We start from the raw sequence: 83,395 nt of genomic DNA on the forward strand, positions 1-83,395 counted from the left end.
CTTGGCGTAACCAAAGCCGGGCTTGTTCTCCCCTTCGTAAAATTAATTGTTGGTTTTTTTACTCTATTTTATAAACAATTAATTTTAAGATTATGAACAAAAAGTTTTCTACACTTGTGGCTGTCCTTTTGGCAGCCGGTGCTTGGACGACGCTGGATGCAAAGGTGGTTGAGGTTACAACGCCTGTTCCGGGTGGTTCTTATGTTATTGGTTCTGTTTTTACTGATGGTTCTGCTGTATTGCTGCAATCAGATGATGCTGCAGTAGAAGGAACTCAAACAGTATCTAGTGCTACTGGTAAATGGACATTGGTGGATGCTAGTTCAGATTACTCAGGCTGTTTCTACTTGAAAGGAGATGCTGATAAGTTTATTGCTGCAGGAAATGGATCAACTGATGCAGCTACTCTATCTTTAAAGACTGAAGGTGAATTGTCTACCACTCATGCGAAAGTTCCATTTTCTTATATTAACGGAGAATTAGTCGTTGCTTCAGCGTTTACTAACAACAACGTTAAAGATAAAGAATTGAATATAGCAGCGTCTTCTATTGTTGCTGTTGCTGATGCTAGTGCTCAACATACTGCTTTATTCGGTGTTTACGCAGCAGATTCCAAGGTCCCCGGTTTTGACTTGAATGTAAATGATGATGGTCAGTTGATATTTACGGATGACGTAGCAGCTCCTAACTTCGCAGCTCCTGTATATTTCCAGATTAATAGTAAATATCTGTATGTAAGCGGTAAAGACGTGAAAGTTGATATGGATGCTGCACCGAAAGCAGGAGAGGCTGTTGGCGCATCCTGGCGATGGGAAAATGGTAAGTTTGTTTCTGTTGCTGCTGAAAATGCTGATGCTGACGTAAAAGCTAAGTATTTGAATGTTGTATTAAAAGAAGGTGCTCTTGCGTATTCATTGGTAGAAAAAGCTAATGCTACCACTTTCGCAATTAAAGACAATGCAATTACAGCAACTACTAGTTCAACACCGGTAAGTTTGACAAGTCCGGTTATGTATGCTTCTGCTGTGTTGGCAAACGCTCAGGCTAAAACAGAAGTACCTATCGCAGGCGGTTCTAATGTTGTAGCAGGTGATTTGCAAATCTTGAATGTTCCTTCCGGGGCTGTCGTTATTTCTTTGCAGAAAGATGGTACGACTAAATATCTGAAAGCAGGTGAGTCTAATTCTGTAAATGATATTGAATTGACTGCTACGCTTACAAACGGAGACCCGAAAGAATATGAAAAATATTTGTGGAATGTTTCTTCAAAGACGCTTGGTGGTAAAGCATATTATACTTTCACCAGCTTGGCAAAGAATGGCGATAAGAATTATGTAGCCTTTGAAGAATATCAAGCAAATGCAGTTTATTCTAAACAGGGTATTACATTGGGTGATGGTTCACAGTTTGTTGGTATAAATGGAACTTTAGGTAATGCTCCTGCTGTTATCGGTTTTTACGATGCATTCCAGTTGGCTAAGACACAGGCACAGTTGGACGGCATCTACAGCCCTGGCTTTGAAATGACTGTAAAAGTCAGCAAAGATGGTAAAGAAACTATCGAAGATATCGATGTATTCGGCAAGACAATGTATCCGAAAGCTTCTAAAGCTGCAAATGTAGGTGAAACAACTGTACAATTGTGGGATAACAATAAAACAGACGCTAAGGGTGCTAAACTTCTTGCATTGGATAAGACAAAGACATTCGACTCTACTTCTCCTATAGTAGGTGAGTTCGTTTGGATTACGCCGACAGAACTTACTAAGAATAGTGCTAACTACGAAACAGGTTTCCAATTCATTTATTCACTTGGAGATCCGGCTTTGATTGAAGAAGTAAAAGTGGATGGTTTAGGTTCTCTGTATATCTTTAAAGCATCTGATAAATATTATCTGACTGTTAATAAGGCTGTAAACGAAGATACCACACTTCCGTACATCAAACTGGAAGGTAGCAATATCTACGATGTTAAGAAGTTGTTAGGCCAGTACTTGAGCTTCTCTTATGCTGATACAAAAGCAAATACTCCAGCTCTTGAAGAATATAAATTAGACGGAATGTTGGCTGTTACTAAAAATACTGCAGTAGAAGCCGACTTCATTACAGGTACAAGCGCTACATTGCCTGAAGCTCAGTGGGCTGTAACTGCTGCTGATAAGGATAATAATACCTTCACATTAACAAACCGTGAAAATGCATCTATCCAATTGACTGGTGTTCAGTTGCGTGAAGTTGGTAATAAGTTTGTTATGACTGCTTCGGGTGGTAATGGTAATGCTAATATCACATCTGATCTGGTAACTCTGACTACAACTGCTCTGAATAAGACTACTAACTTTGACGGTTATATGCAGTCTACTCCGAATGTGCTGAGAAATGAGAACTTCTACTTAGGTCAGTATCACGCTGTTGAAGGTAACAACCATGCTTACTTCGTAGAAAACCATACTGACAAGGCTAGCCATCAGATTGGTATGACAGCTGAAAAAGAAAATGCTCAGAAGTGGAACTTGCAATTGGCAACAAAGGCTGATGAAAAAGGAGAATATACATTAGTTGATACTGTAAAAGTTCCTTTGGTATTCGCTACTCTGATAGATGGTAAGATTGTAACTGATGTTAAGAATAAAGATGTAGTAAAAGATACTTTGTTCATCCTTCCGTATGCATTCCAGAATGCTTCTAACAGAGAATTCGTTTCTTACAAAAAAGGTAAAGGTTTTGAGTATTATTTCTGTAATAAAGCCTATAAAGAAAATGACGATGTAAACGAAGCTGAAGTTATCAAGTTCGCTCTGAAAATGAAACCGGATAACACTTATAATTTCGTTGAACTTAATATGGCTGTAAATGCCGACAACGATGCTTTGGGTACAAACAAAGTACTGGGTGGCAATAGTGCTAACAAGGGTGTTATTTCTCGCGTAGAAACTTACAATCAGAATGCAAACTCGCTGATGGTTGTAGAAAAGGCTGATGCTCCTGAATATCACAAGATCGCTATGGCTTGGGGCGACACTATCAAGTTGTTCCGTGATGAAAACAATTCACAGGTAGTATATGAAAAACAGGATGTTAAGTCTGTTGTAGAAAAAGACACACTGAGCTTCCTGAACATCGATAACATCAACCAGTTTAAGGTAAACCCGGCTATCTTCGCAGATACCGCTTATATCAACCGCGTAGATGCTAATGGTGAATTGAACACTTGTTACCAGTACTTACTGGCTGTAAATGTAGATCCTGAAAAGTCTTACTACTGTCCGTACAACCCGGAACACAACACAGACGAATGGAGAAAGGAACACAATGGTCCTTGTGCCGATGCAAAAGAACACAGAGCTGTTCACGGTCGTTATCTGATCAACCTGATCGATACTGCTAACGTTTACGGCGCCACTCACCTGCATAACAATCCGTATATCAATGATGTCGAAGCTGATGAACATCTGGCTAAACTGTCATTCGTAGAAGGTTATCATATTGGTGATACATTGATCATTACTCGCAAGGGCGGTGAAGCTGTTAAACTGAGAATGGATACTCCCGACTTCAACGTAGCTAAGTTCGCTTTCCGTTATGTAAACAGTTCGGATAAGACATTCAAGATCCAAACACAGTATAAAGAATATGATCCGGAAGCTGATGCCGATGAAATCGACGATGCCGCTACCAACAACGGTTATCTGAAATGGGTGAACGGTACTTTGGCTGTAACCGGTACTTTCGAAAATGGTGATGTATTCGGTATCGAAGAAAACTACGAAGGTAATCCGACAGCAAACGAAGATATCACGACATCTTCAATCAGCGTAATCGCTAAAGAAGGTGCAGTAATCATCAAGGGTGCAGCTGGTAAGAAAGTTACTATCAGCAACGTACTTGGTCAGACTGTTGCTAATGCAGTGATTACTTCTGATGAAGCAACGATCACTGCTCCTGCAGGTATCGTAGTAGTAGCCGTTGAAGGCGAAGCTGCAGTGAAAGCAATCGTAAAATAAGAAATTTTTTATAATCAATAATTTTAAATTGACGGCGCGGTGGGCGGTTCACGAACCGTCCCTACCAATTACCCTGCGACAGGCGAACAAGCAGTCAGTATTAATACTAATAATAGTGAAAATAAAGTTCTTCTGTTCTGACTCCTGTGAAGGGTGACGACAGGCAAAACAAGTTTCCTCCGGAAAAGCTCCGGGGGAAACTTTTCTGTTTATCAGCGAATTGTTCTCTTCTTACGGCAACTTCCCGGCTCATTTTAATATTCCGTTGCAACTTTTGAACCGTTGAAATCATCATATAGGTCTGGCTGATCTGACACCTTATGGGACCGATATGCGACCGGGATTGAATATCGGTGTTGCCGGTGAGTATCGTTTCTCGTCGTGTTTTGCGGTTTGAGCGACTCTATGTATGATAATATATCCAATAATGGCGTGATACAAATCAATGTCGGTTGGTATTTTAGTCTGAAATAAGAACTTCACAAAATATTTATTCGATCAAAAGCTTTGATTCCGAACAAAAGCAGTATGTTTACAATGTAAATGCAAATACCGGTGTTTTTAAAAAGATAAAACAATGAAGAAAAGATTAATCTTATCGGTGCTGCTTACCGCTTTCCTTTGTGGAAGCAGCGCTTTTTCCCAGACGAAAGTAATCGCTCATCGCGGCTATTGGGACTGTGAAGGTTCTGCGCAAAATTCTATCACGGCGTTGAATAAGGCACACGAAGTAGGTGTTTATGGTTCGGAGTTCGATGTTTTGATCACAGCAGACGGCATACCTGTTGTCAACCACAATGACAGTATCCAGGGATTCTGTATCGAAACCTCTCTGTATGAAGAGATAAAAGATTTGAAACTAAAAAACGGGGAAGTACTTCCTACCCTGGAAGATTACCTGATACAAGGCAAGCAGAATAAAGGTACGCAACTGATCCTTGAAATAAAGCCTCACAAAAGAGTAGTCAATGAAGACCGGGCGGTAACGGCTATCCTGGCCCTGGTACAGAAATATCAACTGGAAGACCATGTGGAATATATCTCTTTCAGCATGAATATCTGTAAGGAGTTGATCCGTCGTGCTCCGGCTGCACAGGTGGCTTACCTGCGTGGTGAAGTTTCGCCGGCCGATCTGAAAGTCTTAGGATTCACCGGTCTGGATTATCATTATAAGGTATTCGAGAAAAATCCGACCTGGATTCAGGAAGCAAAAAATGCCGGGCTGACCGTCAATGTCTGGACAGTGGATGATCCGGCAGTGATGCAGTCGATGATCGAACAAAATGTCGATTTCATTACGACCGACAAACCGGAACAATTGAAGGAAATAGTAAAGAAAAACTGATAGTATTAGATCATACACATAAAGATCGAACAAATAGCTTTCACCTTTCACGGCTTCCAAATGTTTGTATATCATGAAGTTGTAGTGAAACGTACTCTTTCGTGGAAAAAGCCTTGCAGTTTTCGCCCGCTACACAACGGAAACTGTCCGGATTGCAATGGGAGGCGGATGATGGATAACTGCCGCTGCCGAAAAGGACAGGTCTTTTGAAATGTTAAGACAGGACTTTTGACTTTAAAACAAGGGACTTTTGAAATCAAAAGACCTGTTTTTTTTCTGAAGAAACAGTTTTGTTTGTGTGAAACGGCTACCGTCACTGCAATTTGCTGTTTGTTAGCAAGATACACAAAGGTGACAGGTGAAGGGTATAGAGATCGGAGTGACCAAAGGACTAAAGGAAGGACGTAAAGAAGGCATTTATTCCGTAGCAAGAGCCATGAAAGAGAAAGGTCTTTCTCTCTCTCTTGACTTTAGTCACATCACGGTGTGTGTGAAAATCGGATTTGTGTGTTAATTAGGGCATTTGGTGCTGCTTTTGTCCGATTTGGATAAGATACTTTGATCGGATAATTAAAAAAGCTGAAAGTTTATTTATCATTAGAAAAAGTATTTATATATTTGTAACGATCAAAATATTAGATAGTTAACTATGTGCTGTCGGACCTGCGTCCTATGAAAATCAGGATAACAAGGAGAATTTATATAGAACTTTATTTTAGTATTACTTAAATTATTGATTTATGAGTAAAACAATTACTTCGTTAATTGCCAGTCTGTTGCTGGCTTTCAGTGTTACATCGAATGCATTGGCTCAGATAAATGAGGGAGGGCATAGAACTCTTTTTCGCCCTACTAATGTAATGAGTGCAGAAGATGTTGACAAAGGTGTAAATCATTTCGAAACAGGTAAGTGGTATCAATTGGTAAATGAAGAAGGTAAACTATTGGTACAGTATCGTCATTTGGCTTATGTCGGTGATGCTTCTAATGCATTGATCTTGAAGTTGGAAGAACCGGGTAGTGTTCCTGTCAATTATTCTTTATGGTCAATTAAGGTATCTGAAGATGGGAGTAGTGGGAAAAACTTTGTATTTGTCAATAAAGAAACAAATATGGAATTGGAGTATGGGCATGTAAAGGCTTATACTCAGGAAATGCTTGACAATAGTTACTATGGCGCTAAATCCTATCTTGGCGGTTGTATACAAAATTGGACTTGGTATTCAACGGATAAGCAAGTGGATGATTTTGATTATGCACCTTTGTATTCTTATTTCAGTAATCAGGACTCGGTTGTTGTTTTACAAGAGAATATGTATTCTTATGGGGGGGAAATCTTGGCCAGAAAGTTCTCAAAAAAGGAGGCCGGTGATAATATGAGCGATATTCTTAGTGATATTGTTAAAGTAAAACCGATCCTGGCAGGAGGTATAATTTTAACTGCCAATCTTGTAAATGAGATGGTGGATTTTCAGTATAGATATCCGTGGTTAGGAGCAACTAATACAGTACAATTTGATGCAACAGTTAGACCAACTGTAGAAAGTCCGTTATTAAGTAATAAATTTGTAGCGGTGGATAACGATGGTAGTTATTTTCCGGGAATAAATAATGAAGATGTAAAGTTAGGGCTTGAAAATAATGAAGGTTGGCAATATGTGAGATTGCAGGTCCCGGGTGAAATGGATGAAGAGGGAGATTATGAATCTTATTCTACTTTATATGTAGGAACTGAATACTATGAGAATAGTAGCAAGGAATTGAAGTTGGAACTTATGAAGGAAGATCTTGATGCTGCTAATATGCCAACTGATATTCCTGGTTTAACGGAGAAAGCCTGGATTGCCCGCTCTCTTTTCAAATTTACTTATTATCCTTCTGAAGATAGTCTGGTGATTGAACCAATGAATGCTTTACAAAGGGATCCGACCAGCAATACGTGGGTAAATGCTGATTATGCATTTAACTCGACCAATAATGACCAGGTAGCCATTAGGGCGGCAACAGGTGGTGGTGCTCCTGAACATAACGACACCTACGGACCGGTTGTGATCCGTTTGGCTTATCTGACTGGAGGATCCTCTGTTATCACTGCTAAAAATGCAGAATTAAATGGTGGTTATGAATTCCCCGGTTCTCTGCAAACCCGTTTCATCTTTAAAGATCGTAACTTCGGCTACCTGACACGTACTACGCTGCCGGAAGGGTTGTATTTTATCAAGAGTACGGACAATGGTAAAAATGTTGTAGCAAACTTGCAGGGACGGCTGATGTTCGATGCTCCGGAAGATGATCAGAATTATGACGATATGCCGGCCACAATGTGGGTTATTAAGCAAACAGGCTGTGGAGACAGGGCAACTGTCGCTATTTATAACCGTGAATATGCATTCGATTATACCACTCTGTATGACAGAGATGATCCATCGGTAGACCTCAGGATGGGATATGAGTATGATAACTGGAATATATGCCAGGAAGAGATGCCTGTTTTTGAAGGTCAGTTATATAAAGACAAAGATGGTAATATATTCCTGATCGATGAAAATTATCAGGGATTTGAGAAAACAGGCTGTAGTTACGGTTGTAACTGGATGCTGAATAATCTGGATAACTATAGCTTTATTCCGGTAACGGATGAAGAGGCACTGGCAAGTGAACATCACGGTTACAAGCATCTTGATCAGGAATCACTGCTTTATACGAAATATCGCTTAAATTATAACCTGTTTGCGAACGGTAACCTCTATCTGAATGTTGTAGATAACACATTTATGCCGATAGAGAGCCAGTCTACCACTTATGAGCTGGAAATTGCTCCGGAAGACTTTAAAGCAACTGATTATGAGTTCGGTTACGGTGTGAACATTGCCGGTTTGCCGCAATTGTCACGTACGGCTTATGTGTTGAAAGTCAGTGATAAGAATCTTATTGACAACGATAAGATGTATATTGCTTTGGTAGAAGAGTATGGTAAAACAGCCCATTATCAGCCGATGAGCCGCGATGATATTGAAGCTGGTAAAGGCAAGTTAGGTGTGTTCTATCTGAAAGCCGACCAGCGCAAAGAAGATGAAAAATGTTATATCTTGATTGATATCTTTAATAATAAGGTGAACGATTGTAATGAATGTCCTGATCCAAATCCTGTCCTTCCTAGCAGTATACGCTTACGTAATACTCCGGATCCGGGTGATGAAGACTGTGATGAGTGCGAAGAATGCTACATCCCGAAATATTCTTATGCATTCAATGGCTGGAGACAAGCTCATTGTATAGATGGTGTCGGCAGACTGAGCATTACAAAACTGGATAAGGAGCCGGAAGATCGTTCGTCTGCTTTTGCAGTGATCACTGACAACCGTCCGTTATATATGGATTTGGGTGAAGAAGGTAAGAGTGTCAATATCTTCCGTGGAAGAGGAACAGGTTCTGAATATCTGTTCGAAGATACTAACAACCAGAGCAATGCTCCGCAAGTTGTTAAGGGCTTCGGTTACCTGGGTATGACTGCTGAAAAGATCAAACCGATCGGTGACGGTAAAACAACCGCTCTGTATGCTGATTACGTGGTAAGTTCTACAGACCGTATGCCTCAGTATCTGTTTGTTGTACGTCCGGATTCTGTGAAAGACGGTAAATGGTGTGACGCACACGGATACAATCCGGGCTGTGAGCATGAAGGCGATTATAACGGTTATCTGGCAGGCAGCTTCCTGATCAACCTGACTGACTCTGTTCAGGGCGGAACTAATATGTTGAACAATCCTGACGTTTACAAATGGCAGTCTTACACTCGCCTTGGATTCGTAGAAGGTGTTCACCAGGTAGAAGGAGAAAATGAATATCTGTATATCCTGAAGAACGGTCTGAAGTTGGCTGATCTGAAGAATAAAGACGGTGTTCTTGATCCTCGCGACCTGAATGATGCCAGCAAGTTCGAAAAGAAAGACCTGACAGGCTTGCACAAAAACTATGCATTCTCTCTGCGTTACACGGATGATGACCATAAAGATTTCTTATTGGAATCTAATAAGGAAGGTGTATCACAGGTAGCATCCTTCAAGGGTGCATGGGTGAAGATCCACAACGGAGTTCCAGTATTGGCAGAATACGAAGTCGATAACGGCAATCACCAGGATGATGACGATAAGATGAAAGAACTTATCAACCAGTCTCAGATATTCAATCTGGAAGAAACGGATGATTTTGCAACGTCTAACGATGAGATCTCTGCGTCGGAAATCCGTATTGTTGCCGGTAAGTCTTCCGTAACGATCCAAAATGCAGCCGGAAAGGTTGTTTCTATCACGAACGTATTAGGTCAGCCTCTTGCTAAACAGGCTATTGCTTCCGATAATGTGACAATCCCTGCTCCGCAAGGAATTATCATTATCAGCGTGGAAGGAGAAGCTGCTGTTAAAGCAATTGTTCAGTAAAGCATGAACAGGTTATCCTTCTGCCACAAGGGATAGGATAGCTTTGGAAAACAATAAAAAAGAAGTCTCCCCGGTTATTTACCGGGGAGACTTTTCTGTTTATCAGCGAATTGTTATCTTCGTGCAAAATTTCTAACATAAACAAATAATAATGAAAAGAACACTGCTAAGTCTTGCTACAGCCGCTTTGTTGTTTACCTCTACGTCTTGTGCTGACAAGACCTGTGCGACAGCGGACAAAGAACTCGCCTTGATCCCCGTGCCACAGGAAATGACTGTCGGCTCGGATTGTTTCACACTGACCCGTAGAGCTGCAATCACGTTGGATACTTCTAACGAAGAGCTGAAAGGTATTGCCCGGTATTTTAATGAGAAGATTGCTCCGGCAGCCGGTTTTGAACTTCCTGTTGAGAAACACGGAAAGATCGAGTTCAAACTTACAGACGATGCTGCATTGGGTGATGAAGGATATCACCTGAAAGTGAAACATGGCGATATTCTCTTGACTGCCAATAAGCCTGTCGGTATTTTCTATGGCGTGCAAACATTGTTGCAGATGCTTCCGGCTGAGATCAAAAGTATGACTGAACAACCTAAAGATAAGAAATGGACGATTCCCTGCGTCGATATTATTGATAAACCTCAATTCGCTTGGCGTGGGATGATGCTGGACGTCAGCCGCCACTGGTTCAATAAAGAAGAAGTCATGAAGTTTATCGATGAACTGGCAGAGTACAAGATGAATGTTTTCCATTGGCATCTGACAGACGACCAGGGATGGCGTCTGGAGATAAAGTCATTGCCGAAACTGACGGAAGTAGGAGCCTGGCGTGCTGACCGTGTAGGCGACTGGTGGGGACGTGAACGTGCTCAACAGGGTGAAAAAGCCACTTATGGCGGTTTCTATACCCAGGAAGATGTCAAGGAAGTGCTGGCTTATGCCGCTCAACGCTTCGTTCGTGTTATTCCGGAAATAGACGTGCCAGGTCATGGGGTTGCCGCTTTGGTCGCCTATCCGGAGCTGGCTTGCATGAAAGCACCGGATGCAGTCAATGTAGGAAATAAATTCTATGGAGAAGATGAGAATACACTTTGTATCGGTAAAGAATCGACTTTCGAGTTTATGGATAAGGTGCTGACGGAAGTGGCGGCACTTTTTCCCGATGAATATATCCACATCGGCGGCGACGAATGCTTTAAAGGTTTCTGGCATAAATGTCCCCGTTGCCAGGCTCGTATGAAAGCGGAGAATCTGAAGAATGAAGAAGAATTGCAAAGTTACTTTATCCACCGGATGGGTGATCTGCTGAAATCGAAAGGAAAGAAACTGGTCGGCTGGGACGAGATACTGGAAGGCGGTCTGGCACCCGATGCCAATGTGATGAGCTGGCGTGGCATGGATGGTGGCATCAAATCGGCTAAAGCCGGTCATCATGTGATCATGACACCGACGCAACATTGTTACCTGGATTTGTATCAGGGAGAGCCTTCTGTAGAACCCGCCACTTATTCCATGTGCCGTCTGACGGATTCGTATAGCTTCAATCCGGTACCGGAAGGCGTTCCGGCTGAAATGGTTCTGGGCGGACAAGGCAACATCTGGGGAGAGGCGATTCCTACTTTCCGTCATGCAGAATATATGGCATGGCCGCGTGGCTGGGCTTTAGCGGAAGTGTTATGGAGCGGTCCGGCACAAACTAACTGGGAGAAATTCTGGCCGCGTGTCGAACGTCATTTCGTACGTGCCGATCAGGCAGGTATCAATTACGCTCGTAGTATGTATAATGCGATTGTCACCCCGTATCTGCAGGATGGCGTGTTGCAGGTGGAACTGAGCAGTGAGATTGCAGGAACCGATATTTACTATACATTCGATAATACGGATCCGGACTGTTTCACTCCGAAATATAGTGAGCCGTTGAGTATCCCGAAGACTGCCAGCAGACTGCGTGTTATCACCTATCTTAACGGTAAGCCGTCTGGCAAGCTGATCTCCCTGACTATAAAAGAACTGGAGAAGCGTGCCGAGTCTGACAAAAGAACGGGACATGGTAATCTGACTGTTGACTAATAAGGGTTTGGCGAGTCGTTTGTAGTAAGTTTGTAATAGTTTGTTTTCACCTTTGTAACAAGGATGAAACATATGTGAAACAGAAAAGCGTTTTCTTTGCAACCGGAAACAGTGATGTAACACATTTTTCACCGCAACCAACAAAGTCAGGAATGAAGAAAATGAAATTAACGGCGCTTCTCCTGTTGGCGCTTCTCCCCTTTTTTGCGGGAGCACAGAACACGGAACAATTAGAAACCCGCATCGACTCGCTTGCGGAAGAGACAGCGACGCTGGATAAGATAGTGAAAGGGCTGAGCAAATTTAAAGTCTCTGCCTATATTCAGGGGCAATACCAATATGGACAGGAAGATGCCACCCTGAAAGTCGGCGATAAGAACGAACATGAAGACAAAGGTTTCAACCGCATCGGTATCCGTCGCGGACGACTGAAATTTGAATACAACGACGGTATCGGTACCGGAGCCGTACAGATCGAAGCGAACGACAAAGGTGTCAGTTTCCGCGACTTGTATATCGGCATCAAAGATCCCTGGACGAAGCGCAGCCAGCTGATGGCGGGTGTTTTCAACCGTCCTTTCGGTTATGAGATCGGTTATTCGACCAGCGGACTGGAATCTCCCGAACGTGCCACGATCATTCAGTACTTTTTCCCGGATGAACGCGACCTGGGAGCCATGTTGACTCTCCGTACTAAAAAGGAAAGTCCTTTGGCTTTCCTTCGTTTGGATGCAGGTCTATTTGCCGGTAACAGTATTAACCGCGAAACCGACAGCCGCAAGGACTTTATCGGTCGCCTGGGTGCAGAGAAAGCAATCGGCAACTGGGGAAAGTGGGGAGCCGGCTTCTCTTATTATAATGGTGGCGTTTACAATCCGACAACGGATGCATATGAGATGGTAGACAAACGCTTCGTTAAGGTAGACAAAGGGGAAACGGGTACGTATATGAAACGTGAATATCTCGGTTTGGATGCCCAGTTCAGCTATCTGAGTTCATGGGGTATGACTACTCTGCGTGCGGAAGGTCTTATCGGTACACAGCCGGGGATTGCCTCCAGCAGTAAGAGTCCCAATACCGGTACGCGTCCGGAAAACCTGCCGGAGAATGCTTTGTTCAAACGCCCGTTCATCGGTTATTTCTTCTACCTGGTGCAGGACATCGGAACTTCTCCGTTCTCTGCCGTGTTCAAGTATGACGTATACGATCCGAACACCAAACTGAAAGGCAACGAGATCGGTCAGGAAAACTCCAATACCTCCAAAACGGACCTGGCACAAAGCACATTCGGTATCGGAGCTCTCTACCGCTTCAACAAACATATCCGCGTACAGGCTTACTACGAATTTAACTTCAACGAGAAAAGCGACTTCGTAAAAGGCTATGAAAAAGACCGCAAGGATAATGTGCTGACGGTTCGTTTGCAGTATAAGTTCTAAAACAGGTCGGAATGTGAACCTGTCCGGACTAATTCCAGTATTTTCAATCCATGATCGATTGAATAAATAAGAAGCCAATCAGGTGTAATATGACACTCTCTGAACCCGGAGTAATCTCCGCTCAGAGAGTGATCTTTGTTTTTAACAGGTAATGCTTCTCCTTTGCTCAGGATGGAGATCACTTCGTTTAACTTAGACTCGTCAAGGTTTCGTTTCCGGGCTAGTTTAAGGTCTTTCAGATATTTCCGGGTAAATTCAATTGCGTACATGCTCACTTTACTTTGTTAAGGTAATCGTTGAAATCGTTGCACTTAATAGTATTCCCTTTTTTTATATCATCCATTGCTTTTCGGGTTTCGGCATTTGGTTCCTCTTTTTTCACTGTAATGTGCTTTATTCCGCGTAGCAAGGAAAGGGCTTTTTTTATATCCGGCAACTTAACCGAATCGTCTAATGTAATAATTAGCTGTGTCATGATAAACTCCTTTCTTTTGTGAATTGCAAATATACGTTTTTGTTTCGGAAAAACAATATCACTCTCATCTTCATACAAATGTAATACCTGTTTCACGTCGTTGAAATACTCCTGTACTTACTTTGCAGTAAGAAAATTAATTCAATAAGAGTAATGAAAAAGACGATTCTTTTGGCTGCTATGGCCATCGGTTTATTTACAACAAATGTATTTGCACAGAAGATCAAAGGAAGTGATACTTGTCTGCCCGTCAGCCAGACGGAGGCCGAGAATTTTATGAATAAGCATAAAGGCACTAAAGTGACCGTAACGGGTGGCGGCTCGGGTGTCGGTATCTCTGCTCTCATGGAAGGAACGACCGATATTGCGATGTCTTCCCGTAAAATGAAATTCGATGAAAAAGTCCGTCTGCAGGAAGCAAAGAAGAATGCAAAGGAGGTGGTGATCGCTTATGATGCCCTGGCGGTAGTCGTTCATCCCTCCAATAAGGTAGACAACCTGACCCGCGAACAGTTGGAAGGAATCTTCACCGGCAAGATCAAGAACTGGAAAGAAGTAGGCGGAGCCGATATGAAGATCGTTGCCTATTCGCGTGAAACCTCTTCCGGTACCTATGAGTTTTTCAAGGAAAGTGTATTGAAGAACAAGAATTATATGAACGGTATCCTGAGTATGCCCGCGACAGGAGCCATCATCCAGTCGGTAAGCCAGACAAAAGGTGCTATCGGCTACGTCGGACTGGCGTATGTCAATAAAGACGTAAAACCGCTTCATGTCTCTTACGATGCCGGAAAGAATTATGTGGAACCTTCTTTTGCCAATGCAAAGAATAAGACCTATCCGATTGTCCGTCCGTTGTTCTACTATTACGAGGCAAAAAACGAAGGTCCTGTGAAACCGTTCATCGATTATGTGTTGTCTGCTGAGGGACAGGAAATTGTGAAGAAAGTGGGTTATATCCCGGTTAAATAGTTTAGTCTTTAAAGGTTTTGCTTTGGTTTTAGTCGTAAAGGACTGATGTTGTTGCACAAAAAAGATATACGTGTGCAATAATATTAGTCCTTTTTGCACATCATTTGGTTTATTGTGCTACCTTTGCTGCGTATTTATAAACTATATAAACTTACATGAAGACATTAACAATCGGAGATCTCAAACCCCGTTTCCCAATTATCCAAGGTGGGATGGGCGTAGGAATATCTCTATCCGGCTTAGCCTCGGCCGTTGCAAATGAAGGTGGGATTGGCGTTATCTCCGCAGCCGGTCTCGGACTTTTATATAAGAAATTATCTCCTAATTACACTGAAGCCGGCAATTTGGGCTTGGCTGAAGAGATCCGTAAAGCCCGTGAAAAGGCAAAAGGTATCATCGGTGTAAACGTCATGGTCGCCTTGTCAGACTTTGCCGAACTGGTGAAGACCAGTATCGCCGAAAAGGTGGATATTATCTTCAGTGGTGCAGGTCTGCCGCTCGACTTACCCTCTTTCCTGAAGAAAGACAGTGTGACGAAGCTCGTGCCCATCGTATCGAGTGCACGTGCCGTACGCATCATCTGCGAGAAATGGAAAAACAACTACGACTACCTGCCCGACGCTGTCGTGCTGGAAGGTCCGAAAGCCGGCGGTCACCTCGGTTACAAGGAGAACCAGCTGGAAGACGAACATTTCTCGTTGGAAGAACTGCTGCCACAGGTTGTGCAGGAAGTATCTGTTTTCGAACAGAAATACAACAAGAGTATCCCGGTAATTGCAGCAGGAGGCATTTATACGGGTGAAGATATCAAACGCATGATGGACCTTGGAGCATCGGGCGTTCAATTAGGAACCCGTTTCGTCACGACTACCGAGTGTGATGCTTCCGACGCTTTCAAGGAAAGCTATATTAAAGCGGAAGAGAAGGACATCGAGATCATCAAGAGCCCGGTCGGTATGCCCGGTCGTGCGATCCATTGCAACTTCCTCGAAAAGGTGAAAGCAGGGATCAAGCAACCGAAAGCGTGTCCTTTCAACTGCATCAAGACGTGCGACATTTCGCGAAGTCCTTATTGCATCGTCACGGCTTTGTACAATGCTTTCAAAGGAAACTTTGAGAACGGATATGCCTTTGCCGGAAGCAATGCCTGGAAGACCAGCCGCATCATGTCGGTACGCGAGACGATCAACGAACTGATCAACGAGTGGAAATCGAAAGAATGATTTTTTCTACTTATATGAATATAAAACCCCGGTAGACGTGATGTTTACCGGGGTTTTATTATTTTAAGGGCTGTAACTAATACGACCTTTTTCGCTACCGATGCCGGGTCGAAAGATTCATTTTCATTGTTCTTTCAGCCAGTTGCTCAACCCTTCCTGGTTTTCGGCTGCGGCTTTGACACCAGCATTGGCAGCCTTGCTGAAATATTCGAGTGCTTTCTGATACTCTTTTTTCTTGGCGTAGGCTACACCGAGGTTGTTCCAGGCTTCCGGTGTGTTGATCTTTTGCAGACGTTCGATGCCGGCTTCAGTAGCTCCGCGTTCGATCTCAAGAGCGGCAGTATTCTGCTGTGCAACCGGATCGGTCGGATAGAGGCGTACGGCAATATCGAATACCTCTTTGAATTCCGGGCTGTCTTTCGGGTACGTATTGGCTACCACGAACATTTCGTTCAGACTCAGATACTGAGGTTTCGTCTTGATCACCTGTTTGGCTTCGTTCACATCGAACGGACGAGCAATGTAAGCCAGCGTATAGTCGATACGACGCAGGGCAGGATAATAATCGTCCAGCAACATGCGGTACGTACGTCCTCCGTTCAGGGCTTTGAGCTGTGCCTTACGTTTATTGATGTCGGAGATATCCAGTACTTTCAGGATTTCATCGCGGTCGGACAGGTTGGATGCTTTGATCGTGTTGCGCAAACCGATCCAGTCTTCACCTTCCCAGTTTACCTTCATCAGCGACGGGTTCATATCTTCCTTATCTTTCATGTAAGCGGCAAATGCCTTGGCACGGCTTTCCGACAGTTTCATATTATAGTCGTAGCCGCCTTCCGGTGAAGCATATCCTGTGATATTAAACTCTGTGAACTTCAGGTTCTTGTCGTTACGTACTTCATTGACGATCTTATTTACGCTTTTCAACTCGGCGGCGTTATTCTTGAAGTCATGCAGCAGGACAGATTTGCCTACTTCGAAGTTCAGATAAGCCGAGTGTGTTTCACTACGCTGTTTTACCGGTTCTGCCGGAGGAGTCACATAACTCAGTTCGTAAGTCGGTGCAACTACCGGAGGCAATATGCGTGATGACAACGGAGTGATGTTGCTAGCTACATCACAGGATGCACATCCGGTCGTATTCGCCTGCATCACGAGCGAGGCGTTACGCATCCAGCTCTCGTAAGGTACGGTCAGTGTCATAGGGATCGATTCCACTTCGTTTTTCTTGTGGCGGAAGATCACGGTCGGTGTCTGTGCGAACGGTTCGGCACCGAAAGACATTTCACGGTTGAGTGCCTTCATACGTTTCTTGCCGGTAATAACAAACGGGTCGAACTTGACTGTATTTGCTTTGTCTGCCGATTGAAGCACCGGGGTGATGATTACCATGTTCTGCGATTTCAGGTTCATGTTTGTGAGGTTGGCAGTCGTCGACAATACAACCTCGCTGCCTTCTTTCTTTACTTGCAGGTCGCTGTATGCTATACCGTCCGGGCTAACAGTCTGCGCTTGCATGCTTCCATACGTGGTGCACAACAAAACGGTAGCAATATAAAATAAATTCTTCATTTTACTTACTTGATTTTAGTAGTTGATAAATTAGTGGATAAAATAGATAAAGGAGATAGACGCTTTCGTCACACCCCAGTAATTGTGGTTACCTGTTCGAAGTTTCGGCATGTCTTTGCCTTTTGCGTATTCGTCGTAATGCATACGGGCGTAACCGGCACCGATCTCACCTTCGATACCCCAACGTTTGTTCAGGATCCATTGATGACCGATACTTACTCCGCCGCCATACATATAACCGTCGTATCGATGGTCGCGCAATTTCTTGAACATGTCGAACGGCAGCTTGAATCCGGCTACGTCATATTGTCCGCCCAGTGCGTGAACTCCGATGAACGTTCCGTTGAACTTTTCGCAAGTCCAGAACCGTACACCTGCATGGGCAAGCCAGTGCTTGAATTGTTTGTCGTTACTAAACTCAAATGGGTTGTAACCCGCAGAAAGGTCCATTGTGACCTTTTTTCCCAGTCCTACTTCCAGACCGAGGTTTGGAGTGGCGGTGGCATCGTAGACGATATTATTCTTTAATGCAACATGCTGTGCGCTAGCATATAAAGAAAGGAATAACGTTGCTCCTATTAAAAAGAATTTCTTCATATGATATTCATTATTGGTGATACTCATCAATGTAACATGCATAGATACGCGAAAGTTCGTAGTAGTTAAAAAAAAAGGGTGAATAATTAAGAATAATTAGGGTAAATAGGGGGAGTTGTCTCCGTTATTTCCGTCATTCTTTTAAAGCCCAGTTTGGAAAAACTCCCCAGGAGTATAGAGCCGGATAAATGAGTAGGCACCGGACAAAAGACCGACAGGCACCCGTTCATCAACGGGTGCCTGTCGGTCTTTTAACGGATGCTGGTCGTCTGGATCAGCTATGAGGTCTTTATTTTTTCAATTCAGCAATTCCTACTTCAGAGATGGAAGCATTGCCGGAAGTGATTACGATTCGGATATCACTGGCTGTTGTACCTTTGAACCGGTAGCTTTTCAGCTCGTTGGTCGCTTCAATCTTTCCCGAATAAACGGTCAGGAACTGGCCGCCGCCACTGGAAAGCTGTATCTCGAAAGCGGCATCTGTACTCTTTTCTTTCCATGCGATGGAGATACGGTTGGGAGATGCATTGTTTTCAAGGGCGAATGTAATGGATTCTCCTTTTCCGGCACTCCAGGCGGTTGAAAAATTCTTATCCAGGACCTGTACCGCTGTTTCGGGCGAAGTACTGGCATTCACCGATTTACCAAAACCGGAAGTGGTGGCTACGCCCGAATCGCTTTTTCCATATTTTATCACGCGGATACGTTCATTCAGCCGGATATCTTCTGACGAGGCTCCTACCATAATCTTGAAATCTCCCGGTTCAACCACCCATTGGTTCTCTTTATTATATAACTGTAGTTCGCGGGGATGGAGGATGAAAGTGACTTCTTTGGTTTCTCCCGGTTCCAGCCCGACACGTTCGAATCCGCAAAGTTTCTTTTCGTAGGTCGTTACGGAGCTGAGCAGATCGCGCACATATAATTGGGCAACCTCGTCACCAGCCCTTTTCCCCGTGTTCGTAATTTTGCATTTGACCGTCACTTCCTGGTTTGGAGTGATGACAGCCGGGTGCACAGTGATGTCGGAATATTCAAAAGTAGTATAACTTAGTCCGTAACCGAACGGATAGAGCGGACCGTTTACACGTGACATATTTCCTTTCATACCCGGATTATGCCCGCCGTCTATCTGTGCCGCAGGTTTACTCGGGAAGTTAAATGGTATTTGTCCGACTGTCTTCGGGAAAGTGACGGTCAGTTTACCTCCCGGGTTATAATCTCCGAATAGGGCATCTGCAACGGCTATACCGCCCTGTGAGCCGGGATACCATGCTTCGAGTATGGAAGGAATGAACTTGTCCGCCCAGTTGATTGAAAGCGGACGACCGTTGACCAGTACCAGGATAACCGGTTTTCCGGTGGCTGCTACTGCTTCCAGTAATTCCTGTTGCCGTCCCGGCAGTTCCAGGCTGGAACGTGATTTGTTTTCTCCGCAGGTCCGGGTGCCTCCACCCAGAACTATGACAACGGCATCACTTTTTCGGGCGTTTTCTACGGCGAGGTCGATCTCTTTCTTTTCCTCATCACTGAGCGGGAAACGCATCAGTTCAGACTCCGGCCAGTTTGGGTCTACCAGGTCGCATCCTTTTGTGTATAGAACTTCCGTGCCGGGTTTGACCTTGTTGCGGATGCCATCCAGGACAGTTGTGACTTCTACGGCTAACGGGCCATAATGGGTCAGGGCAAAAGACTTTTCATCGGCATTGGGACCGCAAACGGCTATTTTGCTGATTTTATTCGCATCCAGAGGTAGCAGATTGTCTTTATTCTTCAGTAAGACCAGGGATTCTTTTGAAGCCTGTAAAGCTATTTGTTGATTTTCCGGGCTGTTCACTTCTTTGTCGGCTTGTTTCAGGTCGGTCTGGTACGGATTGTCGAATAGTCCGACAAGGAACTTAACCCGCAGGATATCACGGACACGGCTGTCGATCGTTTCCATGCTGATAGCTCCCTCTTTGATCAGCTTGCGCAACGGCAGGACATAAGAATCGGGCGAACGGAAGGTACAACGTATGTTCAAACCGGCTTCAACACTTTGAAGAACGGCTTCTTCCATATCTTCTGCCGTATTATGTTTGGAATACAGGTATTCTACGGCATCGCTGTCTGATACCACATAGCCGCGAAATCCCATTTCACCCCGCAGACGGGTTGTCAGCCAGTAATAGCTGCTTTGAACGGGAAAGCCGTCGTAGTCATTGTAAGAACTCATGACTCCTAAGATTCCGGCTTCGCGAATTACCCGTTTGAATGGATAGACATGGATATTTTCGACCTCGCGCGGTGACATCTGCGGATCGACGCGCGACATCCCTTCACGTCCTCCTTTGTTGTTGCTGTAAGCTATATAGTGTTTTGACGTGGCTGCCACCTGATGGTCCTGTTGCATTCCTTTAGCCATTTGGATACCCAGTTCGGCTACCAGATAGGGGCTTTCTCCGTATACTTCTTCATAGCGGCCCCAGCGTTGGTCGCGTCCCACATCCAGGATGGGGGCATAAATATTGGTGTAACCCAGCAGGCGGCCTTCACGTCCGGTGATATAACCGATCTGGCGGATCAGGCTGCGGTTCCAGGTGTGACCCAATCCCAGCTGAGTCGGGAAATTGGTCGCTTTGAAACTTTCAACTCCTCTGATCCCTTCGTTCGTAAAGTCGGTAGGGATACCGAGGCGTGTTTCTTCGATAAAGAAACGCTGTACTTCATTCAAAGCCCATGCGTGGCGTGAAGCCGGCCATACATATGGATTGTCGGATGGCGGCAATCCCCATTGCTGGAAACCGTTCAGATGTTCATCGATGGCACCCATGCCGTCTTTCCACAACTGATTTTTCCATTCAGGGGTGGGCAGGTCGTCTTTCAGTACCCGTTTATAGCCGTATAAGGTTACCATTTGGCAGGTTTTCTCTTCGACCGTCATCTGTGACAATAGATCTTCGATACGGTTGTCGAGTGGAGCTGACGGGTCTTCGTAAATGTCTTTCTTGCCATTTTTGTTGAAGTCGATCCAACCTTTATGGTAAATAGCCTTGTTTGTTACTTTGTAAGTGTCCGGGATGCGGATATCTTGTAATGCTTTCTGCTGGGCCTGCAGGCAGGGAACAGCAGAAATCGTGAGACATAACAGCCAGGAAACAGTCGGTTTGTGTATCATGTTCTAATCTTTTAATATGCGTGTTCTGAATTGGTGGATTGCTTTCCGGAAACGGTCTGTCTGTTTCCGGTATCTGGTCTGGGAGGCGACATTTGTATTCTCTTCCGGATCGACGGAATGATCAAACAACATTTCTCCGGCGGACCGGCGTTCTTTGTCGGTCCATTCGGCATAGCTGTAATTACCGTCGACTACATTCGTCCCTTTTCCCCATTGGATAAAGGCAAATGCTTTTCCTTTACTTTCCGGATCTTTCAGAAGCGGGAGAAAGCTTTTACCCTGTACCGACTTCGGACAACTTATTTTACATGCCTGGCAGAGGGTAGGATAGATGTCGACAAATTCAACTATGCCGCGGGAAACTCCGTCGGATGTTCCGGGCATACGGACGATCAGGGGAGCCCGTGTGGCATGGTTCATCAGATTGTGCTTTCCCCAGAAAGTATGTTCACCCAAATGCCATCCGTGATCACCCACGAGGACGACGATGGTATTATCGGCCAGTCCCAAATTATCCAGCTCATCCAGAACCAACCCGATCTGTGCGTCGACGAAGCTGACACAGGCATAATAGGCATGCCGCGCTTCACGGTGAAAGTCGTCACTGTCAACATTCCCGGTCTGTGTGTACTGGAAAATCTCACGTGAACCGTACACCTGCTTAGGCAGGTCTTCCGGCAGATAACGGTTGTCGGCTGTAACGATCTCCTCTCGTTTGTATAGATCCCAATATTTCTTAGGTGCGTTAAAAGGGAGATGGGGGCGCCGGAAGCCTACTGCCATGAAAAAAGGTTTGTCACTATTTTGCAGGCGTTGTAAGTCGCTGATAACTTTGCGGGCGATTTTGTTGTCTTCATACAGACTGTCGGGTACATCAGCCGATTCGCAATACGGTCCCCGGTTGTTTTTGGGGTTCAGGTGCTTGCCTGATTCATCGTTCAGCCATAATTCCCATTTGTTATATTCCGCCCAGTCTTTGCTGTTTGGACTGATAGCCCAGGGTGCCTCGCTCCACGTACCTTCATGATCGTCGGTATTATGGAATACCTTACCGGTGGAGGTGGCGTAATACCCCTGATCCCTGAACGTTTGTGAGATGGGGATAGCCCAGGGAGCGTCTGTCTGTGCGTAGGTGTCGGCATCGATGAAGCGTTCCGGGAATTTGGGATATACACCTGTCAGAAAGCTGGCGCGGGAGGCTCCGCTGACGGGTACATTGCAGTAGGCGTTTGCAAAGACTGTGCTGTTTCGCGCTAACCGGTCGATATTCGGCGTTTTCACTTGTGGAGCTCCGTAGCATCCCAGTTCCGTCCGCAGGTCGTCTACGATCAGGAAAAGCACATTCGGCTTTTTTGCCTGAGCCTGTGCTGCCGCGAGGGCTGCACAGGAGGCGAGTACTATTAATCTGTCTGTCTTCATGGTATTTTATTTTTACCAGCCCGGGTTATTAGGCGCCAGGGCCGGATTCCGTTCGATTTCGAGGCCGGGGATAGGCCATAGATAATCTCTGTCTGCAAATATACGTTTATATCTTTCAGCTCCGGTCAGATCACAGTAAGTAAAGTTAAGTTTTTCTTTGGCTATACCCCATTTAAGGTGGTTCTGTTTTATCTGTTTATATCTTTAAGCTCTACCAGCTTGTTCACAATGGCATAAACCGTTAAGGCGCTGGCACTATGTACCTGTAGTTTACGGGCGATATTTCTCCTGTGCGTAATAACGGTGTGGGTAGAGAGGAAAAGACGGTCGGCAATTTCACGGTTGGTCATGCCTTTGACCACACAGACGACAATCTCTTTTTCGCGGGTACTCAATGTTTGTTGTTCATCCGATTCATCACCCTCTTCTTTTTTTGTGTGCAGGCGTTCCAGTTTATGCTTCAGTTCGTCGGCACTGTCGAAGATGCTGATCTGATCGTCATAATAACGGGTAAGGGAATGATCCGTGAGTGTATAAAGCAGCGCGAAGCACTTCATATCCGGGCATCCGGTCATCTCCTTTAAATGAGGGATCGTGAAATAACCCGGAATAGAAGGATTGATGATAAGAATATCCGGTTGGTGTGTCCGGAGATCCTCGGTAAGCGATTCGATGGTAGTTATTTCCGATACCTGGATGCGGAGACCTGGCAGGTGTTTCAGTATTGTCTCCAGGCCGCTACGGACAATAGCGGAAGGTTCAGCAATAACGATCTTCAAATAGGCGCTCATAGGTTGTTATTTAATTGTTTTTTCTAATGCAAGTATGGCAGGCATGAAAAGATAGTCTTCCACATGATTGTGGGAAGTCAGGTCCTGTTCCGTAGCAAAGATGTCGAACAAGACGCTGTTCAGTAAATTACTTCCGGGTCCCGGGTAATATTTGATCAGGATATTCTTCAGTTCGACAATTTTCATTTCTATCTGGTCATGCCGTTTCCGGAAGATAGAGATGTTATATTTCGGATCCTTTATCCCTTTCAGCAGGTCACGGACATACGGGAAAACAACTTTTTCTTCATATGACATATGTTTGTTTACCTCTTCGGCATATTCATCGAAGAAACGTTGGATAACGAAAGCAACGTCCTGCGGACATTCGCCGATCGATTCCAGAAGTTTTCTGCGCAGATGCGGAAGACGGAAGTTCAGGAAGTAATCGTGTGCATTATGGAGATAGGTGATCAGTGCCTCGATAGACAGACATTTGTCTACATTCATGACCGGGGCGGATACATCTTGTGTCAGGAAGTTGACGACTGTGAGAAAGGTACAGGCGTCGACACCATTTTGACGGCATACTTCTCCGATATTCTTTTCGCCGAAGCCCAGGGCAATGCCAAAACGGCTCATAACAAGAACCATCGGATAGTTCTCGCATATAAGATCACTCATTTTGTCGGTTTCCCTGTATTTTCCATTTTTATACATAAGCTATAATCGTCCTTTTTTGTTTTGGTGTTTGACTGTTCAAAGATACTTCTTTTTTGTCAGCCAATAGATACGTTATTATTATTCTATATTTGTTAGTGCTTTTTGGTTAGAATGCCGGATACTCCGGTTCATCGACGGCAACGACTGCCAGGCATTCTATTTCAACCAACCATCCGGATCGGCATACCGGGGCACGGACGATCAGGTGAGGCATGTTCCGATGATGGGTTTCCATATACTGTTTAACGCGGGCGAAATCGCCGGTATCCCGTATATAGACGATGGCCTGCATGATATCGTTTTGGTCGGCACCTGCTTCGTTGAGCAGGGCGGTGATATTTTCGATCATGCGTTCGGATTGTTTGATCACATCCCCCGGATGGACGATTTCGCCATACCGGTCGATGCTAGCCGTACCGGATACGAAGACATGGCGGCGGTCGCCATAGGTGATGGCAACGCCTCTTTCAAAAGTCACTCCGTATTCATAAGTCCGGCTCAGATGGTCGGGGGCATATAAGTATTGGATTTGTTCCCGCCCGATACCCGATACGGCATACGTATCCATGGTAACGAACACATTCGTGTCCTGATAACGGCCTTCAATGCCGGTACTGGCTATAAAATGAGTATTTTCCGTCAAGTTCTGTGTCGCGAATACCTCCTTGCGGGCTTTGACTACGCCTGGATAATTCACGTCGACGTTCTGTACGAATATCCAGGTCCGTATGCAGTTATTGGCCAGCGTGCAGTTGGCTGCTGTCAGTTGCATGATATAATCGCGGAAAATAAGGCGTGTCTGATATTCCGAATTGGCAGCCCGGTTGCATAGGTTGGCACCGAACAATTGGCGGTAACTGCCGTGACGTGCTTCAAACAGATTACTGGGAAGAACCTGTGTCTGTACGCCTGTCTGGAGCCATGCCCAAAGAGCTATTTTGGTCCCGTTCACGGGAGCCTGCTGTACGATGGATAAAGCACAATACGGATTGGAGCGTTCCTGTTCCATTAACAAGGCGGTTTGATTGGTAACGTCACTCATAAAGTAACGGCGGAATACCGCTGTCGGGTTACCCGGAAGTTCTTCGACACATTGGGTGTATGCCTGTAACAGATTATTTAATTGGGTAGGATAATCTTCCATATAATCTGTCTGCTGGAAGATGACATGATATTCCGTGATTCCCTTTTTAGTTTCGAATGAGGTGATCTGTACTTCTGTTTTGTTGTATTGTTTTATTGTTAACTCCATGGTATCTGATATCTATTATTGTTTCTTTTTCCAAAGATACAGTATATCAGTCTGAAGCCAAATTTTGGAGTGTGAAAAGAAAATAAAACTGATTTGTCATGCTTTTTTTATTTCATTCAGTTCGACCAGTTTGTTCACAATGGCATATACAGTCAGACCGCTGGCACTGTGGACCTGCAGTTTCCGGGCGATATTCCGCCGGTGCGTGATCACGGTGTGGGTGGATAGATATAAACGGTCGGCGATTTCCCGGTTCGTCATACCTTTGACAACACAGACAACGATCTCTTTTTCCCTCGAACTGAGTGTCTGCTGTTCTTCCTCCTCTTCTTGCGGCTCAGTAGATGCTTCTTCCGCATTCAGCCGCTCCAGCTTATGTTTCAGTTCGTCGGGACTGTCATAAATATTGATCAGGTCGTCATACGGGCGGAGCATGGCTTGATCGGTCGCCATGCAGGCGATAGCCAGGCATTTCATTTCGGAGCAGCCGCACTCTTCTTTCAGATGCTGTATCCCGAAATAGCCGGGAAGTGAAGGGTTGATGATCAGTACTTCCGGCCGGTGCATGCGGAGGCTTTCCACCAGGCATTCAGCCGTAGCTATTTCCGTCAGCTGGATATGCAACCCGGGCAACCGTTTTAGGATGGTAATCAATCCGCAACGGATAATGGAGGAAGGTTCTGCAACAGCTATTTTAAAGTTAGTGCTCATAAAGCAACGGTCATTTGATTGTTTTTTCAATGGCTAGTACAGCGGGAACGAAGAGGTAATCTTCTACCCGGTTATGAGAGGCCAGATCTTGTTCGGTGGCAAAGATGTCGAACAGGACACTGTTCAGCAGGTAATTGTCGGGTCCGGGATAGTATTTGAGCAGGATATTTTTGAGCTCCACGATCTTCATCTCTATCTGGTCGTGCCGTTTGCGAAAGATACTGATATTGTATTTGGTATCTTTCATCCCTTCCAACAGGTTGCGGACGTAAGGGAAGACGATCTTTTCTTCGTACGACATGTGTTTATGGACCTCGTAAACATAATCGTCGAAGAATTTGGTGATAGCGAAAGCGATGTCACCCGGGCAGCCGGTAATTGCTTCCGTCAGTTTGCGGCGGATATGAGGCAGCCGGAAGTTCAGGAAATAATCGTGCGCATTATGCAGATAGGTGATCAGCGACCCGAGAGAAAGGCAGTTGTTGATCTCGTTGATCGTGCCTGAAATCTCTTCCGAGAGAAAATTGACAACGGTAAGGAACGTGCAGCAATCCACCTCGTTCTGCCGGCATACATCCTTGATGTTTTTCTCCCCGAATCCCAGGTCGATACCGAAGCGGCTCATTACGAGAACCATGGGATAGTTCTCGCAAATCAAGTCGCTCATCTTGTCTGTCTCTTTGTATTTTCCTTGTTTATACATAGTTGTTGTATTTATGGTGTTTCATTTATAAACAGGGGTATTGCGGAAGGTCTGCCGGAATAACGGCGATACATTCCGTTTCAATCAACCATCCCGGACGACATACCGGTGCCAGTACGATCAGGTGCGGCATATCCGGGTGATGGGTGCGGATATAGCGGTTCACTTCCTCGTAATCTGCCGGGTCGCGGAGATAGACGATAGCCTGCATGATATCGGCAACGGAAGCTCCGGCCTCCTGCAACAGGACGCTGATGTTTTCCATCATCCGTTCAGTCTGTTTCAATATATCTCCGGGGTGAACGATCTCTCCCCGGTTGTCGATACTGGCTGTTCCCGACAGGAATATCTGTTTCCTGTCGCCGTACGAAACGGCTGTGCCCCGTTCAAAAGTGACGCCATATTCATAGGTCGGATTTAAATGGGTAGGGGCATAGAGGAATTGTATCTGTTCCGGTAGCAGACCGTCTACTGTATAGGCATCCATCTGCACCAGCACTTCCGGGTCGGCGTGACGGCCCTCTATCCCGGTACTGGTTATATAATGTGTTTTCTCCGTCAGGTTCTGTGTGATGAAAACTTCCTTGCGGGCTTTTACGACACCTGCATAGTTTACATCTACGTTTTGTACGAAGAACCAGGTACGGATGCAGTCGGCAGCCAGCGTACAATGCTGTTCGGTCAGTTGCAACACATAATCGTTCAATAACAGCCGGGTCTGGTATTCAGAGGTGGCCGCCTTGTTGTGTGCACCGCCGGTCCAGAGGTGGCGATACTTATTATGAGATGCTTCGAACATACCGGAATTGTAGGTTTCCGTAGTCATATCTGTTTGCATATAAGCCCATAGTGCTATTTTAGTACCGTTTAGCGGAGCTTGTTGTACAATCGATAATGCACAAAACGGGTTTTCGCATTCCCGTTCCATCAACCGTTCCGTCTGATTCGCCGCATCACTCAGGAAATACCGGCGGAATATAGCGACGGCTTTACCGGCTTCTTCTTTTGTTACTGTTTCGTATGCTTTTTGTAATTTATCCAGCTGTTCCGTAAACGGCAATGAAGGGTTGGTAACAGAAAATAGTATATGATATTCCGTTACCCCTCCCTTGCCTTCAAAAGAACAAATTTGAGCGTGTATAAAGTCTTGTTCGTATGTTTTTGTTTTGAATGCCATAATTATAAATTTATTCTTGGGCTCCCCCTTCGATCCAACTCTTCAAAAGAGAAATCTTTTCGGGTGAACCGGATAACAAATCATTATGATAATGGTTGCTCGCCCCTTCTGTCAGTACATCCATGATGAAGCTGTTATCTGCATCACCAGGCTTTACAAGCATTTTCCCTTCATTCGAAGAGTTCGCTTTTACATTGACCAAAGCACTGTAACTTTTTCCTTCAGTCAGATATAGACCATCTGCAGCACTGGCCCCGGCCCCATGACAGCCGGTACAGCTAGCATCAAAAATGCTTTTTTGTATGCCATTGAATAAACTCGCATTGACCGTACCTATATCCAGCTTTAGCGTATCGGATGAATCCGTAAAATCCGTTTGATAGAAACTGACAATACGTTTTCTCAATTTATTGATAACACAAACTTCTATCTGGTTGACTTCGTTTGAAATGCCTTTTAAAATAAGGTCCATCGAACCATCGTCTGCAGTTGTCACTGTTTTGGCGACCGCAGCATATTCATCATCCTTTTTAAATCCGGCGACAACAATCGTATAATCGCTGGGCCAGGTTTGAACACCCTGGATAGTAGCTGTAACCCTGGCTATGCCTCCCTCTATCTCTACGTGTCTGCCCTCGTCGTAAATTTTGCCGTCATCGCAGGAAACGAAAAGACAAGAGAATAGTAGCGCATTGATTATGAATGAAAAAAACTTTCTATTCATGGTGTGACAATTAGAATGTATATTGAAGCAAAACTGTTCCTGAATGCATAGCTAACCCTAGATCATCGTTATCACGATCAAGCTGTGTGTCATGTCCTGTACGTCCGATGAACTGATACATTGCCTGTAATTTCAGATTACATCCAGTAAAGAAATAGTTGAATCCGACTGCGGGCATATTCAGGAAACCGTTTGTGTCAACTCCGTTGCGGTTAAAGAAATCGTAGCGGGCCGTCGCTTGCAGGCGATTGGTTACAAAATAACCGCCTTGTACATATCCGCCCAGATAGTTATAACTTTCATCTATTTTCTGTCGTTTGGTGAAACCAACGTTCATATAATAGAGCTCTGCTCCCAGATAAAGACGGTTTTTCAACATGGCAAATTCTGCACCGGCACGGTAATCGTTTGTACTTTCATTTTCGCTTTCTACATTTAAAGACGTTGATAGGCCGAATAATATTTTATCTTCTTTCAGACGATTGGGGTTTCCTTGATTAGACGGCATAACACCTTTTGGCATGTAAGTAATACGTCCGGCATATAATAAAGAAGGGATATGCCAATCATCGCTGAATGTTTTTGAAGCCACGTTTACGGAGCTGCCTGTACCATTAAATATACCTACTTCATAGCCGAATTTTTCTTTGATTAATCCGTGGACTTCTACACCCAGGTCAAAACCTGTGCCGATATTGGGAGTTACGGCATTCAGTGAATAAGGTAGAATGACAGGTGCTGTCAGTGAAACAGGAAGAGTAGGCATCAGTGTCTCTCCTAATGTTGTCAGATAAGCATGCGCGAACGGTGTTTTGAACTTACCCGCGCGTATGGCAAAGCTTTCTTTGAGTTTTACGTCAAACCAAGCCTGTTGCAGAATACCACCTCCGCTTGCGGCTGCATTGATAGACAGGTTGAATGTAACCATATTGAACGCTTTTCCTGTAAAACCGAGAATGGCGTATGGGATGGAAAAACCGGAATTTGCAATGTTGTCTTGATTATAAGCAGGATCCAAACCTTCATCATCGTAATAATTGATATTTGCACTGGTTTGAACGAGCATATAAGGCTTAAAAACGAAATCGCCTTTTTTAGTACCGATAGTGAAACCTTCTTTGCCGGACAAAGATACCACCCCGTTTTCCGTATCTTCTTCGTGCTGGGCCAGTACTGTTAATGGTAAGAACAGTAATGCAATGATTGTAGTTATTAGTTGTTTCATCTTTGTTGTCTTGCTATTATAATGAATTGATAAATGTGATTAACGCATCACGGTCTTCTTTACTCATTTTCTTAAATAAATTCTTGGATGCCTCTCCTTCACCTCCGTGCCACATGATGGCTTCAACCAGGTTGCGGGCACGTCCGTCATGGAGATAGTAAGTATGTCCGTTGACTGTTTCTTGAAGGCCGATTCCCCATAAAGGAGTGGTACGCCATTCATTGCCGCGTGCCAGGCCGCTGACATAGTTGTCGTTCAGTCCAACTCCCATAATCTCAGATCCCATGTCATGCAATAGAAAGTCGGAATACGGATGGATGGTTTGTCCTCCCAGCCAGGGTAATTGTGTCCCATTCAATAAGGCGGCACCGCGTGTCTTGGTGTGCAGCGTTGTTACGTGGCATAGGTGACATTTGGCTTCGTAGAATTTTTGTTCTCCTTTGATTACCTGCGGATCATTGACGTTTCTTCGGGCCGGAACACCCAGGGCATGCAGATAAAGGTCCACATTTTCCATCTCTTCTGTCGAGACATCCAGTTGATCATACGAAAGGCCCATCATGCTTCCCTGATCCATTTGTATCTGTCCTTCGCAGATCTCTTCCGGATAACGACTGTTTGTTACACCCATATCGCTGGAAAAACCGAGTTCAATGGTCAAGTCTGCGTGCTGTGCCTTATTGCCGGACAGGCCCAGACGCATGACGCCTCGTTCGGAAATATAGTTGCAACGGCCGCTGATTCCATATTCAGGATAATTACTTTTTGCAGCAAGTGCTTCGATCTCTGTCGGATCGAGTGCCATCATCTGCCCCATGCCGACATGGCGTAAAGGAATACGTACGGTACAGAACAGATCCTTTGGAGCGATACTGTCGGCATACCATTCTGAAATCGAATATTCAGGTTTACATAACTCGTATGTTTCGCCATCAGGAAACGAGAACGTTTCGTATGTATATTCAACGGAAAGTTTACCTTCCGGCTTTACGCCATATATGGCCTGGTCGTGCAATACACGGCCGTAGTTTTTGAATTGTGCCCCGTTTCTTTTGGCGATATAAACCAGCATGGAAGAAAATCCGTAGCTTCCGGAGCCTCCTTCGCTCCATAATGTCGGCTTGGTTCGTCCGGCATTACGATGGCAGCTTCCACAGGAATAACCCGCATACACCGGGCCGAGGCCACCACCTGTGCCGTTACTACTCGTGCGTACGTCGTCATACAATCTATCTCCATTATTAAACCGGGTCGAATATTTACCTGATACCCAGTCTGCTTCTGTGTCGTATGCTACGGATGAATTGAGGAAGATAGTCGAAGTTCCGGCTGAGAGCGCATAATTATTAGGAACTTCTACATCATCCATATCTATCCCTTCTTTTTCGCAGGAACAGAGTGGAGCTAGGAACAACAGAGGAAAAAACAGATGTCGAAATTTCATATTGATTTTTCTTTATTTTTGATCAGATCTTATTCGTTTGAAATCCATTGTCAAACGTTCCAAAGCCTTGGAGTAGCCAGGTCGCATAACCGGGCTACTTCAAGGCATTATGTAATAGTGAAAAAGATTCACCTGGTTATTTTTTAGTTGTTTACTTTACGCGGTTTTCCGTCTTTAAACAATAGGTATTCCAAGGTGTGATAACCACGTACATTCTGTGCAGCTTCTACCGAAGCACTGTCGTCGTCTTCATCCCATTCCATTTTGTCGAAGTTACCTGATTCCAAGATACTAACAATCATGTTCTGGTCTAAAGGCCAGCTATCCATGTTAGGATCAAGACCCTCTGTGTCAACCGGACCGAACAGGAAGCCTTCGCTCTTTTCCCATGGTTCGCGAGCAACAAGCCATGCTTCGCTGGCTGCATCGAAATTGCTATTGCTCGGACTATTCTTGAACTGTTTAACAGCTTCGAACAAGGCTGCATTCTTTTCCATCAACGATTTGTAGGTCGGCAACACTACGTAGTCTGTGTATTGAACCAGGATTGCTTCCAGCTTGCTGTCGTTCGGTGTATTTTCATAGGCAGCACGTACGGCAGCTTTTACTTCTTTCAGAATATTTTCCAATGAAAGACAAGCTTCCTGAGCGGCTAATGCTTCATCACTGTTGATGTTGTTGCGGAAAGGCTGCGGGATATTCTGGATAGCTTCGGCTGTCGCATGGATGGCGTCATTCAACTTCTTGTTCATATCGGCATCCATTGCCTCAACCAATTTATAAATAGAGCTTGTCTGAATATCATTTTGGTCGTTTGCATCGTTGGCAGAAACCGTTCCGTAATAAGAGTTACGGATTGACCAGATGTTATTGGTATAGTCGTCGCGTGAATGCCAGCTATACCATGATTCTACGGCATAAAGTGCACCTTCTTTATCTCCTGAATTATATTTGTCAAGAGGGTCACCAATCTTTGCACTACCTACTTCGTTGGCGATTTCGGCGCATTTGTCGAAAATCTGTTCGATACCGTTCAATGCCGTTTTGATGCTTGTCTCGCCTCCGATATTATGTTTCTTGAATGCTTCTGCATAAGGACCAGCCCCTTTGTAGTCTTCATTCCAATATTTATATAAATTGGCAGCATCATTTTTAAGCAAGCTGGCAACGTTATACATGTAATTACCCCATGCCTCCGCATTTTCAGCAGAGTAGTCAAGATCTGTCGGTGTTTCCGTTTGAGGATCGTCGTCATCGTTTGAGCAAGCACTGAATGTCAGAGCTATACTTAACATAAATGCAGCAAATGATAAAAACTTCTTTTTCATTTTCTTCTGTTATTAAAATAGATTTATATTATTTCATTCTTTATTTGTTGATGAACCAGCCTACATAAGCAACTGCTAAACTGAACTCGTTTTCGCTGTTGTATTTTCCTCCGCCGATTTTGCGTGTTGTATAATCAGCTTTAACAACCAGGTTGGGGAGTGCATACCAGTTAACTCCGGCAGTCCACATACTTACTTTATCACGAAGGTCCATGGTCTGTTTACCTTCGCCCTTCTCTTGCGGATTGTAATATTCGTAACGCGCAAACGGATAAATTACCGGGACTTTCTTATTCTCTTTGAAGATAGAGCGAAGGTTAACGCCGACTTCGCCGGCATAGCTGACTGCATTTTTAGCAACCGGGGTAAGACGGCTGTAAGGAGATGTATTACTTTGTGTACCTATTTTGCCGGAAAGAGCTTCGGCATTGCTTAAGCTTCCGTAAATCAGATTTCCCCGGACTGTTACATACTTGTTTTTGTACTGAAGGTCTGCCGTGTAAATGCGTAGCGGACTTTTTCCTATACTGACAAATGTGTGCGGTTTATCAGAGTTTGCACCTACGTTGTTACAATAATAGAATGAGGCTCCGACTCTTAATCCGGGAACGCCTTCATAATTTAAACGACCTACGTAAGCAGGAGAAGTAAAGTTGTCTGTTTCGAAAATACCTTGTTTGCCTCCTGCAACCCATTCGTCGCGCGAGAATCCGCAGGCATTTAATCCGGAAACAACCAACGCTTCATAACTGAAGCGAGTATAATCTCTACCAAATGTACCGAACACTTCGATACCGTTTTCATGCCATGTGGAGGGGATAAGCGTTGCTTCTCCTTCAGGGCGGGATGTACCGAAGAAGTTGATAGGTTCATGATGCGCGTTCGTTAAACCGACCGGAACGATAATATGTCCCACCCGGACATTGAATGCGGGGTGGATTAACCGTGTGATATGAAACTGTTCCAGTGCCACTTCGCCACCTTTTTCGACTTCAGTTTCATATTCTCCGTTTTCTGTATTTTCAAGTTCATAAGCAGTACCTGTACCACCCGCTTCGAATTCAATTTCTGCCCCTAATATCCATTTAGGATTAAATTTATAGTCGAAAGCTACAACGAAACGAGGGATAGAGATTGAGTTTCTGTTTGTTTTTGCATTTCCATTATTCCCTCCGTAAAAGCGGTTGATACCATAATCCATAAAATTCGCTAGGATTTCACCATAACCGCCAAATCTAAATTTATCATAACCGCTGGCATAAATCTTTGCCGATTCATCTGCCGCTGTTGACTCTTCGTTGCTCTGTGCAAAGGCTGTTGCACAGGATCCAAGTAGAGTGATAGCCAACAAATTTGTTAATTTTCTCATTGCCTTTTGAAATTTTTGGCAAAATTAGGGCGGTTAAAAAGTATGCGCAATCGCGTATAGTAGGTATAAATTACCCGATGCTACCTATTTGTGGGTATTGTGTGGTGTTTTACTGGAAAAATGCTGTAAAATCCCTATTAATGGTTAGAGATGAGTAAGTTTTACATATATATAGGTATTGCAGGTACTTTTATATGACTTTACCTTTGCATCATCAATTAAGTTTTACTATTAGTATAATCGTCCTGACCGAAACCGAAATTGTTGATTTTTATGTACACCTATTATTTATAAGGTAAATACCCAAATGAAAGGGATTTTTTATTGGTTGTTCCTTTCATATAAAAGATGAGTCATTCTGTGAAGAATGGCTCTTTTTTTATTTACAACAGATACCCATTCTTTTCTTATTCTTTATATCTTTGTTTTCTAAAAATTAATCGTTCGATAGCCGTTCTTTATTCATTCGACTAATATCAAACGAATAGATGACAGCCGTTGAACGAGTAGAGAACGGCTATCGAACGATTAGTTTTTAGTGAGAAAAGAATTTGTTACTTTAAAATAATACCATATAATCTATGAGCGCACAATATGATCTGTATGAAACGCCTTCACCTAAAGGGAAGGAGGACAAGAAATCACTGCATGCCCGCATTTATCCTAAAAAAACGTATACGCGTGAAGAGTTTATTAGACATGTGGCTGCCTATGAACATTTGCCGAAAAATGTGTTGACCGGAGCACTCGATGCCATTGTTGACGACTTACGTTATCTGCTTGCTGAGGGCAACATCGTGGAAGTGGGCGAGCTTGGCTTTTTTAGTACTTCGCTGAAGTGTCTGCAGGAAACGGATGACGAGGAAGAAAAAATCAGGGCGGAATCAGTCACCTTCCAAAACGTACATCTAAGGCTCAGCAGCGAGTTTCGCAAAAAGATCAGCAGTGAGATGAAGCTGGAACGTGTGCATTCCCTTTCGCGAAAGAAGAAGAAAATCACCTCTACTGTGGAAGAAAGAAAGGAAAAGCTGGTGTCTTTTCTCAAAATAAATATCTGTATCACCCGAAAGGAATATATTCAGCTGAGCCAACTGACTTCTTACGGCGCTATGAATGAGCTGAATGATTTCATTAGCCGGGGAGTGCTTCGCCGGCGTGGCTCAGGCAAGTCTGTGGTATATGTTGCCGGCGAGAATCTGGATATTCTTTAATATAACACAGAATAGGTAGCCGGCACCTCTTTTTTTACTCAGTAATAGGTATTGTGCACTCTTGCGGGCTGCCCTATCTTTGCAATGTAAAAAGAAAGTAACACTATTAGTATAATCGCTATATCAAAACCTTTTTGCTAATTATGTAAGCATATAAGATGATTAAACGTTATGTCGGAATGTTTTTATTGGTTGTTTCCGACATAAAAAAGGAGCTTTCCTGTGAAGGACGGTTCCTTTTTTATTTCTTATTCGAACAATCAGTCATCCGACAGCAAACGAAGATATCACGATATCTTCGATCAGCATAATCGCTAATGACGGTGCCGTAATTGTTAAGGGTGCTGAAGGCAAGAATGTAGTAATCACGAACGTACTTGGTCTGACAATTGCTAACACAGTCATTACATCGTTTTGAAGCTACATTTTTCGTAGTTTTGTGGTAAAGAGTAAATGAAATGAGAATACAACGTAGGAAGGTGATTGATGAAAATAACATTTGGAGTAACCATGCAGAATTGAAGCAAGACTTCCCTTCCGCTGACGGGAGAACAAAAACGGACAAAACAATATAGGGTTAGCGATCAGCTGGCGGATAACAACAAAGGCTCTCATTAATTTTTTTAGGTCACAATTTGTGATCTTAAAGATTCATATTCATCTTTTTTTGTATTATTTATCATACCATGCCCAGTGATACCTAAAACAAGCGATACACCCTAGTTATAGGGCCTTTTTAGTAACTATTTGTAGTGATTTTGGCTGTTTGGGAGACATCCAGGTTGTACAATAGTTTTTAGTCACCTATAAAAGCAGTACCTTTGCATCGAAATTAAAACCGAAGTAAACAAAGATAGGTATGAAGTTTGAAAACGAGAACTGGGCGCAGTTCAAAGGCGAAATTTGGAAAAGAGAGATTAATGTAAGGGATTTTATCCTGAACAATTATAAACCTTATGAAGGGGATGATTCTTTCCTGAAGGGCTCCTCGGATAAGACGAAGAAAGTTTGGGATAAACTGACCGAAATGTTTAAGGTAGAAAGGGAGAAGGGTGTTTACGACGCTGAAACAAAATATCCTCAAGGCATAGATACTTACGGACCAGGTTATATTGACAAAGAAAACGAAGTAATTGTCGGCCTGCAAACCGATGCCCCTCTGAAACGCGGTATTTTCCCGAAAGGTGGTATTCGCATGGTGGAAAACAGCCTGGAAGCTTACGGCTACAAGCTGGATCCGATGACAAAAGAAATCTTCACAAAATATAGAAAGACGCACAACGAAGGCGTTTTCTCTGCTTATACGGATGAAATGATTGCAGCACGTCGCTCCGCTATCATCACCGGACTGCCGGATGCTTACGGACGCGGACGTATCATCGGTGACTACCGCCGCGTAGCATTGTATGGTACTGCCATCCTGATTGAAGAGAAAAAGAACTATCTGAAAAGACTCGATATTCAGGAACTGACGGAAGAGATTATCCAGAGCCGTGAGGAGATATCCGAACAGATCAAGGCTCTGAAAGCCTTCGAAAAGATGTGTGCCGGCTATGGTTTCGATGTGACTAAACCAGCAAAGGATGCACGCGAAGCCGTTCAGTTTGTCTATCTGGCTTACCTGGCTGCTGTAAAAGACCAGGATGGTGCGGCTATGTCGTTGGGACGTACTTCTACTTTCCTCGATATTTATATTGACAAAGATCTCCGTGAAGGTAAACTGACGGAAGAAGAAGCACAGGAGTTGATCGACCAGTTCATTATCAAACTGCGTATTGTCCGCTTCCTGCGTACTCCGGAATATAACGATCTGTTCTCCGGTGATCCGGTTTGGGTGACTGAATCTTTAGGCGGGCAGGGTGTCGACGGCCGTTCTTTGGTAACAAAGACATCTTACCGTTACCTGCATACATTATACAACCTCGGTCCGGCTCCGGAACCCAACCTGACAGTGCTGTGGTTTAACAATGCTCCCGAAAACTGGAAACGTTTCTGTGCAAAGGTTTCTATCGATACTTCTGCTATCCAGTATGAGAACGACGATCTGATGCGTCCGGATTATGGCGATGATTATGGTATTGCCTGCTGTGTATCTCCGATGAAGATCGGTAAACAGATGCAGTATTTCGGTGCACGTGCCAACCTGGCTAAATGTTTGCTGTACGCGATCAATGGAGGACGTGACGAACGTTCGGGCGTACAGGTGGCTCCGAGATTCGAGCCGATCACCAGCGAATACCTCGATTACAACGAAGTAATGGAGAAATACGAACAGATGATGCGCTGGCTGGCGAAAGTATATGTCAATGCTCTGAAGATCATCCACTATATGCACGATAAGTATGCTTACGAAGCATTCGAGATGGGCTTGCACGACGGTCATGTGGAACGTATCCGCGCGACAGGTATTGCCGGTCTTTCTATCGTTGCAGACTCGTTGGCGGCTATCCGCGATACGAAAGTGAAGGTGATCCGTGATGAACGCGGACTGGCTGTCGGCTTTGAACGTGAAGGCGATTATGTTCCTTTCGGAAATAACGATGACCGTACGGACAGTATTGCCGTAGATATTACTGAAATGTTCATGGAATATCTGCGCCAGCACCAGACATACCGTAATGCTACTCCGACACAGTCTATCCTGACCATTACTTCCAATGTGGTCTATGGTAAGAAGACAGGGGCTACTCCTGACGGGCGTGAAGGCGGTACGCCGTTTGCTCCGGGTGCCAACCCGATGAACGGACGCGATACCAAGGGGGCGATCGCAGCACTGGCTTCTGTTGCCAAGTTGCCGTTCCAGCATGCACATGACGGCATCTCTTATACGTTTGCCGTTTCTCCTGCTACTTTAGGTAAAGAACGTGATACCCAGATCGCCAATATGGTTGGTTTGCTGGACGGTTACTTTACTCCGGACGGCGGACAACATCTGAACGTAAACGTATTCGACAAGGAATTGCTGCTCGACGCAATGGATCATCCTGAAAAGTATCCGCAGCTGACCATCCGTGTTTCCGGTTATGCCGTAAACTTCGTGAAGCTGACACGCGAACAGCAGTTAGACGTAATTTCAAGAACAATCAATCACTCACTTTAACAGTTGATAGTTGACAAGTGACAGTTGACAGTTAGAGGATGCGTAAAGCTTCTCTACCTGTCATCTGTCAACAGTCAACTGTCATCTGTCAACTATCATGAAGGGGAAAATTCATTCTTTAGAAAGTTTCGGGACAGTCGATGGCCCCGGTATTCGTTTTGTTGTTTTTATGCAAGGGTGTCCGCTTCGTTGTCTCTATTGCCATAACCCGGATACCTGGGATAGCAGGGGAGAAGCTAAATACCTGTTGACACCGGAAGAACTACTTGCCGAAGTCTTACGTTACAAGAATTTTATAGCTAAAGGAGGGGTGACTGTCACAGGGGGAGAACCTTTGTTGCAGGCAGAGTTCCTTACTGCTTTTTTCCGTCTTTGCCGGGAAGCCGGCATCCATACGACACTGGATACCTCCGGTTATGTCTGTATACCGAAAGCATTGGAGGTATTGGAATATACAGACCTTGTCCTGTTGGATATAAAAACGATCGATCCCGAATTACATCCTCGGTTGACGGCTGTAAAACTGGATAATACATTACGCTTTCTGGATGAACTGGAGAAACGGGATGTTCCTGTATGGATCCGTCACGTCATCGTTCCCGGATGGACGGATAATGACGAAGCCTTGGGTAAACTGGCGGAATATATCAGCCGTTATAAAGTGGTACGGAAAGCCGAACTGTTACCTTACCATACAATGGGTGCTTACAAATACGAAGCACAAGGGATGGAGTACAAATTAAAAGACGTAGAACCTCTGTCTGCCGAACGTCTGGCAAATGCAAAAGAGATATTTAAGAAACAGGGTATAACCGTGTAACCCTATTCAATCCGTTCCCTGTGAATTTTTGCCGATAGGAAGAACATAGTTTTGTCCCATATTGTTACTCAAATAAAAGTAGGAACGAATATGGAACAACATCATCACGACCATCATCATCACGAAATAACCTCTTTGAATAAAGCCTTTATCATCGGTATTACCTTGAACCTGGCATTTGTTGTAGCCGAGTTTGCAGCGGGTTTCTGGTATAATTCGCTGGGGTTGCTGTCTGATGCCGGACATAACCTGGGCGATGTTGCCAGCCTCGTATTGGCTATGCTGGCTTTCCGGCTGGCAAAGGTACATCCGACCGCCAGTTATACTTATGGATATAAAAAAAGTACGGTACTGGTCTCCCTACTGAATGCGGTCATTCTGTTGGTCGCTGTCGGTATCATTATAGCTGAGAGTATAACGAAGCTGCTTCATCCCCGTCCGGTGGAAGGAGATGCTATCGCCTGGGTTGCCGGGATCGGTGTCGTTATCAATGCGGTTACGGCGTGGCTTTTTATGAAAGATAAGGATAAGGACCTGAATGTGAAAGGGGCTTATCTGCATATGGCAGCGGATGCGCTGGTGTCTGTCGGTGTCGTTATTTCCGGGATTGTCATTGCACATACCGGCTGGTACATCATCGACCCGGTGATCGGGCTGGTCATCGCTTTGGTCATTATCTATTCTACCTGGGGATTGCTGCGTGACAGCCTGCGTCTTTCGCTGGACGGTGTTCCTTCCGGAACGGATATCGAAAAGGTCGAAAAAGCCATGCACGCCGTGGAAGGTGTGAGAAGGGTCCATCACCTGCATATTTGGGCGATCAGTACGACTGAAACAGCCTTGACCGCCCATGTTTCGATCGACGATCTTTCAGAAATGGAACGTATCAAACAGGAACTAAAACATGAGTTGCAGCATGTCGGCATACATCATGCCACCCTGGAGTTCGAGACCTCGGAAATCAAGGGTGAAAACCTCTGCTGGCCAGATTGACTCTTCTTGTTAATAACTCTGAAATGCTGATACTCAAAGATTTTGTCTATGAGTGCATAAAACCTTTCGATTGGATTTTTTGTTCTTACCTCGAATCGGCAACTTATCTTTGCATCAGAAACAAAACAAAATAGTAATAACGATTAAAATAAAAATTCTATGGAACCTATTATCAATTCACAAGCACCCGAGTTCAAAGTACAGGCATACCACAATGGTAAGTTCGAAACTGTAAGCAGCGACGATATCAAAGGCAAATGGGCAATTTTCTTTTTCTACCCGGCTGACTTTACTTTCGTTTGTCCGACTGAGTTGGTAGATATGGCTGACAAATATGACCAGTTCCAGGCTATGGGCGTAGAGGTTTACTCTGTAAGTACAGATTCACACTTCGTACACAAAGCATGGCATGATGCTTCTGAAACGATCCGTAAGATCAAATATCCGATGTTGGCTGACCCGACAGGCGTATTGAGCCGTGCATTCGGTGTCATGATCGAAGAAGACGGTATGGCTTACCGCGGTACATTCCTGGTTAATCCGGAAGGAAAGATCAAACTGGCTGAAATCAACGATAACGGTATCGGTCGTAATGCAGACGAACTGCTTCGTAAAGTAGAAGCAGCTCAGTTCATCGCTGAACACCCGAGTGAAGTTTGTCCTGCCAAATGGAAAAAAGGCGGCGAAACATTGAAACCGAGCATCGATCTGGTCGGTAAGATCTAAGAAAAGCGAAAGCTTTTCTTAATTGAAAATTGAGAATTGAAAATTGAAAATGAGTCTTTGGTACAAGGTTTTCAATTCTCAGTTCTCAATTCTTTTTTCAGGGATTAATTTTCAATTTTCAACTTTCAATTTTCAATTAATATGTTAGATGCATCAATGAAAAATCAGTTATCCGGCATTTTCGGCGGATTAACGAACGAATATATTTTTGACGTGCGGGTTTCTCCTGAACACGAAAGCCGCAAGGAACTGTTGGAACTGCTGAACGATGTAGCAGATTGTTCCGATAAAATCTCTGTACAGGTAGCCGATGGCGACGGTCTGGAATTTTCCTTGTTGAAGAACGGTGAGAAAACCGGGATAAAGTTCCGCGGTGTTCCTAACGGACACGAATTTACGTCTCTCCTGCTGGCACTTCTGAATAGCGATGGCAAAGGTAAAAATATCCCCGATGAAAGTATCTGCAACCGTGTGAAAGCTCTGAACGGTCCGGTCAAACTGACTACCTATGTCTCTCTGACCTGTACCAATTGTCCGGACGTAGTGCAGGCTTTGAACGCAATGGCTACACTGAATCCGGAGATCACGCATGAGATGGTAGACGGGGCGATCAACCAGGAAGAAGTGGAAGCCATGAAAGTGCAGGGTGTCCCTTCTGTCTTTGCCGACGGCAAACTGATCCATGTGGGACGGGGCGATTTCGGTGAACTGCTCGGTAAGCTGGAAGCTCAGTACGGCGTGAAGGAAACAGACTTGCCTGTTGTTGAGAAGAACTACGATGTGATCATTGTGGGCGGTGGTCCGGCTGGTAGTGCGGCTGCCATCTATACGGTGCGTAAAGGCTTGAAAGTAGCCGTTGTTGCAGATCGTATCGGTGGTCAGGTGAAGGAAACGGTGGGTATTGAGAATATGATATCTGTTCCTCAGACCACTGGTCAGCAACTGGCGCTCGACCTGATGTCGCATATGAAAGATTATCCGATCGACATCCTCGAACATCGCCGTGTGGAGAATGTGACAATAGAGGGCCGTGATAAGATATTAACGACTTCTACCGGCGAGAAATTGATTGCTCCTGCCGTGATTGTGGCAACCGGAGCGAGCTGGCGTCGTCTGAATATCCCTGGTGAAGCGGAATATATCGGACGTGGTGTCGCTTTTTGTCCGCATTGTGACGGACCGTTCTATAAAGGGAAACATGTCGCTGTAGTGGGTGGCGGTAATTCCGGTATCGAGGCGGCTATCGACCTGGCTGGTATCTGCTCGAAGGTAACAGTGTTGGAATTTGCCGATACGCTGAAAGCCGACCAGGTATTGCAGGATAAACTTAGAAGCCTGCCCAATGTGGAGATATTCATGAATTCACAAACTATGGAAGTATTGGGGAACGGTGAGAAGGTAACCGGTATCCGTGTCAAGGACCGTCAGACGGATGAAGTACGTACGATTGAGTTGGATGGTATATTCGTTCAGATAGGTTTGGCTGCTAATAGCGGTGCTTTCCGTGAGGTAGTGGATACGAACCGTCCGGGTGAGATCGTGATCGATAACCATTGCCGTACCAGTGTGCCGGGTATCTATGCGGCAGGCGATGTTTCAACTGTGCCTTACAAACAGATTATCATTTCGATGGGCGAAGGGGCGAAAGCGGCACTGACTGCTTTCGAAGACCGGATGCGCGGCATGTTGTAACGTAACGGTATATATTATAAAAAGAGACCCTCAAGCTATGGACTGAGGGTCTCTTTTTTATAAGGACTTGGCAGGATATAAGGCTTCCCACCATTCCGGTTGTTCTTTCAGCCATTTGGCGAACCAGGCGTAGATTGTATTGTTCCACTCGGTACGTTTCTTATAGTCGAAAATCTGATGATTTTGTCCTGTCACTTGTATAAAGGCGGTTTCCTTACCCAGTAGTTTCAGGGCGGTAAACATCTGGATACTTTCTCCGACAGGCACATTCGTATCGACGGAGCCATGCAGGAACAGGAGCGGAGTATTGATCTTATCTGCATGGAACAACGGACTTTGTTCTACATATATATCGCGGGCATTCCAGGGGTAACTGTTTGCCGTTGCCAGCGAACTGTATGAATAGCCCCAGTAACCTTCTCCCCAATAACTTGTAATGTCGCTGATACCGGCATGTGAGATAGCTGCGGCGAAGATATCTGTTTTTGTTTGCAGGTACTGTGTCATAAAACCTCCGTAAGAAGCACCGATACAACCGATCTTCTTGGCATCGACGAAATTATGTTCTGCACAGAACTTCTTTGTCCCTTCGATAATCTCATCACCGGTACGTTTCCCCCAGGCGTTGACGTGGCGTGCTGAGAACTCCTGTCCGAAACCGGTTGCTCCGCTGGGCTGGATAATATAAACGATATAGCCCAATGCAGCATATGCATGTGACGGATAACGGTTTTCCAGCGAACGTTCTGTCGGGCTTGTTCCACCGTAATAGTTGACGATCAGCGGATATTTTTTGTTCGGATCGAAATGAGGAGGCAGGTAGTAACGTCCGTAAATCGTATCACCGGCAGCAGCTTTAAAATTCCAGTCACGAACTTCTCCCAGCGTGATATCTTTGAGTATGTCTTTGGAAAGGTCTTTCAGGCAGACTGTCGTGTTCTTTTTCAGGTTCACAGAGTAAAGACGTTGCGAATTGGAAGCACTTTCTCCGTAATAGACCAGCTCGGGAGCTGATTCGGCTAGTGTGAAATCAGAGAGTATATCTTCTTTTAGCGGGATCGGCTTGATCTTGCCGGTGGACGGATTGAGGACATACAGGCGAACGCAATCTTTGTCTTCTCCCTGCAGATAGATTTGCTTGTCATGTCTGTTCCAGGTAAAATACTGAATGGATGGGTTAAAGTCCTTGCTGACGGGAGATACCTGTTTACTGCCTAAATCATAAATGAACAGTTGACCGTCGGCAGTGTTGGATGTTTGTCCCGGCGCGATATTCAGCCCGATGCCGTCAAACGCTTCCCCTGAACCTTCGATAGCCAGTAGCTTCCCGTCCGGAGAGAAAGTGGCGCGGCCGATAAACGGATCTTTTAGCAACGCTTCCGTTTCCATCGTTTGCAGGTCCATGCGATAAAGGGTGGTGATGCTGAACGGGCGTTTGGTCAGTGTGCGCTCCTGGCTTGTGAATAGCAGGTAACGGCCATCCTGTGAAATATCATTGAGCGAAGTGGAGTTATGCCCGTAAGTCAGGCGTTCGAAAACTCCTGTCGCCAGATCGTATTTGTGGAGGAAGGAACGGTTGCGCCATCCCGGTTGACGGTCGTCGGGGACCAGTATCTCTTCCATATCCTTATCTTTTTTAGGACCTTCCTCAGATACGGTAAACAGCAGATACTCTTCGGTCGGGGAGAATATGAACCATCCGTCAGGCAAGTTGGAGGAAAGTACATTTTCTGTTTTGGTTACAGGATCGATACTTACCAGTTCTTTGCCCTGCAAGCCGTTACGTGTATAGTAGAGGAGGTTGCTTTGCGGCATCCAGCTGTAATCGTTGGAGCTGCTTTCGATCAGGACCTGTCCGCTGGCCCGGTCGGTAACCTGCTGGAATGATTCGGTTTTACCTCCGGGAAAAGTGGTCTGGTAAGCTGTCAGCAGATATTTCCCGTCCGGAGAGAGGCTGACGGAACGCATGCGTGTCCCGTCGAACACATCGCTGATGGTATATCTTTTTTCCGGATCAGTCGTAGCCGTAACAACCGCTTCTGCTTCCGTTTCGAAAGTGACTTTCAGAGAACCAGTTTTATCTTTTTCCGACAGGTATTTGATCACGACTTCATAGCGGTGAGGTTCCAGAGTCAGTGCAATCTTTCCATCTGCGGGAGTCTGCTTTTCATTATTTATATAGACTTTGTAGGTTTCCGGTCCTTTTATCTGCAAAGACCCTTTTACATATCGGTCGCTGTTCAGATAGAAAGAAGCCAGTCCGATATGGCAAGCCTGACTAGTACCCGGCAACGTACTTTCCCCGTTGGTATCTGTCTCCAGGAATTGTGCGCTTTGGCGGACATTACTAAACGGAATGGCTGTTTTCAATAACTCTTTTTCTGTGAATTTCTTGCTGTTTACGTCGAGGCTGTCTTGCAGGAACGGCTTTTTAACTTCATAAGGGCCGGCATATCTGAACTGTTTCACAATCACCTCTTCGGCAAACAGATTATAGCAGGAACAGATCGCCGCCAAAAGTAACATGTTTTTTCTCATGGCGAATAAAATTAGATATTTGGTGCAAAGGTATTTATTCCTTGGAGGATTTTAAACAAAAAAGCCGATTAAAGGTTGCATCGAAATGATGTAATCCTTTAACCGGCCTTGTATTGGTATTTTTATATTCTATTGAATACTGATTTCGTCAACGAACAGATAAGCAGGATTGCCTGCACCACCATGCCATGCAGGCAGTTTGTCGCTCTTGATGATCACTTCTACATAACGGGCTTTTACCGGTGCAAAGGTAACTTCCTGCGGGTAGATGCCGTCTTTGTCCGATTGCTTTAATGAAGGGATTGTTTTGGACACTACTTCCTTGAAGTTCTTGCCGTCTTCGGAAACCTTGACGGTAACTCCGGCAGCCCCCATGATCCAATCGCCTTTTACCACATTGGTATTGAAAGATACTTTGCTGATTTCAACCGGCTGTTTCAGGTCGATCGCTGCATCCAGGTCTTTTCCCTGGAAGCCCAACCAGCGGCCAGTCTTGTAGTTGCTGTCGCCGATCAGGCCGTCTGCCATTTCGGGACCGCCTTTGAACTCATATCCTTTGCTCGGTGCAACGCGCAACGTAACCGGCTTTGCAGTCGATTTGCTGAACGTGATCTTTTCAGAGAATACGCGGCTGTTACCTGCAGGACGTACTACAACGGCTTTTATCGTCGCATTTTCCTTGATCTTTACAGGTGCTTCGTATTTATTGCTTGCGCTTGTCGGCTCGCTGCCGTCCAGTGTGTAATAAATATCGCCGTCGCCCATGGTCGACAGGTTGACAACGATCTCGCCGTTTTCCGTATCGGTCGTAAATTCGGCATGGATGTCGAAAATATTCTTGGCGTAATTGTATCCCAGGCGGTCATACAGTTTAGTCATGCGTACCATGCGGGGCAGGAAGCTCTGATATTCCTTCTTGCTCGGGTCTGTCCACTGCACTTCTGCCAGAGCAGCCATACGCGGCATGACCATATATTCAACCTGTGAGAAAGTCGGGATATATTCAGTCCAGAGATTAGCCTGCACGCCGATCACATATTTCTTATATTCATCCGGGATACCGGCAGTCGGTTCCAGTGAGTAAACCCGTTCCAGCGGCAAGTAACCACCGATAGCCATCGGTTCGTTTTCCGTATCGGTAGACTGGTAATAGTCGAAATAAAGATACGTATTCGGGGTCATGATCACATTGTGGTGTTGTTTGGCTGCTTCGATACCGCCATCCACGCCACGCCAGCTCATAACCGTAGCATTCGGTGCCAGTCCGCCTTCCAAAATCTCATCCCAACCGATGATATGACGGCCTTTGCTTTCCACGAATTTTTCCATCTGCGAGATTATAGAACTCTGCAAATATTCTTCCGCACTGTGCTTCTTGTCTCCTTTGATGCCTTCCGCCTTGATTCTTGCCTGACATTTCGGACAGGTTTTCCAACGTACTTTCGGGCATTCATCACCGCCGACATGGATGTATTCGGAGGGGAACAGGTCGATCACTTCCGAGAGCACATCTTCCAGGAACTGCATGGACTTGGGGTTTCCGGCACAGATCACATCGTTGGAAATTCCCCACTGCTGCCATACATCATACGGACCGCCCGTACAACCCAGTTCCGGATAAGTAGCCAATGCAGCCTGCTGGTGTCCCGGCAGGTCGATTTCAGGGATAATCGTGATAAAACGTTGCTGGGCATAAGCGATCACGTCACGGATTTCGTCCTGTGTATAGAAGCCGCCGTAAGGTTTGCCGTCATATTCTCCGGTGTTATGTCCGATCACGGTCTGTTTGCGCTGGGAACCGATTTTTGTCAGTTCCGGATATTTCTTGATCTCGATACGCCAGCCCTGGTCGTCTGTCAGATGCCAGTGGAATGTATTCATATTGTGCAGAGCCAGTATGTCGATATACTTTTTTATTGAATCCACTGTGAAGAAATGACGGGAAACGTCGAGATGCATGCCGCGGTAGGCAAAACGGGGATAATCGTTGATCGTTACAGACGGCAGTTCGATATTCATTCCTTCGGCAACAGCCGGGATCGACTTGCGCAAGGTCTGTATGCCGTAGAACACTCCGGCTTCGCTGGCACCAGCCAGTTCGATACCTTCGGGAGTGACTGTCAGACGGTAACCTTCCGGGTTGGAAATGCTTTTGTCTATCGAAAGATGGATCGGTTTCGAGCCTTTTGCCGTAACGACTTTCGGAGCATAACCGGTTGCTTCTTTAATATAAGCAGCCAGAAATTCGCCAGCCTGTTTCAGCAGATCATTCCCTTCCGGATAGACAATAGATGTAGAAGGTGTTAACACAAAAGAGCCTCCATTGATCATGGATACTTCCTGGGGCAGGGGAATAATCCCGTAATCGCCTTTAGCGACTTTTCCATCGGAACAGGCCATCATTCCGGCAAAAGCTGCACAAAGCAGCGTCAGTTTGCTTAGTTTATTCATGCGTTATATAAAGTTATAAATGATAATGTCTTTTTCTTGTATTTATGATCTGTCTTAGAGATTGTTCCCAAAGATAGTAATTTATTTTATTTCTGATATAAATTTGCCTGTTAATCGGTGATGTTATTGTATTTCTATCGTTTTATCTTTCTTGAAGAAATCGTTTATTTTCTTTACTGTACTACATTTAGTATAAGCATCGTGACAATAAATGAGTGCTTGTCCTTCACGGGCTGCTTCTTCCAGTATGCGTATTTTTTCCTGATAAGATGTAACGGGAAAAGTGTCATAGGCTGAAATCCAATCCGGGGAAACGCTTGCTGCCAGGGGAATCACATCGCCTATGAAGACAAAGGTTTGTTCCGGCATCCGGATATAAGGAGCGATCTGTCCCGGTGTGTGTCCGTCGAAAAGACGCAGGTCGATACCCGGACAAAGTTCCGTGTCTGTATCGATGAGGCGTAACAGCCCGTTATCGGCTATCGCCTGCATGTTCTCTATAAAATAAGAATCTTTTTCCAGAGCGTTCGGATGGAGGAAATTTTCCCACTGTTTGCGGCTGACCCAGTAAGTGGCGTTGGGAAACGCCGGGAGTATTTCTCCCGTTTCTTCATTTTTCAGGGTCGAATAGCCGCAGTGGTCAAAATGCAGATGGGTAAGTACTACATCCGTCACCTGTCCGGCCGTGATACCTCTTTTCTGCAATTCTTCCCCCAGGTCAACCAGGTCGAAGAAATTATAATAGCTTAACTGCTTCAAATGCTTGGTGCCTGCTCCGTTGTCTACGAGGATCACTTTTTCAGGAATGTTTGATATTAACAGGCTCCTCATTGCCAGGACACAGCCGTTCGTGTCGTTGCTTGGATAACGCCGGCTCCATGCGGTTTTCGGAATAGCTCCGAACATGGCTCCGCCATCTGCGTAAAAGTAACCTGTATCGATTATCTGTATATTCATTTCACTTTTTTTGTGTCAAATATAAGCCTATTTTTTCTATTACTGGTATGGTGAACCTTGATGAAATTGTGTACATTTGCGACAAAATCTAAGCGATGCGAAAAGTTCATTTAATCTCCGTAACCGAACCTCTTGTGCTTGACCTGGCTTTGGCTATTCATGAGAAGGGATATGAAGTGAGTGTTTCCGGTGATGGTATGACGGAAGAAGTGATAGCGAAGCTGCACACTGCTGGTTGTACATGTCATGGAAACGGATGGTTTCCGGAGAGATTAACAAAGGATAATAATTTTGTCGTTTTGGGCGCCACTGTCAAGCAGGATAATCCGGAACTGATAAAAGCTAAGGAATTAGGGTTATTGATTCTCTCTATACCTGAATTCATATTTCAGCGGACCAAAGAGAAAACTCGGGTAGTCGTTGCGGGAAGCCGCGGAAAGAAAACGGTTATCTCGATGATCATTTATGCCCTCCAGCGGCAGAAGATGGTTTTCGATTATGCCCTGACCAGCGAAATCCCTTTGTTGCCGAATCGTGTGCATATGAGCTACGAGGCGCGTATTGCCCTGATAGAAGGCGATGAACATGTTACATCGGCATTGGAGAAACGTTTCCAGCTGGAGTTTTTCCGTCCTCACATCGCGATACTGACCAATCTGGCCTGGACACCGGAAACGGATCACGCCAGCCCGGATGCCTATTACGATACATTCAGGAATTTTACGACCTTGATCGAACGGGAAGGGAAGCTGATCTATTTCGAGGGGGATCCGGCTGTGAAACAGTTGGCTGAAGAGGTGCGTGAAGACATTACCGCTATCTCTTACGGTGCGCATCCTGTGATCGAAAAGGACGGTGCCACTTTCCTCCAGACCCGTTACGGCGAATTTCCGATACAGGTCCCGGACAGTTATTTCCTGACGAATCTGAATGCTGCACGCCTGGCATGCCGCCAGTTAGGTGTTAAAGATGCTGATTTTTATCGGGCGATATCCGAATATAGTGTATCTTTGTAGCTATGATTGTAGCGAAACAAAAAAGAAAAGAAAATATAGCCGAGTATTTGTTGTACATGTGGCAGGTGGAAGACCTGATACGTGCCAATCAGTTTGATCTCGATTCGATCCGCCGGACGGTGATTGCCCAATATGACCAGCCGGAAGAGGTGAAAGAGGAGATTGCCAAATGGTATGAGGAACTGATTGATATGATGCGTAGCGAGGGTGTCATGGAAAAAGGACATATCCAGCTGAACAAGAATGTGATCATAGCCCTGACCGACCTGCACCTGCGGCTGTTGAAGTCGCCTAAAGAGATGATCTACGGGGCGGCTTATTATAAAACGCTTCCTTATATAGTACAGCTCCGGGCAAAGTCCGGGGGGGAAGACTTGCCGGAACTGGAGACCTGTTTTAATGCAATCTATGGTTATCTGCTTCTTCGTATGCAGGGGAAAACCGTCAGTCCGGAAACACAGGAAGCGATTAAACAGATCAGTTCTTTCCTGGCTCTTTTAGCCGAGAAGTATCGTGAAGATATGAACGGAGAATTGAAATTAGAAGATTAACGAAATGAAAACAGTATTAGTAACCGGTGCCAACGGGCAGCTGGGCAATTCTATTCGCCTGCTGGCAGAGAACCATCCGGGATATAATTTCCTTTTTACGGATGTCGATACGTTGGACATTACGAATCCTGCTGCTGTGCGGGGGATGATAAAGGATAATCAGGTTGATTTTGTATTAAACTGCGCTGCCTATACGGCAGTCGAGAAGGCGGAAGAGGATGAAGCCCTGTGCCGCCGTATCAATGCTTTTGCTGTCGGTGTGTTGGGAAAAGCGGCACATGAAGCCGGAGCAAAGATGATCCATGTCTCTACCGATTATGTTTTCAGCGGAACAAGCTACCGTCCTTATGTGGAGACAGACGTTACTTGTCCGGTTTCCGCTTACGGGCGGACCAAGTTGGCCGGTGAAGAGATCCTGCAGGAAGTTTGTCCGGATGCAGTTATTATCCGTACGGCATGGCTCTATTCCGAGTTCGGTTCTAATTTCGTAAAGACCGTACTTCGTCTGGGTAAGGAGCGTGACCAATTAGGCTTTGTCTTCGACCAGATCGGAACGCCGACCTATGCGGGTGATTTGGCTGCTGCGATTTTGGCAGTGGTAACAGCCGACGAGCGGAATGCTTTCGTGCCGGGAATCTACCATTTCTCGAACGAGGGTGTTTGTAGTTGGTACGATTTCACGGTAAAAATCCTACAGATTGCCGGAATTGATTGCCATGTATTGCCGATCGAAACGAAAGATTATCCGACAAAGGCAGTACGCCCGCCTTATAGCGTGCTGAATAAGAAGAAGATAAAAACAACCTACGGTATCACTATCCCGCATTGGGAAGAGAGTCTTCGCCTCTGTATGGAGAAACTTTAGGGTGTTGATAACCCTGTTGATATGTTGAGAAGTATGTTGATAACTCTGTTCATAACCCTGTTTGAAATAAAATAAACGATATAAAAATGAGTCAGTATTCAGAAGAGATTAAAAGAAGAAGAACGTTTGCTATTGTCAGCCACCCGGATGCCGGTAAGACCACATTAACGGAAAAACTGCTGTTGTTCGGTGGTGCGATCCATGTGGCGGGTGCCGTAAAATCCAATAAGATTAAGAAGACGGCAACCTCCGACTGGATGGAAATAGAAAAACAACGTGGAATCTCCGTTGCAACCTCTGTGATGGCTTTCGACTATGAGAATCATAAAGTAAATATCCTCGATACACCCGGTCACCAGGATTTCGCCGAAGATACGTTCCGTACATTGACTGCCGTAGACAGTGTTATTATCGTAATCGACATCGCCAAAGGTGTGGAAGCACAGACCCGTAAGTTGATGGAAGTCTGCCGTATGCGTAAAACGCCGGTGATCGTGTTTGTCAACAAGATGGACCGTGACGGTAAGGATCCTTTCGACCTTTTGGATGAGATTGAAGAAGAATTGCATATCAACGTGCGTCCTTTGAGCTGGCCGATCGACATGGGACAGCGTTTCAAAGGGGTATATAATATATATGAACAGAAACTTGACCTTTACACACCGAGCAAACAGTATGTGACGGAGAAGATCGAGTTTAACGATATCAACAGTCCTGAACTGGAAAATCATATCGGCGATACGCTGGCTGAAAAGCTTCGTTCGGATATCGAACTGATCGAGGGTGTTTATCCGGAGTTCGATGTGGATACGTATCTGAGAGGGGATATTGCTCCTGTCTTTTTTGGTTCTGCGCTGAACAACTTCGGTGTAAAGGAATTGCTGGATTGCTTTGTCAAGATCGCGCCGTCTCCCCGTCCTATCCAGGCTGTGGAGCGTGTCGTTGAACCGGAAGAGGATAACTTTACCGGCTTTGTTTTTAAGATACATGCGAATATGGACCCGAACCACCGCAGTTGTATCGCTTTCGTAAAAATCTGTTCCGGTCGTTTCGAACGAAATGCTCCCTATAAACATGTCCGTTTCGGTAAGCAACTGCGTTTTAGCAGTCCGACGGCATTCATGGCTCAGAAGAAAGAGACGGTGGATGAGGCTTTTGCCGGTGACATCATCGGTCTGCCGGATACCGGTAATTTCAAGATCGGTGATACGCTGACTGCCGGTGAAGAACTTCACTTCAAAGGATTGCCGAGCTTCTCGCCGGAAATGTTCAAATACATTGAAAATGCCGATCCGATGAAGGCCAAGCAGTTGAACAAGGGGATCGAACAGTTGATGGACGAAGGGGTTGCACAGCTTTTTACCAACCAGTTCAATGGTCGGAAGATCATCGGTACGGTAGGACAATTGCAGTTTGAAGTAATTCAGTACCGTCTGCTACATGAATATGGTGCTCAATGTAAATGGGAACCGATCAGTCTTTATAAAGCCTGTTGGATCGAAAGTGACAATCAGGCTGCCCTGGATAATTTCAAAAAACGTAAATCGCAGTATATGGCGCTCGACAAAGAGGGGCGCGATGTCTACCTGGCTGATTCCGGCTACGTCTTGACAATGGCACAACAGGATTTCCCGGATATCAAGTTCCATTTTACGTCGGAATTTTGATACCCCCAGTTGCACGATACAGAAATAGCATTTCTGTATCGTGCAACTGGGTATGGGGAAATGAATTGTTCCCTTATAGGGTATCAGAGGATAGGTTATAGGGTATCCGATGATGGGGGATAGGGCGTTTATATATACCCTATACCGTGTGAGATTCTCCTGAGAACGAGGTTTATAATATTCCTTTTATCTCTTCCAGGCTTTTAACCGTATAGGTTGGAGTAAACTCCTGGGGAGGTAATCCCTGTGGATTGAACCAAAGTTGGTCTATTTTGGATTGGTGGGCACCGAAAATATCGGCTTCGAAACAGTCGCCGATCATCAGTGTTTCACAACGGCGTGAATTGGTATTGATCAAAGCGAAGTCGAAAATACCCTTATGAGGTTTTTGTATGCCGGCATCTTCTGAAAGGATCATCCGGGTAAAGTAAGGTGCCAGTCCGGAATTGCGGAGTTTTTTGTCCTGTACTTCGCGGAAACCATTCGATAAAATATACATGCGGTAGGATGGGCGCAGGTATTCCAGCAACTCGATCGCTCCGGGAACCAGTCCGGTCTTGGTTGTCGTACGTTGCAGGAAATCGTTGTTGACGGCAAGCACCGATTTGGTATCTTCAATACCCAGTGGACGGAGCACGTAACGGAAACGGTCGACAATAAGCGTCTGACGGTCGATCTCGCCTGCCCGATATTGCTTCCAGAGCAACTCGTTGTGTGGCCAGTAGATATCGAAGAAAGCCTCGAAAGAGGCGTAATACCGATCCAAGTGGTGATCGGTATAAATCTCTTCGAGGCATTCTTTATTATTGTGGTACGTATCCCAAAGGGTATCGTCCAGATCTATAAAGAGGTTTTTGTATTTCATCATCCTACTTCAATAACCAGATATTTGCCCAGGCTCCAAAATGTTTTCGGGTCTGTGATGTTCAATGTCAGATTACCGTCTTCGTCTTTTACGAATTCGTAAGAACCGTCCGGGTGATTGGATTTCAGTTTGGCTTTACCGGCGAACAAAGGTATTTCCTTCACTTCGCGGATGTCGACGGAGATAAAGTAATCTTTGTTGAAGCCACTCTGTAATACTTTTGATTTAGAGAAAAGACCGCCTCCGGAAAGGATTTTCTGGTCCTTCAGTTCTTTGGCAGTACCGAAGCAATAGTAAGCCGTGTTGAGTGCCTTGTCCTGTTCGCCTAACTTTTCCGATTGGGCGGCTGCGGTTGTTGCCAGGTTTTCCACATCTTCATTCAGGGAAGAAACCATTTCATCCAGTTCCTGGATACGGACATTTTTCTTTGCCAGGTCTTCCTGCAAAGCGACGATCATGGTTGCTTTCTGGTCCAGTTCGGAAGAAAGACGGTTGATCGTTTTCTTTAAAGCTGCAGATTGTATGCCACTCTTTTTCAGTTTTTCTTCGAGCTGGCTGATCGTTTCTTTATTCTTTTTCAGTGTTTCGCTGATCAGCTGCATGTTCTGCTTGATCTGTTCGCGGTTACTTTTACTGAACTCTCCGCCGCTTTGCTGCTGGATATTCAGGTAGTTTTCTGCATCGCGGATAGACTGTATGTCTGCCTCTACATCATTTAATGTTGTGAGGATCTCGTTCATCTCGCTGGTCGCTTTCGTATTCTCGATTTTCAGAGAGTCGTTTTCGGCTTTCAGCTTTTTGTATTCGGCCGAATTTTGTCCGCAGGATACCAGTAATGTTGCGCAGGTACAAACTAATAATAACTTTTTCATTTTCTTCTTGTTTTTGAATTAAACATCTTTTTCTGTCTCTTTTTCCTTTTTATCTTTTAAGCCTGCTAATACTATAACAATCTCACCCCTCGGTTCGTTCACGGTAAAGTGTGCTATAACCTCTTCCAGGGTTCCGCGGACAGTCTCTTCGTGCAGCTTGGATATTTCGCGTGACACGGATACTTGTCGGTCGGTCCCGAAGAATTCGGCTAGTTGGGTTAGCGTCTTTACCAACCGGAAAGGGGATTCATAAAAAATGATGGTCCTGTATTCGACGGACAACTCCTTCAGGCGGGTCTGGCGACCTTTCTTCTGGGGTAAGAATCCTTCGAAACAGAATTTTTCGTTCGGTAACCCGGAGGCTACCAGTGCCGGAACAAATGCGGTTGCTCCCGGCAGACATTCCACGTCGACACCCTGGCGTACACATTCCCTTACCAGCATGAAGCCGGGATCGGAGATGGCCGGTGTCCCGGCATCCGACACAAGAGCGATGTTTTCACCGCCTTTAATACGGGAGGCGATCTGCTCTACGGTCTTGTGTTCGTTGAACTTGTGGTGTGACTGCATTTTGTTTTGTATCTCAAAATGTTTCAGCAGAATACCGGTCGTACGTGTGTCTTCGGCCAGGATGAGATCGGCTTCTTTCAACACACGGATGGCCCGGAAGGTCATATCTTCCAGGTTGCCTACGGGAGTCGGTACAACTGTTAACTTTGCCATAATCTTTTTTAGTTGACAGTTGACGGTTGACAAGTGACAGTTAAAATGCAGTCCTTAAAACTGTCAACTATCACTTGTCAACTGTCAACTAATTAAAGGAATCGTTTCTCTAACAGCTTGAGGAAGTCGGCTACAGCTTCATCTTCAATATTCCATTTCAGTTCGTTATTCAGATAGGTTACCGATTCTTCGTACGAGTGGATATCGTTGAGGTCGGTAATCGCTTCGTTCATTTTATCTTCATTGCCTCCGAACAGCTCACGGCGGAAACGGAAACGATCGTTCAGGCTGAACGCCTTGCGGAAGTCGGACAGATTCTTCTTCTCCAGTATATCGCTCAGGAAAACCCCTTGTTTATCTGCCACCACCGTTTTATGAGGTGTTTCCGGAATAATCTCCTGTTTTTCAACGATGATTTCCCTGGCCGGTTCTGCTTCGGGTTCTGCTTCCGATTCTGTTTTCGGTTCCGGAGTGCTCGCGTTTTTTTCAGCCGGCTCTTCCTTCACTTCCGGTTCCGGCATCACTGTGGCGACTGGGTTGGGGAGCGACTGGATCAAAGCTTGATGGGCTTCCATTTGTTTACGTAACATCTCGATCTGCGCCGTTTCCAATGAATGAAGGTCATTCAGTATTTTATGTGTCAGATTGAATGTCTGGCTAAAGAAGGATACCGGATATACTTCTGCATCGCGCATACCGGCAATCAACGTTTCGAGTTCCTTGATGTCAAGTAACAGATAATCTATTTTTTCTTTATTTGCCATTTCTGAATTTATGCTTAACGGGAGGCGTAATAACAACGTCCCGATTTATATTGCAACAAAAATAACTATTTCTATCAATGTAACGTACTTAATATGTAAAAAAGTGTACTGTCACTCAACAAATTCATCCGGTAAATTAACTAAATACAGCCGGTGGGTGGCGCGGGTAAAGGCGGTATACAGCCACCGGTAAAAATCTTCTCCCAGCATTTCCTCCGTCATATAGCCGATATCGAGGAAGACGTTCATCCATTGTCCGCCCTGCGCTTTGTGGCAGGTAATGGCATAAGCATATTTTACTTGCACGACATTATAGTGAGGATCGGCTTTCATCTTTTTCATTTTGCCTGCCTTGGTGGGAATATCGTCGTAATCTTCCAGAATGGTATAGAAGAGCTTGTCGTTGAGTTCTTTGGGAAGAGCGGGTGAATCGGTCTGCAAGGTGTCGAGTAGGATCTTTATATCCAGTTCGAGGTCATAGTCCTGAAAACGGACGGTCACATCGGCAAAGCGAAAACCATAGAGTTCGCTTGTACGTTTCACGCGTAATATTTGGACAATCTCGCCGTTCGCTATAAAATCCATTTCCTTACAATCGTTGGTCCAGTAATAGTTGTTTTTGGCAACCATCAGCCGGTCACCCGATGACAACTCTTCTTCTCTGTATAGTATCCGGTTGCGTATTCCGTTATTGTAAATTGTTGCCCGTTTATTAGAGCGTGTGATAATCATTGTTTCTTCGATTCCGTCACGGCTGTATGCCGATGATATTTCCTCGATCAGTTCGTCTCCGTTGACCTTCCTGAAGTCTGTAAAACCTTTCAGGTGGAGCTTGGGGTATATCTCGACCTCGTTGTTTCGCAGTGCATCCCGTAAGCGGGTGGCATTGAGTAATATCCCTGAATCTCCGCTTTGCCGGACAACCTGTGTCAGGGTGATTTCTTCTACCTGCAGATTATAACCTCTGAGTATTTCCGGGTTCAGCGCCGGACTTTCCGTTTGCATGACCGGCGGTAGCTGTGCCACGTCGCCCATCAGGATCAGCCGACAGTTTTCACCCGAATAGACATATTGTATCAGATCATCCAGTAACCGTCCGGTCCCGAAAGAGATCGAATCGATCCCGTCATTCGAGATCATGGATGCTTCATCAACAATAAATAACGTATCTTTGTGTAAATTATCAGCAGGCATGAAGCCGGTCGGTTCGTTGGAGAATGCTTTTTGACGATATATCTTTTTATGGATCGTAAAAGCTTTTTGGCCGGAATAGTTCGAAAAGACCTTAGCTGCCCTTCCGGTAGGAGCGAGCAAAACTGTTTTTTGTTTTAGCTCGTTCAGGGTTTTGACCAGGGCACCGACCAGCGACGTTTTTCCAGTTCCTGCATACCCTTTCAGCAATAAAAGGGTGTCTGATTCGGTTGAAAGCAGAAAATCCGTGAGTGTTTTTAGGGCAGAAAATTGGTCTTCTGTCGGATTATGTGGGAAATTTTGTGTAATTTGGCGGCTTAAATAACTATTTATCATTTTGATTGCAATAATTTTGGTGATAAAGGTAGTGTATTAAATATTCTTTTTTAAATTTGCCGAACGAAATAAATTCAAAAAAACAATACAAACCATGAAAGTTACATTAAAGATTTTATTAGCTGCTGCAGTTATCCTGCTAGTTTACATGTGCTACAGAAGCATTATGACGCCGATCGAATTTAATAAGGAAAAAGATGTGCGTGAAAGTGCTATTAAGACTCGTTTGATCGACATCCGTAAAGCTCAGATCGAGTATAAGAATGTGTACAAAACGCATGCAGGTAGTTTTACCGACCTGGTTAAGTTCCTGAAGGAAGATAAACTTCCGTTCCTGATCAAGGAAGGTGTCTTGACTGACGAGCAGCTGGAAAAAGGTATGACTGAGAAAGAAGCTGTAAAGAAAGGTTTGATCAGACGTGATACTATCTGGGTGGTTGCAAAAGATACATTGTTCGGTGCAAACTACAATGTAGACGATTTGGCAAATGTTCCCGGAACAAGCGTTAAGTTCTCTATGGACACAGCTACATTGACTTCTGGTTCCGGTTATACTGTAAAAGTATTTGAAGCAGGCGTTAAGTATGACGATTATCTGGGTGACCTGGACAAACAGTTGGTTACAAACCTGAAGGACAAAGCTGATAAGCTGGAAAAATTCCCGGGTTTACGTGTTGGTTCACTGACTGAAATTAATAACAACGCAGGTAACTGGGAATAATCGATTGCTTATGGCTATCAGTATTCCTGATACGTTGACTGCAGATAATTCTGGAAAATATATAATGTCCATCCGGCTTAGGTCGGATGGACTTTCTTTTTCAGGATACAGTCCTTCGGAGAGCGAAAGTTTCTTTTATAGAAATATAGAGTTCGACCGGACGAAGCCTTATATCTCTTCACTGAAAGAGTTTTTCTTCGAGCACGAGTTTCTTACATATTCGTATAAACGGACGAACCTGGTCTATGTGTCGCCTCAATATACGGTAGTTCCTGAGGAAGTCTTTACGGAAAAGCAGAAAACGGATCTGTTATCGTTTACCTTTTCCGCTCCTGAGAATAAATGCCTGCATAATCCGCTGGCGCGCGAAGCTGCGGAAGTCGTGTTCGGTATGGAAGAAGAGGTGTATGAGTTCTGTTCCCGTTCACTGATCAACCCCGCTTTTGTTCATCATATCACACCTCAGCTGGTTTTGTGGAAACAGCAGAGCCGTGCGTTGATCCCCCGCCAGATGTATGTGGTGATTCACCGGAAGATGATGGATGTGGTTTGTTTTGCCCAGGGAAAGCTGCTTTTTGTAAATACTTTCGGGTATGATAAGCCTGACGATATCCTCTACTATATATTATATGTATGGAAACAGGTCGGTATGGATCAGGAGAAGGACCAGCTTCATATCTATGGAGGTGTTTCTCTGCGTAACAGTATGACGACTACGTTACGAAATTATATACAATATATCAGTCCGGCTGAGATACCGTCGGATGCTTACTTGTTGGGAGCCGAAGTCGTTCAGGCTCCGTTGGATTTAATAGCTTTATCTGTATGCGAATTATAAGCGGAATATATGGACGTAGACGTTTTGATGTGCCGTCTTCTTTCAGTGCACGACCAACGACCGATTTTGCCAAGGAGAATCTTTTTAATGTGATCAACAACCTGACCGATCTGGAAGGGGCTGATGCGCTGGACCTGTTTGCCGGAACGGGAAGTATCTCGTTCGAATTGCTTTCAAGGGAATGCAGAAGTGTTACAGCCGTGGAAAAAAATAATGCCCATGCTTCTTTCATCGCCAAGGTTGCAAAAGAGCTGAAGACGGAATCTCTTCACCTGATTCGTGGTGATGTGTTCCGTTATCTGCATTCGGCTCCGAAACAGGGGTTCGACTTTATTTTTGCTGATCCGCCTTATGCGCTGAAGGAACTGCCGGAAGTACCAGAGCTGGTTTTTGAACGTGACCTGTTGCGAGACGGAGGTATATTCGTGATGGAGCATCCGAAAACGAATGATTTCTCTCATCTTCCCTATTTTGACCAGCAACGTGTTTACGGCTCCGTCAACTTCAGTATCTTTATTAAAGAAGAAAAGGCTTAAAGGAGCGGGGAAAACAGACGCATGAATGACTCGGCAAGCCGTTGTTTGACGGGCCGTTTCAGCCAGCGTGACGGGATCAGCCGCTCGCAACTGTGCATGTCGTGCAGGAATACCCGCTTCATCTGCATGGCAAAAGAGGGTTCGTATACGAATGCGTTTATTTCGAAATTGTGCTCGAAGCTGCGGAAGTCCATGTTGGCTGAGCCGATGCAGGCAAGCGCATCATCAGTGATCATCAGCTTGGAATGCAGGAAGCCCGGCTCGTAAAAATAAACTTTCACTCCAGCCTTTACCATCTCGTCGATAAAAGAATGTGTAGCCATATTGGCGGTGCGGGTATCCGAACGTTTAGGCAGCATGAGCCGTACGTCGATACCTCCCAATGCCGCGATCAGCAGTGTCTGGTTCAACCCTTCGGTCGGAAGGAAATAAGGAGTTTGTATGTAAATGTATTTTTTGGCATTCGCGATGGCAAAGATATATGCCTGGAGCAATGTGCGCCATTGCCCGACCGGCCCGCTTGTCACTATCTGCATGATGTTGTCTTCATTATATATCTTTGCAGGCGGATAAAATATCTTGTCGTTCAACAGTTTCTTGCTGACAACATACCAGTCGATCAGGAAAGCGGACTGCAGTCCGTGTACTCCTTTTCCGATTATCCTGAAATGAGTGTCGCGCCAGATACCCCATTCCGTTCCTTTCTCATACCGGTCGGCAATGTTCATTCCTCCCATATAGCCGACCTGTCCGTCGATAACAACGATTTTCCGGTGATTTCGGTAATTGACTTTGCTGGTGAAGACCGGAAAAGCTACTTTCAGGAAGGCATGCACTTCCATGCCTGCATCCTGCATCTCGTCGAAGAAACTGTTTTTTACGTTCCAGCAGCCGACATCGTCGTACAATAACCGCACCTTGACACCTTCTTTTGCTTTTGTGATCAGGGCATTTTTGAATTGTGTCCCTATTTCATCATCGCAAAAAATGTAATATTGGATATGGATATGGTGAGTCGCCTCCTGGATATCCTTCAGCAGGTCTTTGAATTTATCCGCTCCGTTCGTATAGATTTTGATCTCGCTTCCGTAAAGGAGGGAGGATTGATTGTTGTTATTCAATAGCGTGACCAAAGGTTGGTATGGACCGGGAACGGTACAGGCATCCTGCGGAAGTTTTCCCTCCTGCGGACGTTTCATAATACGTTTGTAAGTCCTGCGTGAGATGATACGCTGCTTCCTGTTGTCCTGCCCGAAGAAGAAATAAAAAAGCAGTCCGATACCGGGAGCCAGTAATAACACGATGACCCAGGGGATGGTTTTTAAAGGATTCCTGTTCTCTGCGATGATAACCAGAACCAACCCCAGTATGGTGATGGAGTACAATATGATGAATATTACTCCTGCAACCCATTGTATGTGTATGGCAGCCAGCATGAATTTTAACTTTGTTACAAGTTGATAAAGGTAGTAAGGTAATTTGTAAATAACAAATCTTTACTACATTTGCCGGATATATCAAAAGAAAGAAGATGATCACATATATTATTATCGGTATAACCGTTTTAGTTTCCTGGCTCTGTTTCAATAATGTGGAATTATTCCGTAAACTGGCGCTGATCCCTTACCGGACAGTAAAGAATAATGAGTGGTACCGGTTGATCACTCACGGATTCGTTCATGCCGATATGACACATCTGCTGGTCAATATGTTTACGTTCTGGTCGTTCGGAACTTATATAGAAAAGGTATTCGGTTATCTCGGGTTCGGAGCATGGGGATTCCTCGGACTGTATTTTGGCGGAATGATTTTTGCATCCTTGTATGACCTGATCAAACATCATAATGATCCTTATTATGTGTCCATAGGTGCGTCGGGTGCGGTATCGGCAGTACTGTTTTCTTATATATTGTTCGATCCCTGGAGTAAGATACTGTTATTTGCGATCATTCCTGTACCGGGAATTATTTTTGGAGTAGTTTATCTGGCTTATTGTCAATATATGGCTAAACGTGCAGGGGACAATATCAACCACAATGCCCATTTTTACGGGGCAGTCTATGGTTTTCTGTATCCGGCTTTACTTAATCCTTCCTTGTTAAAAGCCTTTCTGTCGCATTTCTAAATAGTCGTTTTTCTGTACATAATTGTATTCAAGTGTTTGTTTTGTAAGGTATTATTTATAGATTTGTAGAAATATCTCAATTTCTCTAATACCATAAGACAGACACAATGAAAAGAAGAAACTTCATCCGAAGCGGAGCTTTGGCAATTGCCGGCTTCACCATTTTGCCCCGTCACATTTTAGGTGGAACTAATTTTGTTGCTCCCAGCGACCAGATCAATCTCGGTATTATCGGTTGCGGAGCACAAGGACGTTGGACCCTTGGCCCGGAATTTGCCCGTAGGGCCAACCTGATCGCAGCATCCGATTGCGAATCCCGCCAACTGAATGCCATGCAGGCAATTGTTGAAAAAGAAACCGAAAAGGCTAAAGGGCAGGCATATAAAGGATTTAAACTGTATGCCGATTACCATGAATTGCTGAACCGCAGCGATATCGACGGGGTGATCATTGCCACGCCGGACCATTGGCACGCTGTCCAGACCATCGAAGCCTGCCGTGCCGGTAAAGATGTATATGTAGAAAAGCCTATGTCGCACAGTATCGAGGAAGGACGTGCCATGGCAGATGCCGTTGCGAAATATAACCGCGTATTGCAGGTCGGTAACATGCAGCGTTCCTGGCGTAACTTCCGCCATGCCTGCGAGTTGGTCCGTAATGGTTATATCGGTGAGATAAAAGAGGTGAAAGTCTCTATCGGACCTCCTCCTGTAAAATATGACTTGCCGGCACAACCGGTACCTAAGACGCTAAACTGGGATATGTGGATCGGTCCGGCTCCGATGAATGTCTATAATGAGGAACTGGCACCGCCTATGGAGCGGAATATGTTCCCGAACTGGCGTAATTACCGGGAATATGGCGGCGGTATGATCTGCGACTGGGGTGCTCATATGTTTGATATTGCACAGTGGGCTTTGGGTATGGACGATTCCGGACCAATCGAATTTACTCCTCCCGATGAAGGCGAACTGAGACCGCTTAGTATGCGTTATGCCAATGGAACCATTATGACACACGAACCTTTCCGTAAAGCAGACGGAAATGCAGTCCGTTTTATCGGCTCGGACGGTGTGATCGATATCAGCCGTAGCTTCCTGGATACGATTCCGGCAAAACTGCAGGATGAAGTTATTGGCGACGATAAGATCAAACTATATAAGAGCGACGATCATTATAATGATTTCCTGACGGCGATGAAGACCCGTAAGCAGCCGCTCAGTACAGTGGAAATAGGACATCGCACCGCTTCCCTATGCCATATCGTCAATCTCTGTTATGAATTTGACCGTAAACTGGTCTGGAATCCGGAAAAAGAGGAGTTCTTTTTTGACAACGAGGCTAATAAGCGGAGGGGAAATCCGATACGTGAACCGTATAGCCTGAAAGTATAGTATATATAATAATGTATAGGAAGAAGGCTAAAGACTGGTTCCAATATTTGTATTAAGGGACGCAGACTGCGTTTTCTGCGTCATCTGTGTCCCCTAATAGTTTGTGAGCATATCTGTTTTTACGATTATTAGAATCGTGGAGGAGGTCCGCCCGGTCCGCCATGTCCTCTGCCTCCGGGTCCGCGCATATCGCTGGCAGAAGCTCCGCCTTTAAAGATGCTGAACCTGTAAATAAAGTGAACCATAAAGTAACTGCTCAGTGTGTTGTATTCCGAGTATTGGGTATAATTGGCGGTTACACTTTGGGAAATATTACTACGCTGTTGCAGGATGTCATATATCTTGAAACGCAATGTCGCCTGATTTCCTTTCAGGAAAGATTTGGATGCTGATGCGTTCCACAGCACTTCTTTTTGTTGGTATCCGGTAGCATAACCGGAGTTGGATGACCAGGTGATATCGCTTTCAATCTTGAAATCAAGCGGAAGGTAAATGGTCGTTGTCCCGCCGACTCCGTAGTTGAAAGTATTTTGATCATTCTGGTTTTGCAGGGAGTTATTCGTACTTCTGTAGCGTATGTTCCCGTTTACTCCCAGGTCGATATAGTCGGAACGGAAATCAATGCCGGCACGCTCCATGGCTGTGAAATCCTTGTTTACATTCTTCTCATCGTTGATGAAGCCGTTTGAATTGGCGAACGAAGCCATTGTCATGGAGTTGACCGAGAATTTCTTATTCTTCAACGGCGTATTGAACATGACACGTACATTGCCATTGTAGTTTCCGTTCACATTCTCGTAAGTCGTCATCTTTTTACCTGTTTCACCGACATAGATGGATTTGGTAACGATATCGTTCACCACATAATTGGCATTCAACATCACCATGAAAGCAGTCTGTTTATCCGGTATAAACTTTTGGTAACGGGCAAACAGATTGTTGGAATAGGTCGGCTTCAGGTCCGGATTACCGGTAACTGTATTCAACGGGTCGGAAATGTCGGCTACCGGCTGTAATTGCGTCATGCTCGGCTGGCTGGTACGACCACGGTAATTGATACGCAGATTGGTTCGTTTATCAAACCGGTAGTTGAAACGGACCATCGGGGAAACATTGACCACATTACGGGTCAGCTTGGAAAGGGTAGAATCACCAACAAAGTTCTCACTTACGCTGTGCGAGGGCTCCAGGTTCATACCGATCGTATAGTCATAATTTTCACGTACAGCCTTGAACGCCAGGCTGGCTTGCTGGTTTATAAAGTTATTACGGTAGCTTTTGCTGTATGCCGTATCCAATACATTATACTCTTCGCTTCCCTCTTCTCTGGTATATGAGTTTTTCAGAGATTCCTGCTTGTTCTGACTGAAGCTATAAGTCGCTTGGATGAAATTATTGCGACCGATCGGTTCGACCCAGGACAAGTAAACGCGGTAGTTGAAGCCTTTGTTGTCATATCTGAATTGTTGGTCGATCAACTCGTTTTGTTCGTTTCCGAGGAAATATTCCGTATTAGAGTAGTTCAGTCCTTTGTTGTAAGAGTCGCTTAATCTTCCGTTTAATGAACCGCTGAAAACACGTCCTTCATCGTTCAGCTTCCGGCTAAATTCCAGGCGGGCGTTGATATTGTATCCTTCCCCGTCGGACAGGTAATCGGATTCCCCGAGATTGACGGTATCTCCCCGGTTGGTCAGCGTGTTGAATGAACCGGACTCCCGGTTGTGGCTGTTGCTATAGCTGAAGCTGGGTTGGAAAATGATTTGGGTGGCTGTATCCGGTTTCCACTCCATGCGGAAGTCGGCACCCACATTGTCACTTCTCGTATTGTTATTGTTGATCTCATTATAAACAGTAGAGCTGTCGTTCGGCAGGATATTTGTACGGGTGGTTTTACTGTCTGCTTCATTGTCGGAATGAGAATAGCGTACGTTGCCTCCCAAAGTCAGTTTCTTGCTGAACTCTTTGCTGAAGTTCATACCTACATTTCCGGAAGTCGTGATACCGTTTCCGGCTCCTCCGCTTCCCATACGTCCGCCCCGTCGTCCGCCCATACCGGAGAACATGTTGGAAGCAATATCGGAGAATCCCATATTATTCGTATTGTTCAGACCCCCCATCAATGTGAACTGGTCATTGTTAATAAAGCGGTTGACCATGAAGTTTCCTTCATATCTGTCTTCACTGCCGTATCCGGCAAAGGCATTCCCGAACCACCCTTGTTTCATCCCGGGCTTTACGGTCAGATTGATCACGGTTTCTTCTTCCCCGTCATCAAATCCGGTCATTCGTGCCATATCACTCAGGCGGTCGAGTACCTGTACCTTCTCAACCATTTTGGATGGCAGGTTTTTAGAGGCTACCTTCGGGTCGTCGGAGAAGAACTCTTTCCCGTCGATCAGGACTTTCTTGATCTCTTTTCCGTTGACGGTGATTTTTCCTTCACTGTCCACTTCCACGCCGGGCATCTTTTTCAACAGGTCTTCCAGTACGGCACCTTCTGTCGTTTTATAAGAGTCGGCATTGTATTCGACGGTATCGTTTCGCATCACGACTTCGGGTGCCTTACCGATGACAACGGCTTCTCCCAGCTGAATCGCTCCGTCACTCAGTGCCAGCTTGCCCAATTTGACCGGATCTGTCTTTCCCGTGATACGTATGGGCTGGTATAAAGGATCGAAACCTACAAAGCTGACATGCAGTAAATAACTGCCGGCCTTGATCCCTTTTAATGTGAAGTTCCCGTTGCGCGAACTGGCCACACCTCCGATCATTGTACTGTCTTTAACATTCAATAAGCGGACTGTGGCCTGTTCGATCGGCTCGTTGTTCCCCTCTTCTATCACTGTTCCAGTGACATCAACTCCTCCCCGCTGTGCAACTGCCGGCAACGAAAAAAGAATAAGAAATAAACATAGTAAGTATCTTCCCGATTTCATAACTAATATATTATTTGTCTATAACAAATGCTGCTCCGGACTGGTTTCCGGTACGAGAAGATAGACATCAGGAAAGTGATTAAGTTTAAAAAAATAAGTTGTGATTTCGATTTATTAACTAACCGTGTCTTTCCGAAATATTGTATACCTTTTTGTAAATTTCCTTAGCTGACTTGAATTTGTTGCCGGGAGAATCTGTTGCCGACGCCCTCGACAGCTTTGCCGACGCTGTCGACAATTTTGCTGACGTCGTCGACAATATTGCCGACAGTGTCGGCAACAACTTTCCTGCTTGTATTAACGATATTATAGAGATAGGAACGAAAGAAGAGGTAGGTAATCTTTCAGTTTGACACGGAGAATTTTCAGCGCCTGGCTGATCCTGTATTCAACGGTCTTGATGGAAACGCCAAGTTTATTGGCTATTTGACTATTAGTAAGTTCTCCGAAGCGGCTTAAGGCGAAAGTGTCGCGGTAGGTGTCAGGAAGTTCTTTAATTGCTTTGTTAATGTGTTCTGTCAGTTCATTTATAAAATAGTAATCAGGATCTTCAAACTGATTTTTAAGTTTGTCATAAAGTATTGAATGTATTTTCTCATGATACAAATTCTTTTGAATCGCATTCAGGCACCTGTTTTTAGCAGCAATGAACAAATATGATTTTAGGGATTGGGTAATAATGATATTCTTTCGATTCTCCCATATAAAAAGCATCAGGTCCTGTACGAGCTCTTCGGCATCTTCATCTGATACATATTGGGAAATGTATTCGCATAAAGGAGAATAATACTTGATAAATATTTGTTTATAAGTATCTGTGTTACCTTCTTGTAACTGTCTAACTAATAGGAAATCATTCATTTACTAATATTTATTATGAAGGTTCCGGACAAAGATAATTGATAATTCTAATTTTATTTAGAAAAAAAAGGAATATGTATAAAATTTTTTATGATATTGTTTAGGGTAGAAGAGGGGAGCTTTTGTCGTATATATAGAAAGAGATAAAATGGAAGAACAGAGAAAACATATAGAAGAACCGGATGCTTCATTATTGTTGGCATATATTCGGGAAAAAGCTTCGTCTGAAGAACAAGCTATTGTTGAAGCCTGGTTACAGGATAGAGAAGAGAATGAGCAAACGTTGTTGCAGATAGCTCGTATTTATCATGTGCAATATACACACAGGCGCATTGGGCAACGTGATTCTCTTAAAGCTTTTGAGTTGATGCAAGAGCGAATTAGACGGCGTGTATGGCAGAAAAATATTTATCGTTTTTCTACTGTTGCTGCTTGTATTGCTGTTGGATTCTTTTTGTCTACTCTTCTTTCATGGTGGAATATAACAAATGATGGGACGGGGGTACAAATGGTTACTGTCCGTTCAAATCCGGGTATGCGTACCAGTTGTAACTTACCGGATGGGACAGTGGCTTATTTGAATTCCGGATCTACGCTAGTTTATCCGGTTCCGTATGATAAAGATAAAAGAGCAGTAACATTGGATGGAGAAGGTTATTTTAAAGTAACACATGATTCAGAAAAACCCTTTATCGTGAGTGTTGCCGATGGTAAAATGAAAGTGATAGTACTGGGTACTGAGTTTAACTTACAGGCATATCGGGAAGAAGGAGTAATAGAGACAACCTTGGTTTCCGGAAAAGTGAATATTGAAGCAAAAAAAGAAAATGGAACTGTGGTGAGACAAGAATTGTCTCCTTCAATAAAAGCTACATATAGTCTTTCTACTTGTAAGATGAATATGGAGTCTGTTAATACCGCATATGAAACAGCCTGGATAGAAGGAAAATTAATGTTTTATAATTCTCCTTTACCTGAGGTATTACGCGATTTATCTTATTTCTATAATGTGAAATTCGAAGTGAAGGATCCTATGATTAAATCTTATTATTTTACCGGGACATTCATCGATAAACAATTGTCACAAATATTGGATTACCTGAAAATCTCATCGGGAATAGATTATAAGATCAGGCAGATCACCGGAGATGACAGCCAAGGTGTTAATCATACAGTGGTGGAATTAACCAATAAGCGGAAGTAGAAGTGTAATATAATAATGTATAATCATAAAAAACAGAAAGCCTATGGAATAGAACGATTATTGCAGACCTTCTTATTGAAAAACATACGGAAACATGTTACCAGCATCTTCCCGTATGAAATATTCGATAGCCGGTCTATAAACAGACTAAGGAATTTATTTTTTAATCTTAAATCATTTACAAAAGTATGGTAAAGAATTATTATATCCAACAGGATAGGGAAATTTGTATCCTGAATTTAGTACCTAAAATAACAAGAACCATGAAGTTAACCTGTTTATTGTTATGCTTGTCTATTGGTATGGCACTTGCCTCACAGTCCTATGCGCAAACGACTAAAATATCCGTTTTGGGGACAGAAAGGACTGTTGCAGAGGTTTTGGAAGAGATTGAACAGCAAACCGATTTTCAATTTTTTTATAATAACAAAATCGTAGATGTCAACCGAAAAGTTTCTATCGATGTACGGAATGAAGATGTGTTTGTTATATTGAGCCGTTTGTTCAAAGAATCGAATGTTCGGTATAAAGTGATAGATAAGGATGTAATCCTTACAACTATCGATGTGGTCGGGGCTGACCAGGTAGGTAAAAAAGTTAGCGGTAAAGTGACCGATCATTTGGGAGATCCCGTTATAGGTGTGAATGTTGTTGAAAAAGGAACGACGAACGGGACAACTACTGATGTGAATGGCGCTTATTCTTTGATGCTGACCAGTGATAATGCAGTTCTTCAGTTTTCTTATATCGGATATACGACAAGGGAAATTGCGGTGGAAGGAAAATCGGATGTTTCTGTTTCGTTGCAGGAAGATAGCCAAGCATTGGAAGAGGTGGTAGTGGTTGGTTATGGAACCACCAAGAAGGTGAACCTGACCGGGGCTGTTGCTCAAATTGATAATAAAACAATGGAAAACCGCTCTGTAACGAACATAGGCAAAGCTTTGCAAGGAGTAGTCGGAAACTTGAATATGACAGTTTCCGGGAATGGTGGAGCTCCCGGCTCGACGATGGATTATAATGTTCGTGGTACAACGAGTCTTTCCGGAGGATCTCCTTTGTTTATCGTAGACGGAGTTCCGGCGGATAATATCAACAACATCAATCCTGCAGATGTGGAAACACTGACAGTTTTGAAAGATGCGGCTTCTGCAGCTATTTACGGTGCGCGCGCAGCTTATGGTGTTATTTTGGTAACAACTAAAAAGGGGGCTAAAAATGAAAAAGTGACAGTCTCCTATAATAATGTAATAGGCTATAATCATGCAACATGTATCCCCAATCAGGTCAACTCGCTTGATTTTGCCAATGCGTATAACATAGCATCACTAAATTCAGGTCAGTCTCCGATGTTCAGTGAAGAACATATTGGGCGCATTAAAGCTTATATGGCAGATCCGGAACATTATCCGTCAAACATACCGAATCCGAATAATACGGATTACTGGTCGTATGCTACGTTGGATAATGATAATGTAGATTGGTTTAGGGCATTCTTTAAACCGGGATCATGGAATCATAAACATGATTTGAGTGTAAGAGGTGGTACGGAGAAATCCAATTATTATGTAGGTGCTGGCTATTATAAGGAGAATGGATTGCTACGATATGGAAAGGATCGTTTCGAACGCTTTAACCTGACGAGTAATTTACATTTTGAACCCTATAAATGGTTGCGTGGAGATATCAGAGTTAAATTCAGCCGAGATAAAAACAATACAGTTTCAGAGGCTTATAACGGAGATATAGGTAACTGGGTACATTTGGCAACAACCAGATATCCGAACTGGTCTTTGAAAGATCCGAACGGGCATTGGGCTTCCACATCCCATATTTACAAACAAATAGATGGGGGGCGTACGTTAGACAATACCAATGTCTTTAGTGCAACAGGTGCTTTGGAAGCTGAACCAATTAAAGGGTGGAAGATAAATGTAGATTATACTTACCGGAATACAGCAAGGAAAGAGTCTACTCATGATAAAGCGGTAATTTGGGAATATACGGTTTCCGAACTTCCGGTAATGGCCCCAAACCATGATGCTTTTTCTACTTTGCAAGCTCAAACTGATTATAGTTCATTTAATGCTTATACTTCTTATGAACATTTGTTTGGCGATCATTTTATGTCGGTTATGGTTGGTCAACAATTGGAGTTAAGCAAATATGATTATTTGACTGCTATGCGTCGTAATTTGATAAATCAGGATATTCCTTCTTTATCGACAGCGATCGGTGAACAGACAAATTCCCAGACAATGACGCATTGGGCTAATATGGGTACTTTTATCCGGGCCAATTATAACTATAAGGAAAAATACCTGATCGAGTTTAATGCCCGTTATGATGGTTCCTCTAAATTCCAACGTGGCGACCGTTTTGGATTTTTTCCGTCGGTTTCCGTCGGTTATAATATAGCCAGGGAAAACTTTTGGACAATCGAACATATTGTGAACTCGTTGAAATTGCGAGCTTCTTATGGATCGTTAGGTAATCAGAATGTAGGTGATTATTTGTATCTGAGTACTGTGAATGTAGGTAATAATTATGGTTATCTGATAGACGGTGTACGTCCGAACTATCTGGATGCGCCGGGCTTGGTCAGCCGTAATCTGACTTGGGAAACAGTTTCTACCATTGATGTCGGCGTTGATGCATCCTTCTTATCGAATCAGCTAAATTTATCGTTTGACTGGTATCGTCGTACGACAACAGATATGTTTGGTCCTGCCAATGCTTTACCTGCAGTATTGGGTGCCAGTGTACCACAAGAAAATAATGCAGATTTACGTACTTCTGGTTTTGAATTGAATTTGGGCTGGAGAGATCAGATAGGAAGTGATTTTTCTTATAATGTGAATTTAGTTTTATCAGACTATATCTCCAAAGTTACAACTTACAATAATCCTACAAAGATTCTGTCAACCTATTATGAAGGACAGACGATCGGAGAAATTTGGGGATATAAGACCGCTGGTATCATACAGACGGAAGAACAGTTGAAAAAGATACCCGATCAGTCGTATATCTATGGGAACTGGACGATTGGAGATGTGGAATACAAGGATTTGAATAATGATGGAAAAATAGATAAAGGTAAAAATACAAAGGATGACCATGGAGATCTGGCTGTTATAGGAAATACAACTCCTCGTTTTAGTTATGGTATTTCTTTAGGAGCGCAGTGGAAAGGTTTTGATTTGAACATTTTCCTGCAAGGGGTAGGAAAACGTGATTTTTGTCCTCCAACAGGTGGTAATAGTGGAGTTTTCTTTTGGGGATTCACAGGTGGATTTGGTTCAAATATGTATGAAGAAACATCTGATTTTTGGACTCCTGAAAATACAGGCGCTTATTATCCGAAGCCCTACAATTCTTCAGAAGTATATAAAAACCAACAGCCGCAAACTCGTTATTTGCAGAATGCAGCTTATTTACGCTTGAAGAACTTCCAGCTGGGTTATACAATTCCGCAAACGATTATGTCGAAGATCGGTTTGCAGCGTATCCGTATGTTTGTCAGTGGAGAGAATTTGTTTACGATCACTTCTTTACAGAAAAACTTTGATCCCGAACTTTTGAACGGAAGTTGGGGAGCCGGAAAGGTTTACCCTTTGACGAAAACATTCTCTTTTGGTTTTAATGTTGATTTTTAAATTGAATTGTTATGAAAAAATATAGCTTATTTATTGTACTGTTAGGACTGCTCATTACATCTTGTGAAGATTTTCTTGACCGGGACCCGCTGGACAAGATAACAGATCAGCAGATGACATTTTCGGCAAAGGAAATGGAACTTTATGCCAATAAGTATTATGGAAACTTTCCGGTATTAGGGGGCGCGGATTACGGACCCTATGAGAGAGATAATGCCTCAGATAACTTGGTTTCCGGGTCGTATATTTTTGATGCACAAATATCCGGAACGATTACAGTTCCTTCTTCCGGAGGCGGATGGGACTGGACAATGCTCAGAGGACTGAATTTCTTTATTGATAACTACCATAAATCGCAGGATCCTATTTCTGAAACGGCTCCTTATATTGGTGAGATTTATTTTTGGCGTGCCTGGTTTTATTATGATAAATTGAAACAGTTTGGTGATCTTCCCTGGATTGGAAAAGCTCTGTATGCAGATTCGGAAGAATTGTTCGATGCTAGAGTTTCGCGAACGGTAATAGCAGATTCTATTATTGCAGATCTGGATAAGGCAATCAGTCTTTTGCCGGAAAAGAGTGTGGCTACTTCCGGGCGAATTCATAAAGATGTGGCTTTGTTGTTTCAGAGTCGTGTAGCTTTATATGAAGGTACATGGGAAAAATATCATAACGGAACGGCTTTTGGCGTTGCAAATTCGGATCCGGATCGTTTTTTCCGGGTTGCGGCTAATGCTGCACGGGCTGTGATAGATAAGGATGTTTATGCAATAGAACCGGTAGGAGGAGATAAAAGTAAAGGTTATTGGAGCTTGTTTAACCAGACAGACTTATCTACTAATAAAGAGGTTTTACTTTGGAAAAAATATGATATGGGATTAGGAGTCTATAATAACAGTCAAAGTATTTGGGGCGTAAGTGATAATAATACTGGAGTTTCCAAGTACATGGTGGAAGCTTATCTCTGTTCAGATGGTAAGCCTATCAGTATCAGTCCTCTTTACCAAGGAGACGATCTGGTGGAGAAAGAGGTACAGGATAGAGATCCCCGTTTAAGACAAACGATTTATCAGAAGGGGGATCCTCGCGTGATAGTGAACGGACAGGTGAGTGGTTCTTTTACTGTACCGGATATGACCTATGATTCCCGTTTGAGAAATACCACCGGCTATCAGTTATATAAGGGATGTGATCCAGCAGCTGTACATGAAGGCGGGTATATTACCGCAAGTATTATTTTCCGATATGCGGAGGTTTTGTGTAATTATGCAGAAGCCAAGGCTGAGTTAGGTGAATGTAGTCAGAATGATTTGGATATCTCGGTGAACCAGTTGCGTGACCGGGTAGACATGCCTCATATGACAGTTAATGTCGGTTTTGTTGATCCGAAGTGGGATTTCCCGGAACTAAGCCCGCTATTGAATGAAATACGTCGTGAGAGGCGGGTTGAATTTGCTTGCGAAGGATATCGCTTCGATGATTTAATGAGATGGGCGGCTGCTGATTTGATTAAACGTCCTATGTTAGGAGCGAAGATGAAACAATTTGCAGATATTAAAGATCAGTTTAAACCGGTTCTCGATCCGAGTGCAATACCTGTGAATGATGCAGGTTACATTGCTCCTCATTGGAATAGTCCGGCAAAGAATGGCTGGCAGTTTGATGAAAAGAAAAATTGGTTGAAGCCGTTACCTTCAAATGAATTAGTTCTAAACTCAAATTTGGAACAAAATCCGGGATATTGATATTCAATAAAATATATAAAGGGGGATTTTTATATATATCCTCCTTTATATTCGTGACATTTTTTCTCAAATAGTAATATATGAAAAATATGAATTTAAAATTATTATGGTTTTGGGGGCTTTTTCTTTTGTTATGTGGCTGTGTAGAAAAGAAAACGGTATATTTTTGTGGTAGTGAGCAGAGTGAAGTATTTCAGTTACTTAAAGACGAGGGATTCAAACTGGAAAGGTTTGACTCTCCGGAGGCAATGATAGAAAAAGCGACCAATGGTTCAGCTGCTGTTATCATTTGTGATACTTATCCGGTGTCTCCTCTTAAAATAACACAAGAAACATACAAATTGGCACAACAGAAGAAGATCAAGGTTTATTTGGAATATCCGGATCTGTTGCCGGATATGCATATTGAAAAAGAAACTTTTCATGCATCTTTGGAACGTGGAGTGATTACCTGTGATAAACTGGAGAACCTGAAACCAATGGATATTATAGGGATTAATGATTGCTATACCCGTGTGGCAAAGGTGGATGATCCCTTGATTGTGCTGGCTCGTGTCGCAGGTTTTGATCAGGCTGAATATGGAATAGAAGATGTAGAGAGCTATCCATTATTATGTGAGAGAGAGAATATGTTGATCGCATTTACGAAACTCAGTAATTTTCGGACAGGTCGTTACGAACCTCTTGCCTCCTGGCAATCTATATGGAAATATATCATTTCATTTGTAACGGATGATTCAGATTTTACCTTTTTAACAGAGTGGCCTTCTGATGTAAAACCGACTTATAGTAAAGGGCTATCTCTTCCGACCGATGCAGGAAAGAATATGATAAGCAGAGGTCTGGAATGGTTTTTCAATGGTCGTTTCTTCATTGATTCGTCATGGAAAGAACTACAATTGGAACGGCAGGGAGATGGATTAATGCCTGTAGCCCGTGCACTTCCGACTGATAGTAAAGTCGGAAATGGTACAATGGGGATTCTTGAAGGTCATGCCTCCAATATCTATTATGATGGGGAACAAGATTTTCGGTATTGGCTCAGGGCTGATGTGCAGGGAGAAGTAGCGTTTGCTCTTGCTTCCGGTGGAAAGTTGTTGAATAATCCAACTTATGAAGAGGTTTCAAAAAATTTGATGGAGTATGTTTTGAAAAATTCAGCATTTAGAGCTGGGAAAAGGATAGACCCTTTTAGTCCGGTTTATGGATTGATTGGTTGGTCCGATACTCATCCTTATGTTTTTTATGCAGATGACAATGCCCGTTTGGTACTTGGATTGATCGGTGCTTCAGCTTTTATGGGTTACGATCGGTGGAATAAGGAAATTGTAGAGAATATACTGGCTAATTTCCGCTTAAGTAATGTAAATGGTTTTTTCGGTAATGGTGGTCGCTTGGAGGAATCTCAGGTTATGGAAAAGGGATGGCGATATTATGCAAAACGTCCTGAACTCGTGAATCCTCATCCTCATTTTGAGTCTTGGATGTGGGCCTGTTATTTATGGCTTTATGACAAAACAGGCTATCAGCCGCTGTTAGAAAAAGCAGAAAAAGCTATCAGGCTTACAATGGAAAACTATCCGGATGGTTGGAAGTGGACAAATGGAATCCAGCAGGAACGAGCACGAATGATACTGCCGTTGGCCTGGTTAGTACGGGTAAAGGATACTCCGGAGCATAGGGAGTGGCTGGATCGGGTAGTAAGTCGTTTGCTGGAGAATCAACAGGCATCAGGTGCGATCAGGGAAGAGTTAGGAAATAGTAGTACAGGTACCTTTGGAAAAGCTAAATCTAATAAGGAGTATGGTGTAACAGAAGCTCCGCTTATATCACATAATGGTGATCCGGTGGCGGATATGTTATATACTTCAAATTTTGCTTTTTTTTCGTTGAATGAAGCTGCAAAAGCGACAGGTAATTCTCAATATAAAAAAGCTGTAGAAAAATTGTCGGATTTTTTGATCCGTATTCAGGTAAAGAGTGACAGGTATGCTCATTTAGATGGAGCCTGGTATCGTGCTTTCGATTATGACCGGTGGGATTATTGGGCCTCAAATGCTGATCATGGTTGGGGGGCATGGTCTACTTTGACCGGTTGGATTCAGAGTTGGATTATTGGTACGCAGGTATTGATTGAGGATGATACCAGTTTTTGGGATAAAACAAAAGATGTTGCAGTGAAATCTTATATGGATGAAGTGCTACAAACAATGTTCGAAAACTAATAAAGTGAGTATGAAAACGAAAATAAATTTTGGTTATCTTATTTTTCTTTCTGTGGTAGCAGCTTTGGGTGGTTTCCTGTTTGGATATGACACAGCTGTTATTTCCGGAACGATTGTTCAAGTCACCCACTTGTTTCAGTTGGACTCGCTGCAACAAGGATGGTATGTCGGATGCGCACTTGTTGGTTCGATTGTCGGAGTTCTTATGGCTGGTATATTGAGTGATATGACGGGAAGGAAACGAACAATGATTTTTTCTGCCATTTTGTTTTCAGCCTCTGCTATTGGTTGTGCGTTCAGCACAGATTTTAATCAACTGGTCGTTTATCGCATCATTGGCGGTGTTGGCATTGGCATAGTATCTGTTGTCTCTCCTCTTTATATTTCGGAAGTATCTGTCGCAGCATATCGTGGGCGGTTGGTATCACTTTATCAAGTTGCAATTACAGTCGGTTTTTTAGGTGCATATCTTACTAATTACATTTTATTACAGTTTGGGAAAGGTGATATTTCTTTAATGGCATCATGGTTAAATCGTCTGTTTATAACGGAAGTTTGGCGGGGAATGTTGGGTATGGAAACTTTTCCGGCTTTGTTTTTTCTTGTGATTATTTTCTTTATACCTGAAAGCCCTCGTTGGCTACTTTTGAAAGGGAGGGAAGCGGAAGCTTTTTCAGTTTTTTCTGAAATCTATCGTGATGGGGGAGATGTTAAGGCGCAGTTGAATGAAACATTATCTGTTATCCGGTGTGAATCAAAATCCGAATGGGCTCTGTTGTTTAAGCCGGAAATCCTAAAGATTGTGATGATAGGTGTCTGTATTGCTATTTTGGGACAGTTTATGGGAGTGAATGCTGTTCTTTACTATGGACCATCGATTTTTGAAAGTGCGGGCCTTTCCAGTGGAGATTCTCTTTTTTCTCAGGTACTGGTCGGACTTGTTAATATGCTGACATCTATTCTCGCACTGATAATAATAGATCGGGTTGGGCGAAAAAAAATGGTGTATTATGGAGTGTCAGGAATGATTGTATCCTTGTTGCTTATCGGTGGTTATTTTATATTGAATAGATCAATCTCTATATCCAGCCTTTTTTTATTGGTATTTTTCTTGTGTTATATTTTTTGTTGTGCGATCTCTATTTGTGCTGTGGTATGGGTGCTTCTGTCGGAAATGTATCCTGCGAAAATCAGAGGACTAGGCATGTCTATCGCTGGTTTTGCCTTGTGGGTAGGAACTTATTTAATAGGGCAACTTACACCTTGGATGCTCTTGACTTTGACACCGGCGGGAACATTTTTCCTGTTTGCGGTCATGTGTGTTCCTTACATATTAATAATATGGAAATTAATTCCGGAAACAACCGGTAAATCATTGGAAGAAATAGAACAAAACTGGATAAAGTGAAAAAAATATGCTACGTGGTAAGACGGGATAGTGATTATCGTAGTAGTTTGGCTAGTTTTAGAATTAACAAAATCGGTATTAGTTGCTGATTTATATTGTAGTAATAGTTATGAAAAATATTTCAAGAAGAAATTTTTTGAAGACAAGTGCTGTTATGGCAGCAGGTCTTACCATTATTCCAGGTTCTGTATTAGGCAGAACTTACGGACATATTGCCCCGAGTGATAAATTGAATATAGCTGGTATTGGTGTCGGTGGTATGGGACGCCGTAATCTGGCAAATATGAATACGGAAAATATTGTTGCACTCTGTGATGTTGATTGGCATTATGCCGATAAGACTTTTAAGGATTATCCAAATGCAAAACGTTTTAAAGATTGGCGTGTGATGTTTGACGAGATCGGAAAGTCGATTGATGCTATCATGGTTGCAACTCCAGATCATACGCACGCCGGTGTAACAGCTCATGCCATAACATTGGGTAAACATTGTTATACACAAAAACCGCTTACTCATTCTGTTTACGAGTCACGTTTACTTACCAAGCTGGCTAAGAAATATAAGGTGGCTACACAGATGGGAAACCAGGGTAATTCATTTGATTGGTGTCGTCAGATTACGGAGTGGATACAAGCAGGTGCTATCGGTGAAGTGTATGAAGTCCATTGCTGGACTGATCGTCCGATTTGGCCCCAGGGATTGATACAACCCAAGGATGCTGCCAAATGTCCGAAGACTTTGGATTGGGATTTATTCATTGGGCCGGCGCAGAAACGCCCATATAATCCGGTTTACACCCCTTGGAACTGGCGTGGCTGGTGGGACTTTGGAACAGGAGCGTTAGGAGATATGGCCTGTCATATCATGGATCCGTTGTATTGGGCACTTGAGCTTAAATATCCGACCAGTGTTATCGGTAGTTCTACATTGAGTAATTTGTACTCTCCTCCCCATGCTCAGGTTGTTACTTATACTTTCCCGGAGCGTCCGGCAAGAGGAAATGTAAAAATGCCGGAAGTAAAAGTTTACTGGTATGATGGAGGGTTGATGCCGCCTCGCCCGGAAGAGCTGAAAGACGGACAAATGATGGGTGATGAAAACGGAGGTATTATCTTTATCGGTACGAAAGGTAAAATCATGACAGGCTGTTACGGGATGAATCCGACTTTATTACCTGTCTCCGATATGGAACATTTTAATCAGCCTAAACCTACTATTGCCAGGATTAAAGGTGGTAATGGAGATATTTGGTCGACAAATGCCCACGAACAGGATTGGATACGTGCATGTAAAGAATCTCCTGAAAACCGAACGGAAGCTTCTTCCAACTTTCAGTTTTCCGGTCCGTTCAATGAAATGGTTGTGATGGGAGTCCTGGCTGTACGGTTATCTGGATTGCAAGGATTACACCGTGGATTGCAATGGGACGGAGAGAATATGCGCTTTACCAATATCTCTTCTACAGACAAAATAAAGATCGTTACGGTAGATGATTTCAATGTAATAGACGGTGATCCTCGTTTCGACCGCCGCTTTGCTGAATTTAATGCAGCAGAAATGGCAAACGAATGGATCAGGCACACTTATAGCAATGGTTTTTCCTTACCGGATATGCCTAAATAATTCGAGAAAAATAAGTCAATCATGAAAAAGCGATTATTCAATATGTTATTGTTTCTGGTTTGTGGTTTATTCTTCATTTCCGTGCAAGCACAGACTAAAGCAGAAAAAAACGGCTGGCGTTTGGGGATGCAATCGTATAGTTTTCATCTGTTCTCATTGGCAGAAGCATTCGATAAAACACAGGAATTAGGTTTGAAATATATAGAAGTATATCCTGGGCACAAGTTGGGAGGTAAGTGGGGTGACCTGGTGTTCGACTTTGATTTGGATACCCAAACTCAAAGGGAGTTGAAAGAACTGGCCGCTTCTAAAGGAATAAAAATTGTTGGAACCGGCGTATATGTTGCTGAAAAATCCTCCGACTGGGAAAAAATGTTTCGTTTTGCTAGAGCGATGGAAATGGAGTTTATAACCTGTGAACCGGCACTCGATGACTGGGATTTGGTAGAAAAATTGTCGAAACAGTACGACATTAACATATCAGTACATAATCATCCTCAACCATCTGATTACTGGAAACCAGAGAATTTATTACAGGCTATCTCTTTCCGTAGCCGTTCACTCGGTTCGTGTGCCGATGTTGGACATTGGCGCAGGGAAGGACTTGATCAGACAGAATGTCTGAAAAAACTGAGTGGGCGCATTATATCCCTTCATTTTAAAGATATAGCAATAAAAAAGGTTGGAGAAGAGGGGCAGCACGATGTGATCTGGGGGACAGGTATACTTGATGTTAAAGGCATGTTGAAGGAACTGAAGGCGCAAGGTTTCAAAGGGATATTCTCGATTGAATATGAATATAACTGGGAAAATTCTATTTCTGATATAAGGGAATGCATAACTTATTTCAATAAGGTAACAAATGAGATATTTTAGTATTTAAGGAATTGTTTAATCGTTTGTACTTTATGATGAATTGTAAAAACTGGAATGTTTATTTGACATTCCAGTTTTTCGTTTTTGAGTATCTGTATTAATATTTTATCTTTGTAAAATTGTTGAATAAAGAATTTTATTCTGAAGGTGCGATTAATTATTGTCCAGTATTAAATTTAATTCTATGAAAACAAACTTGTTAATCTCATTGTTTTTAGTGCTTCTTTGTGCCTGCCAGGCTCCACCCGTTGAAGAGTATGCGGTTATTCCGCAACCTCAGGAAATCAGTTACACACCGGGCTTTTTCAAGATGGGGGAAGATCCGGCTATTTCTTATTCCGGTGATTTGAACAATGAAGCTCAATTGTTACAAGCGGTTCTTTCCTCTGACTTTTCTGTGGAAGCAACCCTTAAAGATTCAGGGAAAGGAGACATTAACCTGATGCTCGATCCGACAGTTTTGCCGGATAAACCGGAAGGTTACCAGCTGGAAGTTACTTCCGGTAAAATAAATATCAAGGCTAATTCTTCTGCCGGTATACTGAATGGTGTACAAACACTGCGTCAAATTATTAAAGAGAAAGACGGAAAATATCTGGTTCAGAGAGCTGAAGTTACTGACTATCCGGCTTTTTCATGGCGTGCTTTTATGTTGGATGAAGGACGCTATTTTAAAGGGAAAGAAGTCGTGAAAGATCTGCTGGATGAAATGGCTGGGTTGAAAATGAATGTTTTCCATTGGCATCTTACCAACGATCAGGGATGGAGAATTGAAATTAAGAAATACCCGAAACTGACGGAGATCGGTGCTTTCCGCGATTCTTCGGAAATTAATCATTTTGGAAGTGATGTGTATGATGGAAAGCCGCATGGAGGCTTCTATACGCAGGAAGATATAAAGGAAATCGTTGATTATGCGACTAAACGGCATATCACGATTGTACCGGAAGTCAGCATGCCGGGACATGCCAGTGCCGCTATTGCTTCTTATCCCTGGTTGGGTACAAGTGGTAAACAGATCAAAGTCCCAGGTAAGTTTGGTGTGCATTATGACGTTTTGAATGTTTCCGATCCCCGTGTGATGGAGTTTTTGGATGATGTGACGAATGAGGTTATCGCTTTGTTCCCTAGTCCGGTATTTCATATCGGTGGCGATGAAGTAAAATATAACCAATGGAAAGAATCTCCTGCTATACGTAGTTATATGGCTAAGAAAGGTTTGAAAACGCCTGCGGAACTACAGATCTATTTTACGAATGAAGTTTCAAATATGCTTGCGGCGAAAGGTAAGAAAATGATGGGATGGAACGAAATTACAGGAGATAAATTGCATGAATATCAGTCTGCCGAAGATACGAAAGATGTTGATCAACAGCTTGCTAAAGGTACTATCGTTCACTTTTGGAAAGGGGATCCCGAACTTATCAAGAAAGCGATCGACAAAGGATATGACATTGTAAATTCTTATCATATATATACTTATATCGATTATGATTATAAATCGATCCCATTATCCAAGGCTTATTCATTCAATCCGATCCCCGAAGGATTATCTCCAGAAGAACAGGGTAAGGTGTTGGGACTGGGTTGCCAGATGTGGAGTGAATTTATTCCGACGGTCGAAAGTATGAATCAGAAAATTTATCCGCGTATTGCTGCCTATGCTGAAACCGGATGGACGGGGACGGAGAAGAAAGATTTCAACCGATTCTTGAATTCTCTCGGTCATTTTGTCAATAAATGGACGGCCGAAGGACTGGTGATCGGACCGGTTGAATAAAAAAAATATTTTTCAAAGTGATTAAACTATTTCCATGTAACAAAGTCTATTATATCGAAGCGCTTCACAAACAGTTAAATATTAATTTAAGTAATAAGTAGTAGTTTATGAAGAAGGTAATAGGATTGTTTTTGGTTATCCTGATTAGTACAGCAACAGTTTTTGCACAGGGCGGTGATCGCCAGGGAAAGAAGGGAGATCCTTCCAAACGTAGTGAGAAAATGATCGAAGAATTGAAACTCGATGATAAACAAGCAGCTGAATATCGTAAGGTGGAAGCTGACTTTAGAGAGCAGATGAAGAAAGAACGTGAATCTGTCAAAGAAGACCGTGAAAAGATGCGGGAAAAAATGACAGCTATGCGTACTGAAAAAGATGCTCAGATAAAGAAGATTCTGACAGACGAACAGTACAAACAATATCAGGAGAAACAGAAAAAAGCGGATAGCCCTCGTAAAAAGGGACATGGACGTAGATGATAAAAATAAAAAATCCCCGGCAGAATATTCTGTCGGGGATTTTTGTGTTTATTAGTATGGATTATAACGTTTTCAGTTTCAGGTTGCGCCATAGCACTTTGATGCCACCGCCATCATGGATTTGTAAAGCGATGCGACCTTGTCCGGCACCGATTTTCTCATCGTTGATGTTTACCATTTCTTCGCCGTTCAACCAGGTTTGTACGTTATCGCCCTGCACTTTGATACGCATGGTATTCCAGTCACCTTCTTTCAGGATAGTTTCTTTTTCATCCGGAATTTGGACTAACCATCCGCGTCCGTATGATTCATAGATACCACCGGTATCGTGTCCTTTAGGAGCGACTTCAACTTGCCATCCGTTGACTTTTACATCTTCTTCAATGAAAGAACGGATAAATACACCGGAGTTACCGTCTGCTTCCTGTTTGAATTCAACAGTCAGGTCAAAATCATCATAATAATCGCGTGTTGCCAGGTAGCCATATTTCTTATCCGGACCGCTTTCGCAGATCAGCAAACCGTCTTTTACATACCATAATTCAGTTCCGTATGCTTCCCAACCTTTCAGGTCGACTCCATTGAAAAGGTTTACTTCTTTGCTTTTGCGCGGAAGTTCTTTGATCTTTATATTACGGAAAGAGGCAGGATAACCATGGTCCTGCAAACAAAGAACACCTTTTTTAGCTAAACCATATTCAGGAGCGTTTGCCCATTTTCCGCTGTTTTTCTTTTCATACCAATCGTCGGTCCATGCTTCGAATTCCAAAATCTTCTGACCATTCAGCCAATGTTCTACATGACCATTATCAAATACAATTTTAGAATTGTTCCATTCGCCCTGCGGATTAACTTTCATTTTAGATTTGTCTGGCAAATGCATAGCGTAGTCTACGCCCAGTTTTTGCCATTCTTCCAGTGGTTCCGGGAAATTAGGTTCGTCGATCAACTGATATTCCGGACCGGTGACATAAGGCACAGCGAACTGAGGACGTTCTACAACGTGGTAAAGCATACCGCTGTTACCTCCCTTTGATAGTTTCCAGTCCCATGACAATTCAAAGTTTTCATACTGTTTATCGGTTACAATATAACCGCTGGCATCGCTGCCGTCACCTTTTGCCTGGATACATCCGTCAACGACATGCCATGGCTGTGTGAGGGTTGTTCCATTGTAATCTTTCCACCCATCGAGTGTTTTTCCGTCGAAAAGGAGTTGCCATCCACCGGCCACTTCTTCGGGAGTAAGTGTGTTTTGTTCTGCACCTGCGCAAGAGGTAAACAGAGCTAATGATACTGCACAAGAGGCTAACAAACTTGTTGCAGCTACTCTTTTCACTACTGATTCCATTTTAGAATTAAGTTTTAATTGATAATGATATGGGACAAAGATAGGAAAACATCTTATGCAAAATCTTTAAAAAATGTATTGAAATCCGATTCACATCTCAAACAGTTTACCTTTCGATAGCTGTGGTAAGATATTTCGATAGCTGTCGAAAGGCTTTCC

The 83,395-nt window shown here is 44.0% G+C and carries 62 protein-coding genes; 32 read left to right on the forward strand and 30 right to left on the reverse strand.

The genetic code is table 11. From position 1 onward, the window contains the following. Positions 1 to 92 precede the first annotated feature (92 nt). The 5 genes from DXD68_RS22720 (at position 93) to DXD68_RS22740 (ending at position 13,298) form a co-directional block, all read left to right on the forward strand. Positions 93 to 4,004, forward strand: coding sequence for a DUF6383 domain-containing protein (locus DXD68_RS22720; protein WP_122363742.1), 3,912 nt, complete (start codon positions 93 to 95; stop codon positions 4,002 to 4,004). A 577-nt stretch (positions 4,005 to 4,581) separates the two neighbouring features. Then, positions 4,582 to 5,349, forward strand: a complete 768-nt coding sequence (locus DXD68_RS22725) for a glycerophosphodiester phosphodiesterase family protein (protein ID WP_122363743.1) — start codon at positions 4,582 to 4,584, stop codon at positions 5,347 to 5,349. Positions 5,350 to 6,089: 740 nt separating this feature from the next. Then, on the forward strand, positions 6,090 to 9,788 hold the full coding sequence (locus DXD68_RS22730) for a DUF6383 domain-containing protein (RefSeq protein ID WP_122363744.1): 3,699 nt from the start codon (positions 6,090 to 6,092) through the stop codon (positions 9,786 to 9,788). 151 nt (positions 9,789 to 9,939) lie between these two features. After that, complete coding sequence (locus DXD68_RS22735; protein ID WP_122363745.1) at positions 9,940 to 11,859, forward strand: beta-N-acetylhexosaminidase; 1,920 nt, start codon at positions 9,940 to 9,942, stop codon at positions 11,857 to 11,859. Between the two features lie 152 nt (positions 11,860 to 12,011). Continuing rightward, a complete protein-coding gene (locus tag DXD68_RS22740; RefSeq protein ID WP_122363794.1) occupies positions 12,012 to 13,298 on the forward strand; it encodes a hypothetical protein in 1,287 nt (428 codons plus the stop codon). Here the strand turns inward: DXD68_RS22740 and DXD68_RS22745 are convergent. Together DXD68_RS22745 and DXD68_RS22750 are read right to left on the reverse strand one after the other, a co-directional pair. Then, positions 13,295 to 13,567, reverse strand: a complete 273-nt coding sequence (locus DXD68_RS22745; RefSeq protein WP_122363746.1) for a type II toxin-antitoxin system YafQ family toxin — start codon at positions 13,565 to 13,567, stop codon at positions 13,295 to 13,297. The genes DXD68_RS22740 and DXD68_RS22745 overlap by 4 nt on opposite strands. A 2-nt stretch (positions 13,568 to 13,569) precedes the next feature. Then, positions 13,570 to 13,869 carry a hypothetical protein gene (locus DXD68_RS22750; RefSeq protein WP_147383024.1) on the reverse strand — a complete coding sequence of 100 codons (300 nt, stop codon included), beginning with the start codon at positions 13,867 to 13,869 and terminating at the stop codon, positions 13,570 to 13,572. 57 nt (positions 13,870 to 13,926) lie between these two features. Here DXD68_RS22750 and DXD68_RS22755 point away from each other — a divergent pair, with 57 nt between their 5' ends. Both DXD68_RS22755 and DXD68_RS22760 read left to right on the forward strand, forming a co-directional pair. Then, positions 13,927 to 14,745, forward strand: a complete 819-nt coding sequence (locus DXD68_RS22755; protein ID WP_075558992.1) for a phosphate ABC transporter substrate-binding protein — start codon at positions 13,927 to 13,929, stop codon at positions 14,743 to 14,745. 155 nt (positions 14,746 to 14,900) lie between these two features. Then, on the forward strand, positions 14,901 to 15,968 hold the full coding sequence (locus DXD68_RS22760) for an NAD(P)H-dependent flavin oxidoreductase (RefSeq protein ID WP_122363748.1): 1,068 nt from the start codon (positions 14,901 to 14,903) through the stop codon (positions 15,966 to 15,968). 123 nt (positions 15,969 to 16,091) lie between these two features. On the opposite strand, the gene DXD68_RS22765 is transcribed toward DXD68_RS22760, so the two are convergent. The 16 genes from DXD68_RS22765 to DXD68_RS22840 all read right to left on the reverse strand — a co-directional run bounded on the left by DXD68_RS22765 (position 16,092) and on the right by DXD68_RS22840 (position 34,139). Then, complete coding sequence (locus tag DXD68_RS22765; RefSeq protein ID WP_122363749.1) at positions 16,092 to 17,540, reverse strand: DUF3868 domain-containing protein; 1,449 nt, start codon at positions 17,538 to 17,540, stop codon at positions 16,092 to 16,094. Positions 17,541 to 17,570: 30 nt separating this feature from the next. Further along, positions 17,571 to 18,137, reverse strand: a complete 567-nt coding sequence (locus tag DXD68_RS22770; RefSeq protein ID WP_122363795.1) for a DUF3575 domain-containing protein — start codon at positions 18,135 to 18,137, stop codon at positions 17,571 to 17,573. Between the two features lie 289 nt (positions 18,138 to 18,426). After that, positions 18,427 to 21,294 carry a beta-glucosidase gene (locus DXD68_RS22775; protein WP_199715794.1) on the reverse strand — a complete coding sequence of 956 codons (2,868 nt, stop codon included), beginning with the start codon at positions 21,292 to 21,294 and terminating at the stop codon, positions 18,427 to 18,429. Positions 21,295 to 21,297: 3 nt separating this feature from the next. Next, entirely contained in the window at positions 21,298 to 22,713 is a 1,416-nt protein-coding gene (locus tag DXD68_RS22780; protein ID WP_122363750.1) for a sulfatase, read from the reverse strand. Between the two features lie 12 nt (positions 22,714 to 22,725). Next, complete coding sequence (locus tag DXD68_RS24615; protein ID WP_122363797.1) at positions 22,726 to 22,905, reverse strand: RagB/SusD family nutrient uptake outer membrane protein; 180 nt, start codon at positions 22,903 to 22,905, stop codon at positions 22,726 to 22,728. Next, positions 22,902 to 23,504, reverse strand: a complete 603-nt coding sequence (locus DXD68_RS22790) for a response regulator transcription factor (protein WP_122363751.1) — start codon at positions 23,502 to 23,504, stop codon at positions 22,902 to 22,904. The genes DXD68_RS24615 and DXD68_RS22790 overlap by 4 nt, the downstream gene beginning before the upstream one ends. Before the next feature lie 6 nt (positions 23,505 to 23,510). Further along, complete coding sequence (locus tag DXD68_RS22795) at positions 23,511 to 24,203, reverse strand: hemerythrin domain-containing protein (protein ID WP_122363752.1); 693 nt, start codon at positions 24,201 to 24,203, stop codon at positions 23,511 to 23,513. 109 nt (positions 24,204 to 24,312) lie between these two features. Next, a complete protein-coding gene (locus tag DXD68_RS22800; RefSeq protein WP_122363753.1) occupies positions 24,313 to 25,458 on the reverse strand; it encodes a Rid family hydrolase in 1,146 nt (381 codons plus the stop codon). A 96-nt stretch (positions 25,459 to 25,554) separates the two neighbouring features. Continuing rightward, a complete protein-coding gene (locus tag DXD68_RS22805; protein WP_122363754.1) occupies positions 25,555 to 26,169 on the reverse strand; it encodes a response regulator transcription factor in 615 nt (204 codons plus the stop codon). A gap of 10 nt (positions 26,170 to 26,179) precedes the next feature. After that, positions 26,180 to 26,872, reverse strand: a complete 693-nt coding sequence (locus DXD68_RS22810) for a hemerythrin domain-containing protein (protein ID WP_122363755.1) — start codon at positions 26,870 to 26,872, stop codon at positions 26,180 to 26,182. Positions 26,873 to 26,897: 25 nt separating this feature from the next. Next, entirely contained in the window at positions 26,898 to 28,049 is a 1,152-nt protein-coding gene (locus DXD68_RS22815) for a Rid family hydrolase (RefSeq protein ID WP_122363756.1), read from the reverse strand. A 10-nt stretch (positions 28,050 to 28,059) separates the two neighbouring features. Next, positions 28,060 to 28,773, reverse strand: a complete 714-nt coding sequence (locus DXD68_RS22820) for a hypothetical protein (RefSeq protein ID WP_122363757.1) — start codon at positions 28,771 to 28,773, stop codon at positions 28,060 to 28,062. Positions 28,774 to 28,783: 10 nt separating this feature from the next. Next, complete coding sequence (locus DXD68_RS22825; RefSeq protein WP_122363758.1) at positions 28,784 to 29,998, reverse strand: porin; 1,215 nt, start codon at positions 29,996 to 29,998, stop codon at positions 28,784 to 28,786. 16 nt (positions 29,999 to 30,014) lie between these two features. Further along, the gene (locus DXD68_RS22830; protein ID WP_165359828.1) at positions 30,015 to 31,442 is read right to left on the reverse strand and encodes a di-heme oxidoredictase family protein; all 1,428 of its coding nucleotides are present in this window, start codon (positions 31,440 to 31,442) and stop codon (positions 30,015 to 30,017) included. A 143-nt stretch (positions 31,443 to 31,585) separates the two neighbouring features. Continuing rightward, positions 31,586 to 32,770: an imelysin family protein gene (locus DXD68_RS22835; protein ID WP_122363760.1), complete on the reverse strand. Its 1,185-nt coding sequence runs from the start codon at positions 32,768 to 32,770 to the stop codon at positions 31,586 to 31,588. A gap of 40 nt (positions 32,771 to 32,810) precedes the next feature. Continuing rightward, positions 32,811 to 34,139 carry a porin gene (locus DXD68_RS22840; RefSeq protein ID WP_122363761.1) on the reverse strand — a complete coding sequence of 443 codons (1,329 nt, stop codon included), beginning with the start codon at positions 34,137 to 34,139 and terminating at the stop codon, positions 32,811 to 32,813. Positions 34,140 to 34,720: 581 nt separating this feature from the next. Here DXD68_RS22840 and DXD68_RS22845 point away from each other — a divergent pair. The 7 genes from DXD68_RS22845 to ahpF all read left to right on the forward strand — a co-directional run bounded on the left by DXD68_RS22845 (position 34,721) and on the right by ahpF (position 42,681). Then, the gene (locus DXD68_RS22845; protein WP_122363762.1) at positions 34,721 to 35,350 is read left to right on the forward strand and encodes a DNA-binding protein; all 630 of its coding nucleotides are present in this window, start codon (positions 34,721 to 34,723) and stop codon (positions 35,348 to 35,350) included. A gap of 259 nt (positions 35,351 to 35,609) precedes the next feature. After that, the gene (locus tag DXD68_RS24620; protein ID WP_255419304.1) at positions 35,610 to 35,768 is read left to right on the forward strand and encodes a DUF6383 domain-containing protein; all 159 of its coding nucleotides are present in this window, start codon (positions 35,610 to 35,612) and stop codon (positions 35,766 to 35,768) included. 441 nt (positions 35,769 to 36,209) lie between these two features. Continuing rightward, complete coding sequence (gene pflB, locus DXD68_RS22850; protein ID WP_122363763.1) at positions 36,210 to 38,450, forward strand: formate C-acetyltransferase; 2,241 nt, start codon at positions 36,210 to 36,212, stop codon at positions 38,448 to 38,450. A gap of 97 nt (positions 38,451 to 38,547) precedes the next feature. After that, the gene (gene pflA / locus DXD68_RS22855) at positions 38,548 to 39,270 is read left to right on the forward strand and encodes a pyruvate formate-lyase-activating protein (RefSeq protein WP_122363764.1); all 723 of its coding nucleotides are present in this window, start codon (positions 38,548 to 38,550) and stop codon (positions 39,268 to 39,270) included. Positions 39,271 to 39,360: 90 nt separating this feature from the next. Further along, a complete protein-coding gene (locus DXD68_RS22860; RefSeq protein WP_122363765.1) occupies positions 39,361 to 40,263 on the forward strand; it encodes a cation diffusion facilitator family transporter in 903 nt (300 codons plus the stop codon). Positions 40,264 to 40,422: 159 nt separating this feature from the next. Continuing rightward, on the forward strand, positions 40,423 to 40,989 hold the full coding sequence (gene ahpC / locus DXD68_RS22865) for an alkyl hydroperoxide reductase subunit C (RefSeq protein ID WP_122355897.1): 567 nt from the start codon (positions 40,423 to 40,425) through the stop codon (positions 40,987 to 40,989). A 141-nt stretch (positions 40,990 to 41,130) separates the two neighbouring features. After that, positions 41,131 to 42,681 carry an alkyl hydroperoxide reductase subunit F gene (gene ahpF, locus DXD68_RS22870; RefSeq protein ID WP_122363766.1) on the forward strand — a complete coding sequence of 517 codons (1,551 nt, stop codon included), beginning with the start codon at positions 41,131 to 41,133 and terminating at the stop codon, positions 42,679 to 42,681. Between the two features lie 57 nt (positions 42,682 to 42,738). On the opposite strand, the gene DXD68_RS22875 is transcribed toward ahpF, so the two are convergent. The 3 genes from DXD68_RS22875 to DXD68_RS22885 all read right to left on the reverse strand — a co-directional run bounded on the left by DXD68_RS22875 (position 42,739) and on the right by DXD68_RS22885 (position 48,627). Beyond that, a complete protein-coding gene (locus DXD68_RS22875) occupies positions 42,739 to 45,219 on the reverse strand; it encodes a S9 family peptidase (protein ID WP_122363767.1) in 2,481 nt (826 codons plus the stop codon). A 129-nt stretch (positions 45,220 to 45,348) separates the two neighbouring features. Next, positions 45,349 to 47,670: a glycoside hydrolase family 20 protein gene (locus tag DXD68_RS22880; RefSeq protein ID WP_122363768.1), complete on the reverse strand. Its 2,322-nt coding sequence runs from the start codon at positions 47,668 to 47,670 to the stop codon at positions 45,349 to 45,351. Between the two features lie 123 nt (positions 47,671 to 47,793). Continuing rightward, positions 47,794 to 48,627: an MBL fold metallo-hydrolase gene (locus DXD68_RS22885; protein ID WP_122363769.1), complete on the reverse strand. Its 834-nt coding sequence runs from the start codon at positions 48,625 to 48,627 to the stop codon at positions 47,794 to 47,796. A 95-nt stretch (positions 48,628 to 48,722) separates the two neighbouring features. On the opposite strand from DXD68_RS22885, the gene DXD68_RS22890 reads away from it, so the two are divergent. From DXD68_RS22890 to DXD68_RS22905, 4 genes are all read left to right on the forward strand, one after another. After that, entirely contained in the window at positions 48,723 to 49,643 is a 921-nt protein-coding gene (locus tag DXD68_RS22890; protein ID WP_122363770.1) for a Mur ligase family protein, read from the forward strand. A gap of 2 nt (positions 49,644 to 49,645) precedes the next feature. Beyond that, positions 49,646 to 50,194: a DUF4924 family protein gene (locus DXD68_RS22895; RefSeq protein ID WP_122363771.1), complete on the forward strand. Its 549-nt coding sequence runs from the start codon at positions 49,646 to 49,648 to the stop codon at positions 50,192 to 50,194. Between the two features lie 4 nt (positions 50,195 to 50,198). Beyond that, complete coding sequence (gene rfbD, locus DXD68_RS22900; protein ID WP_122363772.1) at positions 50,199 to 51,059, forward strand: dTDP-4-dehydrorhamnose reductase; 861 nt, start codon at positions 50,199 to 50,201, stop codon at positions 51,057 to 51,059. Positions 51,060 to 51,145: 86 nt separating this feature from the next. Beyond that, positions 51,146 to 52,726, forward strand: coding sequence for a peptide chain release factor 3 (locus tag DXD68_RS22905; protein WP_122363773.1), 1,581 nt, complete (start codon positions 51,146 to 51,148; stop codon positions 52,724 to 52,726). A gap of 172 nt (positions 52,727 to 52,898) precedes the next feature. On the opposite strand, the gene DXD68_RS22910 is transcribed toward DXD68_RS22905, so the two are convergent. The 5 genes from DXD68_RS22910 to DXD68_RS22930 form a co-directional block, all read right to left on the reverse strand. Beyond that, positions 52,899 to 53,591, reverse strand: coding sequence for a YjjG family noncanonical pyrimidine nucleotidase (locus DXD68_RS22910; RefSeq protein ID WP_199715795.1), 693 nt, complete (start codon positions 53,589 to 53,591; stop codon positions 52,899 to 52,901). After that, positions 53,591 to 54,463: a hypothetical protein gene (locus tag DXD68_RS22915; RefSeq protein WP_122363775.1), complete on the reverse strand. Its 873-nt coding sequence runs from the start codon at positions 54,461 to 54,463 to the stop codon at positions 53,591 to 53,593. Before DXD68_RS22915 ends, DXD68_RS22910 begins: the two co-directional genes overlap by 1 nt. A gap of 18 nt (positions 54,464 to 54,481) precedes the next feature. Next, the gene (gene rsmI / locus DXD68_RS22920; protein ID WP_122363776.1) at positions 54,482 to 55,186 is read right to left on the reverse strand and encodes a 16S rRNA (cytidine(1402)-2'-O)-methyltransferase; all 705 of its coding nucleotides are present in this window, start codon (positions 55,184 to 55,186) and stop codon (positions 54,482 to 54,484) included. Between the two features lie 92 nt (positions 55,187 to 55,278). Further along, on the reverse strand, positions 55,279 to 55,950 hold the full coding sequence (locus tag DXD68_RS22925; protein ID WP_122363777.1) for a hypothetical protein: 672 nt from the start codon (positions 55,948 to 55,950) through the stop codon (positions 55,279 to 55,281). Between the two features lie 111 nt (positions 55,951 to 56,061). Beyond that, positions 56,062 to 57,477 (reverse strand): ATP-dependent RecD-like DNA helicase, encoded by a 1,416-nt coding sequence (locus tag DXD68_RS22930; protein WP_122363778.1) that lies wholly within the window; start codon positions 57,475 to 57,477, stop codon positions 56,062 to 56,064. 94 nt (positions 57,478 to 57,571) lie between these two features. Here DXD68_RS22930 and DXD68_RS22935 point away from each other — a divergent pair, with 94 nt between their 5' ends. From DXD68_RS22935 to rsmD, 3 genes are read left to right on the forward strand one after another with little or no spacing between them, the layout of a single operon-like run. Next, positions 57,572 to 58,198: a hypothetical protein gene (locus tag DXD68_RS22935; RefSeq protein ID WP_122363779.1), complete on the forward strand. Its 627-nt coding sequence runs from the start codon at positions 57,572 to 57,574 to the stop codon at positions 58,196 to 58,198. A 10-nt stretch (positions 58,199 to 58,208) separates the two neighbouring features. Continuing rightward, positions 58,209 to 59,036, forward strand: a complete 828-nt coding sequence (locus tag DXD68_RS22940) for a DUF3822 family protein (protein WP_122363780.1) — start codon at positions 58,209 to 58,211, stop codon at positions 59,034 to 59,036. After that, complete coding sequence (gene rsmD, locus DXD68_RS22945; RefSeq protein ID WP_122363781.1) at positions 59,024 to 59,572, forward strand: 16S rRNA (guanine(966)-N(2))-methyltransferase RsmD; 549 nt, start codon at positions 59,024 to 59,026, stop codon at positions 59,570 to 59,572. Before DXD68_RS22940 ends, rsmD begins: the two co-directional genes overlap by 13 nt. On the opposite strand, the gene cls is transcribed toward rsmD, so the two are convergent. After that, entirely contained in the window at positions 59,569 to 61,008 is a 1,440-nt protein-coding gene (gene cls, locus DXD68_RS22950; protein WP_122363782.1) for a cardiolipin synthase, read from the reverse strand. The two genes, rsmD and cls, sit on opposite strands and share 4 nt — an antisense overlap. Before the next feature lie 95 nt (positions 61,009 to 61,103). Here cls and DXD68_RS22955 point away from each other — a divergent pair, with 95 nt between their 5' ends. Both DXD68_RS22955 and DXD68_RS22960 read left to right on the forward strand, forming a co-directional pair. Continuing rightward, positions 61,104 to 61,697, forward strand: a complete 594-nt coding sequence (locus tag DXD68_RS22955; RefSeq protein WP_122363783.1) for a rhomboid family intramembrane serine protease — start codon at positions 61,104 to 61,106, stop codon at positions 61,695 to 61,697. A 107-nt stretch (positions 61,698 to 61,804) separates the two neighbouring features. After that, entirely contained in the window at positions 61,805 to 63,091 is a 1,287-nt protein-coding gene (locus DXD68_RS22960; RefSeq protein ID WP_122363784.1) for a Gfo/Idh/MocA family protein, read from the forward strand. Positions 63,092 to 63,219: 128 nt separating this feature from the next. Here DXD68_RS22960 and DXD68_RS22965 read toward each other — a convergent pair whose 3' ends face one another. Then, positions 63,220 to 66,027 carry a TonB-dependent receptor gene (locus tag DXD68_RS22965; protein ID WP_122363785.1) on the reverse strand — a complete coding sequence of 936 codons (2,808 nt, stop codon included), beginning with the start codon at positions 66,025 to 66,027 and terminating at the stop codon, positions 63,220 to 63,222. A 306-nt stretch (positions 66,028 to 66,333) separates the two neighbouring features. Then, positions 66,334 to 66,888, reverse strand: coding sequence for an RNA polymerase sigma-70 factor (locus DXD68_RS22970; RefSeq protein WP_122363786.1), 555 nt, complete (start codon positions 66,886 to 66,888; stop codon positions 66,334 to 66,336). A 148-nt stretch (positions 66,889 to 67,036) separates the two neighbouring features. Here DXD68_RS22970 and DXD68_RS22975 point away from each other — a divergent pair, with 148 nt between their 5' ends. From DXD68_RS22975 to DXD68_RS23015, 9 genes are all read left to right on the forward strand, one after another. Then, positions 67,037 to 68,092, forward strand: coding sequence for a FecR family protein (locus DXD68_RS22975; protein ID WP_122363787.1), 1,056 nt, complete (start codon positions 67,037 to 67,039; stop codon positions 68,090 to 68,092). Positions 68,093 to 68,355: 263 nt separating this feature from the next. After that, a complete protein-coding gene (locus tag DXD68_RS22980; protein ID WP_158585927.1) occupies positions 68,356 to 71,748 on the forward strand; it encodes a TonB-dependent receptor in 3,393 nt (1,130 codons plus the stop codon). An 11-nt stretch (positions 71,749 to 71,759) separates the two neighbouring features. Beyond that, a complete protein-coding gene (locus tag DXD68_RS22985; RefSeq protein ID WP_122363789.1) occupies positions 71,760 to 73,493 on the forward strand; it encodes a RagB/SusD family nutrient uptake outer membrane protein in 1,734 nt (577 codons plus the stop codon). Positions 73,494 to 73,582: 89 nt separating this feature from the next. Continuing rightward, positions 73,583 to 75,718, forward strand: a complete 2,136-nt coding sequence (locus DXD68_RS22990) for a hypothetical protein (RefSeq protein WP_122363798.1) — start codon at positions 73,583 to 73,585, stop codon at positions 75,716 to 75,718. A gap of 10 nt (positions 75,719 to 75,728) precedes the next feature. Continuing rightward, positions 75,729 to 77,126, forward strand: coding sequence for a sugar porter family MFS transporter (locus DXD68_RS22995; RefSeq protein ID WP_122363799.1), 1,398 nt, complete (start codon positions 75,729 to 75,731; stop codon positions 77,124 to 77,126). Positions 77,127 to 77,235: 109 nt separating this feature from the next. Continuing rightward, the gene (locus DXD68_RS23000; RefSeq protein ID WP_122363800.1) at positions 77,236 to 78,750 is read left to right on the forward strand and encodes a Gfo/Idh/MocA family oxidoreductase; all 1,515 of its coding nucleotides are present in this window, start codon (positions 77,236 to 77,238) and stop codon (positions 78,748 to 78,750) included. 21 nt (positions 78,751 to 78,771) lie between these two features. Beyond that, the gene (locus DXD68_RS23005) at positions 78,772 to 79,626 is read left to right on the forward strand and encodes a sugar phosphate isomerase/epimerase family protein (RefSeq protein WP_122363790.1); all 855 of its coding nucleotides are present in this window, start codon (positions 78,772 to 78,774) and stop codon (positions 79,624 to 79,626) included. Between the two features lie 184 nt (positions 79,627 to 79,810). Further along, on the forward strand, positions 79,811 to 81,406 hold the full coding sequence (locus DXD68_RS23010) for a beta-N-acetylhexosaminidase (RefSeq protein WP_122363801.1): 1,596 nt from the start codon (positions 79,811 to 79,813) through the stop codon (positions 81,404 to 81,406). 107 nt (positions 81,407 to 81,513) lie between these two features. Further along, on the forward strand, positions 81,514 to 81,885 hold the full coding sequence (locus DXD68_RS23015; protein WP_122363791.1) for a Spy/CpxP family protein refolding chaperone: 372 nt from the start codon (positions 81,514 to 81,516) through the stop codon (positions 81,883 to 81,885). Positions 81,886 to 81,946: 61 nt separating this feature from the next. Here the strand turns inward: DXD68_RS23015 and DXD68_RS23020 are convergent, their stop codons facing one another. Beyond that, positions 81,947 to 83,236 carry a DUF1080 domain-containing protein gene (locus DXD68_RS23020; RefSeq protein ID WP_122363792.1) on the reverse strand — a complete coding sequence of 430 codons (1,290 nt, stop codon included), beginning with the start codon at positions 83,234 to 83,236 and terminating at the stop codon, positions 81,947 to 81,949. Between the last annotated feature and the right edge of the window lie 159 nt (positions 83,237 to 83,395).

Origin of the sequence: Parabacteroides sp. TM07-1AC, from assembly GCF_003480915.1 — a bacterium.
Taxonomy (GTDB): domain Bacteria; phylum Bacteroidota; class Bacteroidia; order Bacteroidales; family Tannerellaceae; genus Parabacteroides; species Parabacteroides chongii.

Excerpts from the sequence above, each read along its gene's own strand:
- DXD68_RS22815 (WP_122363756.1), bottom strand. The coding sequence starts at position 28,049 with ATGGCATTCAAAACAAAAACATACGAACAAGACTTTATACACGCTCAA.
- rsmI (WP_122363776.1), bottom strand. The coding sequence starts at position 55,186 with ATGGCAAAGTTAACAGTTGTACCGACTCCCGTAGGCAACCTGGAAGAT.
- DXD68_RS22930 (WP_122363778.1), bottom strand. The coding sequence starts at position 57,477 with ATGATAAATAGTTATTTAAGCCGCCAAATTACACAAAATTTCCCACAT.
- DXD68_RS22875 (WP_122363767.1), bottom strand. The coding sequence starts at position 45,219 with ATGAGAAAAAACATGTTACTTTTGGCGGCGATCTGTTCCTGCTATAAT.
- DXD68_RS22795 (WP_122363752.1), bottom strand. The coding sequence starts at position 24,203 with ATGTATAAAAATGGAAAATACAGGGAAACCGACAAAATGAGTGATCTT.
- DXD68_RS22760 (WP_122363748.1), top strand. The coding sequence starts at position 14,901 with ATGAAGACATTAACAATCGGAGATCTCAAACCCCGTTTCCCAATTATC.
- rfbD (WP_122363772.1), top strand. The coding sequence starts at position 50,199 with ATGAAAACAGTATTAGTAACCGGTGCCAACGGGCAGCTGGGCAATTCT.
- DXD68_RS22755 (WP_075558992.1), top strand. The coding sequence starts at position 13,927 with ATGAAAAAGACGATTCTTTTGGCTGCTATGGCCATCGGTTTATTTACA.
- DXD68_RS22940 (WP_122363780.1), top strand. The coding sequence starts at position 58,209 with ATGGCTATCAGTATTCCTGATACGTTGACTGCAGATAATTCTGGAAAA.
- DXD68_RS22805 (WP_122363754.1), bottom strand. The coding sequence starts at position 26,169 with ATGAGCACTAACTTTAAAATAGCTGTTGCAGAACCTTCCTCCATTATC.
- DXD68_RS22730 (WP_122363744.1), top strand. The coding sequence starts at position 6,090 with ATGAGTAAAACAATTACTTCGTTAATTGCCAGTCTGTTGCTGGCTTTC.
- rsmD (WP_122363781.1), top strand. The coding sequence starts at position 59,024 with ATGCGAATTATAAGCGGAATATATGGACGTAGACGTTTTGATGTGCCG.
- DXD68_RS22720 (WP_122363742.1), top strand. The coding sequence starts at position 93 with ATGAACAAAAAGTTTTCTACACTTGTGGCTGTCCTTTTGGCAGCCGGT.
- DXD68_RS22840 (WP_122363761.1), bottom strand. The coding sequence starts at position 34,139 with ATGAGAAAATTAACAAATTTGTTGGCTATCACTCTACTTGGATCCTGT.
- DXD68_RS22810 (WP_122363755.1), bottom strand. The coding sequence starts at position 26,872 with ATGTATAAACAAGGAAAATACAAAGAGACAGACAAGATGAGCGACTTG.
- DXD68_RS22960 (WP_122363784.1), top strand. The coding sequence starts at position 61,805 with ATGAAAAGAAGAAACTTCATCCGAAGCGGAGCTTTGGCAATTGCCGGC.
- pflB (WP_122363763.1), top strand. The coding sequence starts at position 36,210 with ATGAAGTTTGAAAACGAGAACTGGGCGCAGTTCAAAGGCGAAATTTGG.
- DXD68_RS22955 (WP_122363783.1), top strand. The coding sequence starts at position 61,104 with ATGATCACATATATTATTATCGGTATAACCGTTTTAGTTTCCTGGCTC.
- DXD68_RS22800 (WP_122363753.1), bottom strand. The coding sequence starts at position 25,458 with ATGGAGTTAACAATAAAACAATACAACAAAACAGAAGTACAGATCACC.
- DXD68_RS22790 (WP_122363751.1), bottom strand. The coding sequence starts at position 23,504 with ATGAGCGCCTATTTGAAGATCGTTATTGCTGAACCTTCCGCTATTGTC.
- DXD68_RS22975 (WP_122363787.1), top strand. The coding sequence starts at position 67,037 with ATGGAAGAACAGAGAAAACATATAGAAGAACCGGATGCTTCATTATTG.
- cls (WP_122363782.1), bottom strand. The coding sequence starts at position 61,008 with ATGCTGGCTGCCATACACATACAATGGGTTGCAGGAGTAATATTCATC.
- DXD68_RS22905 (WP_122363773.1), top strand. The coding sequence starts at position 51,146 with ATGAGTCAGTATTCAGAAGAGATTAAAAGAAGAAGAACGTTTGCTATT.
- DXD68_RS22770 (WP_122363795.1), bottom strand. The coding sequence starts at position 18,137 with ATGAAGAAATTCTTTTTAATAGGAGCAACGTTATTCCTTTCTTTATAT.
- DXD68_RS22835 (WP_122363760.1), bottom strand. The coding sequence starts at position 32,770 with ATGAAAAAGAAGTTTTTATCATTTGCTGCATTTATGTTAAGTATAGCT.
- pflA (WP_122363764.1), top strand. The coding sequence starts at position 38,548 with ATGAAGGGGAAAATTCATTCTTTAGAAAGTTTCGGGACAGTCGATGGC.
- DXD68_RS22990 (WP_122363798.1), top strand. The coding sequence starts at position 73,583 with ATGAATTTAAAATTATTATGGTTTTGGGGGCTTTTTCTTTTGTTATGT.
- DXD68_RS22740 (WP_122363794.1), top strand. The coding sequence starts at position 12,012 with ATGAAGAAAATGAAATTAACGGCGCTTCTCCTGTTGGCGCTTCTCCCC.
- DXD68_RS22985 (WP_122363789.1), top strand. The coding sequence starts at position 71,760 with ATGAAAAAATATAGCTTATTTATTGTACTGTTAGGACTGCTCATTACA.
- DXD68_RS22830 (WP_165359828.1), bottom strand. The coding sequence starts at position 31,442 with ATGAAATTTCGACATCTGTTTTTTCCTCTGTTGTTCCTAGCTCCACTC.
- DXD68_RS22860 (WP_122363765.1), top strand. The coding sequence starts at position 39,361 with ATGGAACAACATCATCACGACCATCATCATCACGAAATAACCTCTTTG.
- DXD68_RS22845 (WP_122363762.1), top strand. The coding sequence starts at position 34,721 with ATGAGCGCACAATATGATCTGTATGAAACGCCTTCACCTAAAGGGAAG.
- DXD68_RS22915 (WP_122363775.1), bottom strand. The coding sequence starts at position 54,463 with ATGAAAAAGTTATTATTAGTTTGTACCTGCGCAACATTACTGGTATCC.
- DXD68_RS22995 (WP_122363799.1), top strand. The coding sequence starts at position 75,729 with ATGAAAACGAAAATAAATTTTGGTTATCTTATTTTTCTTTCTGTGGTA.
- DXD68_RS22890 (WP_122363770.1), top strand. The coding sequence starts at position 48,723 with ATGCGAAAAGTTCATTTAATCTCCGTAACCGAACCTCTTGTGCTTGAC.
- DXD68_RS22885 (WP_122363769.1), bottom strand. The coding sequence starts at position 48,627 with ATGAATATACAGATAATCGATACAGGTTACTTTTACGCAGATGGCGGA.
- ahpC (WP_122355897.1), top strand. The coding sequence starts at position 40,423 with ATGGAACCTATTATCAATTCACAAGCACCCGAGTTCAAAGTACAGGCA.
- DXD68_RS23000 (WP_122363800.1), top strand. The coding sequence starts at position 77,236 with ATGAAAAATATTTCAAGAAGAAATTTTTTGAAGACAAGTGCTGTTATG.
- DXD68_RS22980 (WP_158585927.1), top strand. The coding sequence starts at position 68,356 with ATGAAGTTAACCTGTTTATTGTTATGCTTGTCTATTGGTATGGCACTT.
- DXD68_RS22765 (WP_122363749.1), bottom strand. The coding sequence starts at position 17,540 with ATGAAGAATTTATTTTATATTGCTACCGTTTTGTTGTGCACCACGTAT.
- DXD68_RS23005 (WP_122363790.1), top strand. The coding sequence starts at position 78,772 with ATGAAAAAGCGATTATTCAATATGTTATTGTTTCTGGTTTGTGGTTTA.
- DXD68_RS22825 (WP_122363758.1), bottom strand. The coding sequence starts at position 29,998 with ATGAAACAACTAATAACTACAATCATTGCATTACTGTTCTTACCATTA.
- DXD68_RS22880 (WP_122363768.1), bottom strand. The coding sequence starts at position 47,670 with ATGAATAAACTAAGCAAACTGACGCTGCTTTGTGCAGCTTTTGCCGGA.
- DXD68_RS22775 (WP_199715794.1), bottom strand. The coding sequence starts at position 21,294 with ATGATACACAAACCGACTGTTTCCTGGCTGTTATGTCTCACGATTTCT.
- DXD68_RS22725 (WP_122363743.1), top strand. The coding sequence starts at position 4,582 with ATGAAGAAAAGATTAATCTTATCGGTGCTGCTTACCGCTTTCCTTTGT.
- DXD68_RS23015 (WP_122363791.1), top strand. The coding sequence starts at position 81,514 with ATGAAGAAGGTAATAGGATTGTTTTTGGTTATCCTGATTAGTACAGCA.
- DXD68_RS22820 (WP_122363757.1), bottom strand. The coding sequence starts at position 28,773 with ATGAATAGAAAGTTTTTTTCATTCATAATCAATGCGCTACTATTCTCT.
- ahpF (WP_122363766.1), top strand. The coding sequence starts at position 41,131 with ATGTTAGATGCATCAATGAAAAATCAGTTATCCGGCATTTTCGGCGGA.
- DXD68_RS23020 (WP_122363792.1), bottom strand. The coding sequence starts at position 83,236 with ATGGAATCAGTAGTGAAAAGAGTAGCTGCAACAAGTTTGTTAGCCTCT.
- DXD68_RS22965 (WP_122363785.1), bottom strand. The coding sequence starts at position 66,027 with ATGAAATCGGGAAGATACTTACTATGTTTATTTCTTATTCTTTTTTCG.
- DXD68_RS22745 (WP_122363746.1), bottom strand. The coding sequence starts at position 13,567 with ATGTACGCAATTGAATTTACCCGGAAATATCTGAAAGACCTTAAACTA.
- DXD68_RS23010 (WP_122363801.1), top strand. The coding sequence starts at position 79,811 with ATGAAAACAAACTTGTTAATCTCATTGTTTTTAGTGCTTCTTTGTGCC.
- DXD68_RS22910 (WP_199715795.1), bottom strand. The coding sequence starts at position 53,591 with ATGAAATACAAAAACCTCTTTATAGATCTGGACGATACCCTTTGGGAT.
- DXD68_RS22735 (WP_122363745.1), top strand. The coding sequence starts at position 9,940 with ATGAAAAGAACACTGCTAAGTCTTGCTACAGCCGCTTTGTTGTTTACC.
- DXD68_RS22895 (WP_122363771.1), top strand. The coding sequence starts at position 49,646 with ATGATTGTAGCGAAACAAAAAAGAAAAGAAAATATAGCCGAGTATTTG.
- DXD68_RS22970 (WP_122363786.1), bottom strand. The coding sequence starts at position 66,888 with ATGAATGATTTCCTATTAGTTAGACAGTTACAAGAAGGTAACACAGAT.
- DXD68_RS22935 (WP_122363779.1), top strand. The coding sequence starts at position 57,572 with ATGAAAGTTACATTAAAGATTTTATTAGCTGCTGCAGTTATCCTGCTA.
- DXD68_RS22925 (WP_122363777.1), bottom strand. The coding sequence starts at position 55,950 with ATGGCAAATAAAGAAAAAATAGATTATCTGTTACTTGACATCAAGGAA.
- DXD68_RS22780 (WP_122363750.1), bottom strand. The coding sequence starts at position 22,713 with ATGAAGACAGACAGATTAATAGTACTCGCCTCCTGTGCAGCCCTCGCG.